99 protein-coding genes, 1 tRNA gene and 1 riboswitch (2 of these 101 only partly in view) are annotated in these 115,343 nt (G+C 67.8%); of the genes, 43 read left to right on the top strand and 57 right to left on the bottom strand.

Translation table 11 applies throughout. The features are described 5' to 3' along the window. From ITJ67_RS03000 to ITJ67_RS19565, 3 genes are all read right to left on the bottom strand, one after another. Positions 1-886: the 5' portion of a YgfZ/GcvT domain-containing protein gene (locus ITJ67_RS03000; RefSeq protein WP_194676669.1), read on the bottom strand. It extends 320 nt beyond the left edge of the window; only the first 886 of its 1,206 coding nucleotides appear in the window; it begins with the start codon at positions 884-886; its stop codon lies off the left edge, out of view. Further along, positions 879-1,490, bottom strand: a complete 612-nt coding sequence (locus ITJ67_RS02995; RefSeq protein ID WP_104242161.1) for an FABP family protein — start codon at positions 1,488-1,490, stop codon at positions 879-881. Before ITJ67_RS02995 ends, ITJ67_RS03000 begins: the two co-directional genes overlap by 8 nt. Before the next feature lie 215 nt (positions 1,491-1,705). Beyond that, complete coding sequence (locus ITJ67_RS19565) at positions 1,706-1,996, bottom strand: hypothetical protein (RefSeq protein WP_228496617.1); 291 nt, start codon at positions 1,994-1,996, stop codon at positions 1,706-1,708. Positions 1,997-2,077: 81 nt separating this feature from the next. Between ITJ67_RS19565 and ITJ67_RS19560 the strand changes: the two genes are divergently transcribed. The 9 genes from ITJ67_RS19560 (at position 2,078) to pstB (ending at position 12,419) form a co-directional block, all read left to right on the top strand. Next, a complete protein-coding gene (locus ITJ67_RS19560; RefSeq protein WP_228496618.1) occupies positions 2,078-2,797 on the top strand; it encodes a winged helix family transcriptional regulator in 720 nt (239 codons plus the stop codon). Between the two features lie 8 nt (positions 2,798-2,805). After that, positions 2,806-3,669: a mycothiol synthase gene (gene mshD / locus ITJ67_RS02985; RefSeq protein ID WP_194676667.1), complete on the top strand. Its 864-nt coding sequence runs from the start codon at positions 2,806-2,808 to the stop codon at positions 3,667-3,669. Positions 3,670-3,796: 127 nt separating this feature from the next. Further along, positions 3,797-5,926: an RNA degradosome polyphosphate kinase gene (locus ITJ67_RS02980; protein ID WP_228496619.1), complete on the top strand. Its 2,130-nt coding sequence runs from the start codon at positions 3,797-3,799 to the stop codon at positions 5,924-5,926. A 4-nt stretch (positions 5,927-5,930) separates the two neighbouring features. After that, the gene (locus tag ITJ67_RS02975; protein WP_194676666.1) at positions 5,931-6,890 is read left to right on the top strand and encodes an NUDIX hydrolase; all 960 of its coding nucleotides are present in this window, start codon (positions 5,931-5,933) and stop codon (positions 6,888-6,890) included. A gap of 146 nt (positions 6,891-7,036) precedes the next feature. Continuing rightward, complete coding sequence (locus ITJ67_RS02970) at positions 7,037-8,119, top strand: phosphate ABC transporter substrate-binding protein PstS (protein WP_194676665.1); 1,083 nt, start codon at positions 7,037-7,039, stop codon at positions 8,117-8,119. Between the two features lie 149 nt (positions 8,120-8,268). Continuing rightward, on the top strand, positions 8,269-9,366 hold the full coding sequence (locus ITJ67_RS02965) for a phosphate ABC transporter substrate-binding protein PstS (RefSeq protein WP_160073614.1): 1,098 nt from the start codon (positions 8,269-8,271) through the stop codon (positions 9,364-9,366). Between the two features lie 124 nt (positions 9,367-9,490). After that, positions 9,491-10,480, top strand: coding sequence for a phosphate ABC transporter permease subunit PstC (pstC, locus tag ITJ67_RS02960; RefSeq protein ID WP_104241953.1), 990 nt, complete (start codon positions 9,491-9,493; stop codon positions 10,478-10,480). Next, positions 10,480-11,592: a phosphate ABC transporter permease PstA gene (gene pstA / locus ITJ67_RS02955; protein WP_104241955.1), complete on the top strand. Its 1,113-nt coding sequence runs from the start codon at positions 10,480-10,482 to the stop codon at positions 11,590-11,592. The genes pstC and pstA overlap by 1 nt, the downstream gene beginning before the upstream one ends. 47 nt (positions 11,593-11,639) lie before the next feature. Then, positions 11,640-12,419 (top strand): phosphate ABC transporter ATP-binding protein PstB, encoded by a 780-nt coding sequence (gene pstB / locus ITJ67_RS02950; protein ID WP_104241957.1) that lies wholly within the window; start codon positions 11,640-11,642, stop codon positions 12,417-12,419. A 1,012-nt stretch (positions 12,420-13,431) separates the two neighbouring features. Here the strand turns inward: pstB and ITJ67_RS02945 are convergent. Genes ITJ67_RS02945 through ITJ67_RS02935 form a run of 3 tightly spaced genes read right to left on the bottom strand, consistent with a single transcriptional unit; the run spans position 13,432 to position 16,706 of the window. Beyond that, on the bottom strand, positions 13,432-14,448 hold the full coding sequence (locus tag ITJ67_RS02945; RefSeq protein WP_194676664.1) for a zinc-binding dehydrogenase: 1,017 nt from the start codon (positions 14,446-14,448) through the stop codon (positions 13,432-13,434). Positions 14,449-14,495: 47 nt separating this feature from the next. Further along, positions 14,496-15,260 carry an SDR family oxidoreductase gene (locus ITJ67_RS02940; protein WP_194676663.1) on the bottom strand — a complete coding sequence of 255 codons (765 nt, stop codon included), beginning with the start codon at positions 15,258-15,260 and terminating at the stop codon, positions 14,496-14,498. A gap of 54 nt (positions 15,261-15,314) precedes the next feature. Next, complete coding sequence (locus ITJ67_RS02935; protein WP_194676662.1) at positions 15,315-16,706, bottom strand: GntP family permease; 1,392 nt, start codon at positions 16,704-16,706, stop codon at positions 15,315-15,317. Positions 16,707-16,905: 199 nt separating this feature from the next. Here ITJ67_RS02935 and ITJ67_RS02930 point away from each other — a divergent pair, with 199 nt between their 5' ends. After that, complete coding sequence (locus ITJ67_RS02930; protein ID WP_194676661.1) at positions 16,906-17,655, top strand: FadR/GntR family transcriptional regulator; 750 nt, start codon at positions 16,906-16,908, stop codon at positions 17,653-17,655. On the opposite strand, the gene ITJ67_RS02925 is transcribed toward ITJ67_RS02930, so the two are convergent. After that, positions 17,652-18,599: a phosphoglycerate dehydrogenase gene (locus ITJ67_RS02925; protein WP_194676660.1), complete on the bottom strand. Its 948-nt coding sequence runs from the start codon at positions 18,597-18,599 to the stop codon at positions 17,652-17,654. The genes ITJ67_RS02930 and ITJ67_RS02925 overlap by 4 nt on opposite strands. After that, complete coding sequence (locus tag ITJ67_RS02920) at positions 18,599-20,062, bottom strand: gluconokinase (RefSeq protein WP_194676659.1); 1,464 nt, start codon at positions 20,060-20,062, stop codon at positions 18,599-18,601. Before ITJ67_RS02920 ends, ITJ67_RS02925 begins: the two co-directional genes overlap by 1 nt. A gap of 127 nt (positions 20,063-20,189) precedes the next feature. Between ITJ67_RS02920 and eda the strand changes: the two genes are divergently transcribed. Beyond that, complete coding sequence (eda, locus tag ITJ67_RS02915) at positions 20,190-20,870, top strand: bifunctional 4-hydroxy-2-oxoglutarate aldolase/2-dehydro-3-deoxy-phosphogluconate aldolase (RefSeq protein WP_194676658.1); 681 nt, start codon at positions 20,190-20,192, stop codon at positions 20,868-20,870. 27 nt (positions 20,871-20,897) lie between these two features. Here eda and ITJ67_RS02910 read toward each other — a convergent pair whose 3' ends face one another. After that, entirely contained in the window at positions 20,898-21,527 is a 630-nt protein-coding gene (locus ITJ67_RS02910) for a DNA-directed RNA polymerase subunit beta (protein WP_068495464.1), read from the bottom strand. A gap of 100 nt (positions 21,528-21,627) precedes the next feature. On the opposite strand from ITJ67_RS02910, the gene ITJ67_RS02905 reads away from it, so the two are divergent. The 5 genes from ITJ67_RS02905 (at position 21,628) to ITJ67_RS02885 (ending at position 25,376) form a co-directional block, all read left to right on the top strand. Then, on the top strand, positions 21,628-22,344 hold the full coding sequence (locus tag ITJ67_RS02905; RefSeq protein ID WP_194676657.1) for a hypothetical protein: 717 nt from the start codon (positions 21,628-21,630) through the stop codon (positions 22,342-22,344). Then, on the top strand, positions 22,341-22,742 hold the full coding sequence (locus ITJ67_RS02900) for a GntR family transcriptional regulator (RefSeq protein WP_194676656.1): 402 nt from the start codon (positions 22,341-22,343) through the stop codon (positions 22,740-22,742). The genes ITJ67_RS02905 and ITJ67_RS02900 overlap by 4 nt, the downstream gene beginning before the upstream one ends. 50 nt (positions 22,743-22,792) lie before the next feature. Further along, complete coding sequence (locus ITJ67_RS02895; protein ID WP_104242336.1) at positions 22,793-22,996, top strand: CsbD family protein; 204 nt, start codon at positions 22,793-22,795, stop codon at positions 22,994-22,996. A 204-nt stretch (positions 22,997-23,200) separates the two neighbouring features. Continuing rightward, positions 23,201-24,892 carry an MDR family MFS transporter gene (locus ITJ67_RS02890; RefSeq protein ID WP_160071593.1) on the top strand — a complete coding sequence of 564 codons (1,692 nt, stop codon included), beginning with the start codon at positions 23,201-23,203 and terminating at the stop codon, positions 24,890-24,892. Between the two features lie 10 nt (positions 24,893-24,902). Beyond that, complete coding sequence (locus ITJ67_RS02885) at positions 24,903-25,376, top strand: MarR family winged helix-turn-helix transcriptional regulator (RefSeq protein ID WP_194676655.1); 474 nt, start codon at positions 24,903-24,905, stop codon at positions 25,374-25,376. Between the two features lie 76 nt (positions 25,377-25,452). Here ITJ67_RS02885 and ITJ67_RS02880 read toward each other — a convergent pair whose 3' ends face one another. Next, positions 25,453-25,899 carry a DUF805 domain-containing protein gene (locus ITJ67_RS02880; protein ID WP_160071354.1) on the bottom strand — a complete coding sequence of 149 codons (447 nt, stop codon included), beginning with the start codon at positions 25,897-25,899 and terminating at the stop codon, positions 25,453-25,455. Between the two features lie 197 nt (positions 25,900-26,096). On the opposite strand from ITJ67_RS02880, the gene ITJ67_RS02875 reads away from it, so the two are divergent. The 8 genes from ITJ67_RS02875 to ITJ67_RS02840 all read left to right on the top strand — a co-directional run bounded on the left by ITJ67_RS02875 (position 26,097) and on the right by ITJ67_RS02840 (position 31,543). Further along, on the top strand, positions 26,097-26,456 hold the full coding sequence (locus tag ITJ67_RS02875) for a hypothetical protein (RefSeq protein ID WP_194676654.1): 360 nt from the start codon (positions 26,097-26,099) through the stop codon (positions 26,454-26,456). 87 nt (positions 26,457-26,543) lie between these two features. Next, positions 26,544-26,852 (top strand): ATP-dependent DNA ligase, encoded by a 309-nt coding sequence (locus ITJ67_RS02870; protein WP_104242344.1) that lies wholly within the window; start codon positions 26,544-26,546, stop codon positions 26,850-26,852. A gap of 2 nt (positions 26,853-26,854) precedes the next feature. Further along, on the top strand, positions 26,855-27,076 hold the full coding sequence (locus ITJ67_RS02865) for a hypothetical protein (RefSeq protein WP_104242346.1): 222 nt from the start codon (positions 26,855-26,857) through the stop codon (positions 27,074-27,076). Positions 27,077-27,169: 93 nt separating this feature from the next. Then, the gene (locus tag ITJ67_RS02860; protein ID WP_194676653.1) at positions 27,170-28,312 is read left to right on the top strand and encodes a glycosyltransferase; all 1,143 of its coding nucleotides are present in this window, start codon (positions 27,170-27,172) and stop codon (positions 28,310-28,312) included. Then, positions 28,309-29,379 (top strand): glycosyltransferase, encoded by a 1,071-nt coding sequence (locus ITJ67_RS02855; RefSeq protein ID WP_160071352.1) that lies wholly within the window; start codon positions 28,309-28,311, stop codon positions 29,377-29,379. Before ITJ67_RS02860 ends, ITJ67_RS02855 begins: the two co-directional genes overlap by 4 nt. Then, positions 29,376-30,395: a glycosyltransferase gene (locus tag ITJ67_RS02850; RefSeq protein WP_160071351.1), complete on the top strand. Its 1,020-nt coding sequence runs from the start codon at positions 29,376-29,378 to the stop codon at positions 30,393-30,395. The genes ITJ67_RS02855 and ITJ67_RS02850 overlap by 4 nt, the downstream gene beginning before the upstream one ends. After that, positions 30,392-31,228: a glycosyltransferase family 2 protein gene (locus tag ITJ67_RS02845; RefSeq protein WP_160071350.1), complete on the top strand. Its 837-nt coding sequence runs from the start codon at positions 30,392-30,394 to the stop codon at positions 31,226-31,228. The genes ITJ67_RS02850 and ITJ67_RS02845 overlap by 4 nt, the downstream gene beginning before the upstream one ends. Positions 31,229-31,270: 42 nt before the next feature. After that, positions 31,271-31,543: a GlsB/YeaQ/YmgE family stress response membrane protein gene (locus tag ITJ67_RS02840; protein WP_160071349.1), complete on the top strand. Its 273-nt coding sequence runs from the start codon at positions 31,271-31,273 to the stop codon at positions 31,541-31,543. A gap of 66 nt (positions 31,544-31,609) precedes the next feature. Here the strand turns inward: ITJ67_RS02840 and ITJ67_RS02835 are convergent, their stop codons facing one another. Both ITJ67_RS02835 and ITJ67_RS02830 read right to left on the bottom strand, forming a co-directional pair. Then, positions 31,610-32,806, bottom strand: a complete 1,197-nt coding sequence (locus ITJ67_RS02835; protein WP_194676652.1) for a benzoate/H(+) symporter BenE family transporter — start codon at positions 32,804-32,806, stop codon at positions 31,610-31,612. A gap of 95 nt (positions 32,807-32,901) precedes the next feature. Next, positions 32,902-33,939 (bottom strand): DNA polymerase IV, encoded by a 1,038-nt coding sequence (locus ITJ67_RS02830; RefSeq protein ID WP_194676651.1) that lies wholly within the window; start codon positions 33,937-33,939, stop codon positions 32,902-32,904. Between the two features lie 130 nt (positions 33,940-34,069). Between ITJ67_RS02830 and ITJ67_RS02825 the strand changes: the two genes are divergently transcribed. From ITJ67_RS02825 to ITJ67_RS02805, 5 genes are all read left to right on the top strand, one after another. Continuing rightward, complete coding sequence (locus ITJ67_RS02825) at positions 34,070-35,083, top strand: proline racemase family protein (RefSeq protein WP_194676650.1); 1,014 nt, start codon at positions 34,070-34,072, stop codon at positions 35,081-35,083. Next, positions 35,080-36,030: an ornithine cyclodeaminase family protein gene (locus tag ITJ67_RS02820; protein WP_194676649.1), complete on the top strand. Its 951-nt coding sequence runs from the start codon at positions 35,080-35,082 to the stop codon at positions 36,028-36,030. The genes ITJ67_RS02825 and ITJ67_RS02820 overlap by 4 nt, the downstream gene beginning before the upstream one ends. Next, on the top strand, positions 36,027-36,701 hold the full coding sequence (locus tag ITJ67_RS02815) for a GntR family transcriptional regulator (RefSeq protein ID WP_160071344.1): 675 nt from the start codon (positions 36,027-36,029) through the stop codon (positions 36,699-36,701). Before ITJ67_RS02820 ends, ITJ67_RS02815 begins: the two co-directional genes overlap by 4 nt. 66 nt (positions 36,702-36,767) lie before the next feature. Beyond that, positions 36,768-37,130, top strand: a complete 363-nt coding sequence (cmtR, locus tag ITJ67_RS02810) for a Cd(II)/Pb(II)-sensing metalloregulatory transcriptional regulator CmtR (protein WP_160071343.1) — start codon at positions 36,768-36,770, stop codon at positions 37,128-37,130. A gap of 191 nt (positions 37,131-37,321) precedes the next feature. After that, the gene (locus ITJ67_RS02805; protein WP_160071342.1) at positions 37,322-39,202 is read left to right on the top strand and encodes a heavy metal translocating P-type ATPase; all 1,881 of its coding nucleotides are present in this window, start codon (positions 37,322-37,324) and stop codon (positions 39,200-39,202) included. A 27-nt stretch (positions 39,203-39,229) separates the two neighbouring features. Here the strand turns inward: ITJ67_RS02805 and ITJ67_RS02800 are convergent, their stop codons facing one another. The 5 genes from ITJ67_RS02800 to acnA are packed head-to-tail and all read right to left on the bottom strand — an operon-like array spanning position 39,230 to position 45,588. Continuing rightward, the gene (locus ITJ67_RS02800) at positions 39,230-40,792 is read right to left on the bottom strand and encodes a tripartite tricarboxylate transporter permease (protein WP_160071341.1); all 1,563 of its coding nucleotides are present in this window, start codon (positions 40,790-40,792) and stop codon (positions 39,230-39,232) included. Between the two features lies 1 nt (position 40,793). Then, positions 40,794-41,372, bottom strand: coding sequence for a tripartite tricarboxylate transporter TctB family protein (locus ITJ67_RS02795; RefSeq protein ID WP_160071340.1), 579 nt, complete (start codon positions 41,370-41,372; stop codon positions 40,794-40,796). Continuing rightward, positions 41,369-42,373, bottom strand: a complete 1,005-nt coding sequence (locus ITJ67_RS02790) for a Bug family tripartite tricarboxylate transporter substrate binding protein (protein ID WP_194676648.1) — start codon at positions 42,371-42,373, stop codon at positions 41,369-41,371. The genes ITJ67_RS02795 and ITJ67_RS02790 overlap by 4 nt, the downstream gene beginning before the upstream one ends. 42 nt (positions 42,374-42,415) lie before the next feature. Next, positions 42,416-42,889: a ribonuclease E activity regulator RraA gene (gene rraA / locus ITJ67_RS02785; protein WP_323741369.1), complete on the bottom strand. Its 474-nt coding sequence runs from the start codon at positions 42,887-42,889 to the stop codon at positions 42,416-42,418. 20 nt (positions 42,890-42,909) lie between these two features. Next, on the bottom strand, positions 42,910-45,588 hold the full coding sequence (gene acnA / locus ITJ67_RS02780) for an aconitate hydratase AcnA (protein ID WP_194676646.1): 2,679 nt from the start codon (positions 45,586-45,588) through the stop codon (positions 42,910-42,912). Positions 45,589-45,666: 78 nt separating this feature from the next. Here acnA and ITJ67_RS02775 point away from each other — a divergent pair, with 78 nt between their 5' ends. Beyond that, a complete protein-coding gene (locus tag ITJ67_RS02775; RefSeq protein WP_160071336.1) occupies positions 45,667-46,377 on the top strand; it encodes a GntR family transcriptional regulator in 711 nt (236 codons plus the stop codon). A 23-nt stretch (positions 46,378-46,400) separates the two neighbouring features. Further along, positions 46,401-47,570 carry an MFS transporter gene (locus tag ITJ67_RS02770; RefSeq protein WP_194676645.1) on the top strand — a complete coding sequence of 390 codons (1,170 nt, stop codon included), beginning with the start codon at positions 46,401-46,403 and terminating at the stop codon, positions 47,568-47,570. 171 nt (positions 47,571-47,741) lie between these two features. Here the strand turns inward: ITJ67_RS02770 and ITJ67_RS02765 are convergent, their stop codons facing one another. From ITJ67_RS02765 to ITJ67_RS02715, 11 genes are all read right to left on the bottom strand, one after another. Next, on the bottom strand, positions 47,742-48,932 hold the full coding sequence (locus tag ITJ67_RS02765; protein ID WP_323741368.1) for an ABC transporter ATP-binding protein: 1,191 nt from the start codon (positions 48,930-48,932) through the stop codon (positions 47,742-47,744). Further along, entirely contained in the window at positions 48,910-50,679 is a 1,770-nt protein-coding gene (locus ITJ67_RS02760) for an ABC transporter permease (protein WP_194676644.1), read from the bottom strand. The genes ITJ67_RS02765 and ITJ67_RS02760 overlap by 23 nt, the downstream gene beginning before the upstream one ends. A gap of 15 nt (positions 50,680-50,694) precedes the next feature. Beyond that, positions 50,695-51,744, bottom strand: coding sequence for an ABC transporter substrate-binding protein (locus ITJ67_RS02755; protein WP_194676643.1), 1,050 nt, complete (start codon positions 51,742-51,744; stop codon positions 50,695-50,697). 166 nt (positions 51,745-51,910) lie between these two features. Further along, entirely contained in the window at positions 51,911-52,609 is a 699-nt protein-coding gene (locus ITJ67_RS02750; protein WP_104331759.1) for a response regulator transcription factor, read from the bottom strand. Continuing rightward, on the bottom strand, positions 52,606-53,505 hold the full coding sequence (locus ITJ67_RS02745; protein ID WP_160071331.1) for a sensor histidine kinase: 900 nt from the start codon (positions 53,503-53,505) through the stop codon (positions 52,606-52,608). The genes ITJ67_RS02750 and ITJ67_RS02745 overlap by 4 nt, the downstream gene beginning before the upstream one ends. 100 nt (positions 53,506-53,605) lie before the next feature. Beyond that, positions 53,606-54,439, bottom strand: coding sequence for a 5-dehydro-4-deoxy-D-glucuronate isomerase (gene kduI, locus ITJ67_RS02740; protein ID WP_160071330.1), 834 nt, complete (start codon positions 54,437-54,439; stop codon positions 53,606-53,608). Then, a complete protein-coding gene (locus ITJ67_RS02735; RefSeq protein WP_194676642.1) occupies positions 54,436-55,560 on the bottom strand; it encodes a glycoside hydrolase family 88 protein in 1,125 nt (374 codons plus the stop codon). The genes kduI and ITJ67_RS02735 overlap by 4 nt, the downstream gene beginning before the upstream one ends. Continuing rightward, positions 55,550-58,291, bottom strand: coding sequence for a hypothetical protein (locus tag ITJ67_RS02730; protein ID WP_194676641.1), 2,742 nt, complete (start codon positions 58,289-58,291; stop codon positions 55,550-55,552). Before ITJ67_RS02730 ends, ITJ67_RS02735 begins: the two co-directional genes overlap by 11 nt. 43 nt (positions 58,292-58,334) lie before the next feature. Next, positions 58,335-59,225, bottom strand: coding sequence for a carbohydrate ABC transporter permease (locus tag ITJ67_RS02725; protein WP_104242401.1), 891 nt, complete (start codon positions 59,223-59,225; stop codon positions 58,335-58,337). Next, positions 59,222-60,145 (bottom strand): carbohydrate ABC transporter permease, encoded by a 924-nt coding sequence (locus ITJ67_RS02720; RefSeq protein ID WP_160071328.1) that lies wholly within the window; start codon positions 60,143-60,145, stop codon positions 59,222-59,224. Before ITJ67_RS02720 ends, ITJ67_RS02725 begins: the two co-directional genes overlap by 4 nt. Continuing rightward, positions 60,142-61,470, bottom strand: coding sequence for an ABC transporter substrate-binding protein (locus ITJ67_RS02715; protein ID WP_194676640.1), 1,329 nt, complete (start codon positions 61,468-61,470; stop codon positions 60,142-60,144). The genes ITJ67_RS02720 and ITJ67_RS02715 overlap by 4 nt, the downstream gene beginning before the upstream one ends. Positions 61,471-61,705: 235 nt before the next feature. Between ITJ67_RS02715 and ITJ67_RS02710 the strand changes: the two genes are divergently transcribed. After that, positions 61,706-62,464, top strand: a complete 759-nt coding sequence (locus ITJ67_RS02710; RefSeq protein WP_160071326.1) for an IclR family transcriptional regulator — start codon at positions 61,706-61,708, stop codon at positions 62,462-62,464. A gap of 45 nt (positions 62,465-62,509) precedes the next feature. Here the strand turns inward: ITJ67_RS02710 and ITJ67_RS02705 are convergent, their stop codons facing one another. The 6 genes from ITJ67_RS02705 to ITJ67_RS02680 form a co-directional block, all read right to left on the bottom strand. Next, positions 62,510-63,415: a helix-turn-helix domain-containing protein gene (locus ITJ67_RS02705; RefSeq protein ID WP_160071325.1), complete on the bottom strand. Its 906-nt coding sequence runs from the start codon at positions 63,413-63,415 to the stop codon at positions 62,510-62,512. Positions 63,416-64,810: 1,395 nt separating this feature from the next. Then, on the bottom strand, positions 64,811-65,428 hold the full coding sequence (locus tag ITJ67_RS02700; RefSeq protein ID WP_160071324.1) for a helix-turn-helix domain-containing protein: 618 nt from the start codon (positions 65,426-65,428) through the stop codon (positions 64,811-64,813). A gap of 2,156 nt (positions 65,429-67,584) precedes the next feature. After that, the gene (locus ITJ67_RS02695) at positions 67,585-68,472 is read right to left on the bottom strand and encodes an AraC family transcriptional regulator (RefSeq protein WP_160071323.1); all 888 of its coding nucleotides are present in this window, start codon (positions 68,470-68,472) and stop codon (positions 67,585-67,587) included. 626 nt (positions 68,473-69,098) lie between these two features. Further along, positions 69,099-69,674, bottom strand: a complete 576-nt coding sequence (locus ITJ67_RS02690) for a hypothetical protein (protein WP_194676639.1) — start codon at positions 69,672-69,674, stop codon at positions 69,099-69,101. Between the two features lie 406 nt (positions 69,675-70,080). Continuing rightward, positions 70,081-70,791 (bottom strand): hypothetical protein, encoded by a 711-nt coding sequence (locus tag ITJ67_RS02685; protein ID WP_194676638.1) that lies wholly within the window; start codon positions 70,789-70,791, stop codon positions 70,081-70,083. Positions 70,792-71,405: 614 nt separating this feature from the next. After that, on the bottom strand, positions 71,406-72,359 hold the full coding sequence (locus ITJ67_RS02680; protein WP_194676637.1) for a helix-turn-helix domain-containing protein: 954 nt from the start codon (positions 72,357-72,359) through the stop codon (positions 71,406-71,408). 306 nt (positions 72,360-72,665) lie between these two features. On the opposite strand from ITJ67_RS02680, the gene ITJ67_RS02675 reads away from it, so the two are divergent. Next, entirely contained in the window at positions 72,666-73,379 is a 714-nt protein-coding gene (locus ITJ67_RS02675) for a hypothetical protein (RefSeq protein ID WP_194676636.1), read from the top strand. Positions 73,380-75,143: 1,764 nt separating this feature from the next. On the opposite strand, the gene ITJ67_RS02670 is transcribed toward ITJ67_RS02675, so the two are convergent. Next, positions 75,144-75,216, bottom strand: a tRNA-Lys gene (locus tag ITJ67_RS02670). A gap of 107 nt (positions 75,217-75,323) precedes the next feature. On the opposite strand from ITJ67_RS02670, the gene ITJ67_RS02665 reads away from it, so the two are divergent. Next, positions 75,324-75,755: a DUF1801 domain-containing protein gene (locus ITJ67_RS02665; RefSeq protein ID WP_194676635.1), complete on the top strand. Its 432-nt coding sequence runs from the start codon at positions 75,324-75,326 to the stop codon at positions 75,753-75,755. Here the strand turns inward: ITJ67_RS02665 and ITJ67_RS02660 are convergent. Next, positions 75,670-76,812 carry an acyltransferase family protein gene (locus ITJ67_RS02660; RefSeq protein WP_194676634.1) on the bottom strand — a complete coding sequence of 381 codons (1,143 nt, stop codon included), beginning with the start codon at positions 76,810-76,812 and terminating at the stop codon, positions 75,670-75,672. The genes ITJ67_RS02665 and ITJ67_RS02660 overlap by 86 nt on opposite strands. 77 nt (positions 76,813-76,889) lie before the next feature. Here ITJ67_RS02660 and ITJ67_RS02655 point away from each other — a divergent pair, with 77 nt between their 5' ends. Then, positions 76,890-77,939 (top strand): MauE/DoxX family redox-associated membrane protein, encoded by a 1,050-nt coding sequence (locus ITJ67_RS02655; RefSeq protein ID WP_160071315.1) that lies wholly within the window; start codon positions 76,890-76,892, stop codon positions 77,937-77,939. Between the two features lie 158 nt (positions 77,940-78,097). Here ITJ67_RS02655 and ITJ67_RS02650 read toward each other — a convergent pair whose 3' ends face one another. The 5 genes from ITJ67_RS02650 to ITJ67_RS02630 all read right to left on the bottom strand — a co-directional run bounded on the left by ITJ67_RS02650 (position 78,098) and on the right by ITJ67_RS02630 (position 85,709). Further along, a complete protein-coding gene (locus ITJ67_RS02650) occupies positions 78,098-78,985 on the bottom strand; it encodes a bifunctional methylenetetrahydrofolate dehydrogenase/methenyltetrahydrofolate cyclohydrolase (RefSeq protein ID WP_194676633.1) in 888 nt (295 codons plus the stop codon). Further along, a complete protein-coding gene (gene glyA / locus ITJ67_RS02645) occupies positions 78,982-80,256 on the bottom strand; it encodes a serine hydroxymethyltransferase (RefSeq protein WP_194676632.1) in 1,275 nt (424 codons plus the stop codon). Before glyA ends, ITJ67_RS02650 begins: the two co-directional genes overlap by 4 nt. 49 nt (positions 80,257-80,305) lie before the next feature. After that, positions 80,306-80,390: riboswitch (ZMP/ZTP riboswitch) on the bottom strand. A gap of 3 nt (positions 80,391-80,393) precedes the next feature. Next, a complete protein-coding gene (locus ITJ67_RS02640; RefSeq protein ID WP_160071312.1) occupies positions 80,394-81,023 on the bottom strand; it encodes a Pr6Pr family membrane protein in 630 nt (209 codons plus the stop codon). 103 nt (positions 81,024-81,126) lie between these two features. Continuing rightward, positions 81,127-81,921, bottom strand: coding sequence for an AraC family transcriptional regulator (locus tag ITJ67_RS20120; RefSeq protein WP_194676631.1), 795 nt, complete (start codon positions 81,919-81,921; stop codon positions 81,127-81,129). A 314-nt stretch (positions 81,922-82,235) separates the two neighbouring features. Further along, positions 82,236-85,709, bottom strand: a complete 3,474-nt coding sequence (locus ITJ67_RS02630; protein ID WP_194676630.1) for a proline dehydrogenase family protein — start codon at positions 85,707-85,709, stop codon at positions 82,236-82,238. 83 nt (positions 85,710-85,792) lie between these two features. Between ITJ67_RS02630 and ITJ67_RS02625 the strand changes: the two genes are divergently transcribed. Next, on the top strand, positions 85,793-86,716 hold the full coding sequence (locus ITJ67_RS02625; protein WP_160071309.1) for a LysR family transcriptional regulator: 924 nt from the start codon (positions 85,793-85,795) through the stop codon (positions 86,714-86,716). Here the strand turns inward: ITJ67_RS02625 and ITJ67_RS02620 are convergent. After that, positions 86,688-87,947, bottom strand: a complete 1,260-nt coding sequence (locus tag ITJ67_RS02620; RefSeq protein ID WP_194676629.1) for an MFS transporter — start codon at positions 87,945-87,947, stop codon at positions 86,688-86,690. The genes ITJ67_RS02625 and ITJ67_RS02620 overlap by 29 nt on opposite strands. A 146-nt stretch (positions 87,948-88,093) precedes the next feature. On the opposite strand from ITJ67_RS02620, the gene purU reads away from it, so the two are divergent. Further along, positions 88,094-88,951, top strand: a complete 858-nt coding sequence (purU, locus tag ITJ67_RS02615) for a formyltetrahydrofolate deformylase (protein ID WP_374953203.1) — start codon at positions 88,094-88,096, stop codon at positions 88,949-88,951. A 717-nt stretch (positions 88,952-89,668) separates the two neighbouring features. Further along, positions 89,669-90,115 carry an endonuclease domain-containing protein gene (locus ITJ67_RS20115; protein ID WP_194676628.1) on the top strand — a complete coding sequence of 149 codons (447 nt, stop codon included), beginning with the start codon at positions 89,669-89,671 and terminating at the stop codon, positions 90,113-90,115. A gap of 59 nt (positions 90,116-90,174) precedes the next feature. Here the strand turns inward: ITJ67_RS20115 and ITJ67_RS02605 are convergent, their stop codons facing one another. Then, entirely contained in the window at positions 90,175-90,777 is a 603-nt protein-coding gene (locus ITJ67_RS02605; RefSeq protein WP_160071306.1) for a TetR/AcrR family transcriptional regulator, read from the bottom strand. Between the two features lie 87 nt (positions 90,778-90,864). On the opposite strand from ITJ67_RS02605, the gene ITJ67_RS02600 reads away from it, so the two are divergent. Then, a complete protein-coding gene (locus ITJ67_RS02600) occupies positions 90,865-91,131 on the top strand; it encodes a hypothetical protein (RefSeq protein ID WP_160071305.1) in 267 nt (88 codons plus the stop codon). Positions 91,132-91,241: 110 nt separating this feature from the next. Next, on the top strand, positions 91,242-92,051 hold the full coding sequence (locus tag ITJ67_RS02595) for a hypothetical protein (protein ID WP_228502173.1): 810 nt from the start codon (positions 91,242-91,244) through the stop codon (positions 92,049-92,051). A 465-nt stretch (positions 92,052-92,516) separates the two neighbouring features. Here the strand turns inward: ITJ67_RS02595 and ITJ67_RS02590 are convergent, their stop codons facing one another. The 4 genes from ITJ67_RS02590 to ITJ67_RS02575 all read right to left on the bottom strand — a co-directional run bounded on the left by ITJ67_RS02590 (position 92,517) and on the right by ITJ67_RS02575 (position 98,815). Next, positions 92,517-94,667 (bottom strand): anthranilate synthase component I, encoded by a 2,151-nt coding sequence (locus ITJ67_RS02590; RefSeq protein ID WP_323741367.1) that lies wholly within the window; start codon positions 94,665-94,667, stop codon positions 92,517-92,519. A 24-nt stretch (positions 94,668-94,691) separates the two neighbouring features. Next, complete coding sequence (locus tag ITJ67_RS02585; protein WP_194676626.1) at positions 94,692-96,482, bottom strand: MinD/ParA family ATP-binding protein; 1,791 nt, start codon at positions 96,480-96,482, stop codon at positions 94,692-94,694. Between the two features lie 16 nt (positions 96,483-96,498). Next, on the bottom strand, positions 96,499-97,497 hold the full coding sequence (locus ITJ67_RS02580; protein WP_194676625.1) for a malate dehydrogenase: 999 nt from the start codon (positions 97,495-97,497) through the stop codon (positions 96,499-96,501). A gap of 100 nt (positions 97,498-97,597) precedes the next feature. Next, positions 97,598-98,815 carry an NADP-dependent isocitrate dehydrogenase gene (locus ITJ67_RS02575; RefSeq protein ID WP_104242572.1) on the bottom strand — a complete coding sequence of 406 codons (1,218 nt, stop codon included), beginning with the start codon at positions 98,813-98,815 and terminating at the stop codon, positions 97,598-97,600. Between the two features lie 86 nt (positions 98,816-98,901). Between ITJ67_RS02575 and ITJ67_RS02570 the strand changes: the two genes are divergently transcribed. Then, entirely contained in the window at positions 98,902-99,378 is a 477-nt protein-coding gene (locus ITJ67_RS02570; RefSeq protein ID WP_160071301.1) for a GNAT family N-acetyltransferase, read from the top strand. A gap of 107 nt (positions 99,379-99,485) precedes the next feature. Here the strand turns inward: ITJ67_RS02570 and ITJ67_RS19545 are convergent, their stop codons facing one another. From ITJ67_RS19545 to ITJ67_RS02550, 4 genes are all read right to left on the bottom strand, one after another. Further along, positions 99,486-100,787 carry a dimethylarginine dimethylaminohydrolase family protein gene (locus ITJ67_RS19545; protein ID WP_228502172.1) on the bottom strand — a complete coding sequence of 434 codons (1,302 nt, stop codon included), beginning with the start codon at positions 100,785-100,787 and terminating at the stop codon, positions 99,486-99,488. A gap of 65 nt (positions 100,788-100,852) precedes the next feature. After that, positions 100,853-102,499, bottom strand: coding sequence for a bifunctional phosphoribosylaminoimidazolecarboxamide formyltransferase/IMP cyclohydrolase (gene purH, locus ITJ67_RS02560; protein WP_194676624.1), 1,647 nt, complete (start codon positions 102,497-102,499; stop codon positions 100,853-100,855). Beyond that, complete coding sequence (purN, locus tag ITJ67_RS02555) at positions 102,496-103,104, bottom strand: phosphoribosylglycinamide formyltransferase (protein WP_194676623.1); 609 nt, start codon at positions 103,102-103,104, stop codon at positions 102,496-102,498. The genes purH and purN overlap by 4 nt, the downstream gene beginning before the upstream one ends. A 50-nt stretch (positions 103,105-103,154) precedes the next feature. Continuing rightward, positions 103,155-104,771 carry a DUF6350 family protein gene (locus tag ITJ67_RS02550; RefSeq protein ID WP_194676622.1) on the bottom strand — a complete coding sequence of 539 codons (1,617 nt, stop codon included), beginning with the start codon at positions 104,769-104,771 and terminating at the stop codon, positions 103,155-103,157. Positions 104,772-104,803: 32 nt separating this feature from the next. On the opposite strand from ITJ67_RS02550, the gene ITJ67_RS02545 reads away from it, so the two are divergent. Continuing rightward, complete coding sequence (locus ITJ67_RS02545; RefSeq protein WP_194676621.1) at positions 104,804-105,121, top strand: chorismate mutase; 318 nt, start codon at positions 104,804-104,806, stop codon at positions 105,119-105,121. 78 nt (positions 105,122-105,199) lie between these two features. On the opposite strand, the gene ITJ67_RS02540 is transcribed toward ITJ67_RS02545, so the two are convergent. The 5 genes from ITJ67_RS02540 to ITJ67_RS02520 form a co-directional block, all read right to left on the bottom strand. After that, a complete protein-coding gene (locus tag ITJ67_RS02540) occupies positions 105,200-107,020 on the bottom strand; it encodes an ABC transporter ATP-binding protein (protein ID WP_194676620.1) in 1,821 nt (606 codons plus the stop codon). Next, on the bottom strand, positions 107,017-108,681 hold the full coding sequence (locus ITJ67_RS02535) for an ATP-binding cassette domain-containing protein (RefSeq protein WP_194676619.1): 1,665 nt from the start codon (positions 108,679-108,681) through the stop codon (positions 107,017-107,019). The genes ITJ67_RS02540 and ITJ67_RS02535 overlap by 4 nt, the downstream gene beginning before the upstream one ends. 348 nt (positions 108,682-109,029) lie before the next feature. Next, positions 109,030-109,914 carry a succinate--CoA ligase subunit alpha gene (gene sucD, locus ITJ67_RS02530; protein ID WP_068479974.1) on the bottom strand — a complete coding sequence of 295 codons (885 nt, stop codon included), beginning with the start codon at positions 109,912-109,914 and terminating at the stop codon, positions 109,030-109,032. 32 nt (positions 109,915-109,946) lie between these two features. Next, a complete protein-coding gene (gene sucC, locus ITJ67_RS02525) occupies positions 109,947-111,116 on the bottom strand; it encodes an ADP-forming succinate--CoA ligase subunit beta (RefSeq protein WP_104242588.1) in 1,170 nt (389 codons plus the stop codon). Positions 111,117-111,281: 165 nt separating this feature from the next. Beyond that, on the bottom strand, positions 111,282-113,741 hold the full coding sequence (locus tag ITJ67_RS02520; protein ID WP_104331818.1) for an ATP-dependent helicase: 2,460 nt from the start codon (positions 113,739-113,741) through the stop codon (positions 111,282-111,284). A 58-nt stretch (positions 113,742-113,799) separates the two neighbouring features. On the opposite strand from ITJ67_RS02520, the gene ITJ67_RS02515 reads away from it, so the two are divergent. Then, positions 113,800-114,756, top strand: coding sequence for an aldo/keto reductase (locus tag ITJ67_RS02515; protein WP_194676618.1), 957 nt, complete (start codon positions 113,800-113,802; stop codon positions 114,754-114,756). A 138-nt stretch (positions 114,757-114,894) separates the two neighbouring features. On the opposite strand, the gene ITJ67_RS02510 is transcribed toward ITJ67_RS02515, so the two are convergent. Further along, a protein-coding gene (locus tag ITJ67_RS02510; RefSeq protein WP_194676617.1) for a glycerophosphodiester phosphodiesterase family protein crosses the window boundary here: on the bottom strand, positions 114,895-115,343 show its end. 577 nt of this gene lie beyond the right edge of the window; only the last 449 of its 1,026 coding nucleotides appear in the window; its start codon lies off the right edge, out of view — the gene reads right to left on this strand; it ends in the stop codon at positions 114,895-114,897.

Genomic DNA, 115,343 nt, shown 5'->3' with positions numbered 1-115,343 from the left:
CGAGGAAGTGGACCTTCGCGACCGTCTCCTGCCCGCGGTAGCAGCCCTTCTCGAGGTGGACGGCACTGCGGAGCCAGTCGAACTCGTGTGGGATCGCCCTCGAGTCGACCTCAGCCCCCAGGCGGGGACGGAGCGCCGCGATGCGGAGCGCCTCGAACGCGTGCATGCCGGCGACGGGCAGCTCGCCCGCCAGTGCGCGGTCGACGAGCCCCTGCAGGCGGGCGCGCTCGAGGACATGGAGCTTCACGGGGAAGTCGGCGCCGGGGTGCGCGTCGACCGCGCCGTCGGCGGGGACGACCGGGAACTGCGAGTAGCTCCAGCCGTGCTCGGGAGGGGTGGCCCAGGGGTCGTTCCAGACGAGCGGCGTGCCGTTGGGGGCCGCCGCACCGAGGTCGAGTTGGCCGAGCGTCGCGACCACCGCGAACTGGTCGGTGACCTCGACGACCTGCACGTCGAGGAGGAACCGCATCCGGTTCAGCCAGGCCGCGAATTCCGGAGCCGACTCGTGCTCGGTGATGAGCCAGGTCGCCGTGCCGTCATCGAGCACGGCAGCGCCGTGCTCGATGTGCCCCTGGATGTCGAGGAGCAGCGTCTCAGCGCTCTGCCCGGGCTCCAGGGTCGTGAGGCGCTGCGAGGTGAGCGAGTCGAGCCAGGTGAGCCGGTCGGCACCCGTGAGGCGGATGACGCCGAGGTGCGAGGCATCCACGATGGAGCGGCCCGCTGCGAGGTCACGCTGGTCGGCCGTCACCTGCCCGTAGTGCCAGGCGACGCCCGCGTCGATGCCGACGCCCTCCACCGCGCCGGGGAGCGCGAGGAAGGGCGAACGGTACGGCTGAGGCTCGTCGGCGGTCGGCGCCGGCTCGGTCGAGACGGGCTGCTCAGTCAAGCTTGGCCAGCTTCGCCGACGCGTGGGTCGCGAGCTCCTGGCCGAGGGCGGCGATGTCCCAGGCCCACAGCAGCTCCCCCGCCACGTAGCCGTACATGCGAGTGGATGCGGTGAACTCCTTCGCGCCGGGCGCGAGCAGGACTTCCTCGGTCTTCAGGTCGATTCGCGGCCCGCGCGCGCTGCCGCTGTAGCGCTCGAGGAGTCCTGTCGGATGCACGATGGAGACCTCGAGCGGGAACGCCTGCTCGTCGTCGCGGAGCCCCTCGACGCCGTCCGCATCGGTGATCGTCGCGGGGGCCGTCGGCGGCAGGTAGCCGGGGCCGACATCGCCGTCGTCCCTCGTGCGCGCCAGACGCCAGAATCCGGTCTCGCCTGTGAGCGGCACCTGCACGGGCTCGTCGCCCGTGCCCTCCTCGAGCCACAGCTGCGCGGAGTAGTTGAGGTAGGGAAGCCCGTCGTGGCTGAAGCTCACACGCTGGCGGAAGGCCTGCTCGCGGACTTCCTCGCCCACCTTGTACTCGACGTGGCCAGTGCCCTCCCACACGCCGAGCAGCCAGGAGAGCGGCACGATCTCGGGAGGGAGGTCAGTTGGGATGTCGTACACCATCGGGGGTTTCCTCTCGATCCAGCAGCTGCGGCGCCCTATGGCGGGTTGGCTAGTTCTGACCCTTGAAGAGGTTCTTCAGCACAACCACGGAGACGAAGCTGATGGCGATGAGCGCGAGCACCAGCAAGCCGGTGAAGATGATTTCGATAACAAGCACGGTGTCCATGCCGTCCATCCTAGCCATTGCGGCCGCGCGCGAAGGGCGGCTCGGTTCAGCTGTGACTCGGTGTTCCGACCACCGCGTCGCCGCCGAGCATCGCGAAGCCGAGCGAGGCGACGCCCAGCACGACCAGGGCGCCGACCAGGCTGAGACTCATCCGCATGATGAACCCGTCACTCTCCTGCAGGCGCAGCTGCAGGAGGCAGGTCAGGCAGATGAGCGTGAGCATCAGGATGCTCACCCAGACCAGGTGCCGCGAGGGATCCGCGAGGATCGCAACGCCGAACACTCCGACCACTGCGGCCAGCCAGACGATGCCGATGCTCACTCGTTCGCGGGTCATTGCCCCATTGTGCACGCTGGAGCTGTCCCGAGGGTGCGTAGACTAGCCAGCGAGTCCGACCAAACATCGAGGAGGCCACATTTGGCAGACGTCCTCTTGTTCAGCGCCGGCGGCGTCGAGCACGCTCTCCCTTCCCTCACACTTCTGGCGCACCGCGTCCGGGTGCTCCCACCGACCGCGTCAGCCCTCGCATCCGCTCCCCAGGCGGACGCGAACATCATCGACGGCACGAGCGACCTCCCGAGCGCGAAGCGCCTGTGCGGCGTGCTCAACACGATCGAGTCGTCCGTTCCCGTGCTGCTGGCCATCACGGAAGGCGGCCTCCCCGCCATCTCCTCCGACTGGGGCATCGGCGACGTCATCCTGAGAACGGCCGGGCCGGCCGAGGTGGATGCGCGCATCCGTCTCCTCCGCCCCCAGGCAGCAGTCGAAGAGCCGAGCGGCACGATCGCCATCGGTCCCCTGACGATCGACGAGCACAGCTACACGGCCAGGTATCGAGGGCGCACCCTCGACCTGACGTTCAAGGAGTTCGAGCTGCTGCGGTATCTCGCCTCGCACCCCGACCACGTGTTCACGCGTGAGCGGCTGCTCAGCGAGGTGTGGGGCTACGACTACTTCGGCGGCACGCGCACGGTCGATGTGCACGTGCGACGACTGCGCGCCAAGCTCGGCGATCAGGAGAGCGTCATCGGCACGGTTCGCAACGTCGGCTACCGGCTCCTGCGCAACGGCGAAGCGGCACGGGACGAGCCTGTCCCCACCGGCGGGTCATCGCTCGACGACGCCACCACCCCCTAGGAGCACCGATGCCCGATCTCTCCACTGCCGCGTCGGCTGCGCCTCGAAGTGCGGAGGTCCGCGAACTCGCAGACGCCGCAACCGCGGCTGACGGTGTCGCTCCGTTCAACGAGGACACGCTGCTCTCGCTCGGCGAGCGGCGACTGACGGCGATCAACGATTCCGGCAGGCTCATCGCCGCGGCCCTCACGCGGGACCTCGACGACGGAACCGTCGAGGGAGAGCTCGTCGTGCATCCGGAGCACCGGCGGCGAGGCCTGGGCGGCGAGCTCTCCGACGCCGTCACCGGTGAGGCCGCGCCGGTCTTCTGGGCCCACGGCAACCTGGCAGGTGCCGTCGCGCTCGCCTCCTCCCGTGGCCTCGACGCCGTGCGGACACTCCTGAAGCTGGGTCGCCCGCTCACCGCGGCGGACGCCGAGACGGTGTCGGCCCCTGACGGATACTCGATCTCGCCCTTCGCCCCCGACGACGCCGACGACTTCCTGGCCCTCAACGCCATCGTCTTCCGCAGCCACCCGGAGCAGGGCGCGCTCGACGCCCCCGGTCTCCAGGCGCGGCAGTCGACCGACTGGTTCAACGCCGACGACTTCCTCCTGCTGCGCGACGCCGACGGCACGCTCCTCGGCTACAACTGGCTCAAGCGCGAAGGCGATGAGGTCGAGATCTACGTCGTCGGCATCGCTCCTCAAGCCGCCGGCCGCGGGCTCGGCCGCGCACTCATGCAGGCAGGCCTCGAGCGGATGCACTCGACAGGTGCCAAGCGCACCTCCCTCTACGTCGAAGGCGACAACGACGCCGCACTCTCCCTCTACCGCTCTCTCGGCTACGAACAGCTCTCGATCGACGTGCAGTACCGACGCAACCGTTCATGATCCGTTCGCGTGACTCTGCTGATCTTCACCGGCAGGAACCCCCGATTCCTGCAGGACAGGGACGAACTCCCGCGAGACTCGGACGACGAGACGCCGTTCCTCTCCGCACACCTGGAAGGATGACCGCATGACTATCGAACTCCGCGCCCCCGAGGCCGGTGCAGACTCGCAGGAGATGCCGCGCAGCCGCTTCGTCGACCGCGAGCTGAGCTGGCTCGCGTTCAACCAGCGCGTGCTCGAACTCGGCGAGGACCCCTCGACGCCCCTTCTGGAGCGCGCGAACTTCCTCGCCATCTTCTCGTCGAACCTCGACGAGTTCTTCATGGTGCGAGTCGCTGGCCTCAAGCGCCGCATCGCAACCGGCCTCGCCGTCCCGACCCCCGCGGGAGTTCCGCCGCAGGAGGCGCTCGACACGATCCGCTCGAAGGCCTACGAGCTGCAGAAGCGGCACGCCGCGATCTTCAACGGCAGCGTGCGCCCGGAGCTCGCCGACCAGGGCATCCACATCGTCAGCTGGGACGAGCTCTCCGACGCCGAGCGCGTCGAGCTCGGCGACCTCTTCGACGAGCAGATCTTCCCCGTGCTGATGCCTCTCGCCGTCGACCCCGTGCATCCGTTCCCCTACATCTCGGGGCTCTCCCTGAACATCTCCGTGCGGGTCTACAACCCCCGCAGCGAGAAAGAGGAGTTCGCCCGCCTCAAGGTGCCCCCCGTGCTGCCGCGCTTCTACCCGCTGCAGTCCGACCACGGCAAGGCCAGGTTCATCCTCCTCGAGGACCTCATCGCGCAGCACCTCGGGCACGTCTTCCCCGGCATGAAGATCCTCGACCACCACGCGTTCCGCCTCACCCGCAACGAGGACATGACGATCGAGGAGGACGAGACCGAGAACCTCCTGCAGGCCCTCGAGAAGGAGCTCCTGCGACGCCGGTTCGGCCCGCCCATCCGCCTCGAGGTCTCCAACGACATGGACGACGAGACCCTCGAGCTGCTCATGACTGAGCTCGACATCACCCACAACGAGGTGTATGTCCTCCCCGGCCCCCTCGACCTCGGCGGCCTCTTCGCGCTCGGCGCGATCAACCGGCCCGACCTCAAGTACCGGACGCACGTGCCCGTCACCGCGGCAGCCTTCCGGACGTCCGAGAGCGACGAGAAGGCCGACATGTTCGGTGCCATCGCCCGCCGCGACGTGCTCGTGCAGCACCCATACGAGGCGTTCTCGACGAGCGTGCAGGCGTTCCTCGAGGTCGCCGCCGCCGACCCGAACGTGCTCGCCATCAAGCAGACCCTGTACCGCACCTCCGGCGACAGCCCCATCGTCAACGCCCTCATCAAGGCCGCAGAATCCGGCAAGCAGGTGCTGGTCCTCGTCGAGATCAAGGCGCGCTTCGACGAGCAGAACAACATCGTCTGGGCTCGCAAGCTCGAGAAGGCCGGCGTGCACGTCGTCTACGGCACCGTCGGGCTCAAGACCCATTGCAAGCTGCTGCAGGTCATCCGCAAGGAAGACAACGAGCTCAAGATGTACAACCACATCGGCACGGGCAACTACAACCCGAAGACGAGCCGCATCTACGAGGACCTCGGGCTCTTCACGTGCAACGAGAAGATCTCCCGCGACATCACGCGCCTCTTCAACCAGCTCTCCGGCTACGCCATCGAGCGCAAGTTCACGCGCCTCCTCGTCGCCCCCATGCACCTCCGCCCCGGACTCCTCAACCTCATCGACAAGGAGCGCAAGAACGCGCTCGACGGCAAGCCGAGCCGCATCCGCATCAAGGTCAACTCCATGGTCGACGAGGAGATCATCGACGCGCTCTACCGCGCCAGCCAGGCTGGCGTTCCCGTCGACATCTGGGTGCGTGGCATCTGCGGCCTCCGCCCCGGCGTCCCCGGCCTCAGCGAGACCATCCGAGTGCGCTCCGTCGTCGGGCGCTACCTCGAGCACTCCCGCATCTTCTGCTTCGCGAACGACGGCGACGAGCGCGTGTTCATCGGCTCAGCCGACATGATGCACCGCAACCTCGACCGCCGCATCGAAGCGCTCGTGCGCATCACCGACGAGAACCACGCGGCAGACATCGGCGGCATGTTCGACCTCGCGATGGCCGACACCACGGCGACCTGGCACCTCGGCTCCGACGCCGAGTGGATTCGTCACGCCCGAGACGAGAACGGCGACCGGCTCACCGACCTGCACGACGAGATGATGCGACGCATCAGCAAGCGTCGCAGGCCGACGACGCTGGCCTAGCCGCATGACGATCGATACCCCTGCCGCCTCGCGCACCGTCTACGCGGCAGGCGCTGTGCTGTGGCACGAAGACATCGCCGATGACAAGCTCAAGGTGCTCATCATCCACCGCGGGCGGCATGGCGACTACTCCCTCCCCAAGGGCAAGGTCGACCCCGGCGAGACGCTCCCGGAGACGGCCGCCCGAGAGGTGGAAGAGGAGACCGGCTACCGGGCGACCCTCGGCGCACCCCTCGGGTACGTCGAGTACGTCATGCCGAATGGCCGGCCCAAGGAGGTGCACTACTGGACCGCCGAGGTCGACGACGCCGCGTACGAAGGGCACGTGTTCGAGCCGAACGACGAGGTCGATGGCATCGAATGGGTGTCGCTCAAGAAGGCCAAAAAGCTCCTCAGCTACGACCGAGACCGCGAAGTGCTCGAGATCTTCGCCGACCGGTACCGGCGCGGGCTGCACCGCACCTTCGCGATCCTCGTGCTCCGCCACGCGACGGCCGTCCCCCCGCAGTCCTGGCCGGGCGACGACGACTCGCGCCCCATCACGGCCCGTGGCCTCGAGCAGGCCGAGACGGTCGTCCCCATCCTCCGCTCGTTCGGCCCAGAAGCGGTCATCACCTCGAATGCCGTCCGCTGCCGCTCGACCGTGGGCCCCATCAGCTCACTGCTCGACCTGACCCCCCAGGTCGAGCGCAGCATCGCCCAAGGCTCGTACACGAAAGACGAGGAAGAGCTCGACGAGGTGGTGCGCAAGCTCATCTCGGGACGACGCAGCACGGTCATCTGCAGCCACTCGCCCGTCATGCCCGCCATCATCCGCTCCATCGCCCTGCACACGGCGACGCGCCCGAGCTCACTTGCGCGCCACGCCATGCTGTCGACCGGCGAGTGCTCCGTCATCCACGTGCCCGTCAACCACCCGCGAGCGGGTGTCGTCGCGGCGGAGACGCACGGGCCGATCACCTGAGCCCCGGTGGCGGACGCGAGTCCTCGCACCCGCCGCCGTTCACCTGCGCGTCACGTCGCGTCCACTTCTCGTCCATACTGATTCAGGCCCTAGTTCGATCCCGGTCGACCCGGGCTCGCCTGACCCCTGATGGCAGAAGGATCTCGATGCACCACTCCCGAGCACTCGCCGCCCTGGCGCTCCTCGCAACCACCGCCCTCGTGACCAGCGGATGCGCGCTGAACGAGATCTCGGTCAGCAAGGATCCGCGGTCGCAGCACCTCGACGGCGTGCTGAGCGCATCCGGTGCGTCATCGCAGGGCGTCGCGCAGACAGCCTGGATCGCGGGCTTCTACCCCATCGAGCCGGATGTGCGCGTCAACTACGCGGGCGGCGGCTCCGGCGCGGGCCGCTCCGACTTCCAGAACGGCACCTCGGCCTTCATCGGCTCTGACCGCGCGTTCGACATCGACGAGATCGAGGAAGGCCCGTTCCGCGCCTGCGCCGACGGTAGCGACCTCGTCGAGATCCCCGCCTACATCTCGCCCATCGCCGTCGCGTTCGCGCTCGAGGGCGTCGACGAGCTGCGACTGGACGCGGCGGCCATCGCCGGCATCTTCTCCGGCGACATCGATTCGTGGGATGCACCGGAGATCGCGGCCCTCAACCCGGACGCGGCCCTCCCCTCGCTCGCCATCACGCCCGTGCATCGTTCCGACAAGTCAGGCACGACCGGCAACTTCACGGCCTACCTCGACGAGGCAGCCGGCGACGCCTGGAGCTACGGCGAGGTCGACGAGTGGCCCGTGAACAGCGGTGAGGCCGCCCAGGAGAGCGCAGGCATGCAGCAGGCCCTGCGCGCCAACGGCACGATCGGCTACATGGATGCGTCCGCAGCCGACGGACTCACGACCGCCTCCGTCGAGACGGGCGGCGAGTTCGTGCCGTTCTCGCCGGAAGCGGCCGCCGCGGTCGTCGACAACTCGACCATCGAAACGGGACGCGCCCCGACCGACCTCGCGTTCGAGCTCAACCGAACGACGCCCGGCGTCTACCCGATCGTGCTCGTCTCGTACCTCATCGGCTGCGCCGAGTACGCCGACAGCTCAGTCGGCACCAACGCCAAGGCCTACTTCAGCTTCGTCGTGAGCGAGGAAGGTCAGTCAGCCTCGGCAGAAGCCGCAGGCTCCGCTCCCATCTCGGATGCGCTCCGGACGCAGATCGAGCCTGTCCTGGAGCAGATGAAGTAGGCGGGAGCGGCAAGAAATCTGCGCGCATTCCCAGCCCGTTCACCCCCCGTTCACTTTCCCCGCCCCTCCTCGTCACCCTTCGCGCATAGCGTCACCGACGGATCGCAACTGATCCAAAGGAATGTCACCTGTCCCCGAAGGGAAACTCCATGAAGTTCACGCGAGTAGGCGCATCGGTCGCCATGGCCGCAATCGCCGCACTCACGCTTGCGGCTTGCGCCAGCAACGAGCCAACCGCAGCAGAGCCGGGAACCGCAGTTGAAGGTGAAGCGCAGCTCACGGGCACCCTCGCCGCGTCCGGCGCATCGTCGCAGGGCACCGCACAGACCTCCTGGATCGCCGGCTTCGCCGCCGTCCAGCCGAACATCCAGATCAACTACGCCGGCGGCGGCTCCGGCGCCGGCCGCACCGACTTCACGAACGGCACCTCGGCCTTCATCGGCTCCGACCGTGCCTTCAAGATGGAAGAGATCGAGGCAGGCGGCTTCGGCAACTGCGTCGACGGCACCGACCTCGTCGAGATCCCCGCCTACATCTCCCCCATCGCCGTCGCGTTCAACGTCGAGGGCGTCGACTCGCTCAACCTCGACCCCGCGACCCTCGCCAAGATCTTCAAGGGCGAGATCACCAACTGGAACGCCCCCGAGATCGCCGCGCTCAACGCCGGCGTCACGTTCCCCGACCTCGCCATCACGCCGGTTCACCGCTCCGACACCTCCGGCACGACGGGCAACTTCACGTCGTACCTCGTCGAAGCTGCCCCCGACGTGTGGACCTTCGAGGACAGCGACGACTGGCCCATCTCGGGCGGCGAAGGCGCTCAGGAGACCCCAGGTGTCCAGCAGGCGCTGACCTCTGGCAACGGCACCATCGGCTACCTCGACGCATCCGCCGCCGGTGACCTCAGCACGGCAGCGATCCAGACGGGCTCCGAGTTCGTCGAGCTCTCCCCCGAGGCGGCAGCCGCCGTCGTCGACAACTCCACGCTCGAGGAAGGCCGCGCCGCGACCGACCTCTCGTTCGAGCTCGACCGCTCCGCCGAAGGCGTCTACCCGATCGTCCTCGTCTCGTACCTCATCGGCTGCTCCGAGTACACCGACCCGACCGTCGGTGCCAACGTCAAGGCCTACTTCGACTACGTGATCAGCCCTGAAGCACAGGATGCGGCCGCCGAGAACGCGGGCTCCGCGCCCATCTCGGACGACCTCCGCACCCAGGCCCAGGCCGCGGTCGACGCCATCAAGTAGTCCGCGAGCACCGAAGATCCGTTTCAGCCCGGTGCCGTGCTGTGAAAGCATGGCACCGGGCGATTCGGCTCTCATCAGCCGCTCGCCTCGTTCCACCCAATTGACTTAGGGAAACCCTCAGCAGATGACTGCAGAACTCGCCCCAGACGCGGGCACATCGGTGAAGGCGAAGTCGCGCCCGGGCGACCGCGTCTTCAGCTTCCTCTCGACGTTCTCCGGATCGCTCATCCTCGCGATCCTCGCCGCCGTGTTCTTCTTCCTGCTCTTCCAGGGGCTCCCAGCTTTCTTCCCTGATGCGGCCGAGAACAGCCACTTCGTCGCCGGAGCGACCAACCTCGCCGAGCCGGAAGCCGAAGGCAACTTCTTCTGGTACGTGCTGCCGCTCATCTTCGGAACGCTCTGGGCCTCGCTGCTCGCGCTCCTCATGGCCGTGCCCGTCGCCATCGGCGTCGCGCTCTTCATCACGCACTACGCGTCGCGCAAGCTCGCCGCACCCCTCGGCTACGTCATCGACCTCCTCGCCGCCGTCCCCTCGGTCGTCTTCGGTCTCTGGGGTGCAACCGTGCTCGGGCCGTTCGTGCAGCCGTTCTACGTGTGGCTCAACGAGAACCTCTCCTGGCTCCCCTTCTTCCAGGGCCAGGTGTCAGCCACGGGCCGCACCATCCTGACCGCCGCCATCGTGCTCGCCGTCATGGTGCTCCCAATCGTCACCGCCCTCACCCGCGAGGTCTTCCTCCAGACGCCGCGACTCCACGAAGAGGCATCACTCGCACTCGGCGCAACGCGCTGGGAGATGGTCAAGATGGCCGTCCTGCCCTTCGCACGCGGCGGCATGGTCTCCTCCATCATGCTCGGCCTCGGCCGCGCCCTCGGCGAGACCATGGCCGTCGCCATGGTCCTCTCCGCGACCGGCGTGATCACCTTCCAGCTGACGTCGAACACCAACCCGTCGACGATCGCCGCCAACATCGCCCTCTCCTTCCCGGAAGCGTCGAACCTCGACATCAACGTGCTCATCGCATCCGGTCTCGTGCTCTTCGCCATCACCCTCCTCGTGAACTCCCTCGCACGATGGATCGTGAGCCGCCGCAAGGAATTCTCAGGAGCCAACTGATGACGTCAACATTGCAGAAACCAGCCCAGAACCAGACGTCTCCCGAGATGATCAACCCGCTCACGCACGGCCGCCTCCCCAAGTGGGGCCCGTACGCGATCCTCGTCGGCGGCTTCGCGCTCTCCGCAGTGATCACCCTGCTCCTCGCGGCAGGCGGCGGCGAGTTCAACTGGACCGGCTTCGCCGTCCTCGGCGCGATCTTCTACATCGCCGGCCAGTGGATCATCGCCCGCATCATCGAGGGCCCCCGCCAGGCCACGAACCGCTTCGTCACCTCGCTCGTCACTGCCGCGTTCGTGCTCGCCCTCGTGCCGCTGCTCTCCCTGCTCTTCACCCTCGTCGCGAACGGCCTCGCCCGCTTCGACATGACGTTCTTCACCTCCTCGATGGTCGGCGTCGTGACGGAAGGCGGCGGAGGCATCCACGCCATCGTCGGAACCCTCCTCATCACCCTCGTCGCGACCCTCATCTCGGTGCCGATCGGACTCTTCACCTCGATCTACCTCGTCGAATACGGCAAGGGACGCCTCTCCAAGGCCATCAACTTCTTCGTGGATGTCATGACCGGCGTCCCTTCGATCGTCGCCGGCCTGTTCGCCTACACGATGATCATGCTCATCCTGCAGACGCTCGGCATCCCGCTCACCAACGTGCGCACCGGACTCGCGGGCTCCATCGCCCTCACCGTGCTCATGATCCCCACCGTCGTGCGCTCCTCGGAGGAGATGATCCGCCTCGTCCCGAACGAGCTCCGCGAAGCCTCCTACGCGCTCGGCGTTCCGAAGTGGCTCACGATCTCCAAGGTCGTGCTCCCCACCGCACTCGCCGGCATCACGACAGGCGTCATGCTCGCCATCTCCCGCGTCATCGGCGAGAGCGCGCCGCTGCTCATCGCAGCCGGCTTCAACATCTACATGAACTACAACATGACGCAGGGCGCCATGATGAGCCTCCCCGTCTTCGTCTACCGCTCCTACACGCAGCAGGTCGGAGCCGGTGCCGAGAACATGCTCAACCTGGCCTGGACAGGCGCACTTGTCCTCCTCATCATCGTCATGCTGCTCAACCTCGTCGCACGCATGATCACCAAGCTCTTCGCCCCCAAGGGCTAACCGGTCAGACTGACCAGGCCGACCAGCCAGGAAGTTAGGGAAACACAGTGTCCAAGCGCATCGAAGTCAACGACCTCAACGTCTACTACGACAAGTTCAAGGCCGTCGAAGACGTCTCCATGGTCATCGAACCCCGCAGCGTCACCGCCTTCATCGGCCCATCGGGCTGCGGCAAGTCGACGTTCCTCCGCACGCTCAACCGCATGCACGAGGTCATCCCGAAGGCGTGGGTCGACGGTGAGGTCCTCATCGACGGCAACAACCTCTACGGCCCCGGTGTCGACCCCGTCCTCGTTCGCCGCCAGGTCGGCATGGTCTTCCAGCGCCCGAACCCGTTCCCGACGATGTCGATCCGCGAGAACGTGCTCGCCGGCGTGAAGCTCAACAACACGAAGATCTCCAAGAGCGACGCCGACGCCCTCGTCGAGAAGTCGCTGCAGGGTGCCAACCTGTGGAAGGAGGTCAAGGACCGCCTCGACCTCCCCGGCTCCGGCCTCTCCGGCGGACAGCAGCAGCGTCTCTGCATCGCCCGCGCCATCGCCGTCTCCCCCGACGTGCTGCTCATGGACGAGCCCTGCTCGGCCCTCGACCCGATCTCGACGCTCGCGATCGAGGACCTCATCGAGGACCTCAAGACCGAGTACACGATCGTCATCGTGACCCACAACATGCAGCAGGCATCGCGTGTCTCCGACAAGACGGCGTTCTTCAACATCGCTGGCACCGGGATGCCGGGCAAGCTCATCGAGTACGACACGACGAAGACGATCTTCGAGAACCCGTCCGTCCAGGCGACGGAGGACTACGTGTCGGGCCGCTTCGGCTAGACCCGCACTCCCCCGATCCACGACTACGGCCCCGGCGTTCATCGCCGGGGCCGCAGTCGTCGCTCACGCCCGCGCCGCCCTCCCACCCGACTCGGGATGGAGAAGTCCCTCTGGGATGGGAAAGTTCCCAGCACGAAGTGACTTTTCCATCCCGAGCAACAATGAATGGCCGAAGACAGCCAGGGAACGCCCCGCCCAGCCGAGACGCCGGCATCCGGCTCCATGGGCTCACCTGGCCGACCGGGCCACCGGGCCACCGTCCCGACTACTCGGGATGGAGAAATCCCTCTGGGATGGGAAAGTTCCCAGCACGAAGTGACCTTTCCATCCCGAGCAACAACGAATCGCCGAAGACCAACAGGGAACACCCCCACCCAGCCGAGACGCCGGGATCCGGGCCCATGGGCTCACCCGGCCGACCAGGCCACCGTCCCGACTACTCGGGATGGAGAAGTCCCTCTGGGATGGGAAAGTTCCCAGCACGAAGTGACCTTTCCATCCCGAGCAACAACGAATGGCCGACGACAACCAGGGAACGCCCCGCCCAGCGAGTCACGAGCCACGTCGACGCGAGCCGCCAGCGGGCCTGGACGCCAGACCGCCGCCCAGCCGAGCCGCTGACACCCGGCTCCGTGGGCTCACCCGGGCCACCGTCCCACCCTCCCAAGAACTCAGGATGGAGAAGTCCCTCTGGGACGGGAATGTTCCCAGCACGAAGTGACTTTTCCATCCCGAGACCGCTCGGGTGGGGCAGAGGCGGCGGGGGCCGGAGCCGGGCACCGGGCGGCGGGCACCGGGCACCGGGCGGCGGCGGGGGCCGGCGGGGGCCGGCGGGCGGCGGCGGGAGGAGGCATGAGAAAAGCCAGGCCGCAGGAACGCCTCTCGGCGGAAGGCCGCTCGCAGCGGCGAATATTGGAGCCCGGGGTTACTGCGGCCCGGCGTCGTCGAGTTTACTGGGATCGACGGCCGCTGTGCACCGTGTTGGCTGACGGCGAACAGGCGGCGTGGCGGTTCAGCCCTCGGGCCAGACAGCGACGACGACCTTGCCGGACTCCTCCGAGTTCCGAGCGAGGCCGAAGGCTGTGACGGTGTCGTCGGCGTGCACCTCGTGCGTGATGACGTCCTCGATCTCGGGATGAGCGTCGAGGATGACGATCGCCTCGTCGATCTCGTCCTTGAAGCGGAACGTGCCGAAGACGCGCAGCTCCTTGGAGATGAACGGAGCGAGGTTGATGGGGCGTGGCTCGTTCGGGACCATCCCCACCTGCACGACGGTTCCCGCCGGCTTGGCGGCCGCGAACGCGCTCGACACGGAGACGGCAACGCCCGAGCATTCGAAGACCACGTCGAAGCTGTCGGCGGGCACCTGCTCGCGGCTCACGTCGATCACCTCGGCGGCTCCCATGGCGGAGGCGCGCGCGAGCGGACCGACGAGCACGTCGGTCGCGCTGATGTGCGCTGCGCCCTTGACGCGGGCTGCGGCGATGGTGAGGAGACCGATGGGGCCGGCCCCCGTGACGAGCACTCGCTTGCCGGTCAGGTCTCCCGCCTTGGTGAGGGCGTGGAGGGCGACGGCGAGGGGCTCGGCGAGCACGGCACGGCGGATCGGCAGCGTCGCTGGGAGCCTGCGGAGCATGCCGCGGTCGACGAGCAGGTACTCGCTCAGCGCGCCCTGCGTGTGCGGGGTCGTGGATGCGCTGCCCAGGTAGGCGCCGCCGGACCAGAGGTGCGGCGAGTCCTCGAGTCCGCGGCTCTGGGTGCCGAACGTGGCGGGATGCACGGTGACGGGGGCGCCGGTCTCGAACTCGTCGAGGGGATCGAGGTCGACCCTGCCGGAGAGTTCGTGACCTGGGACCAGCGGCTCCCGGACCACGAAGGCGCCGTTGGCTCCTTCGAAGTAGTAGTGGAGGTCGGAGCCGCAGATGCCGACGTAGTCGACGCGGATCCGGACCTGCCCCTCCCCCGGCTCCGGGGTGTCGACCTCGGCGAGGTCGAGTGCTTCCTTGCTTTCGATGAACGCTGCGCGCATGGTGTCTCCTGCGTGTCCTGGTGCGAGGTGGTCGGCGGTGACCGGGATCAGACGACCGCGGTCATGCCGCCGTCGACGAAGATGTTCTGCCCCGACACGAAGCTCGAGGCGTCGGAGCTGAGGTAGATCAGTGTGCCCGCGAGCTCCTCGAACGCGCCCCAGCGCTGCGCCGGGGTGCGGTTGATGAGCCAGCTGTTGAACTGCTCGTCCTCGACGAGGGCTCGGTTCATCTCGGTCGCGAAGTAGCCGGGCGAGATGGCGTTGACCTGCACGTTGTGCCTGGCGAGGTCGGCCGCCATGCCCTTCGTCAGCTGGGCGACGCCGCCCTTCGTGGCCGAGTACGGGGCGATCGTCTGCCTGGCGAGGAGCGACTGCACCGAGCCGATGTTGACGATCTTGCCGGAACCGCGCTCGATCATGGCGGGGGCCAGGAACCTGGAGACGTAGAACACGCCGCTCAGGTTGGCGGCGACGAGCGCATCCCAGTCCTCCACCTTGAACTCCGCGAAGGGCGCTCGCCGCTGGAGCCCCGCGTTGTTGACGAGGATGTCCGGCACCCCGTGCTCGGCGATGAGGGCCGCGATTCCGGCCTCGACGGAAGCCGCGTCGGTGACATCGAAGGAGACGATGTGCGCGGGGCGTCCCGTGCGCTCCTCCAGCTCGGCGGCGGCCGTCGCGAGCGCCTCGGTGTCCCGACCGTGGAGGATGATCGTGCTGCCTGCGTCGGCGAGCGCCGTGGCGAGCGAACGGCCGAGGCCGCGCGACGACCCGGTGATGAGGGCGAGCTTGCCCGTGAGGGTGAAGAGATCCATGCTGTTCCTGCTCTGTGAGGTGGTGTCACGCAGACGGGGCGTTCCGGGTCAGGCTCAGAAGAGCGACGCGACCAGGTAGATGACGAGCACAAACGCGAACGCCGTGACCGACTCGATGGTCTGCTGCACCGTCCAGGTCTTGAGCGTCGTCTTCACGTCCATGCCCATGAGGCGTCCGACGAGCCAGAAGCCGGAGTCGTTGACGTGGCCGGCGAAGACCGAGCCTGCTGCGGTGGCGAGCACGATCGAGGCGACCTGGAAGTCGTTGAGGTCGGCGACGACGACTGCGGGGGCGATGAGGCCCGCCGCGGTGACGAGGGCGACGGTTGCAGAGCCCTGTGCGACGCGGAGGACGACGGCGATGACGTAGGCGGCGACGATGAGCGGGAGTCCGAGGTCGCCGAGCGTGTCGGCGAGCGCGTCGCCGATGCCGGAGGCGCGCAGGACGCCGCCGAACATTCCGCCGGCGCCGGTGATGAGGATCACGGAGCAGATCGGCCCGAGAGAGGAGTCGAGGATCTTCTCGAGGGCGGTGCCGTTCTCGCCGCGGCGCGTGCCGAGGACGATGCTGGCGGTGACGACCGCGATGAGCAGCGCGATGGGCGAGTTGCCGAGGAGGACCGCGGCCTGGGCCCAGATCGCGTCACCGTCGACGACTCCGGCGCTGGCGAGGGCCGAGATGCCCGTGTTGAGGAAGATGAGGACCATCGGCAGCAGGAGCAGCAGGATGATCGTGGAGACCTTCGGCGGGTTCTTCGGCTGGTCTTCGTCGAGGTCGCCGAAGAGGGCTGGCACGGGGAGCTGGATGCGCTTGGCGACGAACTTGCCCCACAGGTAACCGGAGACGTACCAAAGCGGGAACACGATGATGAGGCCGAGCAGGAGGACGACGCCGAGGTTGGCTTCGTAGAGCTCCGTGGCGGCGACGGGGCCGGGGTGCGGCGGCAGGAACACGTGCATGACCGAGAAGGCGGCCGCTGCGGGGATGCCGAAGAGGAGGACGTTGTTGCCCGAGACTCGGCGCGCGACGGCGAAGACGATGGGCAGCATCATGATGAGGCCGGCGTCGAAGAACATCGGGAAGCCGAGGATGAGTGAGGCGATGCCGAGCGCGAAGGGGGCTCGCTTCTCGCCGAAGACGTCGACGAGCTTGTCAGCGAGGGCTTTGGCGCCGCCGGAGTGCTCGATGAGGCGGCCGAGCATCGCGCCGAAGCCGATGAGGAGCGCGACGGTCGCGAGGGTGCTGCCGAAGCCGCCGGTGAGGGTGCTCGCGACGGCCGAGACGGGGACGCCCGCGACGAGCGCCGTGAGAAGCGACACGATCACCAGCGTCAGGAACGCGTGGAGCCTGAAGCGGATGATGAGGATCAGGATGAGCGCGATGGCTCCTGCTGCGATGCCGAGCAGCGGTGCGGTCCCCAGTGTCTGGGTCCATTCTTCTTCCATGGTGATCTCCGTCGATTTCTGGAATTCGGACCGTGCGACCGTGCAGCGGTGCCGTGAGGGTGAGGCCGTTCGCGATCTGCGATGATTCGGAACGCGGGTTCTGGTGACGCTCAGTGTGGTTCGAGCCTCGCACAATGATCATACTTATTTCAAGTTTTGATCATATCTATATCGTTGCGGTGAGCGAAGAGAGGTGCGCATGGCGCAGGCAGTGCACGGGTCGGTGCTCGACGACCTCGGCGTCCGCATCGCGGGAGGCGAGCTCGAGGCCGGCCAGGTCCTCACCCTCGCGGCCCTCGAGGAGCACTACGCGGTGTCCCGCACGGTCGTGCGCGAGGCCGTCCGCGTCCTGGAATCCATGGGACTGCTCGTCTCGCGGAGACGAGTCGGCATCACCGTCCAGCCCGCCCGCGAATGGAACGCGCTCGACACGACCCTCATCCGCTGGCGACTTCGAGGAAACAGCCGCAGCCAGCAGCTCGTCGCGCTCACCGAGCTCCGCTCTGCGATCGAGCCGGTCGCCGCGAAGCTCGCCGCCTCGCGGGCCTCGCAGCGCGAGCGGACTCGCCTGCTCGAGCTCGCCGCACAGCTGCAGGCGCTCGGCGCAAGCGAGCGCGGCGACTCCCCCGAATACCTGCAGGCCGACATCGAGTTCCACGACCTGATCCTGGATGCGAGCGGCAATGCGCTGCTCGCGGCCGTCAAGGAGCCGATCGCCCAGGTGCTCGCCGGCCGCGCGAACCTGGGCCTCACGCCGGCGAGGCCACTGCACGACGCGCTGCACAACCATGTGCTCACCGCGCAGGCGATCGCGGACGGCGACCCCCTCGCCGCCGAGAAGCACTCGAAGGGCTACCTCGACACGATCCTGGGCGAGGTGCTCATCATCCACGACGCAGCCATCGGCGAGGCCCCAGAGTTCGAGTCGGAGACGCCCGACACACCCTAGACGCGATGCACGCTGGCCCGTCCGGAGAGCTCCTCGACGAGGTTCTGGATGGCCCCGCTCGCCATCCTGGCGACGGCCTCGGCGGTGTGCGCCCCGCTGTGCGGCGTCGCGACGACCCTCGGGTGCCCGAGCAGCGGTGAGTCCTGCGGCGGCTCCGTCTCGTAGGCGTCGAGGCCGACCCCGAAGAGGTGCCCAGCGTCGAGCGCCTCGCGGGCAGCCGCCTCGTCGATGAGGCCACCGCGCGAGGTGTTGAGCAGGATGGCCCCTGGCTTCATGGCCGCGATGCGTGCGGCGTCGGCGACGTGGCGGGTGCTCTCGAGGAGCGGCACGTGCAGGCTGACGACGTCGGCTGCCCGGAAGAGTTCGTCGAGGCTGGCCGGCGTAGCTCCGGTCTCTGCGATGGCGGTGGCGGGAACGAAGGGGTCGTAGGCGAGCACGTTCATCCCGATGCCGCGGGCTCGTTCGGCGACGATCCGGCCGATCGCGCCGAAACCGACGACCCCGAACGTGCGCCCACCGAGCTCGATGCCGCTGCCTCGCGGCCAGCCGCCATCCGCGACCTCAGCGTGCAGCCTGGGGATCTCTCTGGCGACGGCGAAGGCGAGGCCGATCGCGAGTTCGGCGACCGCGGAGGCGTTCGCCCCAGGGGTTCTGGTGACGTGGATGCCTCTCCCGGCTGCAGCGTCCAGGTCGACGTTGTTGACGCCGACACCGTACCTGGAGATCACCCGAAGGCGGTCGGCGCCCGCGAGCGCTGCCGCGTCGTAGGTGTCGAGGCCAGCGATGACGCCGTCGATCCCGGGCAGGGCCTCAGCGAGCTCGGCGGAGGTGAGCGGGCGCCCGAGCGCGTTGAAGATCAGCTCGTCGGCCATGTCCCGCAGCGGGGCGAGCACCTCGGCGTCCGGAGTCCGGCTCAGGGAGGTGGGGGTGATCAGGATGCGCATCAGGCGTTGCCTCCAGTGAGGGACTCAGCACGCGCATCCGGTGCGGTGCTCGTGCGGTCGTAGGCGTCGAGGTACTTGGCGAAGGCGCGGTCGTAGTAGTCCCGCATGGCGGGGTTCGGGATGACTCGCTGCGTCTCCGTGTTCCGGAACGCCGGCTGGTCCTCGCTGAGTCCGGCGGCGCGGAGGCCGAGGCGCACGGCGCCGACCACCGAGCTGTGCTGCAGCGACGACACCTCCATCTCGACCCCGAAGGCGTCTGCCGTCATCTGGGTCCAGAACGGCGAGGAGAGGACTCCGCCGGAGAGCAGGACGCGGGTCGGCATGCCGTTGATCGCGGTGAGTTCGCGGAAGCAGTGGTAGAGCGAGAGCACAACCCCCTGCAGTACGGCCTGGTACATGTCGACGCGCCCGTGCCGGGGCTCGAGGCCGACGAACCCGCCGAGCCGCTGGTCCTGCCACCCCGGGCACCGTTCGCCGTACAGGAAGGGCAGGAAGGTGGGCAGCTCGTTCCGTCCCTGGACGAGCTGGGGTTCGATCTCGGAGAACTGGGCGTCCGAGCCGAAGAACCTGTCCTTCGCCCAGTCGACGCAGTTCGTGCATCCGCTTGTGGCGGCGCCGCTGAGCCAGCCGAGCGGGGAGCGGTAGGCCCAGGTGCTGAGCCGCGGGGAGAGGGACGGCTCGAGGGTCGCGAACCGCATGGCGCCGCTGGTCCCCATGGAGAAGGTCATGTCGCCGGGGAGCCCGGCGAGGTCGCCGACCTGGCTGAGGCCGCCATCCGGTCCGGGGACGAGGACGGGGATTTCGGGGCGGATGCCGAGGTAGGTCGCGACGTCGGCGAGCAGTGGGGCGGACTCCTCGCTGTCGTGCAGTTCGGGGAAGTCGACGCCGGCGACACCGAGGGTCTCGAGGATCTCGAGGTCCCAGTCGGAGGTGTGGACGTTGAGCAGGCCGGTTCCGGAGGCGAGGGAGTAGCTCGTCCACGGGAGGCCGGTGAATCTCAGGAAGTTGAAGCTCCCCTGGTCCATGACCTTGCGCCCGGCGATCTCCACGCCCTGGCGGGCCAGGTAGGCGAGCTTGAAGGCGGGGTAGCTGGCGTTGACCATGCAGCCCGTTCGCTCGTAGAACCAGGTGGTGAGCTCCGCATCCTCGCGCAGTTCGGCGCAGAGTCCTTGGGCGCCCGTGAAGGGCCACTCGTAGACAGGGCTGGCCGCTTGGAGGTCTTGGGTCACGAGCCCGAGGCCGTGGTACGTGTTCGACAGCACGAGGGCGTCGATGTCGTGCCCGCGGACGGATTCACGGGCGAGGGCGATGAGCTGGGTGAAGATGCCCTCCGCGTCGCGGACGGCGGGGTCGGGCCCGGCGACTTCGAATCGCCGAGTCCGCACCTGCACCTCCTGGGTGTCGGAGTCGAAGATCAGCGTCTTCGCTGAGGTGGTGCTGGACTCGAGGGCGAGGATCTTCATGGTTCTGCTCCACTCGTGGGCGTCGTTGCCGATCGGGGCCGTGCGCGGTGGCGACTCTCGGTAGGATCTCCAATAATATGATCATTGGGTTCCACTTGGGAACACAAGGCAGCCAACGGAGGTTCTCTTGCACGAAATCCTTGCTCGTCTCGCCGAGCACTCGATCGTTCCCGTGGTCTCCGCAAAGACCACCGCCGAGGGCCTCGGCATCGCGGAGGCACTCGCCAACGGCGGGCTCCCCGTTGCCGAGGTGACCTTCCGGACGAGCGCCGCGGCCTCGACGATCGCTGCTCTCGCCGCCCGCGGCGGAGTGCTCGTCGGCGCCGGAACGGTGCTCACCCCAGCCCAGGTCGACATCGCCGTGGATGCGGGAGCCTCGTTCATCGTCTCCCCCGGCCTGAGCCGTGCCGTCGTCGAGCGGTGCAGGGCCCACGACATCCCGGTTCTGCCTGGTGCCACCTCCGCGACCGAGGTGCAGGCCGCCCTGGAGCTGGGCATCGAGACGGTGAAGTTCTTCCCCGCAGAGACGAATGGGGGCGCCAAGGCGATCGCCGCACTCTCCGCGCCGTTCGGCGACGTGAGCTTCGTGCCCACCGGCGGAGTGAACCCCGCGAACCTCGGCGACTACCTCGCCATCCCGGCGGTGCTCGCCGTGGGCGGCTCGTGGATGCTTCCGCCGTCGGCCGTCGACCAGCAGGACTGGGCCGAGGTGACGAGACTCACCGCTGCCGCCGTCGAGCTCGCGCGCGGACTCCGCTCGGGCAACCGGGCAGAACGTCGGGCGGTCACGCCGAGCCGAGAGTCCTAGCCGCGACGAAGCCCCTCGGCCGGTCGTTCAGTCGAGCGCGTCGATGCGCCAGAGACCCGCGGAGGCGTGCAGGTCGTCGCCCATCTCCAGGTACCGGATGGCACGTCGCGTCGACTGGCGCGCCCTGGCTGGCACGACGCTCTCCTCGTCCTTCGCGAGGCTCGTCGCCCCCTGCGACATGACGCGGCAGAACGCGGCGGCTCGCTCGAGGGCGATGGCGAAGTCACCGGAGAAGGCGCCGTGCAGGATGACGTCGGCGAGGGCGACGACCTCTTCCGGCCCGGTGGGGGTCGCTGCACCTGCGACCACGGAGCTGATGGAGCGGTCGACCTCGTAGCCTCGACGGAAGAGGTAGCTCGCTTCGGCCGGATTGGCGCGCACGGCCTGCCGCAGCAGGTAGAGGCGCCAGAGCGCGCCTGGCAGGGAACGCGAGGTGGCACCGGCCCAGAGCTCGGCGATCTCGTCGATGCCGTTCTCGTCGGCGTAGGCCACGAGGCGCGCGACGACCGCCTGGTCGCCCTCGCCACGGGCTCGCTGCAGGAGCGCCCGGGCCGTGTCGTGCGCGACGCGGCTCACCGCTGCTGGGTCGTCGGCGCCGACGAGCGCCTCGAACGCCTGCGATGGCACGCGGACGGGCCTGTGGTGTCGTTGCGTCATGCTGCCCCTCTCGCCGACTGCGCCTTGCTGGCCCGTGCGGGCCGCATCCAGTCTGCGCGTTCGGAGCCACGATTGCGAACCTGCCTCGTAGGCTGGGGGCATGGCTACTGCGCACGAGGACGATTCGCTGGTCGAGGACACGGCGGCGATGTCGTCGTACCCGGCCTACCGCCCGAAGCAGATCGCCTTCGGCGTACTGGCGGTCCTGCTGGTCGTGACGATGTTCTTCCCATGGTGGAACTCCGAGATCCCCCTCAACCGCATCGCGCCGACCCTGAACGGCTGGCAGCTCCTGGTCGCCGGCACGGGACTGAGCCAGATGGATGAGGCGCTCGGCTACAACTGGTTCGGCACGTTCCTGTTCGGCCTCGTGCCAACGCTGCCGCTGCTCGGGCTCGTCGTGGTCCTGATCCTCCGCATCTCCGGGGTCGCGGTGATCTCCGCGAAGATCCTCCAGCTCTACGCCGCCTTCGCGACACTCGGGATCCTGTTCCTCTTCGCCTTCGCGACCCTCCGCGTGGATGCGGCGAACGGCCAGTATCCGATCGCCTACGGCGCGTGGCTTGCGCTCCTGCCGAGCGTCGCTGCGCTGGTGCTCGCGACGCTGTGGTGGCGGCGCGAGAAGCTCCACTACCCGACACGCAAGTGGCTCGGATTCGGACCCCAGCGCGAGAGGAAGCACGACCTGGCGGCGAACGCCGCGAGTGCTGCGATGTTCGACGACCTGGTCGACCCGGACGACGACGAGGAGATCTCGCTCGGCTCCGACACCGCCGTCGACGAGAACACGAGCCCAGGCAAGCGGCCGCGCCAGTGAGCGCCGCTGATTTCTTCGCCTCCCTCTCCCTCGGGGGAGACGCTGCGAGCTCACCAGGACGGCAGCTGCGGGAGGCCATCATCGACGCCGTCGAGCGAGGCGATCTGGTCCCCGGCGAGCGACTGCCGCCGGTGCGCGCGCTGGCGGAGACGCTCGGCGTCGCGCCGGGAACGGTGGCGAAGTGCTACACGGCCCTCGAGGAGCAGGGCGTCGTCGTCGGCCGCGGCCGCGCGGGCACGTTCGTGACCGCGGACGGCAGGCACGGGGATGTGCGACTGACGGCGGCCGCGAGGGCGTTCGCCGTCGAGGCGCGTGAGCTGGGCGTGAGCGACGACGAGGCGGTCGCCGCCGTCTTCGAGGCCCTGTCGATCACCGCGGATCGGCACGCCCAGCCCTGAACCCCACTCCGCCACAGGCGGCGTCCAAGTTCGCCTGAGAGCATCCCCTCATGGGAATCGACGATCGTATTCAGAACAAGTCAGAAGACCTCGGCGGACGCGCGAAGGAGGCCGCTGGCGCGGTCACCGGAGACGAGTCGCTGAAGGCTGAAGGCCGCTCCGACCAGACGAAGGCGGGCTTCAAGGAGAAGATCGAGGACGTCAAGGACGCCGCCAAGGAGGGCCTCGACAACCTCAAGCGCAAGATCGACTAGCAGTGCCTCTCGAGACGCCACATTCCGGCGTCTCGCGCATGCAGCAAAGGGCCCCGTTCGCGGGGCCCTTTCTGGTAGTTGACGACGGTCAACCATCTGAGTATGGTTGACCGTTGTCAACTACCAGGAGGCCCCGCGTCGATGTCGTCCAGCAAGAACCCCAGATCCAGCTCCAAGCCAGCCGCTGAGCTCACCGAATCCGGAATGAGCCACCGCCAGGTGCTGCAGGCCCTCTCCGGCCTCATGCTCGGCATGTTCGTGTCGATGCTCGCGTCGACCGTCGTGAGCACCTCGCTGCCGCTCATCATCAGCGACCTCAAGGGCGACCAGAGCGCCTTCACCTGGGTCGTCACGGCAACCCTGCTCGCGACCACCGTCTCCACCCCGATCTGGGGCAAGCTCGCCGACCTCACGAACCGCAAGCTCCTCCTGCAGATCGCCCTCGTCATCTTCGTCGTGAGCTCGGCGATCGCCGGCTTCGCGCAGGACCCCGCGATGCTCATCACCATGCGCGTGTTCCAGGGCCTCGGTGCCGGCGGACTCGGCGCGCTCAGCCAGATCGTCATGGCGGACATCCTCAGCCCCCGCGAGCGCGGCCGCTACGCCGGCTTCTTCGGCGCCGTCATGGCGCTGGCCACCGTCGGCGGCCCCCTCCTCGGCGGCGTCATCACCGACGCCTTCGGGTGGCGCTGGAACTTCTTCGTCGGCCTCCCCTTCGCGGTGATCGCGCTCATCCTGCTGCAGGTCACCCTGCACCTGCCGAAGCCGAAGAAGCGCAAGGTCAGCATCGACTACTACGGCATCGTGCTCATCTCGAGCGGCGTGTCCCTGCTCCTCATCTGGGTGACCCTCGCGGGCACGCAGTTCGAGTGGAACTCCCTGCCCTCCTACCTCATGGTCGGGGGCGGCGTCCTCCTCCTGGTCATCGCCATCCTCGTCGAGCTCCGTGTCAAGGAGCCGCTCATCCCACTCACGCTCTTCCGCGACCGCACGTTCACGCTCGCCGTCATCGCGAGCGTCTCCGTCGGCGTCGCCATGTTCGGCACGAGCGTCTTCCTGAGCCAGTACATGCAGCTCGCTCGTGGCGCGACGCCGACCGAGTCCGGCATCCTCACGATCCCGATGATGGCGGGTCTCCTCGTCGCTTCCACCATCGTGGGCAACCTCATCAGCCGCCGCGGCAAGTGGAAGGCGTTCGTCGTCACGGGCAGCGCGCTCATGGTCGTCGGGCTCTTCCTGCTGAGCCGCCTCCACTACGACACGCCCTACCTGTACGTGGGCGTCTCGATGTTCGCGCTCGGCGCCGGCGTCGGCATGGTCATGCAGAACCTGGTCCTCGTCGTCCAGAACAAGGCAGAGGTCAAGAACATGGGCGTCGCGACGAGCGCCGTCACCTTCTTCCGCAGCCTGGGCGGCACGATCGGCGTCTCCGTCATGGGCTCGATCCTGGGAACCGTCGTGGCAGACACGATCTCGACGAGCGTCCGCGCTCTGCCGCCGGAGCAGCAGGCCGCAGCCGCACAGTCGCTCGCGGGTGGCAGCATCCCGCAGCTCGCGACGCTGCCCGACTGGCTGCGGGTCCTCGTCGAGGACGCCTACGGCACGTCGGTCGGCGCGATCTTCCTGGCGGCCCTGCCGCTCGCGATCGTCACGCTCATCGCCGTCTCCTTCCTGCCGAACGCCCAGCTCGGCACGCAGAACGCCGTGCAGCGAGCCAAGGGCGAGGAGACCTCCCCCTCCGGCAGCGAGGCGGATGCGTCGACTCAGTCCCGGGAGAAGGTCACGGAGTCGACCTCCGAGGACCTCGTCGAGGTCGCAGAGGCGATGGTCGGCATCCCTCGCACGGGCGCCATCCCGATCCTCGGGGACTCGGGACGGCAGGCAGACCGCACCTAAGATGGCCATCATGCCTGAGTCACCCGACGACGCCGACTTCGCCGAGGCGATCGCCTCGGTGGAGTCGGAGCTCGGCACGTTCTACCGGCGCGTCCGCACCACGTGGAGCGAGTCCGCAGTCGCCGTGCACCCTTCGCTGCAGCCCATCGGCTACAAGATCCTCTCGGCGCTCGTGCAGCATGAGACCGCGCACGTCGGCACCCTCGGCGAACAGCTCGCGATCGACAAGAGCGTCATGAGCCGCCAGATCCGGATGCTCGAGGAGTTCGAGCTGCTCACCGTCGGGGCGGACCCGAACGACGGGCGCGCACGCATCCTCACCCCCACCATCTTCGCGGTCGAGCGGGTCACGGAGGTGCGCGCCCGCAACCGGCACCGGCTGCACGCCGTGCTGCGCGATTGGACGCCGGACGAGCTGCGCGTTTTCTCCGGGCTGCTCGGCCGGTTCGGCGCCGTGGCCGAGGCCGTGAACCCCGAACGCTGACCTGCCCCCTGCCTCGAACGACGAAACCGCCACCCTCGAACGACGGTGGCGGTTTCGTGTCTCTCGGAACAGGAGGCTACTGGGTGTCGAACCGGGCACCCTCTGGACGCGAGTCGCCGATCAGGAACACGAGCATGATGATCGGACCGGCCAGCGGCACGAGCAGGATCAGCCACCACCAGCCGGAGCGGTTCGTGTCGTGTAGGCGGCGGAAGAGCAGCGCGAGGCCCGGGATGAGGATCGCGAGGCCCCAGATCGACTGGATGACCGTGACAACGGGGTTGCCGAAGGTTGCGGCCGAGAATCCCTCTGTGGTGTCGACCGAGGTCGTTCCGGTGAGTGAGCCGATGAGGAAGAACACGGCGTTGACGATGACACCGAAAAGCCACCACCACCAGTACTCGCTGCGGCTCGCGCGGCCGGAGAAGACGGCGTACTTCTTGAAGAAGCGCTTCACCGCCTGCCCGAAGCTGGCTCCGTAGAGCGGTGGGTAGAGCGGGGCGTCGAGCTGAGGGGTAGACATCACGGACTCCAATCAGGCACTGCCGATACATAGGAACTTCCCTGAGCGTAGCGGCGGAGCAATGAACGCCAGGTTTCGATTTGGCAAAGCCCGGAATCAGCTTCATACAACGAATCAGAATGCAATACTCCGAGCACACCCAAGTGGGGCTGGGAGACTCAGAAAATTCTGCACACCCGCGACCGTCTGGGGGAACGATGGATCAGCTTCACTACGCAGGTGGTGTCTACTTCACGAGCACGAAGATCGCGCGAGAGCTCGTGGGATACGCGGCGGCACTCGCCGAGGTGCACCAGGCTGGGATCGTCGAGATCCCCGTGCGGCACGCGGACGGCACGTCGAACATGCTCTCCGTGCTGGTCGGCCCGTCGAGCCAGATCGCCACCGAGACGGTCGACACCGAGCTCCCTGAGTTCGACGACAGCCAGGCGCTTGCCACCTTCACGCAGCTGCGCGCCGAGCTCGAGAACAAGAGCTACGCGCCAGTGGAGCTCGTCGAGGAGGGCTCCTCGAATGACCCTCGCGTGCCCCATCCGGATTGGCTCGACGAACTCTGATTGGGCGCGCTGGCCACAGGTCGGCGCTCTGAGAGTGATAATGGACGGCGCACACCATGTGCCAGTGACAAGAAAGCAGGATCCAGCGTGGGGAAGTTCATCTACAACTCCGAGGTCACCGTCGACTTCGAGGACCGCCTGCTGGCACACCTCCAGCTCGCGATCGGCACGAAGCTGCGCCGCGGAGAGTCGTTCTTCTTCAGCTGGAAGGACAACAACGCCGGCGGGGACGGGCGAAGCACCGTATGGATGCACCCGGCCGTGCCCATCCGCTTCAAGTTCCTCGGCAGCAGGCAGGTGCACATCAACCGCTCGTGGGTCGAGGCGCTCGTGCAGGGTGCCAACTCGCAGGCGGGCCTCGCCGTCATCGCCGAACCCGCAGAGAGGACCTCATGAACATGAGCACGTCAACCAGGATCGAGCTGCTGTACCAGGGTGAGACGTTCTCGAAGCTCGTCGCCGACGTCGATGCCTTCCGCGAGGACATCCTCGCCCGAGTGGCCGCCGGCGAGTGGTTCTGGGTGCGCGGCGACCGCGGCGAGGGGCGCCTCGAGCCCGCGAATCTGCTGGTCGGCCCCGGGGTCGGCATCGTGGTCGTGGAGCCGTACCCGGGCGACTGACCCGTCAGCGGTGCGAAGCAGCTGACGCATGCACGGAGGCCGAGGACTGTCAAGAGTCGTACGCTCCTCCACTTGTCCTGGTTATGTGGATAAGTGGCATCCCTCAGTACTTCAGAACTCCTCGGCGAGACCAGCCGAACCATCAGGGTTGCGAGCGTCCCCTCGGGACACGTCTACGTCAGGCACCTCGCTCCCGTCTCCTCCGCGCCTTCCTCGCACCAGGTCGTACGCCTGGCTGACCCGCACCCGGATGGGTCCGGACGGCCCGCCACGGATCGCTGGTGGCCGCCGGTCATGCTCGACTCGAGCTGGATCGACGAGCATGCCGCCGAGTTCGACGTCTTCCACGTGCACTTCGGCTTCGACGCCCTCTCTCCCGAGTCCCTACGGGCGATCGTGGATGCACTGGGCAGGCACGGCAAGCCGCTCGTCTACACCGTGCACGACCTCACGAACCCGCACCACGACACCCCTGACGCGCACACCGCCCACCTGGACATCCTGATCCCGGCAGCTGATGGGCTCATCACGCTTACGGCAGGCGCCGCCGATGAGATCGAGCGCCGCTGGGGGCGCCGCCCGATCGTTGTACCGCACCCGCACATCGTGGAGCCGGACGAGGCGAACGCCGCCATCGACGGGCGCACCGCATCCGGCGGTCGATTCCGTGTCGGCGTGCACGCGAAGAGCCTGCGCGCGAGCCTGGATCCGCTGCCCGTCATCGAGGCGCTCGTCGACCTCAGCGCGCGGGAGGAGACCCTCGACGTGCTCGTCAACGGGCACCGCGAGCTCCTCGACCCCGCCGGCGCGAAGTTCGAGCCAGAGCTCTCGGCCCGGCTCCGCGAGCTCGCCGATGCTGGGCGCATCGAGCTGCGCATCCACGACTACCTGAGCGACACGGAGCTGTGGCACTACCTGGCATCGCTCGACGCCTCGGTGCTCCCCTACCGCTTCGGCACGCATTCCGGCTGGATGGAGGCGTGCCGAGACCTCGGCACGGCCGTCGTCGCGCCCGATGTGGGCTACTTCGCCGACCAGGGACCCGTCTTCGAGTACCGCCGCGACCCCTCCGGCACCCTCGATGTCGACTCCCTGCAGGCGGCGGTGCTCGCAGCAGCGCGCGCGCAGACTCCACGCCCCGACCCAGAGGCGCGTGCCGCCGAGCGCGGCCGGATCGCGGCCGCGCACCTCGACGTGTACACGTCCGTCCTGAGCCTGGAGCGTGTTGCGAGTTGAGAATCTGTGTCATCGGCCCCTCCCGCTTCCCCATCAGCGAACCCTTCGCCGGCGGGCTCGAGTCGCACACCCACGCCCTCATCCTGGCGCTCAAGCGTCGCGGCCACGAGGTGACGCTCTTCGCAGCCCCCGGCTCAGACCCAGCCCTGGGCGTCGAGCACCTCTCCGTCGAGAGCTTCACCATGAGCGAGACGGCCCGCCAGGACGTCGGCGCGATGCCCGTCGAATGGATGCACGAGCACCACGCCTACCTGGCCCTCATGCTCGACCTCGCGCAGACCGCGAAGGCGCGCTTCGACGCGGTGCTCAACGTCAGCATCCACCACCTTCCCGTCGCCATGTCCGGCCTGCTCGGGGTGCCCTTCTTCACGACGCTGCACACGCCGCCCGTCGGGTGGATCGAGTCGGCCGTCCGCATCAGCGGGTCAACTGGGACCTTCATAGCCGTCAGCTCGCACATGCGGGATGCTTGGGCCGGAAGTATCGAGAGCACCGTGATCCTCAACGGCGTCGACACCGACCGTCTCCTGCCGGGGCCGGGCGGCGGTGCCGCGTTCTGGTCCGGTCGCATCGTGCCGGAGAAGGGACTGGATCTGGCGATCGCGGCCGCCGAGCTCGCGCAGGTCGACCTCGATATCGCCGGGCCGATCTTCGATCCCGAGTACTTCGAGCGCAGCATCCGCCCCCGACTCGGTGGGCGCATCCGGTACCTCGGGCACCTCGAGCAGGCCACCCTCTTCGAGCATCTCGGGCGGGCGAGCGTGACACTCGTGACGCCGAGGTGGGACGAGCCGTACGGTCTCGTCGCGGCCGAGTCGCTCGCCGCCGGCACGCCGGTCGCCGCGTTCGATCGGGGCGCGCTTCCGCAGATCATCGACAAGCGCAGCGGCAGGCTCGCGGCCCGCGACGACGTGCCGGCTCTCGCCGCCGCACTGCTCGAGGCCGCGAGGCTGCCCCGCGAGGGTGCGCGGGAGCGCGCGGTCGCCTTCTGCTCCCTCGAGCGGATGGTCGACGAGTACGAGGCGCTGCTCGGCGGCGCACAGAGTGAGAGGCAGGAAGCGGCATGAGCGACACAGGCCCGTCCGAGACGGGAAGCATCGGCTACTACGTGCACCACCGAGGCGGCGGGCACGCGCGACGTGCGCTCGCCATCGCACGCGAGTGCACGACCCCGGTGACGGGGCTCTCGACGCTGCCGAAACCCGAGGCCTGGCTTGGCCCCTGGATCCGGCTCGAGCGCGACGACCTCGCTGTCTCGCCGCTCGAACCCACGGCGAACGGTGCACTGCACTGGGCGCCCGTCGACGACGAGGGGATGCGACGGCGCATGGCCCGCATCTCCGCCTGGATCGCCGACGCCGCGCCCACGCTCTTCGTCTCCGACGTGTCAGTGGAAGTCGCGGCACTCGCCCGCCTGCACGGCGTCCCCGTGGTCTCGGTCGCGCTGCCCGGCGTGCGCACCGACGCGCCGCACACCCTCGGGTTCGGGCTTTCGGATGCCGTCCTCGCCGCCTGGCCGGCGAGCGCGGAGGGCATGCTGCCCGGCGCATCCGCTCGTGTGCTGGCTCGCCTGCACGCCGTCGGCGCGATCTCCGCAGCCGAGCGCTCGACGGGCCGCGGGCCCGGCCCCATCACGCGAGTCCTGGTGCTCGCGGGGAGCGGCGGCGGCGGCATGAGCTCCGCGCAGATCCGCGAGGCCAAGCGGCAGACGCCCGGCGTCGAATGGGACGAGATCGGCACGACTCCCGGGAACCGGGTCGCCGACCCCGGCCCGCGCATCCGCGAAGCCTCGCTTGTCCTCACGCACGCGGGGCAGGGCGCGATCGCCGATGTCGCCGCCGCCCAGGTTCCCGCCGTCGTCGTCCCGCAGGATCGACCGCACGACGAGCAGGCGGCCGCAGCCAGGGTCCTCGCCGCCACCCCCGGCCTGCCCGTCATCGTCACGAACAGCTTCGAGCGCGACGACTGGGCCGCACTGCTCGACGAGGCGGCACGTCTCGACGGACGCAACTGGGCGAGCTGGAACGACGGGGCCGGCGCGCTGCGCGCCGCGGCCCTGCTCGACCGGATGGCGAGCAGATGAGAACCGCGGTGGTCACGATCGCGCACGGCAGGCACTCGCACCTCAGGGCGCTGCGGGCCGGCCTGCTCCGCCAGTCCCACCCCGCGGACGACACGATCGTGGTGGCCATGGACGATCCCGAGCTGGGACGGCTGGCCGCCGCCGATCGCCTCGCCGGCATCGTCGTGGATGTCGCTGCGGACACGAGCGCCCTCCCGCTCGCCGCTGCCCGCAACGAGGGCGCTCGAGTTGCCCTCGCGCGCGGCGCCGAGCTGCTGATCTTCCTCGACGTCGACTGCATCCCGGGCCGTGGGCTCGTCGCCTCGTATCACGCTGCTGCGGCGGATGCCCGCTGGTCGGGGACGCTGCTGAGCGGGCCGGTCACCTACCTCGAGCAGCCGGGACCTGCCGGTTACGACGGCGAGCGCATCGAGCTGCTGGATGCCCCGCACCCGGCCCGGCCTGCCCCGTCTCCCGGAGCCGTGGTCGATGGCGAGGACAGGAACCTGTTCTGGTCGCTGTCATTCGCGACGACCGCGGCCACCTGGCAGCGGATCGGCGGGTTCTTCGAGGGGTACGACGGGTACGGCGGCGAGGACACCGACTTCGCGCGACTCGCGGGAGACGCCGGGGTGGGGCTCGCCTGGGTGGGCGGCGCCCGCGCCTATCACCAGTGGCATCCGACCTCCTCACCTCCCGTGCAGCACGTCGCCGACATCGCGCGCAACGCGAACGTGTTCCGCGAGCGCTGGGGCGAGTGGCCCATGGTCGGCTGGCTGCAGGCGTTCCGCGAGCGCGGCCTCATCGTGGGCGGCGTCGGCGACGAGGCCTGCGCGGTGGCCGCGGGCTCTTAGGCTGGAAGCCTCGACCTCTCCCCCGAAACCTCTGGAGCACGCGTGAGCTACTTCGCCTTCCTCGCCATCGGCCTTCTGCTGGGGGTGCTGGCCAAGCGCTTCCTGCCCACCCGCAGGCGCGACGACTGGATCGCGCCGCTCTTCGTGGGCGCGCTCGGCGCGCTCTTCGGGGGCTGGCTCAGCAGCGTCCTGTTCTGGAGCAGCACAAGCGACCCGTTCTCGCTGCCGAACTGGACCTCGGCGATCGTAGGCGCCGTCGCCTCCCTCGCCGTCTACCTCGTGATCGTTCGGATCACGGCGCCCCGCAACGATTGACCTCGGGCTGCGCATCCGCCGAGAGCTGAGTTGTGGTCGTCATTCGTCGCCCGAGACGACCACAACTCAGCTCTCGGTGGATGGGCGGCGGGGCCGCACGACGAAGCGCACGATGAGGCCTGCAAGCAGCGCCCAGAAGGCCGCGCTGACTCCGCCGATCGCGATGCCGGATGCGGCGGTCGCGAAGGTCACGACGGCAGGCACGAGTTCCCCCGTCTCGGCGAGCGCCGCCTTGAGCGAGCCAGCGAGCGTGCCGATGAGCGCAAGCCCCGCCACTGCGGCGATGACGCCGGCCGGGGCGAGCAGGACCAGCGTTCCGAATGCGGCCGATGCCACGCCGAGGACGATGACGACGACCCCATTGGTGACGCTCGCCACCCAGCGCCGTGAACGGTCCTCTCCCGCCTCCGGCCCCGCGGCGAGGGCCGCGCTGATGGCGGCGAGGTTGATGGCGTGGCCTCCGGCGGGGGCGCCGACGACGGTGCCGATGCCGGTCGCGATGAGCGACCGCCGCCACGGCACCGCGAAGCCGAGGCCCTTCATGACGGCCACCCCCGGCACGTTCTGGGACGCCATGGTGACGAGGTAGAGGGGCAGCGCGATGCCGATCATGCCGGCGACCGAGAACTCCGGGGCGGTCAACTCCAGGCGCGGGGCGAGGTCGGCGGCCTGGACCGAGGCGCCAGAGGCGACGATGTGCACGCCGATGACGATCGCCGCGACGAGGAACGCGATCGGCGCGGCCCACCGAGGCAGGAAGCGCAGCGCGAGCAGCCAGGCGACGACGACGGGCGCGACGGCGAGCGGGTTCTCCGCCATGCCGGTGATCGGGCCGAGGCAGAGCTGGAAGAGCACGCCCGCGAGCATCGCCTGGGCTACGGAGACGGGAATGCGGGCGACGAGGGCGCCGAGCTGCGGGATGAGACCCGTGACGACGATGAGGAGTCCCGTGATGAGGAACGCGCCGACCGCGACCGGCCAGCCGCCCTCGATGGTTCCCGTCGCCGCAAGCAGGGCCGCACCCGGGGTCGACCAGGCGACGGTGATGGGCAGTCGAGTCCAGCCCGCCAGCAGGATGCACCCGAGGCCCATGGTGACGCTCACGGCGAGGAGGCCGCTCGATGCCTGATCTGCGCTCGCCCCCACGGCGGTCAGGCCCGTCAGCACGACGATGAACGAGCTCGTGAACGCCACGAGCGCCGAGACCACGCCCGCCGAGATGGGGCGCAGGATGCCCTCGCGCGGCTCGAGAGTGCTGCTCATCGTTGGGTCCTCGTCTCGTCCGCTCGCGCATCCCGCGATCTGCAGTTCAGCGTAGGGGCAGGGCACCGGGCAGACGAAACCACGAGGCGGGATCGTCAGAAGAGCGTCGGTTGCACCATCTCGACCGGAACCAGCCCGGTGAGCGTCACGCTCGCGGACTCGAGCTCCGACGTGCTCGAGTCGACGAGCAGCTTCTTCGCGACGGGCATCCAAACGTCGAAGGACGCGCTCGAGTCGATGCCCTGGTACTTCTCCCTGACCGGGCCGAGCCCGACGGGGCGCAGCTCGAGCTTGATGCCCGTCGCGCTGAGACCCGCCCGAGTCGCGCGGTGGCAGACGCGTTCGACGCAGCCCTCGACGACCTCCTCCGGCGTGCGGTCGGCCCGTGCGTATCCCGAGGTCGACGATTCCGAGGTGAGGCTCGTGCGGTGCCGGATGGGCGAGATCATCGCGTCGTCCGTGCCGGCGCGGATGCGCCACAGCCGCCTGGCCATCCCCGTTCCGCAGACCCGCAGCAGCTCGTCGCGCGGGATGACGTCGACATCGCCGATGCGAGCGACGCCGAGCTTGATGAGCCGCGCCTCGGTGCGTGCCCCGATTCCCCACACCTCACCGATGGGCAGCTCGGTGCGCAGCTCCAGCTCACGCACCTCGTCGATGACGTGCACGCCGTCGGGCTTCGCTGCTCTCGATGCGAGCTTCGCCATGAGCTTCGTGCGGCCGATGCCGACGCTGACGGGGATGCGCAGCTCGGTCGCGGCGCGGCGACGCAGCTCGTGGGCGACGCTCTGCGCCTCCTCGATCGAGCGTGCCCCGACGTCGAGGAACGCCTCCTCGATCGAGCCGGGCTCGATGCCCCGCGCGACCGAGTCGAAGAGCGCGTAGAGCGCATCCCCGACCGCTTCGATCTCCTGGCGGTAGGCCTCGACGAGCAGGATCCGTGGGCAAAGCTCACGCGCCTCGGTGACGAGCATGCCGGCATGGATGCCGAACTCCCGCGCTGGGTAGTTGGCGCTGGCGATGAACAGGTGCGCCACGGCGGCGACGGGCTTGGCTGCGAGCTCCGGCCGGTCACGCAGGGCGACCGATGCGAAGAAGGAGTCGGCGTCGGCATGGAGCAGGTACGAGTTCATGACCCCGCCATCGTACCTATGTTCTAGGCAGGCTTCGAGCGATGCGCGAGTCGCGTGTCTCACGCCCACCCTGTCGGTCGCGCGCACTGTGCTCTAGTGTGATTGCAATTGCAATCTTTCTGGAGGCTTCATGCGCGAGCGCTACGCGACGATCGACTACCACACGGCAGGCGAACCGTTCCGCATCGTGCCGGAGCTCGGGATCCCGATCGAGGGCGCAGACGTGGCGAGCAAGCGCGTCTCCGCAATGGCCTCCCCCACCGTCGACCGAGTCCGCCAGCTGCTCTGCTTCGAGCCGCGCGGGCACGCCGACATGTACGGCGGCTTCATCGTGGAGCCGAACGACGACGGCGCCCACCTCGGGGTGCTCTTCTGGCACAAGGACGGGTTCTCGACGGCGTGCGGGCACGGCACGATCGCGCTCGGCGTGTGGGCCGTCGAGAGCGGCCTCGTCGCCGCCGAGAGCAGCGGCACGACGGACGTCATCATCGATGTCCCATCCGGGCGCGTGACCGCGAGGGTCCACACCGACCCAGATGGCACCGTCACGGGGGCCGACTTCATCAACGTTCCGGGCTACGTGCTCGCGCAGCAGGTCCCCGTCTCGACGTCGAGGGGCGCGGTGCTCGCCGACCTCACCTTCGCCGGGGCCATCTACGCGCAGGTCGACGCGAGCACCGTCGGGCTGTCGATCGACCCGGAGGAGGTGAGCGAGGTCATCGCGTTCGGGCGGGAGGTGAAGTGGCTCCTGAACGATTCGCCGCACGCCCAGCATCCGAGCGATGCACGGCTGAGCGGCGTCTACGGGACGATCCTGTTCTCCGACCACAGCGCCGACGGCGTCGTCCGCCAGCGCAACGCCACGGTGTTCGCCGACGGTGAGCTCGACCGCTCCCCCTGCGGTTCCGGCACGTGCGCCCGGGTCGCGACACTGACCGAGCAGGGCGCGCTGCCCGTCGGGTCCGAGCTCGTGCACGACTCCATCGTCGGCTCCCGCTTCCTCGCCCGCGTCGTCGCTGAGGGCGTCGAGGCCGGGCGCCGCGCTACGACGACGCAGGTCTCGGGCATGGCGCACAAGACCGGCGAGAGCGTCTTCGAGGTCGACCCTCGTGACGAGATGACGCCTGGGTTCGTGCTGCGATGAGCGCGCGCATCCCCCACCTCGGCGCTGATGACGTCTCGGCGCTCCTCTCCCCGACGGCGGCGGTGGATGCACTCCGCCGCGCCCTCGCCGACGGGTTCCGTCCCGAGACCGACCACGCGCGCATCTTCGAGTCGCTTGAGCACGGCGAGTTCCTGCTCATGCCGGCCGAGACCGCGGACAGCGCCGGCATCAAGCTGCTGACGATCGCACCGGACAACCCGGCGCGGGGACTCGCCCGCATCCAGGGCCTCTACGTGCTGTTCGACGCGGAGACGCTCACGCCTCGCGCCCTCATCGACGGGCCGGCCCTCACCGACATTCGCACCTCGGCTGTCTCCGTGGCGGCGGTCAAAGATGCGCTCGAGCGAGACCGCGGCCCACTGGAGGTTGTCGCCTATGGTGCCGGCCCCCAGGCGAGAGCGCACGTGCGCACGGTCAGGGCCGTGCTCGAGGGCACCCGGCAGGTCGGCCGCGTCACGTCGGTGGTCCGCTCCCCCGAGCGTGTCTCCACGAGCGAGGACTTCGACGCCGTGCTCGCGGCGGGTAGCCAGGAGGCCGAGGGTGCAACCCGCGCGGCCGGGCTCATCCTGTGCACGACGACGGCCTCGACCCCGCTCTTCCCCGACGAACTCGTGCGCGACGACGCCGTGGTCGTGGCGGTCGGCTCGCATTCGCCGGATGCACGCGAGCTGCCGGGTGCGCTGCTCGGCCGGGCAGACGTGATCGTCGAGGACGTCGCGGCGGCGCTGCGCGAGTGCGGCGACGTCATCATGGCCATCGGCGAGGGCGCCCTCGACGCGCGGGACCTGATCCCGATGGCCGATCTCGTGCAGGGCACCCGCCGGCCGCTCGGCCGGCGACCCGTGGTGTTCAAGAGCGCCGGAATGTCGTGGGAGGACCTCGTGCTGGCCCGGGCGATCGCCGACGCCGACGAGCGTCGCCGATGAGCACTCCCGCCGGCGCGCAGCCCAGCCCGGGCCGGCGCGACTCCGTGCGGCAGCGCGTGGCCGCGGAACTGCGAGCCGCGCTCATCGGCGGCGAGCTCGCCCCCGGCCAGGTCTACTCGGCGCCTGCGCTCGCCGCCCGCTTCGCCTCCTCGGCGACCCCGGTCCGGGAGGCGATGCTCGAGCTGTCGCGTGATGGGATGGTCGAGGTGCTGCCGAACACGGGGTTCCGCGTGACGGAGGTCACGCGCGCCGAGCTCGACAACCTCGCCGAGGTGCGCCGGCTGCTCGAGGTGCCCGTCATGGGCGACATCGCCGAGCAGCACAGCGACGACGACGTGGCGCGCATCCGCTCGCTCCGCCCGCTCGTCAAGGCGATGCAGCGGGCTGAGGCGGCGAACGACATGGTCGCCTACCTGACGGCCGACACCGAGTTCCACACCTCGTTCCTGTCTCTCCACGGCAACCCGGAGCTCGTCCAGATCGTGCGGCGTGCCCGCGAGCGCAGCCGACTCCACAATCTGCTGCCGCTCGCCGAAGCCGGCCAGCTCACCGCGTCCACGCTCGAGCACGGCCAGATGATCGAGGCAGCTCTCGACCGCGATCGAGCGCGGATGCAGGAGCTGGTGGCGCAGCACATCGGCCACGTGCGTGGAGAGTGGGCCGGACGCTGACTCGCCCGTGGTGGTGGAGGCAGCCTGACCCACCAGACAGGTCACTCTTCGCTGTATAGTCACTCCATGCTGACTCTTGCTTCGAGGCTCGACGTGATGAACAGGCTCGGTCGGGCGATGGCGGATCCCACGCGATCGAGGATCCTGCTCGCGCTCCTCTCCGGCCCCGGGTACCCCGCGCGCCTTTCCGAGTCGCTGGGGCTCACTCGCACGAACGTCTCGAACCACCTCGCCTGCCTGCGGGGGTGCGGCATCGTCGTCGCGAGCCCCGAGGGCCGGCAGACGCGGTACGAGATCGCCGACTCGCACATCACCCGCGCGCTCGGCATGCTGATCGAGACCGTCCTGGCCGTCGATGAGGGCGTCCCGTGTGCGTCCGACTGCGACAGCTGCGAGGCGTGCGCCTCGGAAGTGGCTGGTCCAGCGTGAGCGAAGAATGCTGCGGCCCGGCCGAACCCCCGCGAGGAGGCGCCCCGCGTCGGCCGCTGCTGCTCCGCTCGGGGCCGTCACCCGCCTCCGGCAACCTTCCTCCGTCGCCGGTCGTCGCGGCGGGATGCGGAGACGACGACGGAGATGCCTGCTGCGGACCTCGGCTGGCTTCAGCGGCTTCGGCGACCTCATTGGCTTCACCGGCCTCAGCGACCGAGCCCGCAAGCGGACCGCCCGTCGCTGCGCCCTGGTGGCGGGATCGGGCGCTCCTGCCGTCCGCGGTATCGGGCGTCGCCCTGATCGTCGGCTACGGGTTCGAATGGGGCGGGGCGCCCGCCGCCGCGGTCGTCTTCCATGGCGTCGCCCTGCTGGCCGGGGCCTCGGCCTTCGTCCCCGACACGCTCCGTCGCCTCGCGCGGGGCCGCCTTGGGGTCGGGCTGCTGATGACGATCGCCGCGATCGGGGCCGTGCTCCTCGGGCACGTGGGCGAGGCCGCAGCGCTCGCGTTCCTCTTCTCCCTCGCGGAGACGCTCGAGGGCCGCGCGATGTCGCGGGCCAAGGATGGGCTGCGCGCGCTCCTCGCGCTGCTCCCGGAGACGGCGATCGTGGTTCGCGCCGGCGGCACCGCGACCGTTCCGGCCAGCGAGGTGCGTCGCGGAGATGTACTGCAGCTCGCCGCCGGAGACCGCGCCGCCACGGATGGCATCGTGCTGGAGGGCCGCTCGAACGTCGACACGTCGGCGGTCACGGGCGAGTCCATCCCCGTGCAGCTCGAGCCTGGAGACGCGATCGCGGCCGGGACCATCGCCATCTCCGGCGCTCTGCGCATCGAGGCTACGGCCGATGGCCGCGACAACTCGCTGACCCAGATCGTCGAGCTGGTCCGGCAAGCTCACGCCAAGAAGGGGAACCGCGCGCGGTTGGCTGACCGCATCGCCCGCCCGCTTGTGCCGACGGTGCTCGTGCTGGCGCTGCTCATCGTGGCATTCGGCTTCCTCGTCGGAGATCCGGCGCTCTGGACCGAGCGCGCGCTGGTCGTGCTCGTCGCGGCCTCTCCCTGCGCCCTCGCGATCGCCGTCCCGGTGACCGTGATCAGCGCGATCGGCTCCGCCTCGAAGCTCGGTGTGGTCATCACGTCCGGTGCTGCGTTCGAGCAGTTCGGAACGATCCGAACGATCGCGTTCGACAAGACGGGCACGCTGACCATGAACGACCCGCGCGTCGTCGAGGTCGTTCCGGGGGCCGCCTGGACCGGGCAAGGGGTCGTCGACCTCGCGGCCGCCCTCGAGGCCGTCAGCGGGCATCCGCTCGCCAGCGCGATCACTGCGGCGGGTGAGACCCCCTTGATCGCCGCCGACGTCGAGGAGCTCGCGGGGCTCGGCATAGCCGGCCAGGTGGATGGCGCGGCCGTGCGAGTCGGCAACACGAGGTGGCTCCCGCCGCTCGGCTTGGAGGCCGCGGCCGAGACGCTGGCGGGCAATGGCATGACGGTCGTCGTGGTGGAGGTCGATGGCAGCATCGCGGGCTTGATCGGCGTCCGCGACGAGCTGCGCCCGGATGCTGCGGACGCCATCGATCAGCTCTCCCGGCTCGGCATCCGCTCCCTCATGCTGACCGGGGACAACACGCAGACCGCGCAGGCGCTCGCATCGCAGGCGGGTATCGCCGAGGTGCACGCCCAGCAGCTTCCCGCAGACAAGGCCCGCGTCATCGAACGGCTGGCGTCCCAGACGCCGACCGCGATGGTCGGCGACGGCATCAACGACGCCCCGGCGCTTGCCACGGCAACCGTCGGGATCGCCATGGGAACCCATGGTGCCGCCGCGGCGATCGAGTCCGCGGACATCGCCTTCACGGGAAGCGACCTCAGGCTGCTTCCGAGCGCGTTCGCACACGCCAGACGCGGACGCCGCATCATGACGGTCAACATCGCGCTTGCACTCGCCATCATCGTGGTCCTGTTCCCGCTCGCGCTGTTCGGCGTGCTTGGCCTCGCTGGGGTCGTGCTCGTCCACGAAGCCGCGGAGCTGCTCGTCATCCTGAACGGCGTCCGAGCGGCCCGCCGTCGCTGATCCGCGGCGCCCCCGGGCCGACGACGCCTAGTCGCGGCGCTTCTTGCCCGACACCTCGAAGTTCGTCTCGCGCGTGGTCTGGAACTCGACGTTCTTCGGTCGGTACGAGCGCACCCGTCCGACGATCGTGAAGGCGACGACCCCGGCCAGCACGATGTAGAGCGCCACGGCGATGGGGCTCGAGAAGAAGACCGAGTAGTCGCCGCCTGAGCTGAGCAGCGCGTCCCGGACGTTCGTCTCCATGAGGGGCCCGAGCACCATGCCGATCATGAGCGGTGCGAGCGGGATGCCGAAGCGGCGCATGGCGAAGCCGAGCAGGGCGAGCAGCAGCAGCATCCACAGGTCGAAGATCGAGGCGGACGTCGCGAAGATGCCCATCGCGCAGAACACCGCGATGCCCGGATAGAGGTACTGCTTCGGGATGTCTGCGAGCTTCGCCCAGAGCGGGGCGAGCGGCAGGTTGAGCAGCAGCAGCACGACCATGGCGATGAAGAAGCTCGCGAGCAGGCCCCAGACGAGGTCGGGCGCACGCTCGAAGAGCAGCGGCCCAGGCTGGATGCCGTATTGCTGGAAGGCGGCGAGCATGATCGCGGCAGTCGAGGACACCGGGAGCCCGAGGGCGAGCAGCGATGCCATGGCGGTGCCCGTCGTCGCGTTGCCCGCCGCTTCCGGCGCGGCGAGACCGCGGATGGCACCCTTGCCGAACTCCGGATCCTTGCGGCGCCCGTCGATCTTCTTCTCCAGGCTGTACGCCATGAACGTCGGCACCTCAGAGCCGCCGACGGGGATGACACCGAAGGGCAGGCCGATGCCCGTGCCTCGGATCCACGCGGGGAGTGCGTTGAAGAACTCGACGCGAGACAGGCGAGGCGTGCGGCTCGACATCATCGAGACGCTCGCTGGCTCGCGGCGGGCCCGGGACGCCACACGGAAGACCTCGCCGAGCGCGAGCACGGCGACGGTCACCGTGACCAGCGAGATGCCGTCGAACAGCTCGGGCACGCCAGCTGTGAAGCGCTCCGTGCCCGTCACCGAGTCGATGCCGATGACCGAGATGCCGAGGCCAAGCGTGAGGCTCGCGAGTCCGGCCACCACCGAGTCGGCGACGATCGACGAGGTCGCGATAAAGGCGAAGAGCGCAAGCGCCACGTACTCGGCGGGCCCGAAGTTCGACGAGAGCTCCGCGAGCGCTGGCGCGAGGAAGACGACCGCGATGGAGGACACGAAGCCGCCGATGAAGGCGCCGATGGCTGCCGTCGCGAGTGCCTGCGGCGCGCGTCCGGCCTTCGCCATCGCATGCCCCTCGAAGGTCGAGGCGATCGCCGACGACGAGCCCGGCGTGTTCATGAGGATGGCCATCGTCGAGTCGCCGAAGAGGCCGCCGAAGTAGACGCCGGCGAACAGGATGAACGCCCCGGTCGGGTCGAGTGCGAACGTCATCGGCAGCAGCAGCGCGACTGCCATCGATGAGCCGAGACCGGGAAGCACGCCGACAGCGGTGCCGAGAAGGCAGCCGATGAACACCCACATGAGGTTGATCGGGGTCAGTGCCCCTTCGAAGCCGCCGAGAAGGCTGTTGATGATGTCCATGTCAGATCCCTCCGCCGAAGATCGCTCCGGCTGGCAGGTTCACCGAGAGGAGCCCGGCGAACAGCAGGTACAGCACTGATGAGAAGGTGAGCGAGACGAGGATGTCCCGCACGGGGCTGGGTGACGCGAACGCACGCGCCATGGTCCAGAACAGCAGGCCGGCCGCGAGGATCCAGCCGAGCGGCTGGAGCAGCAGGATGAAGGCGACGAACCCGCCGACCGCCCACGCGACGCGAGACCAGTCGCTGTACCAGCGCGGACCGCCCTGGCCGAGCACGCTGATCTCCGCGGTGCGGAGGTCGCTGTGCACGTCCTCCGGCAGCTGCGGCTTGCGGATGATGCCGATGGCCAACAGCACCGCGAACAGATAGAGGAGCGCGATGATCGCGCCGGGGAAGAACCCGGGGCCGGGCGGATCAGTGTCCGGGGCGACGTCCATCGTGACCTGGCCGTAGAGCAGGTAGCTCGCGAAGGCCACCAGGATGGCGGGGAAGACGAGCCCGGATCGTCCGGTCCACCAGCTCTGCTGGGCTTCCCCGGTGTCGAAGTCGTCGAGATGCGTCTCGGTGTGTGCGGTCACAGTCCCAGCTCCTCAAGTAGTGCCTCGGTGCGGGCCATGTCCTCGACGAGGAACGCGTCGAGCTCCGGTCCCGTCAGCCAGGAGTCCTCCCAGCTCAGACGAGTCAGCACTTCCTGCCACTCGTCGCTCTCCCGCAGCTCGCTGAAGATCTCGAGCTGCTGCTGGAAGGCCTCGTCGCTCACCCCGGGGGCTGCGAGGAGTCCGCGCCAGTTGGCGACTTCGACGTCGTAGCCCTGCGACATGATCGTCGGGATGTCGACGCCTTCCAGCTCCTCAGCCCCGCTCACCGCGAGGGCGCGGACTCTGCCAGCTTCGATCTGGTCGGAGACGTCGTTGTACCCGGTCGCGACCGCATCCACCGTGCCGTTCAGCAGCGCCTGGATCGCCTCGCCGCCGCCCGACTTCGGGATGTAGGTCAGCTCGGCTGGCGGGATGCCCGCGGCCTGCGCGAGCTCGGCGATGAGCAGGTGGTCGATGGTGCCTGCGGAGCCGCCCGACCACGGGATGGACTTCGGGTCGGCTGCCCACGCATCCACGAGCTCCTGGAGGGTCGTGTGCGGGGAGTCGGCTGGCACGATGATGACGTCGTAGTCCTCCGCGAACTTCGCAACGGGTCGCACGTCGTCGAAGCCGACCGGTGAGTCGTTGAGCGCGATTCCGCCGGTCATGCCCGACCCGGTCACGAGGAGGGTGTCGCTGCGGCCCGTCATGGTCGTGAAGGTGCCGAGTCCGATGGTTCCGGCGGCGCCCGGGATGTTGACGACCTGCACGTTGCCGACGAGGCCCGTCGCGCGCAGCGCCTGCTGCTGCTCGCGGGCGAACCCGTCCCAGCCGCCGCCGGGGCCAGCGGGAGCGATGAGCGTGAGGTTCGCGCTCACGTCCTCGGCCGCCGATGATCGACTGATGGACAGCGCCGTTGCCGAGGCGACGATCGCCACTGCGCAGACTCCGACGACGACGTTCACGACGCGTCCGAGCGTTGATCTGGGTGTCTTTGACATGAAACTCCGTTGTTTCCTGTGGGGGGAGGTGGCGTGGGCGGTTCAGCCCGTTGGGGTGGCGAGGACGACGACGCCGTCCTCGTCGGCGGCGAGGAACTCGCCCGGACGGAAGACGACCGAGCCGAACTCGACAGCGACATCGCGCTCACCGAGGCCGTCCTTCGTCGACCGCCGCGGGTTGGTGCCGATCGCCTTGACGCCGATGGGCATCGCGGCGAGCTCCTCGGTGTCTCGGACGACGCCGTTGACGACGAGCCCCGCCCAGCCGTTGGCCGCGGCCCTCGCGACCATGTTCCCGCCGGCCATGGCCGCGTGCAGCGAGCCGCCGGCGTCGACGACCAGGACGCGGCCGTCGCCAGGCTCCTCGACGATGGCCTTGAGCTGGAGGTTGTCGACGGGAGAGCGGAAGGTCGCGATGCGCCCGGAGAATCGGAGGAACCCGCCGAGGTCGCGGAGCTGCACGTCGCACGACTGGATGCTGTCCTCGTACTGGTCGACGAGATCGGTTGTGCTCACGTGGGTGCTGCCTGCCATCTTCATTCGCCCTTCTCGGAGGTTGCCGGCTTCTGCTGGTGTCGCGCAGCGGCGCGGTCGAGCGCGTACGGCAGCACGCCGCCCGAACGGAGGTAGCGCTGCTCGAGCGAGGTGTCGACGCGTGCGCGCACGACGAACGAGGTGGTGCTGCCGGTCTCGGGATGCACCGCGACCACCTCGAGGCGGTCGGGCACGTCGGCGTCGGCCGCGAGGCCACGAATGCTGAAGCTCTCGGTGCCGTCGAGCCCGAGCGTGTCGGCGTTCGCCCCTTCCTCGAACTGCAACGGGAGCACGCCCATGCCGACCAGGTTGGAGCGGTGGATGCGCTCGAAGGACTGCGCGATCACGGCCCGGACTCCCAGCAGGCGGGTGACCTTCGCGGCCCAGTCCCGGGACGACCCTGTTCCGTACTCACGCCCTGCGAGCACGATGAGCGGTACCCCCGCGTCGGCCGCGGCGTCCGCGACGGCGTGGATCTCGCGGATGGGCGCCGTCGCGGAAGGCCCCCCTGCGAGGAAGTCGCGCGTGCTCCCGCCGTTGCCTGCCGGTACCAGGCGGTTGACGAGGCGGGTGTTCGTGAAGCCGCCGAGCTTCATGACCCGCCAGTTGCCGCGCCGCGAGGCGTAGCTGCTCAGGTCGCGGGCGCTGACTCCGAGCTCGGTCAGATGTCTGCCCGCCGCGCTGGCGGCAGGGATGCGCCCGGCGGGGCAGATGTGGTCGGTCGTCACCGAGTCCTCGAGGAACATGAGCACTCTCGCACCCTCGATGTCGGCGCTGCCCGCGGCAGCGTCGAGCTCGAGGAAGGGGGGCCGCTGCAGGTAGGTCGAGGCCGACTCCCAGTCGAAGCCGTCGCCGCGCGGCGCATCCAGCCCCTGCCAGTTCTCGTCGCCGTCGAAGATGGTCGAGTAGGCGTCGGTGTACATCTCGGGGTCGATGGAACTCGAGACGGCCTGCTGGATCTCCTGGTCGCTCGGCCAGATGTCGACGAGGTGGACCGGGGTCCCCGCCGTATCGTGCCCGAGTGGGTCGCGGGTCAGGTCGACGTGCATCGTGCCGGCGAGCGCGTAGGCGACGACGAGCGGTGGGGAGGTCAGGAAGTTCATGCCGACGTCGTTGTTGATGCGGCCGTCGAAGTTGCGGTTGCCCGACAGCACGGAGGCGACGACGATGCCGTCACGCTCGATGCCGGCGAGCACCTCGGGGAGGAGGTCGCCCGAGTTGCCGATGCAGGTCATGCACCCGAACCCGACGAGCCCGAAGCCGAGCTCCTCGAGCGGCGACATGAGCCCGGCCTTCGCGAGATAGTCGGTGACGACTCGAGACCCGGGGGCGAGGCTCGTCTTCACCCACGACTTGGACCGCAGGCCGCGCGCCCTGGCGTTTCGCGCGAGCAGCCCGGCCGCCATCATGACCGCGGGGTTCGACGTGTTGGTACAGGAGGTGATGGACGCGATCGCGACGGCGCCATCGGGAACGGCACGCTCCCCCTCGCCGGAGACGAGCGGCGCGACCTGGTGCGCCTCCGCGAGGGCTCGCGCGGTCGCGGCGGGCGCATCCGCCAGTTCGATGCGGTCCTGTGGCCGCCGCGGGCCGGCCAGGCTCGGCGTGATGCCGTCGAGGTCGACGACGACCCGTCGGTCGTACTCGGCCGGGTTGCCTGGGTCGCTCCAGAGACCCTGGGCTCGCGCGTAGGTCTCCACGAGGCTCGCCTGCTGCTCGCTTCGCCCTGTCATGAGCAAGAACTCGATCGTCGCCTCGTCGATCGGGAAGATCGCCGATGTCGAGCCGAACTCGGGGCTCATGTTGGCGATCGTGCATCGTGTCGCGAGCGAGATCTCGGCGACTCCTGGCCCGTGGAACTCGACGATGTTGCCGACGACACCGAGGGCCCGCATCCGCTCGGTGAGTGTCAGCACCAGGTCCGTCGCCGTCACGCCTGGTCGCAGGCGTCCGATGAGCTCGACGCCCACGACGGGCGGAATGAGCATCGTGACAGGTTCGCCGAGCATGGCGGCCTCCGCCTCGATGCCGCCGACGCCCCATGCCAGGACGGAGAGGCCGTTGACCATCGTGGTGTGCGAGTCGGTGCCAGCGACGGTGTCGGGGAACGCGCAGCCGTCGCGCACCGTCACGACGTCGGCGAGATACTCGACGTTGACCTGGTGCATGATCCCGGCACCGGGCGGCACGACCTCAAGCCCGGAGAACGCTTCACGCCCCCACTTGATGAAGCGGTACCGCTCGGCGTTGCGCTCGTACTCGCGGCGGACGTTGAGGGCGGGGGCGTCCGGCCGTGCGAAGAAGTCCGTGACCACCGAGTGGTCGACGGTGAGCTGAGCAGGAACTTCAGTATCAAGGAGCGCTGGATCGATGCCGCGTGCAGCGAAGGCATCGCGCATGGCCGCGAGATCGGTGAGCACGGGCACGCCGTTCGTGTCGTGTAGGAAGACGCGAGCGGGATGGAACGCGATGTCGTGTGTGCCAGCACCCCCGGAGACGAGCGCGTCAATGTCTTTCCGGGTGACGACCTCACCGTCGTGATGTCTCAGCAGGTTCTCGAGGATGATGCGGTGCGCGAACGGCAGCCGTTCCGCCCCGGGGACGGCTCCGATGGGCCAGATCTCGAGGTCGCCGTAGGCGGTGGCGAGAACCCTCGTCGTCGCTTCGGTGTCCGTCAGCATGCTTCCTCCGTCTCCTACTGCCTTGTAGGTTATAGGCTCGATGCTACATGATACCGGGACGCTTGCTACGATCAGAACATGCCAGCCCCTGCCTCCCCCGCGCGGCCGCTCTTCAGAAGCAAGAGCGAGCTCGCCTACGAGGAACTCCGCCGTCGTATCCTGACCGGCGTCTACGCACCAGGTGACGTCATCGGCCAGACGAAGCTCGCCGCAGAGCTCGGCTTGAGCACCACTCCACTGCGGGAAGCACTCAAGCGCCTCTCGACCGAGGGGCTCGTCGACCTCGGCGCGCACCGGGACGCTCGAGTCATTCCGCTCTCCCAGGCGGAGGCCCAGAACCTCTACGAGGTCCGCGCCGCCGCCGACCCCCTCGCCTGCGCCCTGGCGGCCGAACGTCGCGACGACTCCGACCTCACCCGCATCGACGCAGCGCTCGGCGAACTCGAGCCGCTCACCGGCGTTGCCTCCGCAGAAGCGCTCGACGCCCATCGTCGCTTCCACCGCTCGATCTACCGGGCAGCAGCGAACCCCACGCTCCTCGGCATCCTCGATGGACTCTGGGACAAGACCGACCTCTACCGCCAACGGGCCCTTCGAGCTTGGACTCCCACGCCTGAGGACCGCGCCAGGGTGCACCGCCAGCACAGCGCACTCCGTGACGCGATCGTGGCGGGCGACGCTGTGCGAGCTCGCGAGCTCTCCCACGCCCACATCACGCACAGCCTCGCGCGCCGCGCGATCGGTGCCCTCGAGACGAGCACAGCGCCACGCAGCGGAACCGCGGAGTGACCCACCTGGCGGGGCTCGGCTGAATGGCCGGCGCGAACGGTTCGAAGTGGCCGTGGATCATCATCCACGCCGTGCTCGTCCAGGTCCTGACGTACGCCGTCCGGCCCGGGCTCTCGTTCGCGGTCCTCGAAGCGGGCGGGCAGGAAGCGGTCATCGGCCTGCTCGCGACCTCGTTCGCGCTCCCGGCGCTCCTCCTCGCCCTCCCCGCAGGCAGGCTCACCGACGGACGCGGCGAGCGAACCATCGCACTGCTGGGCAGTGTCCTCCTGATCGCCGCGATCGGCATCGCCCTTGTCTCCGTGCAGAGTGTCAGCGGGCTCATGATCGCGGCGCTCGTGCTCGGCGTCGGCCACCTGCTGAGCATCATCAGCGAGCAGACCGCAGTCGCGAATCGCTCGAAGAGCGGCTCAAGAGAGTCGGCGTTCGGCCTCTACACGCTCTCCGCGTCCATCGGCCAGGCCCTCGGCCCGCTGCTCCTCGCCGTCCCGAGCCCCTCTGGTCCTGGCCCGAACCTCCCCCTCGTCTTCGGGTCGGCGATGGTGGCGGCCGTCCTGCTCAGCATCGCCAGCGTCTTCCTGGGGAGCAGCTCACGCGGAGAGACGACGTCCAAGCGGCCGGGATCGCTCGCCTCGAGCCGACGAATCCTGCAGGAGCCGGGTGCCTTCCGCGCCGTCGTCGCGGGTGGCATAGCCATCGCATCCGTCGATGTGACGCTTGCCTTCTGGCCTGCACTGAGCACGCAGCCCGGCGTCTCAGCCGCCCTCGTGAGTCTCATGCTGACGAGCCGCGCGCTCGCGACGCTTGCATCGCGAGCGGCCCTCCCCGCACTCAGTCGACGGCTGTCGCGACGGTTGCTCCTCCTCATCTCGCTGGGGGTAGCCGCCGTCACGCTCGCGCTCACCGGGCTCCCTATCGGTCCCATTTGGCTCGTGATCTCGGCCGTGCTGTACGGCTTCGCCATCGGCGTCACCCAGCCCATCACGATGGCCTGGCTCACGGACGTCGCGCCGGTCGATCAGCGCGGCCTCGCACTCTCCCTCCGGCTGGTCGGCAACAGGCTCGCACAGTCCGTCATCCCCGCCGGGGCCGGGCTCCTCACCCCGATCACAGGAGGCGGCGGTGTGCTCGTCGCTATCGGCGGCTCCCTCGCTGCCGCAGCCGCCGTCGCCTACTCGCAACGGAAGCGAGAATAGGCGCCTCTCGACGCTGGCGGGCTCGCGCTTCGGGAAATCCGGATGTCGCGGGCAGCCCGATCACGAGGGCCCTCGACCTAGGCCGACGGCGTCGGAGTTCTTCCCCGCCGCACGATTCGGGCCACCGCCTTCGAGAGAAGGCAGTGGCCCGAGACCGCACCGCGCAGGCGCCTAGTGAGCCGCCGTTTCGTCGCCTTCGTCGCCCGTCTTGGGCAGCAGCCATCCGCGTTCCGGGGCGATGCCCACGCGAACGCAGTCCATGGGGCGCAGGATGTCCTCGACCGATGGGTCCGAGACCTGCGCCACGATCGTCCCCGTGTCGGTCTCGATCTCGTACTCGACGCTGTCGCCGTGGAAGATGGTCGTGAGGACCCGTCCGACGTCCCCGTGGACCTCCGCGGCCTCCACCCGACCGGAGAGTCGCACCGACTCCGGCCTGATCATGAGGAGCACCTCCGTGTCGATCGTGACGCCGTCCTGGCAGTCCGTCTCGAATTCTCGACCGAGCGCCACGACCCGGGCCCGCCCATTCGCCGGCTCGGCGAGGAGGGTGGCGTCGAGGAACGTCGCGCGGCCGATGAAGTCGGCGACGAACACCGACTCGGGACGCCGATACACGGTGTCCGGGACATCGACCTGCTCGATCCGGCCGCGGTTCATGACGACGATGCGGTCGGAGAGCGTCATCGCCTCGTCCTGGTCGTGGGTGACGAAGATGCTCGTGATGCCGAGTCGACGCTGCAGTCGGCGGATCTCGTTGCGCATCAGGACACGCAGCTTCGCGTCGAGGTTCGAGAGGGGCTCGTCGAAGAGGAGCACCTTCGGCCGCATGACCAGCGCACGGGCGAGGGCGACGCGCTGCTGCTGACCGCCGGACAGCTGGTGGGGCGCCCGGTCGGCGAAGTTCATGAGGTTCATGATCGTCAGGACCGTGTCGACCTCTTCGCGCATCCGCGCCGCCGGCATCTTCTTGAGCTTCAGCCCGTACGAGACGTTCTCGCGCACCGACAGGTGCGGGAAGAGCGCGTACGACTGGAACACCATGGACATCGGCCGCTGGTTCGGGGCGACGCGAATCATGTCGGCCCCGTCGAGTTCGAGCTCCCCCGAGGTCGGCTCCTCGAACCCGGCGATCATCCGCAGGGTCGAGGTCTTGCCGCAGCCGGAGGGGCCGAGGAGGGTGATGAACTCGCCAGGTTCGATCTCGAGATCGACGGAGTCGACGGCCAGCGGGTCGTCGGCCTTGGCTCCGTATCGCTTCGTCAGCTTGCGGAGGGTGATGCGGCCGAGTGCGGCCTCAGGGTCGATGCCGACAGCCTCGGCGAGGCCATCGACGGAGTCAACGACGGTGTGTGCGACCACGGAAGATCACCTTTCGGACGAGGAAGTTGATGATGAGGATGAGCGTCAGCACGATGAGGATGAGCACCGTGCAGTACGCGAATGCGTTCCCGAAGCGCCCCGAGTCGACCTCGGCGAGGATCTGCGAGGTCATGATCTTGATGCCTGGGGTGGTGAGGAACACGATGGGCGACAGCGTCGTCATGGACCTGGCGAACGCGAAGGTCAGGCCGGTGAGGAGGGCCGACTGGATGAGCGGCAGCGTCACCTTGCGGAACGTCGTCCCCGACCCGGCGCCGAGCGACGTGGAAGCTTCCTCGATGGCGGGATGGATCTGGTTGAGCGCCGCGATGCCCGAGCGCTGGCCGGATGGCAGCGAGCGGGTGATGTAGACCATCACGATCGCGATGCCGCCGGAGAACGCCGCGCTTCCACCGGCGAGGGCCGGCAGGATCTGCACGCCGAAGATCGTGGTCGGCGTGATGTAGCTGAGCGCGTAGCCGATGCCGAGGACCGTGCCGGGTACGGCCAGCCCCAGCATGCCGACGAAGTCGAGCAGCCCGGAGGTGCGACGCAGCTTCCGGACGACGAGCCAGGCGATGAGCATCCCGAGCACGCCGGCGATCGGGGCCGCGATGAGGGCCAGGGTGGCCGTGTCGATCATGGCCTTCGAGCCGATGCCCGTGAGGACGAATGTGAAGTGGTCGAGCGTGAACTCGTTGTTGACCCCTGGCACCTTCATGAAGCCACCGGTCAGGACGGTCACGTAGATCGTCACGATGAGCGCGCTGATCGAGCCGACGAGCAGGAGGATGGGCACCCGGATGCTCGGTGCGGTGATCTGCTCGGATCGTCCCGTCGGCTTGCCCGTCACGGTCACGACGCTGCGCTTCGAGACCCAGTAGCGCTGCACGAGGAACACGAGGAGGGCAGGCACGAGGATCGTGAGCGAGTAGGCCGCGCCCGCGCTCGTGTTGTAGTCGCCGGTAACGGCGAGGTAGGCCCGGCTCGCGAGGACCGTGTAGTCGCCGCCGAGGACCAGCGGGTTCGCGAGGTCGGCGATGGACTCGACGAACAGCAGGAGGAAGGATCCGGCGAAGCCGGGGACGAGCATGGGGATGGTGACCGAGAAGAACACCTTGAGCTTGCTCGCCCCGAGGCCAGCTGCGGCCTCGTCGAGGCTCGGGTCGAGCGACTCGAGCATGCCCTTGAAGTTCATGTAGGCGACGGGGAAGAAGGACAGCGCGAGGACGAGCACCAGGCCGGAGAGCCCGTAGATGTCGCCCTTGATGCCGAAGATGCCGTTGCTGATGGCGCCGTTGCGGCCGAAGAGCGTGATAACGGCGGTGGCGACCGCGAACGGGGGCGCCACGATGGGGACCATGGCCAGCAGGTGCAGCGCTCGTTTGCCGCGGAACGCGATGCGGACCTGGGCGAACGCGAACAGGAACCCGATGATGGTGCCCAGGACCCCGACGATGAGCCCGAGGACCAGCGTGTTGAGCACGATCCGATGGTTGACGGGGTCGGTCACGATGCTCGCGAGCACCGCGAGCCCATCCGGGGCGAACGCTGCGGAGAGGAGGCTCATCACCGGATAGCCGATGAGGAGCAGGAGGATGACGGCGACGGCCGTGCCGAGGATCACCACGCTGCGGTCGGCGCGGGCTCGTGACCGCGGCGCCGGGCGCGAACCGCGTCCTCGTGCGGGGGCGGGGGCCGCTGGCGGCGTGGCGCCGCCAGCGACTGCTTCGAGTGTTGAGGTCATTGTTCGTCCGCGCTTCTACTCCTTGGGAGCAGGCGCCACCTCCGAGTCGAACCGTCCGGTGAGCTCGTTGCGCGCCTGACCCGCGGCGTCGATGTCGGCGTGCACGAGCTTCACGGTGTCGAAGTCGACCATGTCCTCCGTGATGACGGCGTCCGGGTTCGTGGGCACGCTGTAGCTGCCGACAGTCGCGGCGAGGTCCTGCGCCTCGGCCGTGAGGGTCCAGTCGATGAACGCCTTGGCGCCTTCTGGGTTCTTCGCGTTCTTGATGAGCGAGACGGCCCCGACCTCGTAGCCGGTTCCCTCGGAGGGGAAGGTCGTCTCGAGGTTCGTGAAGCCCTCGTTCACGAACTTCTGGCAATCCTGGGCGAAGATCACGCCGGTTGCGACCTCGCCGCGACCTGCCATCTGGCCCGGCGCGCTGCCGCTCTTCGAGTACTGGAGGATGTTGGAGTGCAGCTTGCCGAAGAAGCCGATGGCCGCATCCTGGTCGCCGTCGTTGAGCTCGACCTCGGTCCAGAGCGCCTGGTACGCCGTGCCGGAGGTGCCGGGGTGCGCCATGGCGATATTCCCCTTGAACTTCGGGTCGAGCAGGTCCGCCCAGGAGGTCGGCGCCTCGGCACCGATCTCCTCGAGCACGTCGGTGTTCGAGCAGAAGCTCAGCGCGCCGACGTAGACACCGGTCCAGCGCCCATCCGCGTCCTTGTATTCCGACGGGATCTGCTCGGCGTTCGGTGAGGTGTACGGCTCGAGGAAGCCGGACTCGTCAGCCGCGAGATGCCCCTCGGCGCCGCCGCCGAACCAGGCGTCGAACTCCGGGGTGTCTCCTGTCGCGCTGAGGCGCGCGACGGCCTCGCCGCCGCTCAGCCGCACGTAGTTCGCCGGGATGCCGGAGGCCGCCGTGAACTCGGCGGCGATGACCTGGCACCAATCCTCCTGCGGGGTGCAGATGAACGTGACCGGTTCGCTCGAGGCACCCGCCTCGGTGCCCGCACCCGCCGAGCAGCCGGCGAGGAGAGCGGTGGCGGCTGTTGCCGCGACCGCGAAGGGAAGCAGTGTGCGTTGCATGCGGGAGAACTCCTTTGTCCTGGTTTTCGAACTGTCGAGCATCAGTGAGCTGTGCTCGATGTTGCCAACGCTACGAGCGGGATGCGGGCGCGCCCGTGACAGCTCGGTGATGCTCGGTGACAGCTCTGTCACCGAGTTGGGAGGGAGCGCTGATGCCGGACGACGCTCAGGTGCGGTCGGCGCGGAGCAGGTAGCCGGTGCCGCGCACGCTCTCGATCGCCGCCGAGCTTCCCGTGACGGCCGCCTCGAGCTTGTGGCGCATCCGGTAGACCGCGGCCTTGATCATCTCCCGATCGCCGTGGCGGTCGTACTCGCCCCAGCACATGAGGAGGAGCTGCGAGAAGTCGAGTGGTGAGTTCGGGTGCGCCATGAGGGCGGCGAGGAGCTTGTACTCGGTGTTCGTGAGCGAGACCCGCTCCGCGGCGACGATGACATCGTGGCTCGCGGGGTCAAGCTCGAGTCGGACCCCGGAGGTCACGACGGCACGCGACGACTCCGGGCGCCGCACGAGCCGCTGTGCCCTGAGTGCCAGCTCGCGCGGGTGGAACGGCTTCGCGACGTAGTCGTCGGCCTCCGCCTCCAGCCCCGCGATCCGGTCGGAGACCTCGCCCTTCGCGGTCACGAGGATCACCGGCAGGTCCCAGCGCGACTTGATGCGCTGGCACAGCGAGATCCCCGAGATGCCCGGCAGCATGATGTCGAGCACCACGAGGTCCGGGCGTGAGCGTTCGAGGGCCGTCCACGCGGTCTCCGCCGAGCGGAACGACTCCGTCGTGAACCCCTGCGTCTCCAGCGCGAACGTGACGATGTCGAGCATCGCCGGTTCGTCGTCGACGACGAATGCGAGACTGTGGGGCGCCGTCATCGTCGACGCCTCACGGTGGCTGGGTCGGCAAGCGGCAGCGTGAACATCATCGTCGTCCCTTTTCCCGAGATCGTGTCGACATGGATGCGGCCACCCTGCAGCTCCACGAACTGCTGCGAGATGAAGAGCCCGATGCCGGTGCCGTTGCCGAGTGGGCGGCCGCTCGAGAAACGGCTGAACAGGCGTTCGCGCTGCGTCTCCGTCATCCCCGTCCCTCCGTCGCTGACCGAGATCATGACCTCGTCGTCCCCAGGAACGATACGCACTTCCACGCGGCCGCCCGCCGACTCGCTCCTCGCAGCGTTGTTCACGAGGTTCGTGATGACCTGCCTCGTGAGCTGCGGGTCGACGAATGCGCTGACCGGGGCTCCCGGGGCATCCAGCACGACCGTGACATCGGAGATCTCCGACAGCTCCTCGACGACGCCACGGAACAGCACTCTGAGGTCGACCCGAGAGCGCTCGATCGACACGAGGCCGGCCTCGAGGCGGGCCCTGGTGAGCAGTTGCTCCGAGAAGTTGTGCATCCGCACGGCGTTGTCGACGATGCGATGCACGAACACGGCCTGCTTCTCGGTGAGCGGGCCAGCCTTCTCCTCCGCGAGGAGCTCCCCGGCTCCCTGGATGACCGCGAGCGGCGTGCGGAGCTCGTGGCTCAGCACCGATGCCTGGTCCGCGCGCCTCGTGCTGAGCTCGGTGACCTCCTCGAGCCGCGCACGGTCTCGCGCATGCTCGCGCAGCACCAGCCAGATCGAGGCCCATGCCGCCGCGAGCGCGATGAGCGCTGCGAGCCCAGTCGCCCAGTCGGAGCGCATGGCGGCGAACACTGCCGCGAGGATCCCCGCGAGAACCGACACGAGGAGCACGCTCGCTGCCCACCTCGACATCATCATCATCCGGATAAACCTAGACGATCAGGCGAGGGCGACACAGCGATCCCGGCTCACCCGTGCGGCTGGCCCTGCCGTCGTTCGACGTCAGGGCCAGCCGCTCTGCTCAGCGCACCAGCGTGGTGTCGACGGGGTCCATGTCGTTGTAGGTGGTGTTCTCGCCCGCGGTAGCCCACACGAAGGTGTACGGGCCGGTACCCGCACCGAAGTGCACCGACCAGCTCGGCGAGACCACGAGCTGACGGTTCGACACGACGAGGTGCCTGGTCTCCTGCGGCTCCCCCATGACGTGGAAGACCCGGTGCTCCGGCGCGAGATCGAAGTACAGGTAGCACTCCGTTCGTCGGTCATGCGTGTGCGCGGGGAGGGTGTTCCAGGCGCTTCCGGAGTGAACCTGCGTGAACCCGAACGCGATCTGCGAGCTGCGCGTCCCGCCCTCGTAGATGCACTGGTTCAGTGTGCGACGGTTGGCGTTCTCGGGATCGCCGAGCTCGACGACGTTGGTCATGTCCGGCGTGATCTTGGTCGTCGGAAGGTCCTGGTGCGAGGTCGCGGTGAACACGTAGAACGCGGCCGGGTTCGCTGGGTCTGCCGAGGAGAACCGCACTTCGCGTTCCCCGCGTCCGAGGTACATCGTGCCGACGTGCGCGAGCTCGTGCTCCTCGCCGCCGACCTGCACGGTGCCCGGCCCGCCGACGTTGATGACACCTGCCTCGCGGCGCTGCAGGACGAACTCGGCTCGCACCTGGTCAGGCGTGGGCAGCTCGAGCGGTTCGTCGAGCGGCACGACGCCGAACGCGAGGATCCGATCGTGGTGCAGGTAGACGCTTCGCGCCTCACCCGCGGCGAACAGCTCCTCCATGAGGAACGAGGAACGCAGCTCGTCGGTCTTCATCGCTGCGACGGCGTTGGGGCTGTGGGCGTACTTCGTGATGGTCATGAGTGCTCCTCTGATTTGGGGGCTGACGATGATGATGCTGCTGCTGTTGTCTCGTTCCAGGCGGCGATCGCCTCCAGGGCGAGGCCCTGTCCCCACGGCTGCACGCGGTCGTCTCGGATGACGGAGTAGCCGAACGGGATGAGCTGGAGCACGGTTCCAGCGCTCACTCGGGTGAGTCGACCGTCGTCGACGTACGCCAGCGAACCGAGGACAGCGCGCTCACCGGCTCGCCGCAGGAGCCGGTCGGCGGCTGGCAGCTGCTGTTCGAGGAGCGCGCTGCCACGCAGCAGTGCGGCCCCGATCCCGGCGGCCGCGGACGTCTCGAGGATCCCTCTGGTCTCGATTGGGCCGTCCACGAGGACGTCCCACACGCCGTGGTCCGGTTGGAGCGCAGCGAGGGTCTTGAGCTGCACGGCGAGCCGTTCGCGGACCTCACCGATAGCAGGATCGTCTGCTGCGAGGTGCAGCAGGTCCGCACCGGCGAGCGCGATCCACGCGTTGGCGCGCCCCCAGAAGCAGTCGATCCGTGTTCCCTGGTTGGTGCCGTGGGCGAAGAGGCCCGTGTCCGTGTCCTGCAGCTGCTCTGCATGGGCGAGCCACTGCTGCACCGCCTCCCGCGTGAGCTCGGGGCGTTCGAGCGCGCGCCCGGCACGGAGGAGGAACTCGCCAGCCATGTACACGGTGTCGGCCCAGACTCCCCCTGGCCAGTGCTCGAGCGCACCGTTCGAGGCCCGGGTGGCTTCGGGTGCGTCTTGGTACCAGGCGAGGCAGGCCTCGACGAGGCGCCGAGCACCGAGGTCACCGGATGCGCGCAGCAGTTCGGCTGCTGTGGCGGCAGGTGCCATGTTGTTGACGTGCTCGAGCACCGGGAGACGGCTCGCGTGGCGTCCCATGTAGTCGAGCACGAGCTGCGGGGGTGTCGCCCCGCGAGCTTCGGAGGCACGCCACGTCGCGAGGAGGCAGACCCCCTCGCCCCAGAACCATCTGTCGACGCCCATGGCGAGGGTGCCGCGCAGAAGATCACCCTCGAGCTCGGCGAATCCGGTTCCGGCCGAGGCCTTCGCCAACGGTGGCATCGGCGGCGGCGCGAGGTCCGCCGAGGAGGTGTCTTCACCGGCCATCTGCGTCACCGCCGATCTGGGCGAGTCCCTGACGGACGTGCTCGACGGGCAGCTGGAGCCTCTCGCCGTCCCATTCCGCGATGATCTCGGCGTCACCGAACGCGCTGCGCGTTGCCGGGTTCTGGAGGTGCTGTTCCTCGACGATCGTGCCGTCGCTGAATCCCTCAGGCACGTCGTCGACGAGCAGTGCGCTCGAGAAGGTCACGTCGAGCTTCGGTCCGGATCCCAGCTGGAATCGGACGCCGGGGTCGTCGGCGCCGCTCGGGTTCCAGTCGAGGTTCGCAGAGTGCAGGCCGGCGGCCCACGTCTGGAAGTCCCCATCCGAGTCCTTCCGACCGGCGACGGCGACCCAGACCGCGCCATCTTCGACCGGTATCCACTCCTGCTGAGCGGTTTCGCCGGTCGCGATGGGGCGCACGCCGCCGGGAGTCGCGATAGCGACGTATCCGTCGCCGCGCCGGACGGCGATCCAATCGCCAGCAACGACGAGCTCGTCTGCCTGCTCGGAAGGCAGCCAGAGGTGCGTCCGCGTGATGGGGTCGCTGCTCGTGAAGCGCTGGAGATGGACGACCACGTTCCGGTGCTGATGCACGCGCGGGAGGACGCGGTGACCGGCCCATGCGTTGGGCCTTGCCGACGACCCCGTATCCGCGTTCGCGGGATGCGTGACGAAGATCTGGAACTCGCGGGCGAGCGTGGCTCCCCAGATGTGCTCCTGGAGGCCGGGCAGCCCGGCTCGGTAGTCCTGCACGCTCGAGAGCATCACGTCCGGGGTCTTCCAGACGCGGAGATCTGAGCGGTACGGCCTGCTGAGGAGGTCCCGTTCGAACGCCAGCTTCCCGCGGTAGACCTGGGTGCCCCACCATTCGCGCGGTGGCTCCCCGGCGAGCTTGCGGATGATCGCCGGCACGGCGTACTTCCGCGAGATCGCGAGCGTGGTGACCGGCAGCACGGCGTCGTTGAGGCTGCCGACTCCGGCGAGCAGGCGCAGGATGGGCGAGGTCTCCTCGAAGCGCGAGCTGCGCAGCGTGTGCACGTACGAGCGTCCGTGCGCCGCTCCGTGCGTGCCGCGCCACGAGTTGCACGCGAGCGTGAAGAGCACCTTGTCGAGGAGTACCCGCGAGGCTTCGGTGAGGCGCTCGTCGACCCCGAGCTCGATCAGCATGCAGAGGGCGTAGCTGTCGATGGCGAGGTACGCGTTCGAGTCGAACTCGCTGAACCCGCCGGACAGCTTGCGGTCGAGCCATCCGGCGGCGCGGACGCGCGCCTCGTCCGCATGCTCGGCACCCGTTCGCCCGTCGACGGAGAAGACCTCATCCGGGAAGGTCTCCCCGGCGAGCAGCTCGGCGACGTGCCAGACGAACTGGTGGTTCTCCGTGAAGTAGCACATGGCGTCGAGGCCGGGTTGGGTGATCCAGTACTTCATGCCCGTCACGGCGCCCTGCACTCGGTCGCGCAGCCCCGCGGACCAGGCATCGCTCGGCACCCGGTGCCAGGCGAGCAGCATCGAGAGCACCTCGAAGTCGGCGCAGTCGCCGCGCGTCTCGACCCGGTGCAGCGCAGACGCGAGATCCGAAGGCTCGACGCGCACGTCTCCGAGCAGCTCGTGGCGAGCGAGGAGACCCGCGAGTCCGGCCTCAGTGGGAGTGTCGTCCTCGAGGCCGGCCACGAAGCGGAGCACCTCGTCGCGCCACAGCGCAGGATCGCCATGAGGCTGTTCCCTGCTGTCCGGCGGAACGACTGCGACTCGGATGCGACGAAGCTGCGGGCAGCGGGGGTCATCGAGCCCGATCTGCACGATGCTCTCCCCCGTGCTCAGCATGGAGGCGCCTGCGGAGGCTGCGTCGCCCTCCGCGAACGCGTCCTCCTCGGCGACCCCGCCGACACGGAATCGGACCAGGCCCTTCTCATCCGCTTCCACCAGCTGCCAGTCCTCGTGGTCGCTCGTTCGGACACGGAACCGCACACCGCGTGGTGCGGAGAAGGCGGCGACCGGCCCCTCGAGCGCCCAGCTCGTGGACGCAACCCGATTCAGCACCTGCTCTGCGAGTCGGCCAGCATGCTCGTCGGCACCGGGCGAGGGGATGACCACGCGAACCGGCAGCCCTTCGACCCGCACGCGCACGATGTGCCGGCACTCCCGGAATGCGACCTGCCAGGTCGCCAGGTGCAGCGGCGTGATCCCCGACGGCAGACGCACCCGCACCGAGGACGTGAGCGGCTCCATGTAGGAGACCTGATCACCCCGCAGGACGACTTCGCCTCCCACCCAGAGGACGAACGGGCCCGTCGTGTGCACCTCGATCGTCCGCCACTCGCTCTGGTCGACCTCCACCGCCGTGGCGGCGAGCGAGGCCCGGTACTCCGGGGTGAAGCAGAACGCCGACCAGTCGACGAAGCCGTCGGCCGGGGTATGCACGCGTGCCCATTCGGCGCTCGAGCTCTGCCCGTTGGCTACCCAGCTGACCGGGCCGCCCTCGATGACCTGCGGGAGGTCCTGTGATTCGTCGAGCTGGTGCGCCGCGTACAGACGCTGCTTCAGCTCGCCGACGTCTGGTCCGTTCGTCAGCACCCATCTGCCGTCTCCCCACGGTTCCCCGTCTTCGGAGAGAAACGCGTCGAGGTCGTCGCAGCTGCTTGCCCAGGCCGGTGAGACCAGCCAATCCCTGATCGTGCCGTCTGCGTCGGCGAGGTGAACGGTCCGGTTGGTGACTGTGAGTGAAGAACTCATGCTCCGTGTGTTTCCTTGTCCAAGATCGATGGTGAGTGACGGGCTACTTGAGGCCCGTGTTCGCGATGCCCGTCGTGACCTGCTTCTGGAAGAACAGGAAGAGGATGATGACGGGGACGATGCTGACCACGCTCATCGCGATGATGAGGTTGAACGGGACCGTCTCCTCCGCCGTGAATCGGGCGAGTGCCACCGGCAGCGTGTAGACCGATTCGCTCTGTGCCACGACGAGCGGCCACAGGAAGTCGTTCCACCGCCACATGACCGACAGGATCGCGACGACCGCGAGCGCGGGTCGGCACATGGGCAGCACGATGGTGGCGAAGATGCGGAACTCGCCCGCGCCGTCCATCCGCGCCGCCTCGATGAGCTCGTCGGGGATCGACAGCATGTACTGGCGGAGGATGAACACCCCCGTCGGCGTCGCTGCTGCCGGGATGATGAGGCCCCAGAGTGTGTTCACGAGCCCCATGGAAGCGACGACCTGGTAGACGGGGATCAGGATCACCTGCAGCGGGATCATGATGGTCGCCAGGGTGAGGATGAACAGGAAGTTCTTCCCCCGGAAGTTGTACTTCGCGAGTGCGTATGCCGCCATCGAGTTGACCGAGAGCGTGAGCACGGTCGCCCCGATCGTGACCACGACGCTGTTCAGGAAGTAACCGGCAAAGTTGAACCGCGAGAGAGCTTCCGTGTAGTTGCCGAACCCCCAGGTCTCCGGCAGCAGCGCGGGTGGCCGCATCGCCAGCTCGGCGGGCGACTTGAACGAGCCGAGGACGAGCCAGACGATCGGGATGAGCGCCACGAGCGTCGCCGTGACCAGGATGACGACGCGCAGCGCGTCCGTCGAGGTGACTTTCTTCGACCCCGTGGAGGTCCAGCTCCGGCGCGGTTCCTGCGTGGCGATGAAATTGCTTGCCGTCTCGGTGGTCATACCGCGTCCCGCTTTCGTCCGATCAGGTAATTCACGATGGTGATCGTGAAGATGACGATGAAGAGCAGCACGCTCCCCGCAGAGGCGAGCCCGTAGCGGATCGGCGACACGAAGCCGTTCTCGTAGATGTACTGGACGATGAGGGTGGTCGCTCCGACCGGTCCACCGCCCGTGAGGGTGTAGATGAAGTCGAACGCCTGGAAGCCGTGGATCGTGGCGAGCACGACGACCACCAGGATGCTCGGCTGCAGCAGGGGCAGCGTGACGTTCGTGAACTGCTTCCACCTGGAGGCGCCGTCGAGCTGCGCCGCCTCGTACAGCGACGGGTCGATGCTCTGGAGGCCTGCGAGCAGGATGAGCATGTAGAAGCCCACCTGCATCCAGGTGCCCACGACGATCACCGAGAGCATGGCAAGCGGGCCCTCGACGAGCCACGGGACCGGGGCGACGCCGAAGAGGCCGAGGAACGCGTTGACGATTCCCCCCTGCCGCTCCAGCATCCAGTTCCACACGAGGCCCGCGACCACGGGCGAGATGAGGACCGGGATGAAGAAGACCGCCCGGAAGAAGGAGCGACCCCTCCGCTGCTGCTCGACGAGGACGGCGAGCAGCGTGCCGAGGACGACGGACAGGAGCACGAAGGCCACCGCGTAGACCACGGTCTGCCAGACGATCCCCCAGAACTCCGAGTCGGAGAGGATCGTCTGGTAGTTGCCGAGCCCCTCCCACGCGAAGGTGCGTCCGTTCGACGACGAGTACATCGAGATGTTGAAGCCGTTGATGGCGGGCCAGATCGTGAACAGCCCGAAGATCGCCATATTGGGCAGGAGGAACAGGTACGGCGCCGAGCGGAGGCTGAAGGGCTTCCGAGACTTGCCCCCGATCACCTTCCGCCGAGCGACCGTGCGCTCTGACGTCATTTGTGCAGCTCCTCCACGAGCGACTGCGCGTTCGACTTGACGTCTGCGACCGCGGTCTTGAGGTCCTTCTCGCCGGCGACGACTCGAGAGAGCTGGTCGACGAGCTCGAGGGCGCTGCCGTTGAAGGCGACGTCGCCGTTCGCGGCGTAGCCGAGGTCGGGAGTGCGAGCGAGGTCAGCCTGGAACGTATCCATGTCGGCCTGACGGTCCGGGTAGGTGACACCCTGCTCCGTGAGGTCCGCGCGAGTGGGGAGGAACCCACCTGCTGCAACGAACTTCTCCTGCGACTCCGCGGTGTTCATGTACTGGACGAAGAACGCGGCGAGCGCCGGGTTGGGGCCTTCCTTCAGCGCAGCCATGTACTTGCCGCCGGGGAATCCGCCGCACTCTTCAGCGCAGGGATTGGGTGCTGCTGCCCAGTTGAAGTCCGCGTTGGCAGCGAACTGGCCGACCTGCCAGTTGCCGGAGAGGTAGACGGGGGTGTCCTGCGCGAGGAAGATCTCGTTTGCACCCTCGTATCGAGTGCCCGAGCCGAGCCAGAAGTCGCGGGGCATGCGGCCGTCGGCCATCATGTCGACGAGCGGCTGCAAGGCGGCTTCGGCCTTCGCCTCGTCGAGGACGACCTCGCCGTCGCCGACGAGTGCGGTGCCGTACTGGCTGAGCACTGTGGAGAGTCGGTGCCCCGACTTGTCCATCGCGAAGGCGTACTCGGTGCCCGTCGCCGTCTGGACCTTCGTGGCCGCGTCGATCATCTCGTCCCAGGTCCATGGATCACTCGAGTCGGGAAGCGGGACGCCTGCCTGCTCGAAGAGGTCGGTGTTGATGAACGGGCCGTTGAGCGTGAGGTCGGATGGGACCGCGATGAGCTGCCCGTCGTCGGTCGTGGCACCCGATACGGGGCCGTCGACGAACTCGGATGCATAGTCCTCACCAAGGTACGTGCGCAGATCGAGGAGGTCGTTCTGGAAGTCGCCGAGGCCCGTGAGGCGGACGACGTCGGGGGCGTTGCCGCCGGAGAGCCGCGCCTGCACGGACGTGACGAGGTCCGCGTATGGGAGGATCTCGAGGTTCACGGTGACGTCGTACTCTTCCTCGAACGATGCGATGAGGTCGCGCGTTGCCGCCTCGTCGGGTCCGTCGGTGAAGTAGACGTAGCTCAGCGACTCGCCGGCGAAGTCCGCCGGGTTGATCTCCTGGACTTCCAACGGCCCGCTTGCACCGTCGTCGCCGCTGACGACCTCTCCGGGGGCGCACCCCGTGAGGCCAACGGTGACGCCGACAGCTAGCGCGAGCGCCACCTTTGCGTTGTGCCTTCTCGTAGTCATTACATCCTCCTTGATGTCAATCCCCCGACCCGGGGAGTCGACGCCTCTCTGCGTCGATGGTGGCGATACTACAAGTTTTCGGCTCTATGGAAAGGACTTTCTGTAGAGCGGAAACTAGGCTAGGGTGCGAACTACGGACCTGACTCAAAGAAGAGTCGAATCGACAGCGAATCCCTGCCGCGGTCCCACGCTCGACGGAGTGCGGAATCTCAAGCGGCTGCGATTGGATGAGGACATGACACCATCGCCCGAGCACTCGGAGCCTCCGCTCTCTGCCCTGATGAAGGGACTCACTCTCATGGAGGCCGTCTCCGAGCACCATCGCATCTCCGACCTCGCGACCGCGACAGGTCTCTCCGTCAGCACCGTGCACCGGGTGCTCAGCGACCTCGTCGAGCATGACTGGGTCGAGCACGGCGCAGACCGCACCTACCGCCCGGGAGCCCGTACGCACCTCTTCGCTGCGAGCGTGCAGCGCGACGAACGCGCGACGCAGAAAGCCCTTCCGCTGCTCCAGCGACTGCGCGACGAGGTGGGCTGCACGGTGCATATGGCGCGGTTCCGCCAGACGACGCTCATGTACGTCGCCAAGATCGACGGACCGGCGGCCTACCAGATGCGCTCACGCGTCGGAGACACGATTCCGCTGTGGTCCACCGCCATCGGCAAGTCCATCCTCGCCTCGCTCTCCCCCGAGCTGAGTTCCGACCTACTGGTGTCAGCCGAGCTCACAAGACGGACGGTCCACTCCATCGTGTCGAAGCGGGAGCTCCAGGCGCAGCTTCGCCTCGTCTCGGAGCGTGGATGGGCGATCGACGACCAGGAGAACGAGCTCGGGATCCGGTGCGTCGGGGCAGCCCTGCGATCCGCGGATGGCTCCGTCATCGGAGGCGTCAGCACCTCGGGCCTCGAGCACGAGATGACACCGGAAAAGATCCAGAACATCGTGCCGCATCTGCTGCGGACGGTCACCGAGATCAAGAAGCTGGTCTGAGCGCCCCACGTCGCACCCTTGGAGCGTCGGCTGCTTATTTCGGAATCAGGTCTCGCCAGACGAGCGCTCTGCAAGGTCCTCTCTCAGGAGTCGACGCATGGTTCGCACGGATCGGAATCCACTCTCCTGCGTGATCCCGAGAAGTTCGGATCTCGAGTTCTCACTCACACTGAGAAGACTCCGCGCCCGATCCACCCGCCTGGCCCGGATGGTTGCCCCTGCTGTCTTTCCCTCCGCCGAGAAGATGCGGTGCAACTGCGAAATGGAGATGTTCAGAGCGCGTGCCAGTTCTCGGGTCGAGAAGTCCGCATCCCGGTAGTTCTCCTCGATCAGCAGTTGAGCCCGGGCTAGATGCAGGCCTTTCTGCGATCCTGTCTTCACATCCTCGAGAACTCTCGTCTCCGTGAGTGCAGCGAGCAGCAGTTCTTCGAGTCCACGCCTCCAGAAGGCGAAGCCAACCTGCTGCTCCCCGATCTGCGTGTCGAGCGAAGCATTTGCAGCGGCGATGAAGACCCTCCGGAAGGCCCCTGTCGTCACGAACGGCCCTGGCGCCTGGCTCTCGACCCACGGAAGTTCCGCGAGGTGCTCCCTGGGAATCGCGATGAACAAGCACGAATGAGGCGCCACAGAAGAGACGCTCACTGGTCTGCGCGCCGAATGCGTGTAGAACTGCGGCGCAGCAACTTTTCTCGTCGCTCCGCCAGTGCTCTGAATCACGAGATGACCCGTCAGGACAAAATTCACGTAGACAAGATCGGGATTGTAGGAGTCCGCGTCGGGGTCCACTCTCGTTGCGGTTTGCCAGATGCGTCCCAGCGTGAACGCTCGGGCCCCGATGATGTCCGCGTGAACACGAACCTTCGTTCCGGCAACCCGAACTTTCCAACCATTCCCCTGCAGCCACTGCAGCGCCTCATCATTCTCGAGACCCACAACATGTGCAGAATCCAATGCCGCTCCGATCGTTCGAGTCGGGCCAATCGGCCGAATTCGCTAAGAGAAATCACACATCCGTGAGCACCGTGGACCGCCGGTCCTCTCCGACGGCACGGCGCGTCATCGGAATGCGGAGCGTCGCAAAACGCACTCTCCACGCTCGGTTATCTCAGATTTCACGCGGACATGTCGGCGGCAGAAGCCGCCGGGGCTCATGGGGCCGAAGACGGGCAAGTGTACCCACACTCCGAGCTGGGAGACGAGTCAATCTCGCTGGCGATCAGCATGGCCAGCCCGAGCAAGCGGTCCCACGGGCCCTGTGCGGTTGACCTTGCACCCTCACTGCTGGGACGCGGCAGGATCTTCCAGGCCGGGGATCGCCCCCGGGAGCACCGCCTCCTGCAAGCGAATCGCGCTTCGGCGCGGGGCAGGTCCCCGCTGCGCCGAAGGCCGTGACTCGCAGGTCACCCGAGGGTGAGCTCCTGCAGGCGCAACAGTGGTGAAGAGCCGCAACAGGTCTCGAAACGCGACAGCTACGGTCTAGATTCCGCCAAACCATCCGGTCGGCTACGTGCGCTCCTACAGTGGGCAGCGTGGGTGCTGGTGACTGAGCTATCGGGGGATGGCCCGCACGGTGCCCCACGGTGCGGCGCGGTGATCTGGGGTCACCGCGCCGCACATTTCAGGAGCAGCAACTGAATCCTGTCCGCCTTGCCCGCGCGCAAGCACGTGATCCTCACCTCCGCGATGTGCTTGGCAGGCGGCACCCCGCCGCCGAGCCTCCACGAGCGATCGACCGAGGCGGGGCCAATCGGTTCACGGAGAACGCAAGCTCGAAACGCGACAACACTGTTCCATGTGGCGACGGCCAGAGCGTGACAGTTGAGAAGGAGTCACATTCGACAGCGATCTGCGACGCTTGGTGATCCATGTCGAGCAGATGAAGCGTGACGCCGAAACCGGCGCTTCAAAAGCGTGCAAGGTGGACTCGCGCCTCCTGAGCACCAACAACCAAGATGCCCCCTGCCAGAGTTTTCTGGTCACGAAGTTCTGATCGCTCCCCAGTGATGCTGCACGGCATCGAACGATCCTCAGCGCGGAAACTGGACGAATGAAGAGATGACCGATGAGAAGGATTCAGCATCCGGAAGCCCTGGTACAGGCGCGCTCATCACGGAGATGCTGGACCTCGGTCGAATCGCCACAGCGCTCTCACTGACCGCCGTTGGACGAGTGCAGCGCTGGGCAATCTCGAGCGAACCTCCGACTGGAGAGTCGAACCCTACGGTGGGGCACGACCCGAGCGGTGGCGGCGGAGAGCGACGATCATCACTCTGATGGGTTCTCCGTCGACAGTTCCCTGAGCTCGACACTGTCTCCGGCGAATCGCGAACGCGAACGCGAACGCGATCAGAGGATGTGGTCGGCAGGCGGGTCCGAAGGCGGATTCGATGGGGGTTCTCCGGCTTCAGCCCCCGCTGATCCTCGGACATCTTTCACTGACACCCCATGCGTGCTGAGCAGGGCTCGACGTAGAGATCCGACGGAGTTGAACCCGCTCATCTTGCTGACCACATCAAGATTGAGATGTGGCCGAGTGAGAATCAGACGCCGAGCCCGCGCTGCTCGCGCTGTCCGCAACATCTTGGCGACGCTGGCTCCGTGCTTTTCCGCCGCTCGCTGCAACGACCTCGTCGAAACGCCGAGTTCCCTTGCCATTTCCGGCGGCCCGAAGTCGAGGTTCGAGAACCGAGAATTGACCAGTTCCTTGACGCGCTCGAAGAGATCATCCGGGTTTTCGATGTTCTCTCTGGTCGATTCCACGACAAGCGCGCGGGCAAAGGATCGAAGCAGCTCACGAATGGAGTTCGCTGTCGTATGGTCTGCGTCAGGCGACTGACTGAGGAGCCTATTCAGGAAGTGATAGGTCGCTGTGAAGAGTGGCGAACTGGACACGTCCATGACGTTGGGAACCCGATTCGCCCGCAACGGCGAAATCTCTTCCTGGTCGAAGGTGAAGACGATCATCTCTGTGGCACCAACCACATCAATGGTCAGTGATTCGTGCCCCGGGAGAGCCATGCCAACGCCTGTGGCGCTTGGGTTGCCCTTCAGGCGGTCACCAGCGAATGCAACTTCGCCTTGATTGACAAGTATGAACGCATATCGCCTTCTTGCGGGCAGACGCGTGCGAGGCCACTCCAGGACGACGGGCCGAGTTCGGAGTCTAGCCACGAGAAAGTTATTGAACCGAAGAAGCTGCACTTCCGAGTTGGCCGGTTCGTAATATCCACGGACAAAGACTCCCGAAGATTCGAACGCGTCGACGGGCAGCTTTCCTACGAACGTATTCTCGTACCCCCGCAATCCTGGCAAAGCTTGCCAACCGTGAATTTCTGAAAAATATGAGCGCTCACCCATATCAGTGTCACCTCAATTACTTCTGCTGCAGATCACGTTAAGTCACGCGAGCTGCGGTCCTGCCTGAAAAAGCACAGAACGAACTGCATGGATTCGGTGCTTTCACTGCAGCACGATGTGAAAATTACCCGAAGCGATCGATGAATTGCACGAGTCGAGAGCATCTTGGAATGGAACTACGCCGCGAGTCTCGCGGCCGCGCAAGTGGCGAAATCACCCTCTCGTCCACACCACCGGCATCCGCTCTGAGTGGGCGTTGCCGTGCCCACTGATTCTGCGAGCGCTGTGGCCGCTACCAGATTGCCCACGAGGGTCCTGCTCCGAAGCGACTTTTCAATTCACGGCGATGTCTGGGAAGATCGAGGGCAGCTCGCTTGTCGATTGGTTGAGGTGGCCCCTCCCGACACACCGCGCCGCGGAACGAGCGAGGGAGTTCTCGTGCACGATGCCGATGAGGTCGCGGTACCCGACTCTGCGGCCCGGGAGTCACCGCCGCGAGAACCGGCACCACGCATCACTGGCCCCCTCAAGCAGAGCTGACGATCGACCCGCGCGCCCAGCTTGGCGGGCCGGCCTCAAGGCCCCCGCTGGCCGACAATGCCTGGTCCACCGTGAAGGAGAGGGCACCGTTGCCGCTGTTGTCTGTGTTCACCACTCTCTGTGCTCGCTGTGGAGGAAGACGAGGCGCTCGTGACCAGCGGCGCGTCACACACACAACGTGCATCGAGTCGTGAATGCCATGGCTCGAGGTGGGCGAGGTCGGGAGGAGCGCGGATTGAGCGCGCCCCCGGTCGATTGGAGTCGTACCAACGTCCTTGGACCTCGCCGGGAACGGAGAGGTCTTCGCTGGCGGGTACAGCGGGCGGCCCGGCCGAGTCGGGTTGGTGTCGTCAAGCGATTCGACTGACCGGCCACTGAAGATGACTGCATCGTCGACAGCTTCCATCGGCCCGACTGAGAGCGGTGCGGTGACCGACGCGGCGGGCACGGTCGCCCTCCGCGCGGCCACCTTCAGCTGCGCCCTGCGTTCAGCTGGTGACATTGGTTTCGTGTTCCTTTGGTTCGACATTCCAGGTCCTCGTGAAGTTACTGACAGCTCACGAACATAGCGCTGCTTCGCAGCCCACACTCATGGTTGCGACTTTTTGGCCACAGCCCGCTTGGTTCACGTCATCGTGAGCTTTTCACGGCAAGAGGACTCGCTCGAAGGTGCGCGAGTGGGCGCCCACTGGTGCGGCTCCACAGGACGAGTCCCGCCGTGCGCGTGCCATCGCTCACCGCCTACACGTTGGGGTCGCAGTCAATGGCGTCGACGATCTTGCCTCGTTCGCATTCTGGCCAAAAAGCAGCGGATACTGGCTTCGTTTTGCCGCCGCTAAGCCCTGCGCGCCTGCGACGGACCGCGATGTGAACGTTCACTCACCACACGATTCGGCGACCAGCATCAGCAGAGCACAGCCCAGCCGGGAGCCGGGAGCACCTCACCCTCGACATCGACTGGGGGCTCTTCAGCAAGGAGTCAGACTCGACTGTTGAAAGATAAGTCGATGAAGATCCAAGCGATCTCCGGCCCTCATCGCCTCGAGCGGTTGAAAACCAGAGATCGTTCCCGCTTCACGCGGGACGGAGCACATCTCCGACGGTGCATTCTGGACGACGGGCCATCCGTTTGTCGCGCTGCCAGCGACTGTCTCCGTGCACCGAGGGTGACACGATCCGCGGCTCACCCAGGGCTTGGCCTACCCCGGAGAGCAACGACACCGCTACCGATCGGCCACGACACTCTCACTTGCGTACATCCGCCTCGCGTACTGGAGCATGCGCAGGCTCCTGAACCCAGCTTGAAGCGCGATCGCTTTCAGATCCTGCGGGGTTGCTTGAGCGGTCATGAGGTCTTGAGCAAGGCTGAGGCGCCTTTTGCGGAGGGCCGTCGCGGGAGTCGTGTCGATGGCGCGGAAGACGCGGTGCAGATGCGAGGTGGAGATTCCCACCCGGTTGGCGAGCTCGACAACCGAAAAGTCGGGTTCGCTCGCGTGGTCCAGGATGAGCTGCTGTGAGCGGTGCAGGAGCGCTTCCGATGGCCCTGGAGCCTGCATCGTCGATCGAAGAGCGGCAATAACCAGAGTCTCGATCGCGTTTCGCCAAGCGAAGAAGGGAAGCGTCGCCTCCTCGAGCTCGCAGTCGAAAGAAGCGGCAGCGGTAGCGAGGGCAACCCGTCGCAGACTCGCGTCTGGGATACGTGGGCGCTCGTCAGAGATATCCGCCCCCAAGACAGCCTCGATCTTCGATCGTCGGATGCCGAAGACGAACCTGCTCGATTCCTCTTCGGTGCGGATCCGAGCGGGAACCGCCGTGTCGTGGATGAAAATGGGAGGTGTTCCGGTCGCCGAAAAATCAGCCTCTTCGGTGACGCTGAGGGTTCCGCGCATCATGAAGCTCAGATAGACGCGATCGAGGCCGGTCTCATGCGTGGGACGCAGGCGGACTTCCATAGGTGTGTGCCAGATGCGAGTGATGCTGATGCTGGGACTGGAGACGAGATCCGCGAAGAGCCGGAAATCCTCGCCGAGTGATATCGCCCGCGCGCCATGCGCTTCAAGCCAATCGACGGCGCGATCGCCAGACAGAGCAATGTCGAGTTCCACATTCATTCTGAGAAGCCTCCGTGCCCACGACGCCTTGAAGATCCCGCGCTGGGAGTCGGGGGCCGCTGGCCCACACCATATATTTCAGCGGCAGAGCGCCAGCTTGTAATTTAGCTAGCTACGCATATTCGGCTCATCCCTTGACAACCACGCGAAACCCAGTCCGCGTAACCGCCGACGCGCGACGCCGTCTCACTTGCTCGAGGTTGAGGATCATGTTCGTGAGGCTGAGGATCAGCCCAAGCGTGCCGAATCCCAGGGCCATCCAGGCCACAGCTCTCGGTAGAGCTTGGGCGGTCTCGTGGATCGTTCGAGGAATGCTGCGATCAGGAAGACACAGTTCTCTGCTTCACGAAGGCCCATTCGATATGCAAGGCAGGCCCGGGCGTGACGGCAACCTGACCCGGTGCCCCGTAGTCATGATCCAAGGCGACGGACGTATCCCTTATTGGTCACCGGCGTTTTAATGGAACTGTCCACTTGTGACCCATTGCGTAGGAAGACCACGCGCCGCGGTTTGCCGCATCCACTCCCCCGTCGCAAGTCTCGGCGGCTATCTTTCGCACCCTCAGGGTGTGAGAGCTCCCATCCGGTGCCGCGGGGTCCACCGAACTCGAGGATCACGGCTGTTGTCAAGGCTCGTCCAACGGCTCTGCAGGTGCGTCATGCCCCCTGCTTCGCACCCTGCCTGTCGAGATGCCTCCGCTCGTCCCGCCGATCCACATCGGGACGTCGCTCGCCCACCCTGCGACGAAGTACAGTGCGCCGCCGACGATCAGCCCACTGATCCCTGTCGCTCGCAATGCCTGCTCCCGATAGATCAGCGGCCCAACGGCCTGACCGTCGTAGAGCAGGTGGAACGAATCGTTCGTGATGTGGGTCAGCAACGCCAGCCACCCGATGCTGAAGATGGTGCCAGGGACCCAACCCCAGGGCGAAATCGCCAGACCCCCGAAAATCCCCGCTGCGGCAACGGGGAGACCGAACGCAGCCACGAGTGCGACCACTCCCCAGATCTCACCAATGCTCGATCCGGACCCGTCACTGGCCATGAGGCCCACAACCGCGGCGAGGAGCAGAATGACCATCAGCGCCACCAAGGAGCCGGTGATGCACGCCATGCGCTGGGCACTCATGCGGTAGGTCGGCGTATCGGCCGAGCCCCTGACCGTGCGCGTGTTGGGCCTGCGCTTGCGCTTCGTCGACATTTACCCATCGTGGTGCGTGGCAGCCAGACCCGCTTCGAACGCCAACGTATCGACGCACCTCTCCCGAAGCTCGATGCGAGCAGCAGCGCGGCCAGACCATCCTGAGTCGTCCGCACAGGTGGTCCTGTCGGGGCCGATGCGACATGGGATGTGATCCGGCCCAGCTCCGCAGGAACTTCCGCGCCACAATGGCCACGCACCTGCGACAAACGACAGCGTTGCGGTGAGCTCTCGGGCGCTTTGGGGAGTAGGCCCGAGTTCGAGCAGCATCACGTTGGGGCGTGATGATGCTCGACGCTGGTTCGTTCCCGTCCGTTCGCGGGGACGAACCAGCCATCCTCGCTCGTCTCCGCCCGCTCGTCTCCGCCCGCTCGACTCCGCCGACCCGAACTCCACCGTCTTCAGATCACGCCAGGACGCTGGCGATCTCCGCATCCTCGACGGCACCATCGACCGGTACAGGAGCCGCCTCGGCCTGCGAGAGCCGCGTCTGCCGCGTCCCGGCATAGGGCGCCGTGGCGAGCACGTCACCGTTGCCGCCAACCTGGCGCCGGAAGGACTGCGCAGTGCCATCGATGGTGACGAACCGGTCGATGTAGGGACGGGCTCCACTCCAGGCGACGTTCCTGGTGGATCGGAAGGAAAAATCGTTGGGGATGAGCGTCCGGCCAGGCGAGAGCGGGAGCTTCGCGGTGTAGTCGGAGCGGTAGCTGTTGTATCGGACGCCGTCGATGGCGATCGTCCCGACCTTCACGAGCGGCGACCAGGCCGAGGTTCCTTCCTCCACGAACGACAGGTCGCCGGCGGCACTCGCGAAGTGGAAGGCGAGGTGCATATCCGTGACCTTCGTCGCCGGGGTGGTGTCGTTGATCCAGAGGCCTCGCTCCGGGTATCGACCGCGGGCGTCAAGGGTGACCCGTGCGGTCCCCCTGCTCGAGGTCGGGTAGCCGAACTGGATCCATCCGTTGATGCCCGGGAGCAGAGCGAGTGTCGACGCTGCACGAGCAGGGGCGGCGACCGCGAGTGCAATGACGGGAACACTCCACGCCGCGGCGCTCAGGACAGTGCGGCGGCTGGTCGAGGCGGAAGACGTGGGCTCAGGGGTGCGGGATGACATGGGTGCTCCGGATTCAGGCTGCGGTGACGGCCACGGGGCGCTGCAGCAGGGTTCTGGAGTGGGTGCTCTACGACGTGGCAGAGGCAGGATCCGCACTCACCCGCGCTGCGCAGGGTGGGGGTCTATGACCTGTTGAAAGTACAACCGCGTTAGATGCGTATGCATGCACTTCACATCGCAGTTCGCATGGTGAGTCAGCGTTCGTCGCTGCCAGCAGTCCGCGGCGCGAGATCAGCAGGAATGCCCTCGCGCCGCTCGAAGCAAGCACGACGTTCGCCCTACTGACGCATAGATCGAATCAAACAATCCCTGAATGACCTCCTATCCCATCCCATCCGAGACAAAATCCGATATGGGAATGGGCGTCACGAACGCGTCTCCGATTCAAGCTGCGTTGAGCAGAGAAAGCGCAAAAGGGATTGAAATGACTTTACGACTGAGCTGCAGGGATGACAAGAGGCTCTGATGGCCTATTTCGACGCGAGGACAGGGCCCACTCACTATTGCGCCTCTGGGCGCACTGACTCGTTTTGTCTGAGCGACTGATTTCAGCACCCACACCTCGTTCGCTGAGGGCAAATTCCCACTGGCGGCGTGAGGTGAACTGCTCCCCGTCAGTGGGAAACAGGCCCGCGTGCTCGTGCGGGCGTCGTGTTGTAAAACGCTGCCGTGGCCGCGCGGAGCGCGGTCAGTGACCCAAAGCCACTCTCCTTGCTGACTGCAATCAGACTCATGTGGGGCTTGGTTTCCAGCAGGTGGATGGCGTGCGCTGCTCGGCGTCGACGAATAGTTGCCGCTGCGGTCGTTCCGTGAGAGGCAGCGGCGCGTTCAAGTACTCGCCGGGAAACCCCAAGCTCCTTGAGCGCCGCCAGGACTCCAAAAGTCGCAGACCCAAATCTCAGGTCAACCAATCTTGAAAATTCACGATACAAATCGGAATTGCTTTCGTCTGCTTTTTCCGAAGAAGCGTGTAGCAATGATCCTGCGAATGACCGTAATAGAACCCGCATTGCTTCGGCAGACTCCTGCTGGTCGGGGGAAACGGATTCAACAAGCTCTCGCAACGCGACGTACACCGACCCGAACACTGGTGAATCTCTAAATCTCACCGAGACGCGCGACACAATGTCAGAGTCAGGAGCCTCCCGCGCATCGAACGAAAAAATCACTCCACTGCATTCCGAGACGGCCTCCAGTGGCACTCTCCCCACCCCGGGACTCACCACGGCCAACACCCCACCGTCCGCCGCGGAAAAGACATCATCGCGGACTCGCAGAGTTCCATGCTCGAGCAGAAGAAACATGAAACGACGCCTCGCAGTAAGGCGAACCCGATCCCAGACGGTGGACAATTCACGTGTGGCCACTCGCGCGACCACGAAATTATCAAAGCGCAGGACTCGGATCGCTGTCCGCGCTGGCGCCGCGAACGCTTCTACGCGGACACCGGTAGCCGCGAATGCATCCCGAGGAATTTCTCGATCAAACAGGATCTTCTGGACGGTAAATCCGGGAAGTGCTCGCCACCCATCTTGTTCATCGAAGTACTTTCGACGAGAAGTTTCCATTCACTTTCCAATTTCTCACGACACTCACCAGTCCGGCAGGACGTTGCCATAACAGTCACGAGCACCGAGGTGCTCGGGGATCATCGCCGCCCAACGCGCAGACGTGGCGTTCACCTCACGTCGGCGACGGGGAGCATCGTAACAGGGAGCGTTTTGCGCCATTCAAGCGTGTCCTTGCGCCAAGAACGCCCCCAAGATCCTCAAGCGCAATCGCAGCGCTAGCGTGAGCCAGCACCCGCACCCGTTCCCCGCGTTCGTACGAGCCGATCGCACTGGGGCCGCACCTCCAACCCCCAAGGAGTCCATTTGAATACCCCCGAACACTCGAAACTCACCCGCAGAGCACTCGTCGGCACCGCCGTCTGGACAGTGCCGGTCATCGCCGTCGCGGCCGCCGCACCCTTGGCCGCCGCTTCGCCCGGTCGATGCGGAACGCTCAGCTGGGCCCAAACGACAGCGACCAATGCGAACACCAGAACCGCTACCGTTTCGACCGGTGGCAACGCCGCATCTCTCACAATCGCCCGGGCGACCATCGCGGGCACGCCGCTGACCGGCAACTTCGCTCCGTACACGGGCACCCCCGGTCCCGTGGGCCCCACAGGCTCCCTCTTCATGTGGCAAGAAACAGCGACCGCGAACGTACCCGCGCGCCAGCGTTTGACGTTCACAAGCAGCGTGCCGATCCGCAGCGTCCAGTTCGTGATCCACGACCACACCCGGAGCAATGAGTACTCCGACGGAATCAGCATCGAAGGGTTCACGACTCGCTCTGCGGCCTTCATTGAAGCCAGACCAGCGGGCGTCAACCTCACCGGCGCCGGATCTCAGGCATCACCTTGGTCCAACTCCGCCGTCCACACAACGAACGCAACCAGCCGCACGCAGGTGACAGCGCAGAGCCCGTCCGCATCCGTCACGTCGTTCACGGTCGACTACGTCAACACGACCGCTCCAGCCGTGGCCGGTGGAGGGAGCCGGCAGTACATCTCCCTGTCCGATCTCGAGATCTGCTTCTAGATTGGACGCCTCCTCGGCTCGCCTCCCTCTAAAATCGGCGATCGGCCCTGGAGGAAACTCAGAGGAGCACTCCTCACGCGAGTCCGCGTGGGGAGTGCTTTCATAACTGGCCTGGGGGTGGCGAGCCCGCCCCGCGCGGATTCCCGCGAATCGCTGAGCGAGATCCCGTGAGCGTCGTTGTCGTCCTCGCGGCCTACCCAGCTGAGAGGACAGGCTTGGCCTATCTCGTGCCACCTGTTTCGAGTGCGCGGGCCGCGGGCCGCGGGCCGCGACGAACCCTCGCCTGAAGCAGGGTCTCGGCAGGCAGTTCTCGCTGGCGGTAGTCTCACGCATCCTCGAGGTGCAAGTACTTTCCCCTCCATGCGGACAGCCGCTTCGCAAGTATCAATAGTCCAGCCCTTCAGCTACTAACGCAGCGTCCAGCAAGAGCGGCGCCGTGAGCTTCGCATGTGTCCTCGGGTAGACCGAGCGTTCGCGTGCAAAAGAGCCGCATGTTCGTTCCTGCGCCTCGGAACGCGCGGATTGCGTCTCCCCCGCACGTCAATTTGGACATCCTGCCGCACCCCGGCAGGCTGAGGCAGCCGGTCGAGGAATGGGGGATGCTGGGGAGCAACCCATCACGTTGGATTCTGGGGAGATTCCAACACCTCTCACCGCGCCCGGCCCTCGTGCCTCCCACTCAGACCACGAAGATCTGCCGGGCACGGGGGCCCTTTCGCACACATGCCCCAGCCAAATGGAAGGTTGAGCGCATGTGCTCAATTGCTGCGCTTTGGAGTGTCAGACGTCGAAACCGCGATCCGCGCACTCACACCGTCGACGGTCCTGACTCGCGCACGTGTGACGGACAACGACGACAACAAGGGTCCCGGCTGCTCAGCGATGAGAGCGGATGCAGGCGTGGACGGCTGAACGTCGCTCCGGACATGAATACCCACTGACGCTTTCGCGAGCTTGTGGAGGTCGAGGCCTCTCGTCGCTTGACGTAGCTCCGCGGTTCTCGCGAACGGCGTGCGGAGGACGTCGCGGAGACACAGTCCGATTCGGCCTCTTCTCGGCGCTGCAGCTTGCTGCCCATGAAGATGCAGCGGGCAGGACCGTTCAGCTCGAACTGGAGGATGCCGTGCCCACGAGCGTTGTTCATCGTTTCCATTTGTGACGCTTCTCGGTGCTCGATGCGTTCGTTGTTGTTGACGAGCGCGAGCCGCGACAGGCTGATGTCATGCGCGTAGGCGCGGAACTGCTCCGAAAGCCCCTTACCGTCGGGGCACCGGGCGAGACTTCGGGAATCCGGGACACGAGATAGACGGCGAGACCTCCTTGCGCGCGTTCCTCCTGCAACTCGTGCGCGAACGTTGACCAAGGCGCGGTCTCAGGCCGGTCAAGGGCTGCTGGAGAAGCGCACGAGCCCGGAGAAGTCGGAGCACTGATTCGCGTCGAGGTCGCGCAAGAACTGAACGGACGTAAGTTCAGACCCGCATCCGGCTTCAAGCCAGTCGCGTGTGAAGGTCTGCGTCTCGCGCCTGCCTATGTCGTCAGGGCGGATCGCACCTCGGGTACCGAGACTCGAACCAGGTCGGAACAGCAAGGCGCGGGGTGCCCTTGGCCATCGGCCTGGTCGAATCTCTCGACGGCCAGCCAGTCAGTGAAGCAACTTCGTGCTGTTCGATGGACGGCGTCGTCAGCACGTCCGTCGCGTATCTCATCGGTGAGACGGATGACGACGCGCCGTTGCGTTCGACCGCTGACCAGCAGGGAGATGGGTGGGCCCGGTGGGGCTCGAACCCACGACCCGCGGATTAAAAGTCCGATGCTCTGCCAACTGAGCTACAGGCCCCACAGTCGCCTGGCGTGCGGCGACCGTGGGGAATCCTATCGCGAAACGAGACCTCACCTCTGCTCAGGCGGCCCCCAATTGTCGGTGGCCGGGGTCATACTCTCGTCATGCCAGATACGAAGACGAAGCCGTCAGACGTTTCACCCGATCTCCTCATCGATCAGGCAGAGCCCGCGGGGCGACGCGAGGATGCGCGCGTCCTGAAGGAGATCATGGATCGGGTCACGGGTGAGGAAGCCGTCGTGTGGGGTCCCACGATGATCGGCTACGGCCGCTATCGGTACACGTACGAGAGCGGCCATTCCGGCGAGGCGATGATCCTCGGATTCGCGCCTCGCAAAGCCTCGATGTCGATCTACGGACTCCAGATGTGGGCACCGGAGGGACTCATCGAGCAGCTCGGCAAGGCCAAGCTCGGCAAAGACTGCATCTGGGTTGGGCGGTTCTCGTCGCTCAATCTCGAGGTGCTCGAAGAACTGGTTCGGGTTGCCTGGTCGCGGCGGAAGGAACTGCAAGCAATGTTCCCGGGGCATGCCTGAGCGAGAGCACCCCGATGGCCCGCTCGAGCGGCCCGACCCCGAGGTAGCGCCGCCAGAGGGTCGCGAACAGCATGCACACGACCATGATGGCCACCATCGTGAGCAGGCCCTGCGGTTGCCGGTAGACGAGACCAGGGCCCGCGAGCCAGTTCTCTTCGCCAAGGAGCAGCTGCGACCAGATCGCCGTGAGGATGAGCACGTGCAGGCAGTAGACGGTAAACGCCATGGTGCCCATGTCGGCCAGGGGCCTCGTCAGGCGGGCGAACCAGGTGCGCATGCGCTCGCCCGAGAAGTCTCCGAGGAGCTGGATGCCCGCGTACGCGAGCAGCGCGAGCCCGAGGTCCCGCGCCTCGTCACCGTAGGAGCCCGACTGGGTGACGCCGGTCGCCATCTCCTCCCACCGCCGCGCAAACAGCGACACCCCGAGGAGCACCGCTCCCCCGCCAAACGTCCAGGCCGTTCGGCTCCGGTTGCCGAGCTGCCAGCGGGCCAGGAGGAACCCGATCAGCAACATCGGCAGCAGGTTCGTGAGGCGATACGCGGATCCGAGGACCGTCCAGTCGAGCAGGAGGGCGGTCGGGTCGAACATCGATGACGGCGAGAACGCGGACGTCAGCGCCCAGTCCCGCGCTGCCTCGTTCACGATGGGCGCCAGTGCGAGGAAGAGCAGCGCCGCCCCGGCCGACCAGGCCGCCGGCAGAAAGAGGAACGGCGTCGCCACTAGCATCATGATGCCCAGAAAATCCAAGACGATGAGCACGCCGGAGAAGTTGATGCTCAGCAGCAGCCCCACGAAGATGAGCACGATCGCCTTGATGACCCACGAGAGCGCGAAGAAGCTCTTCCGTCGGGAATCCCACCGTGCCGCATCCCGCAGCTGGTAGCCGGCCGTCACGCCGATGACCAGCGCGAACAGCGGCGACGCGGCGTCGTTCAGGAACTGGAAGAGCACCTGCAGGGCCCGCGGTTCGCGGTCGTCCAGGAACACGACCGTGTGGGCGATGATCATGGCGAAGATCGCGAAGCCGCGCACCACATCGAGGGAATTCAGGCGCATGCGTCGATCTTCGACGGCCCCGCGCCACCGGTCAAGCTCAACGAGACGACGCGCCGCCCAAGGGCGATAATGAACGAGTGCTTCCCACCTTCGTGATCTTTCCCGCGCTGATCGCCTGCGTCCTCATCGCCAGCGGCGCGTTGAAGCTCCCCCAGCGCTCCCGCACACTGCAGTCGTTCGCCGCGTTCGGCGTCCCCGCCCCGCTCCGGAAGCCGTGGACCGCAGTCGCGCTGCCGGTGGGCGAGATCATCCTCGGAGCCGCGCTGCTGCTCCTCAGCGGACCGGCCTACCTGATCGCCGCCACCCTCGCCGCCGCCCTCATGGCGACCTACCTGGTCGTGGTGGCACGCAGCGTCGCCAAGCGACAGGCCGTCGACTGCAACTGCTTCGGGGCGCTCAGCACCGAGCCGGTCAGCCAGATCACGATCTGGCGGAACGCGGGCCTCACACTCGCAGCGCTCCTCGCGATGCTCCTCCCGGGCATGGCGCTCGGAGTACCGACCCAGCTTGCGCTCTTCTCGCTCGACGACTGGCTGTGGCTCGCCGCGACCACGACCGTCGCGCTCGTCGGCATCATCGCTGGCCTCGTGAAGCCACCCGTCTCCGCGCCGACGGCGACCCGCGACGCGACGGTCGGTCAGGACTTCGAACTCGTCGAGGGCCCCGACCTCATCTCCGACCCCGCCGCCCGGGATGCTATCCCGCACAACCTCGAACTCGTCTCCGGGGACGGCTCACCGGAGCTGCTCTACAACCTCGTCGTCGTCCCCCAGAAGACGACGATCCTCATCTTCGCCCGCGTCGGCTGCGGTTCCTGCGGGCCCGTGCTCAGCCAGATCGGCGACTGGTCGCGGCGGCTGGGCGACGACGCACAGATCATCGTCGCCACCTCGTCGAGCCGCGCATCCATCAAGAAGAGCTACCCGAGCGCGCTGCCCCACACGTACTTCGGCGCGAAGGCTGCCACGGAGTTCTTCGAGGCTCACGCGACCCCCGCGGCGATCCTCCTCGCGGCCGACGGCACCATCGCATCGCCCCCCGAGTTCGGTGGCGACATCATTGCGGATCGCGTCGAGCAGCTGGTGTCCTCGTTCGCGGCGCAGCGTCAGTCTCAGCCGCACGGCTGAGCCCCAGGTCGCGACTGACTTGGTCCAGTCGGCACACGCGCTCGCCTTCTGATGGCTGGTGGCTCATGGCGGCGGACTGCGGGTTGCGAAGAAGTTGATACGCAGAAGGGTGCGGACAGTTCGATGAACTGCCCGCACCCTTGGCACGAAACCGGTTGTTAGACCGCCGGGTTCAGGCGCTCGGCCTGCTCGACGACGTTCTCGAGGAGCAGCGCCCGCGTCATGGGGCCGACACCGCCGGGGTTCGGCGATACCCAGGCGGCCACGTCCCAGACTCCCGGGTCGACGTCGCCCGCGACTCTGGACTTGCCCGTCTCCGGGTCTTCGATGCGGCTGACGCCGACGTCGAGGACCGCGGCGCCCGGCTTGACCCACTCGGGGCGCACGATGCCGGCGACACCTGCAGCCGACACGATCACGTCAGCTTCACGGGCGAGCACCCCGATGTCGGGCGTGCCCGTGTGGGTGAGCGTGACCGTTGCGTTGTTCTCGCGTCGCGTGAGGAGCGGACCGATCGAGCGGCCGACCGTCACGCCACGGCCGATGACAAGCACGTGCTTGCCGTTGAGCGAGATGTCATTGCGGCGGAGCAGCTCGATCACGCCGCGAGGCGTGCAGGGCAGCGGTGTCGTGATCGGGTCGTTGGCGTTGAGCACCAGACGACCCAGGTTGGTGGGATGCAGCCCGTCCGCGTCCTTCGACGGGTCGATGCGCTCGATCACGCGGTCCTGGTCGATGTGCTTCGGCAGCGGCAGCTGCACGATGTAGCCCGTGCACGCGGGGTCGGCGTTGAGGCGGTCGATCTCCGCCTCGAGCTCTTCCTGCGTGGTCTCGGTCGGGAGGTCTACACGAATCGACTCGATGCCGACCTCAGCGCAGTCGCGGTGCTTGCCCGCGACGTACCATTTCGAGCCGGGGTCTTCTCCGACGAGGATCGTGCCGAGTCCGGGGACGACTCCGCGCTCAGCGAGCGCGGCTACGCGCTCACGGAGCTCGGCCTTGATCTCGGCTGCAGCCTTCTTGCCGTCGAGTGAGGCAGCCGTCATGCTTCGCCGAGGCCAGGGTAGAGCGGGAACGCGTCGGCGAGCGCCTTGGTGCGGGCTCGCAGAGCTGGCACGTCGGCGTCGGGGAGGAGCGCGAGGGCGATGACGTCGGCGACCTCGGTGAACTCGGCGTCGCCGAAGCCGCGCGTCGCGAGAGCGGGCGTGCCGATGCGCAGACCCGACGTGACCAGCGGCGGGCGCGGGTCATTGGGGACCGCGTTGCGGTTGACGGTGACGCCCACCTCGTGCAGGAGGTCTTCGGCCTGCTTTCCGTCGATCTCAGCGTTGCGCAGGTCGACGAGGATGAGGTGCACGTCGGTTCCGCCCGAGCGGACCGAGATGCCGGCCCCGGCCACGTCTGCCTGCTGGAGGCGGTCGGCGACGATCTTCGCGCCGCGCAGCGTGCGCTCCTGACGGTCCTTGAAGTCGTCGCTCGCAGCGAGCTTGAACGCGGTCGCCTTGCCGGCGATGACGTGCATGAGCGGGCCACCCTGCTGGCCCGGGAAGACGGCGGTGTTGATCTTCTTGGCCAGGTCGGCGTCGTTCGTCAGGATGAAGCCGGAGCGCGGCCCGCCGATGGTCTTGTGCACCGTGCTGGACGTGACGTGCGCGTGGGGCACCGGGTTCGGGTGCAGGCCAGCGGCGACGAGTCCGGCGAAGTGCGCCATGTCGACCCACAGGTAGGCGCCGACCTCGTCGGCGATCGCGCGGAACTTCGCGAAGTCGAGCTGACGGGGGTACGCCGACCAGCCGGCGACGATGACCTTGGGCTTGTGCTCGAGTGCGAGCTCGCGCACCTGCTCCATGTCGATCTGCGAGGTCTCTGCGTCGACGCCGTACGCGACGATGTTGTAGAGGCGGCCGGAGAAGTTGATCTTCATGCCGTGCGTGAGGTGTCCGCCGTGGTCGAGCGACAGGCCGAGCAGCGTGTCGCCGGGACGGGCGAGGGCGTGCATGACGGCGGCGTTGGCCGTCGCGCCGGAGTGCGGCTGCACGTTCGCGAAGGCCGCGCCGAACAGCGACTTCGCGCGCTCGATGGCGAGGTTCTCGGCCACGTCGACGACCTCGCAGCCGCCGTAGTAGCGACGCCCGGGGTAGCCCTCGGCGTACTTGTTGGTGAGAACGCTACCCGTCGCCTCGAGGACGGCGCGCGGAACGAAGTTCTCGCTGGCGATCATCTCGAGCGTGGAGCGCTGGCGGTCGAGCTCCTGCTCGAGAACCGCAGCGATCTCAGGGTCTACTTCACTCAGCGGGGCATTGAACGTATCGGTCACGAAGACTCCTTCAGGAAACCGGATGGCACGGCGAACATGTGGTCGTGAACCGGCGAGCCCAGGCGAACGGCTCGAGAACCCGAAGAGCCGCTCCCTGGTGGTGACCCACCTGAACGCCAGTCGCGGCCGTCATAAGTCTACCGCGACTTGGCTGGCCTCCGCGAGAGCAGTGTCACGAGCCAGGTCAGCGCCAGGCCGAGTGCGACGAGGCCGATGATGGTCAGCACGACGGGCGCGTAGCCCTGGTTCGTCGGGTTCAGGAACGGGTAGGGGTACCAGCCGGTGAGGTTGCCGCGGATGAGCGAGAACGCCGCGTATCCGGCGGGGAAGATGAGCCAGATGAGAGCGGGGGCGAAGCGGATTCGCTTGGTCGGCCGGTCTATGAGGAGGTCGATCAGCATGACGACTGGCATGGCGTAGTGCAGCACGGTGTTGTTCCACGGCACGGCCGTGAAATCGACGTCACTCAGGCCGGAGAGCAGCAGGGAGAACCCGATGCCGACGATGAGGATGTACACCGCGACTGCCGCGCGAAAGGCGTTGATTCGCGCACCCTGTGCATTCGCAGCGGTCGCGACTCCGCTGATCAGCAGCGAGAGGACCACGAGGATGTTCGTCTCGATCGTGAAGTAGGCGAAGAACTGATCGGGCACCCAGGTTCCGCGCTCCACGATCGTCGCTATCTCCGAGACGATGGATGAAAAGGCAAGCAGACCGAACCCGATCTTGGCGGTGACCAGCGCGGGGCGGTGAATCGACGAAGCCACGAGGCGTCCTTTGATCGGCGGCGGGGGAATCCTTCATCGCGGTTCTCTGCATTCGACGCAGAGCCGAGGTGCTTGCGGGAGCCGCACGCATGAGGCTACGCGGTCAGGCGTTCTCTCTGCGGTAGTCAGCGGGTGTCACGCCGAGTTTTGAGAGGAAATGTCGCCGCATCGTTGTCGCGTCCCCGAATCCCGCCGCCGCCGACACCTCGCTCAGCGACATGGCCGGCTGCTCGAGGAGGATCGCGGCAGCAGATCTCACTCTGCGCGCGGCGATGAGCCCGGCAACACCATCGCCGTGCTCCGCGAGATCCCGGTACAGCTTGCGGCGACTGATGTGCAGGGCTCGCGCGATGCTGTCCGCATCGAAGCCCTGGAGCACGTGGTATTTCTCGATGAGGTCGTGCACGGCGGCCTGCAGCCGCAGCGACTGCTGCGCCGGAGTCATCGTCGCCGGCACGACCTGCAGAAGGGCGGAACGGAGCAGGTCGTAGAGCACGGGCTCGGCAAGCCCCGACGACACCTGCCCGCCCCCATCCGCGGTGGCGTCCTCGACGAGGTAGCGCCCGACGAAGGCCAGGAAGGCGGACGTGAGCGCGCTCTCGGGCAGACGCACCGGCCACTGTCCGCTCGTGACCCGCGAGTCCTTCGAGATGTCGTGGATGGGGACAGCCATGCCGAGTGTCTCGACCACGCCGATACTCGCGGTGACAAGCGGATGCGTTGAGTTCACGACGAGCACGTCGCCTGGACCCAGCACCCCCGTGTGCTTTCCGTTCCGATACTTCAGCGAACCCCGCAGCATGCCGACCGCGATGAGCTTCTCGTGCGCATCCCGAGTGAAGTCCTCCCCGCCGCGCTCGACGCCGGAACTGGTTCGCAGCGTTCCGTAGAGATGCACAGAGCCGACGAAGGCTTCGAGTGTGTACGCGTGGAACGCGGCGGCCGCGGCGGAATTCCCCGCCCTCGAAAGGCCGAAGAATTCCGCGATCCCTGATTCCCCGTGGAATTCCCGGAACGCCCCGGAAACGAGATCCTCCGTCGAGAAATGCGCGAACGGCTCCCCCGTGTGCGCGATCCTCGCGATCCAAGCACTGAGATCCTGCCTCGAACTCTCAAGCACCGAATACCCCCGAAAACAACCGCCTGAACTTCACGCCAGGATACCGAGAATTACCCGACGGTCGAACTGGAGGCGAATTCAGTGACGTCAGTTCAGCGTGAGAGAAGCCCTTCCGTGAGCCCATTCGGCGTTCCGAAACGGTGCGCGGTAATGGAGACCGCCTGTTCCCGCAAGAACGGGAGCAGCTCGACACGGCCGGCCTCGGTCACCTCTCCCGAATAGATCGCGAGGTCGACGCGGCCATTCACGGCTCGCGCCAGCGCCACGGGATCGCCGCCGATCATGCGCATCCGCCCGGCATGCAGCGAGCCAGCCGAGCCAAGGAACTCGGTATCGGTCTCAGCCCGCATCGGCACCCCGGCGCCAGCGAGTGCGGCCTTCGCCGAGGACGGCAGAGCGACGCCCGTCGACACGCGCAGACGGGCGCTCGCGACGAGACCCGCAGAGATCACCCGAAGGAGATCCGCGACCCGGGCATCCTCGGAGAGGCGCACGACGATCTCCCCAGGGAACGTCAGGTAGCGGAACACGTTTCGCTCCGCGTAGAGGGCCTGCACGTCGCGGTCACGTCCGAACTCCTCAGCCCAGGCGTGCGCGTCGCTGCCGAGCGCACGCTCGAGCATCGCCGTATCGGCGTCGGAGAGTGCAGAGGGGTGCGCCTTCGCGACCGCCTTCGCCGCGTCGAGCAGCGACTGCGCCCCTGCGTCGACGATGGGCGCCGAGAGTGCGGAGGCCGATCGCTGCCACGTGCCGAGACCAACGAGGTAGTTCGGCCCGCCCGCCTTGGTCGTGCATCCCACAACCGACTTCTTCCAGCCACCGAACGGCTGACGCTGCACGATGGCGCCCGTGATGCCACGGTTCACGTAGAGGTTGCCCGCCTGGATGGTGTCGAGCCACTGCGAGACCTCACCGCGGTCGAGCGAGTGGATGCCCGAGGTCAGGCCGTAGTCGACCTCGTTGACGATCTCGATCGCCTCCTCGAGCGTGTCGGCCGTCATGATGCCGAGAATCGGGCCGAAGTACTCGACGAGGTGGAATTCGGAACCGCGCTCCACGCCCACCCGCACTCCGGGGCTCCAGAGCTTGCCGCTGTCGTCGAGCTGCTTCGGCTCCACTGCCCACCGCTCCCCCGCCCCGAGATTCGTGAGGCCGTCGAGCAGCTTCCCCGAGGCCGGAGTGATGATCGGCCCCATCTGCGATGCGGCATCCCACGGGTAGCCGACCGTGAGCGAGCGAACCGCATCGAGGAGCTGCTCGCGGAAGCGGCGCGAGCGCTGTGCCTGCCCGACGAGCACCACGAGCGACGATGCGGAGCACTTCTGGCCGGCGTGGCCGAAGGCCGAGGCGACGACGTCCTTCGCAGCCAGGTCGTAGTCGGCGCTCGGCGTGACGATGATGGCGTTCTTGCCGCTCGTCTCCGCGAGCAGCGGCAGCTCGGGGCGGAACGATCGGAACAGCTCGGCGGTCTCGATGCCGCCCGTCAGGATGACGCGATCGACCGAGGGGTTCTTGATGAGCTCGCTGCCCAGCTCACGGTCCGAGAACTGCACGTACTGCAGCACCTCACGCGGCACTCCCGCCTCCCAGAGGGCCTCGACCATGACGGCGCCGCAGCGCGCTGCCGGCCGCGCGGGCTTGATGATGACGGATGCGCCGGCCGCGAGCGCGGCGAGCGTCGACCCCGCGGGAATCGCGATGGGGAAGTTCCAGGGCGGCGTCACCACGATGACCTTCGACGGCACGAACGAGGCACCGTCGACGACGTCGAGACCGCGCGCGAGCTCCGCGTAGTAATGGGCGAAGTCGATCGCCTCCGAGATCTCGGGGTCCGACTGGTCGAGCGTCTTCCCGGCCTCCGACGCCGCCACCTCCATGAGGTCCGCGCGTCGACGCTCCAGCGCGTCACCAGCCCGGTGCAGCACCTCCGCGCGTGCCGCGCCGGACAGCGCACCCCACGACTGGCTGCCCGCGACGGCACGCGTGACCCGCGCGTCCAGTTCGCCGAGCGTGCCGACCGTGTTGGCCTCGATCGTCTCGGTGCCGAGGGCCGAAGCCTGCGCACGCTCGCGGATGCCGCGCGCCCAAGCCTGGTTCACGGGGAGCGACGGGTCGGTGTCCGGCGTCTCCTCGAAGCGGTCGGCCGGCAGCACCGCCGGCTCGGCAGTGCGGTCCTGCACTCGGTTGCTGGGAGGGACGACGCGGTCGAGCGCATCGAGGGAGGCGACGAACCGCTGCGACTCGCGCTCGAACAGTTCCTCGTTGTCGGCCAGCTCGAACACCGCCGACATGAAGTTGTCCTGGCTCGCGCCCTCCTCGAGGCGGCGGATGAGATAGGCGATGGCCACATCGAACTCCTGCGGGTGCACAACCGGCACGTAGAGGAGGAGCCCGCCGACCTCGCGCTTGACGACCTCAGCCTGGCTCTGCGCCATGCCGAGCAGCATCTCGTACTCGATGCCGTCCGTCGCTCCCCGGCGCTTCGCGAGCAGCCAGGCGAAGGCGACATCGAAGAGGTTGTGGCCCGCGACGCCGACGCGCACGTTCTTCACCCGCTCCGGAGTGAGGGCGTAGTCGATCACGCGCTTGTAGCTCGTGTCGGAGTCCTGCTTCGTCCCCCAGGTCGCGAGGGGCCAGCCGTGCAGGGACGCCTCGACACGCTCCATCGGCAGGTTCGCGCCCTTCACGAGGCGCACCTTAATGGGGGCGCCGCCGCGGGCGACGCGCTCCGCTGACCACTCCTGCAGGCGCATCATCGCCGAGAGCGCGTCTGGCAGGTAGGCCTGCAGCACGATGCCGGCCTCGAGGCTCAGGAACTCAGGGGCGTCGAGGATGCGCGTGAAGACCGCCATGGTCATCTCGAGATCCTTGTACTCCTCCATGTCGAGGTTGATGAACTTGCGGTTCGGGCTCTCGACGGCAAGGCGGTACAGGGGGGTGAGCTCCTCGACGACGTCGGTGACGGCTTCCTCGAACGCCCACGGCTGGTGCGGTGCCGTCGTCGAGGAGACCTTGATCGAGACGTAGTCGACATCATCGCGCGCGAGCAGTTTCGTGGTGCCCTCGAGGCGGCGGGCCGCCTCCTTCTTCCCCAGCACGGCCTCGCCGAGCAGGTTCAGGTTGAGCCGGACGCCCTTGCCTCGGATCTGCTCGATGGCCGGCCCCAGCTTCGCGTCCGTCGCATCGATGATGAGGTGACCGACCATGTCGCGGAGTACCTTGCGAGCCACCGGCACGACAACCCCGGGGAGGATCGGGGCCACGGCGCCTCCGACGCGCACGGCGCTCTTCATGTACCAGGGCAGGAAGCCGGGCACCTCGTCGGCGATCGAGCCGAGCTTGCGTGCCGCGACCTTGAGGTCCTCGGGGCGCACGACGCCGTCGACGAAGCCGACCGTGAAGTCGAGCCCCCGCGGGTCCTTGAGCACTCCGGCGAGCTGAGCGGCGGATGCATCCACCGGGATCTCGGCGGCCTCCGTGAGCCAGCGGCGCACGAGCGCGACTGCCTCCGGCGCGAGGTCGGTGAGGGAATCTGCGGGGAAGACAGGCGTCACGGTGGCGGTCATGTGACCCAGTATCAGCACCGGACTTCCGTTAGGTAAAGTGAAGGAAATTGACGCGTTTTCATCAGCACGTGTGATGATTGACCATGCTCGACGTACGCAAGCTCCGACTCCTCCGCGAAGTGCAGCTGCGCGGCACCCTTGCCGAAGTCGCCAAGGCCCTCAACTTCTCACCGTCGGCCGTCTCGCAGCAGCTCTCAGCCCTCGAAGCGGAGCTCGGCGTCGAGCTCCTCCGCAAGCACGGGCGGCGCGTGCAGCTCACCCAGCAGGCCGAGATCCTTGCCGGACACACCGCCGAGATCCTCGAACGCCTGGAGATCGCCGAGCAGGAAGTGCTCGCCTCCTTCACCAGCGCCGTCGGCACCGTGCGCCTCGCCGTCTTCCAATCCGCGGCACTCACCCTCATCCCGCCGCTGCTTCGCGTGCTCGCCGAAGAGCACCCAGGGCTCCGCATCGAGATGGTGCAGCACGAACCGGAGTCGGCGCTGTTCGACACCTTCGCCGGCGACTTCGACGTCGTCGTCGCGGAGCAGTACCCGGGCCACGCCGCCCCGCACCACCCCGGCCTCGACAAGCGCCTCCTCACCGACGACGCCCTCCGCCTCGCCGTGCCCGTCGACTCGCCCGTGACCACGCTCGCCGACACCAGGGACCTGGCCTGGGTCATGGAACCGCAGGGCTCCGCGTCGCGCCACTGGGGCGAGCAGCAGTGCCGCGTCGCCGGCTTCGAGCCAGACGTGCGCTACGAGACCGCCGACCTGCAGGCGCAGATGCGCTTCATCGAGACCGGGCACGCGGTGGGCATCCTCAACGACCTCACTTGGGCGCACGCCGCCCCCAACGTGCGCTTCCTGCCGCTGAGCGGGGTCCCACGACGCGAGATCTTCACATCCATCCGCACGGCGAGCGCCGCATCGCCGACGATCGCCGCCGTCCGCGACGGACTGCAGCGGGTCGCCGACGACCTCAGCTCGACCGGGCTCAGCTCGACTGCTGGAGCGGGCGCCTAGCCAGCACGGCGTCGAGCACCAGAGCGCTCACGAGACCCAGCCCGACCATCGCGATGAAGAACACGGGCAGCGCCACGAGCCCTGCCGCATCCAGCAGCAGACCGCCGACCAGCGCGCCCGAACCGATGCCGAAGTTGAAGCCAGACGTGTACAGGGCGCTCGACAGGTCGCGGTGGCGAGAGGGGGCTGCGTTCAGGATGCGCGACTGCAGCAGCGGCGGCAGCACCCCCATCCCGAGACCCCAGATGACCAACGCGATGAGCGCCACTGTCGTGTCGTGCGCGAAGAGCAGCAGGGTCACCGCGATGAGCATCAAGATGTAGCCCGTCGCCAGCCCCACACGCGGCCGCGACGTGAACACGACACCGGCCAGCGCAGTGCCACCCGCCGACGCGATGCCGTAGGCGAAGAGCACGAGGCTCAGCGTCGCAACCGGGAAGCCGATGACGTCGAGCGAGTACGGCGAGATGTACGAGTAGAACGCGTACTGGGCGGTCATCGTGATCAGCGTGATGACGCAGAGCAGGATCACCGTCAGCAGGGAACGCTGCGCGAAGCGAACGCGCTTCACCGGCGCCGCAGGCTCGTCCGAGTCGTCCGGGAGAGCGATGGGTCGCGTGTAGAACGAGTCGTCGAGGTGATTCACCCGAGGCAGCAGGAACCAGAGGAGCACCGCGACGAGCAGCGTGATGACCGCAAGCGAGCCGAACGCGAAGCGCCAGCCGAACGCCTGACCCAGCGCCGTGCCGATCGGAACGCCGAGGACATACGCGATCGCCCCGCCGCCGAGCGTGATCGAGACCGCGCGCGTGAGCAGCTCCTTCGGGGCGATGAGCGAGATGTACGAGGCGACGACCGCCCAGAAAACACCGTGCGCGAGGCCGGTGATGACACGCGTCACGACGAGCCACGCGTACGTGGGAGCGAACGCAGACGCGATGGAGCCGATCGCGAAGACCGCGAGCACGACGACCAGGAGCGCATGCCGCGGAACACGTTTCGTGAGTGCCGTCAGCGGCGTGCTCGTCAACACGACCGTGAACGCGAAGATGGTCATCAGCCAGCCGATCTCCGCGCGAGTCGCGCCCAGATCGACCGTCATGAGCTCGAGGAGCCCAGTCGGGAGCATCTCGATCGTGACGCTAATGAACGTGGAGAACGCGAGCGCGATGAGAGGGACGAGCGGCAGCCGAGGGGCAGACGTCAGCGGAGAAGAAGTGAGAGAAGTCATTCGCAGGATCCGAACGGCGCACTCCGGACGAGCGGGAAACCTCGTCAGGGAGTCGACTGCGTGCATACCGGCACGCCGGGGGCCGAGCGATCCGCTCGACCGCGTCCGATTCTATACGGTGGCGTCAAGACGGCTACCCTGAACTCGTGATTCCAGAAGCGACTCGATGGGTGCTCACCCTCAACTGCCCAGACCAGCCAGGCATCGTCCACGCCGTCACGGGAGCCATCGTCGACTCCGCGGGCAACATCGAGGAGCTCCAGCAGTTCTCCTCGATCGACACCGGTCGCTTCTTCATGCGCGTGGACGTGCGCACCGACGCCAGCCGCGAGGAGCTCCTCGCTCGACTCGAGCCCGTCGCCGAGCGGTTCAGCGCGGAGGTCTCCCTCGACAACGCCGGCCGCCCCGTCCGCACCCTGGTCCTCGCAACCAAGGCCGGACACTGCGTCAACGACCTCCTCTTCCGTCAGCGCTCCGGCCACCTGCAGATCGACGTGCCGCTAGTGCTCGCCAACAACGAAGCCCTCAAGGGCCTCGCCGAGTTCTACGAGGTGCCGTTCGAGTACCTGCCAGTCACCGGACCCGACGAGAAGGCGGCATTCGAAGCGCGCATCCTGCAGGTCGTGGAGGAGCAGCAGATCGAGCTGGTCGTGCTCGCTCGCTACATGCAGATCCTCTCCCCCGAGCTGTGCGCGGAGCTCGCGGGCCGAGCCATCAACATCCACCACTCGTTCCTCCCCGGCTTCAAGGGAGCGAACCCCTACCGGCAGGCGCACGCGCGTGGCGTGAAGCTCATCGGCGCAACCGCTCACTTCGTGACCAGCGACCTCGACGAGGGTCCGATCATCGAGCAGAACGTCGTGCGCGTCGATCACACGCGGGCACCCCAGGAGCTCATGGCCATAGGCCAGGACGAGGAATCGCGCACCCTCACGCAGGCCGTGAAGTGGTTCTCGGAGCACCGGGTGCTCCTCGACGGGCAGCGCACGATCATTTTCCACTGATCCGAGCCGATCGCTCCGGTCACGCCGAGCCGCGCGCTGCGGGCGGCCCGCGCCTCCACCTCCGCCACTGCCGCTCCCGCTCCCGCTCCCGCTGGCCAACTTCCGTGATGATTCGCCCCCGGCGGACGCGGAGGCGGCTCTCAGCCCACGCTGATCCCGGAAGCTGACCGCGCACTTCGGAGCACCGAGGCTGTGGATAGGGCGATCCCCACAGCCAGCAGGCTGCTGCTCTCCTCGCCAGGCGAACTTCGTTGTGATGGGCGCATGCCTGCCCGGAAAGCCACCCGATCGCCCACGCTGCCCAGCGGCGGAGTCTTCTCGAGGGCTGAGTGGGATGCGGCTGGCGGAACACGCCGCGAACTCGACGCATCGCTCAGAAGTGCATCATTCGCAAGAATCTCGCCTGGCTGGTACGCCACACCCGATGCATCATCCGCCGTAGTGGAGGCCGTTCGGGGGCACACGCGAGCAACCTGCCTCACGGCGCTGAAGATCCTCGGGGCTTGGACCCCGCCCCACGCCGCGGCCCACGTCCGGATCGCCGCGAGCGCGACGGGCCGAACTCGCGCGACCTCACCGAGCTTGCACTCCGGGAGCCTCGTCACACACCGCGCGTCGGTCCTCGAGGCGCGCCCGATACAGAAGCACGCGGTCGACGACATCGACCTCGCCCTGGAATGTGCGCTCCCGTGCCTCTCCACGCGCGATCTTGTCGTCGTGGCCGACTCTGCGTTGCAGCTGCGCCTCACCACTCGAGATGCACTCACAACAGTCGCCTCCCGTGTTCCGCTCTCAGCTCAGGCCAAGCTGAGGTTCGTGGATGCCCGGAGCCAATCTGGCACCGAGAGCATCGTCCGACTCTGGTTCCAGCTGCGTGGCATCGCCGTCCATCCGCAGTTCACGGTGGCTGGCGTCGGCAATGTGGACCTCCTGGTCGGCGATCGACTCATCATCGAGTGCGACTCCAAGGAGTTTCATGCGACCGAGTGGGACTCGCGCAACGATCGGCGGAGAGACCTGGTGCTGAACAGGCTCGGCTTTCGAGTCCTCCGCTTGACCTACGAGCAGATCATGTTCCAGTGGCCGCGCGTCGAAGCCACGCTGCTCGCTCTCCTCGCCGACGGCAGCCACGTCCGCCGCTCGAGACGTCACCAAAGGATGTGACCTGCTCCCGGGACGAAGAGACGTGAACGCACTTTGAAACGCCGGGCCACACGCATGCATCACGCAAGTTGGCCCGGCCGAGGCACTGAGGGTGTCGCCGGGAGCGCGAGGGCAGCAACCTGCGCGGCGAGGATGGACCGGCGGTCGACGTGCTCCGACGTCGTGTCCAGCATGATGCCGTGGAGCTGCCGGAGCGTCCACCAGCCGTTGACGAGTGTGACGACGCTCAGGAGGACGTGCCGAGACTCAGCTTCGCTCAGCCAGGGGCATGCCGAGCGAATGGCCTCAGCCTTGCCTGCGCACCGCGCGATGCGTTCCTCTAGCGCAGGACCCCCTTCGGTCTCGAGCCCCTCCCACGCCAGGAGACGCGGCAGCTCCGGATGCTCGCCGTACCGGTCGAAGAGTGCTGCCGCGTACGCGCCGACGGCTTCGGGACCGGGGCCGGTGAGTTCGGCCCCGTCGAAGATGCGCAGCAGGGCATGCTGCAGGACACTCGCGAAGAGCGCCTGCTTGTCGCCGAAGTACTGGTAGATGCGCTCCTTGTTGACGCCGGCTTCCTTGGCTATCGCGTCGATCCTGGCCCCCGCGAAGCCCCGATCGCTGAAATGCTTCGTCGCCGACTCCAGGAGCAGCTGCTTGGTGCGTTCCGTGTCCCAGGCCATGGGCAATGGTACCAACTCCAACCGACTAGTTGCTTTTACCTCCCACCGCTTCTAAGCTCTATCTCCAACCGAACGTTTGGAGTACGCATGCCCCCGATCTCAGTCCACGAGCGCGCCTTCCTCACCTGGCTCGCGATCTTCCCCCTCGTCTCTCTCGTCGGCGCGCTGCTGGCTTCGATTGCGAGCACCTGGCCCGCCCTGCTCGCCACCGCTCTGGTCACCGCCATCGTCGTCGTGCTCGCCGTCTACCTGGTGGTCCCCCAGCTCACGAAGCTCTACCTCCGCGTCCTCCGCCGCAGACAAGAACCTGACGCTGCGGTTCGTGCCAGGCCGCAGATTGAGCCCAACGCATGAGAGCGCTTGTCATAGGGGCGAGCGGTGCGGTCGGCACCAGCATCGCGGAGCTCCTCGAGAACGCAGGGCACGCAGTGACTCGGGCAGCCCGGCGGCGGCACCCTCACTCCGTGACCGTCGACCTCCGCCGAGACGTGCACGGGTTCGCCCAGCTCGCTCCGCACCACGACGTCATCATCAACGCATCCGGCGTCGAGAACCCCGCGATCGCCCTGCACCTCGGCGGTGCCACGCTCGTCGATATCTCAGCAACCGGGTCCTACCTCGCAGCGCTCCGCCGCGCGGCAGACTCCGCCCGCGCATCCGTTGTCCTCGGTGCCGGCCTCGCACCCGGTCTCAGCACGGCACTCATCGGAGAACTGGGCGCGAAGCCCGGCGACGAGATCGATGTCGGGATCATGCTCGGTTCCGGCGAGAAGCACGGCGCAGCGGCAGTCGCCTGGACGAAGTCACTCGCAGGTTCAGAGATCGCCTCAAGACCCGAGACCGAGGCGATCAGAAACTTCCGCGAGCGACGAACCCTACTCGGCGGCGACGGCAAACGGCGGCGGTACCTGAGGGCCGATTTCCCCGACCACACCCTGCTCGGCCCGGCCGGCGGGTACGCGGTCCGCAGCTACCTGGCGCTGAGCTCGCGGCATCTGACCCAAGCGCTGGCCGTCGTCGGCGCCATCCCCCAGCTCTCGAGCGTGATCAGCGCGGCGCCAGCCCTCGGCGACGACTCGTGGGCCCTCGCGGCGGTCAACCGGCGCACGGGTGAGCGGCGAAGCGCATGCGGCCGCAATCAGTCTCGAGCGACGGCTGAGCTCACGGCACTCCTCGCTGAGCGATCGGCCGTCTCCGGGATGCACGGGTGCGTGACGGCGCACGATCTCGCGACATCTGGGGAGCTCGCAGCGGCGCTCAGCACCCGCAGCTGACTCCCCCGCCCGGCCAGCTTCCGGGACGAGAGCCCTCGGATCGCTCCGAGCGCGGCCCAACCCGCCCATCCATCACGGAAGTTGGCAGGGATGTGCCTGCGGGCAGAGGTCGGCGCTCAACCGGCCACGCTGCCGCGCTGCCGAGAACCGCCCACAGCATCGAAGCGAGACCGTCCAGGTCGACACCGCACACCACCTTCCCTGACCAGCTCCCGGGACGGTGAACCTCGGAACGCCGCCTCTGCGGCCAAACACTTCAATCCATCACGGAAGTTGGCTGGGAGCGGGGCTACCTGCTACAGAGACGGACTCCACCTCAACGGCGCGACTAACGCGCGCTACGCGCGATAGAAGGGGCACTCCACGAGAACGCCCAAACGGGCAACACGAAAGAGCAACGCCAACGGCCGCCGCGCACCGCCGCCGGCGGCGTGGCGGCCGACCGAGACTGTCTCCGAACCCAGCTCAGGCGGCGGGAACTCGGGCCGGGATGCGCTCCATGACGGCTTCGATGATGCGCTTCCCGGCAGAGTCGCGCAGGGTCATGAGCGATTCCGGGTGGAACTGCACGGCGAAGATCGGCAGCTCACGGTGCTGGATGGCCATCGGGATGCCGTCGTCATCGGAGGCGACGAGCACGAGGCTCTCCGGCATCGTCGCGGGGTCGATGTGCAGCGAGTGGTACCTGCCCGTGACGAACCGTTCGGGGAGTGCGTCCAGGAAGCCGGGGTTGGTGACGACGACCTCGCGCTCCTGGCCGTGCAGCGGGTACCCGAGCTGCCCCAGCGACGCACCGAAGTACTCGCCGATGGCCTGCTGGCCGAGGCACACGCCGAACACCGGCAACGAGCGTCCGACGATCTCGTCGAGCAGCTCGGCGGACCTGAAGTCGCTCGGAGCGCCGGGCCCTGGCGACATGACGACCAGCGACGGCTGCTGCTCGTCGAGGATGCGCGCCATCTCCGCACGCTCGATGCCGCCCTTCGGGATGCGGACCGTGCGCACCTCCGCACCCGTCTCGCGCATGTAGCCGGCGAGCATCTGCACGAACGAGTCCTCGTGGTCGAGGAAGAGGATGCGGTGCCCGACTCCGGAGCGCACGGGCGCGGCCTCTGCGACGGGCTCAGGGGTGGCGTTCTCTGCGGAGGCGTCGAGCGCCTCGAGGAGCGCGGACGCCTTCATCTCCGTCTCGAGCTCTTCGGCGGCAGGCGTGGAGTCCATGAGGAGGGTGCCTCCCGCGCGAACCTCTGCGATGCCGTCGCGGATCATCGCGGTGCGGATCGTGAGGCCCGTGTTGACGTCGCCGTTGGCGAGGAGCACGCCGATGGCGCCGCCGTACCAGGTGCGGGGGCTGCGTTCGTGCTCGTCGATGAAGCGCATGGCCCAGATCTTCGGGGCTCCGGTGACGGTGACCGCCCACATGTGGGTGGCGAACGCGTCCAGTCCGTCGAATTCAGGCCGCAGCCTGCCCTCGACGTGGTCGACCGTGTGGATGACTTTCGAGTACAGCTCGACCTGCCGCCTGCCGATGATCTTGATCGACCCAGGCTCGCAGACGCGCGACTTGTCGTTGCGGTCGACGTCGGTGCACATCGTGAGCTCGGAGCGGTCCTTGTCGCTGTTGAGCAGCTCGAGGATGCGGTCGGCGTCTTCGATCGCGTCGGCCCCGCGGGCGATGGTGCCCGAGATCGGCACGGTCTCGACACGGCTGCCGGCCACCCGGACGAACATCTCTGGGCTGGCGCTCACGAGGAACTCCTGGCCGCCGAGGTTCATGAGTGCCCCGTAGGGGGCCGGGTTGTTGCGCTTCAGGTAGGCGAAGACGTCGGCTGGGCTGGTGCGAACGGGGCGGCGGAAGGCCTGCCCCGGCACGACCTCGAAGAGGTCGCCGCGTGCGAACGAGGCCTTGGCAGATTCGACGAGGGCCGCGTACTCCCCCGGCTCGTGATCGCGGGACGACTGTGCGGATGCCGCTGGCGAGACGAAGGGGCTGAGCACCTCGGTGCGGGGCATCCCCTCGGTCGAGGTCGTGCCGTCGGAGAACTCGAAGTCGTGCCTGGTGGCGTCGCCGCGCTGCCGGTCGACGGCGAGCACGGAGTCTGGCAGGAACACGACGAGGTCGCGCTGGTCTCCGCCGTTCGGCGCTTCGAGGGCCTCGATCTGCCGGACGAGGTCGTAGCCGAACGAGCCGTAGAGGCCAAGGTGCGGGACGTCGTCCGGCATGGTCTCGATGATGGCGCGCAGCACGCTGAAGCTCGACCGCCTGCGGGTGCGCTGCTCCTCTGGGATGATCTCGTCGCGCTGCGAGGTGACGTCGATCTCGACCTCGCCGTCGGCGAGCACTCGCACGGTGACGCCGTCGAGGCGCTCGAAGGCGTCGGTGAATGCGCGCAGCGGGATGCTCCCACGCTCGTTCAGCGTGCGCATGCGCAGGTTGAACCCGCGGCCCTCGATCATGAGGGGCGGATCGATGAATCCGATGTCCCATCGCGTGTACCTGCCCGGGTACTCGACGCCAGAGGAGAGGACGACGCCGTAGCGGTCGTTGAGACCGGTCTGGATGTCATCCATCTCTTCCGGGCTGGCAGCACGGGAGGTGTGGGAGATCGTGAGCACTGGGTTCCTAGGTCTGGAGTTCGGTCAGAGGCGTTCCGCGATGGCGGCGGTCGCGGTGCGCCACGCATCTCGCGTGGCTGGCTTGAGGCTCGAGACGCTGAGCTCGCCGCCACCGACGAAGGCGTGGTCGTACGGTACCTCAACGACGGCGCGCGTGAGCCTCTCGAAGTGGTGGTGCAGACGCTCGGTGAGCGCCTGGTCTTCCTTCGCGGAGGGACTGGAGAGGATGGTGACGGCGTTCTCGAGCTTCTCACCGAAGCCTCGCTCACGGAGTCCGTCGGCGAGCCAGGCCGCGGAGGCGGCCGTGTCCTCTCTCGCGGTTGAGACGATGACGAGCTGGTCGGCGACGTCGAGGGCCGCCTCCCAGTTGCTGGCGCGCATGTTGTTGCCGGTGTCGACGACGAGGACGCGGTAGAAACGGCTCAGGGTGCGGTGCATGCGCGAGAACGCCTCTGCGTCGATGATCGCCGCGGAAGCTGCGTCGTCGTCGGATGCGAGCACGTCGAATTGCGCGTCCCCCTGCGGTCGCACGAATCGGTCGACGTCGGCGATGGTCGCGCCTCCCGAGACCTCGAACCTCGGCAGCTGTCGCAGGAAGTCGACGGCCGTGTTGCGGTGGTTGCCGGCGTGCGAACGCCACCCGAGCGTGCCGCGGGTTTCATTGTTGTCCCAGGCGAGCGTGTAGCCGCCGCGGATCTCGCCGAACGTAGCGGCGATCATGAGCGTCGCGGTGGTCTTGTGCGCGCCGCCCTTGGGGTTCATGACGACAACGGTGCGCGAGCCGTCGAACTGCCGCTGCACTCGGCGGATCTCGTCACGCTTGACTCGCTCGGCCTCGCCTGGCCCGAGCTTGATGAGCCCGCCCGTTCCGAGGCGCAGGGCGCTGCGCCAGCCTTGCTGCGCCGGGGCTTCCGGTGCCGCCTGCTTGTCGGCGAGCAGGTCGGCGAGCGTCGGGGCGGAGGTGTCGCTCTTGCGGCGTTCCGGCGCGGTCGCGGATGCTGCTCTGGCGACCGCTCCTGCGGTGGCGGTTGCTGCGACTGGGGCTGGGTTCGCCGACTCTGGGGCTGTGTCGGCACGAGCGCGCTCACTCGCTCCCGCCTCGGCGCGTTCGAGCTCCTCGAGCTCCCGCATCTGGCGCGCGTCGCGGGGGAATCTCGGCTGCCACGGCTGTGTGTCCTCGAGGCCGTCCTCGTCGATCCGGTCCTCGAACCAGACCGGGGGTGTGTCCGCGTTCGAGGGGTTGCCCGCCTCGTCGTCATACGGCTCTGGGCTCTCGGGCGCGGGTCCGCTCTCGTTCTCTGTCTCGGGAAGCCCTGCATCGGGCGCAGGGGCTGGCTGCGCGGCCTCCGCGTCCTGGTCGAGGGCGTGGTGCATCATCTCGACCCTCGGGATGCGAACGGTCTCGTGCACATTCCCTTGCGGGAGGAATCCGTCGCTGTTCGCTCCGACCGTCTCGTCTTGGCGGTCCTCGGAGACGGGTTCGACTGAGGACCCGGCCGCGGCCCCTCCGGGGGCGAGTCGGTCCGTGAGCTCGTCCTCGCCAGGCGCCAGCTCACCGACGTCGCCTGTCTCGATGAGGCTCCCGTCCGGAGAGACGCGGAGCGGGAAGACACCGTCGATGTCGATCGTGCGGAGGTCGATCACGATCTCCTCGCGCGTCGCGCGATCGACGACTCGCGTCATGATCGCCGACCGAAGCTCATCCGCGTCGGCCGCGATGATGCGCTCGACCGAGTCGCCTTCCCGAATCTCGCCGACGCCATCGCGGCGGATCAGCACCTCAAGCGCGAGGATGTCCGGTTCGGCATTGGTCATTGCAGCTCTTCTCACTTCAGGAGGTCGACGGAACGAATCCCAGACTGACAACGCTATCGCGTTCGGCTTCGAGGTCTGCGACCGTCGCCGCGAGGCGCGTTCGCGTCAGCTCGCCGAGCGCGAGCCCCTGGACGACCTGCCAGTCGCCGCCACTGGACGTCACCGGAACACCCGCGACGAGGCCTTCGGGGATGCCGTAGTCGCCCTTCGAGGGGAGCGCGGCCGTCGTCCAGTTGCCCTCGGGGGTCCCGAGCACCCAGTCACGGACGTGGTCGACCGCGGCGGATGCCGCCGAAGCGGCCGATGAAGCACCTCTCGCCGCGATGATCGCGGCGCCCCTCGTCGCAACCGTCGTGACGAACTCGCCATCGATCCAGGCATCGTCGGCGATGCGCTCACGGATCGGGGCACCCGCGATCGTGCCGTGATCGACGTCCGGGACCTGCGTGTTCGAGTGGTTTCCCCAGACATGGATGCGCGACACCTCGCCAGCGCCGACGCCAGCCTTCGCGGCGAGCTGGGCGATCGCTCGGTTGTGGTCGAGACGCATCATGGCAGTGAAGCGCTCGCCCGGAACATCTGGCGCTGCGGCACGGGCGATCGCGGCGTTCGTGTTGGCGGGGTTGCCGACGACGAGCACGCGGACATCATCGGCGGCGTGCGTCCCGATCGCGCGGCCCTGCGGCGCGAAGATACCGCCGTTCGCTTCGAGCAAGTCGGCGCGGTCCATGCCATCACGCCTCGGCATCGACCCGACGAGCAGGGCGATGTTCGTCCCGTCGAAGGCCGCGTCCGCATCGTCGAAGACGTCCACTGAGCGGAGCAGCGGGAAGGCGCCGTCGGCGAGCTCCATCGCCGTTCCCTCTGCTGCTTTGACCGCCTGCGGGATCTCCAGGAGCCGGAGCTCGACCGGAGTATCGCCGAGCATGGCGCCCGATGCGATGCGGAAGAGGAGCGAGTAGCCGATGTTGCCGGCTGCTCCCGTGACGGTGATGCGGACTGGCGTGGTGCTCATGCCTCCACCCTATTCGGACAACGCAGAAGCCCCGCATGCTGCCGAGGCAGGATGATGCGGGGCTTCCGAGGCGCAAGCCTTGCGTGCGGTCGGGTGTCGCTTACGCGGACACTCGTGCAGCGAGGTTCTCGGCGATCGAGTTCATGAAGTCGTCGGTCGTCTGGAAGGGGGTGCCCTCGCCGACGAGCGCGGCGAGGTCCTTCGTCATCTTGCCCGACTCGACGGTCTCGATGACAACCTCTTCGAGAGCCTGCGTGAAGTCGATGAGCTCCTGGTTGCCGTCGAGCTTGCCGCGGTGCGCGAGGCCGCGCGTCCAGGCGTAGATCGAGGCGATCGGGTTCGTCGACGTGGGCTTGCCCTGCTGGTGCTGGCGGTAGTGGCGCGTGACCGTGCCGTGCGCGGCCTCAGCCTCGACGACCTTGCCGTCGGGAGTCGTGAGGACGCTCGTCATGAGGCCGAGCGAGCCGAAGCCCTGCGCGACGGTGTCCGACTGGACGTCGCCGTCGTAGTTCTTGCAGGCCCAGACGTAGCCGCCCTCCCACTTGAGCGACGCAGCGACCATGTCGTCGATGAGGCGGTGCTCGTAGGTGATGCCTGCCGCGTCGAACTTCTCCTTGAACTCGGCCTCGAAGATCTCCTGGAAGATGTCCTTGAAGCGACCGTCGTACTTCTTCAGGATGGTGTTCTTCGTCGACAGGTACACGGGGTAGCCGCGCGTGAGGCCGTAGTTGAGCGATGCGCGAGCGAAGTCGGTGATGGATGCGTCGAGGTTGTACTGCACCTGCGCGATTCCGTCGCCCGGGGAGTGGAACACCTCGAACTTCTGCGGCTCGGAGCCATCGTCCGGCGTGAACTCGACCGTGAGCTTGCCCTCTCCCGCGAAGCGGAAGTCGGTCGCACGGTACTGGTCGCCGAACGCGTGGCGGCCGACGATGATCGGCTTGTTCCAGCCCGGCACGAGGCGCGGGATGTTCGAGATGATGATGGGCTCGCGGAAGATGACGCCGCCCAGGATGTTGCGGATGGTCCCATTCGGGGAGCGCCACATCTGCTTGAGGCCGAATTCCTCGACGCGTGCCTCGTCAGGGGTGATCGTCGCGCACTTGATGCCGACGCCGTGCTTCTGGATCGCGTGCGCCGCGTCGACCGTGATCTGGTCGTCCGTCTCGTCGCGCTTCTCGATGCCCAGGTCGTAGTACTCGAGGTTAACGTCGAGGTACGGGTGGATGAGCGTGTCCTTGATCTTCTGCCAGATGATGCGGGTCATCTCGTCGCCGTCGAGCTCGACAACCGTTCCTTCGACCTTGATCTTCGCCATAGAGTTCTCCTTCTGAGCGCGGTTTGCCTCCAGCTTACCGGGGCCGCATTCGGAGGATTACTCAGACGGAGCGCTACTCTGCATCCATGAGCGAGCTGTATATCGAAGAGCTGTCCGCCGACAACATCGTCGCCGCCAACACGCTCACCCTGAAACCAGGCCAGGAGGCGTTCGTCGCGCCTGTCTCGCACTCCATCTCGGAGGCCTACGTCAGCCAGACGACGTCATGGCCGAGGGTCGTCGTGCTCGATGGTCGAGTCGTGGGCTTCATCATGGCGAACTTCGACGAGGACGCTCCCGACGAGCTGTTCCGGGCGACGATCATGCGCATGAACGTCGATGCCGACTTCCAGCGCCGTGGTGTCGGATCGTTCGCGGTGACGGCGATCCTCGATGAGGCTGCGCGTCGCGGCTTCGACAAGGTGACCACCATCTGGGAAGAGGGCGACCTCGGGCCTGGCGATTTCTTCCGCAGCCTCGGGTTCGTCGTCACCGGTGAGACCCAGTATGGGGAGACGATCGGCGAGCGGGAGCTAAGCCAGCACGGAACCGGCTCGCTGTAGAGCCGTTCGACCCAAATCGCTGCCCGGCGTTTCACCCTCTTGCGGAACCGCGAGAGGGTGAAACGCCGGGCAGCGATCGTGTGATGGAGTCGGGGATGCGGTCGTGTCTAGTAGGCGCGAGCCGACAGGCAGGTGACCCCGCCCTCGAGCTTCTCGAACTCCGAGATGTCGAGGGTCACGACGTTGTAGCCCAGGCGCTTCACGAGCTTCGCGGTCGCCGGTGCGGCAGCCGAGACGAGCACGGTATCCGCATCCAGCGGCAGGATGCTCGCACCGAGCAGCTCGGGTGCCTCGATGTAGCCGCCGAACAGCGAGGGTTGCTCCAACGCGGGAGTCCAGGCGAGGACGGTCCCGTCTGGCAGGGCGGTCGCGACGCTCTTCAGGTGCAGCGCTCCGCTGATGGGGACCGCGACAACGCGGTAGCCGAGATCGAGCGCGATCTCGCGCAGCGCGCGGATGCCCTCGGCGTTCGTGCGGGTGGAGGCGCCGACGTAGACGGTGTCGCCCGCGAGGAGCACGTCGCCCCCGTCGAGGGTCGCCGGGGCCTCGATCTCCATCGTGACGAACTCGGTCTCGGCGAGCGCGGCGCGGACGCCAGGCAGCTCCGCGCGGCGGGAAGACGCCCCACTGCGACCCAGGATGGCGACCTGGCCGAGCACGATGACCTGGTCCTCGGTGAAGACGGAGTCCGGCATGGTCTCAGCCGCTGGGACCTCGCGGGTCTCCCACCCGTGCTCGTCCAGCAGCGCGACGTAAGACTCCCACTGCTCGTTGGCGCGATCGCGATCGACCGCCGCGCGCTCCTGGAAGGTGACCTGGGCATCCTGCGGGTTCGCCGCGGGGATGCGCACGAGCGCCAGTTTGCTGTTCGACTCCGCGAAACGGCGGAGCTCCCCCGCGTGCGCGACGCGAGAGGACACCTCTCGGAGCATCTCGGCGACCTGCCGGCGGAACAGCGTCGGCCCGATGAGCGCCGTGAACACGGTGCCGGAGACGAGGAACACGAAGTTGAGCCCGAAGAACTCCGTGAAGATCGCAGACCACGTCTCGCCGGTGAACTCAGCGCCACCCGTCGCGAGCCGGACGACGTACCCCACCGTGCCCGCGATGAGCGCGAGCACGAATCCGGCGATCGCGGCGATCCACCAGTTGCGGAGCCAGCCGAGCCAGCCGACGAGCGTGACGAGGACCAGCAGGAGGAGCACCGGCAGCGAGTAGAAGTCGAACGTGTCGGTGAGCGTCGTGAGCGGCGAGATGACCCCCGTGAGGTCTCGCTCGTTCATGACGACGAGCGACGTGAGGAGCGTCGCCAACGCGACGCCCATCGCGGCGACGAGTGCCGCGTTGAAGCGCGTTCCGCCGTCGAGCTCGCTGACGCGGGTGACGGGCTGGGAGTTCTTGGTGCTCAATTGCTGCTCTCGTAGGTGTCGATTGCGGCCGCGGTCGGATCGCGCATCGCGCGGATCAGAGCGGGTCAGTGGAAGAAGTGGCGCTCGCCCGTGAAGTACATCGTCACGCCCGCCTTCTCGGCGGCCGCGATGACCTCCTCGTCGCGGATGGATCCGCCCGGCTGCACGACGGCGCTCACGCCGGCCTCGAGCAGCACTTCCAGGCCGTCCGCGAACGGGAAGAACGCGTCTGACGCGGCAACGGATCCAGCGGCCCGCTCTCCTGCCCGCGAGACGGCGAGGTGGCAGGAGTCGACGCGGTTGACCTGCCCCATGCCGACGCCGACGGAGGCTCCGTCTGCGGCGAGGAGGATCGCGTTGGACTTCACGGCGCGGCAGGCTCGCCACGCGAACTCGAGGTCCTCGACGGTCTGCCCGGTGGCGGGGGCCCCGGAAACGAGCGTCCAGCTCTCGACGAGCGACACGCTCGGCTCGAAGCGGTCTGCGCTCTGGATGAGGAAGCCCCCGGAGATCTGACGCACCTCGCGCTCCTCGGGCGCCGGGTTCGCGGGAAGCTGGAGGAGGCGGATGTTCTTCTTCGTGCGCAGCACCTCGAGCGCCTCGGGCGCGAAGCTCGGCGCGATGACGACCTCGGTGAAGATCTTCGCGAGCGTCTGCGCCATCTCGAGCGAGACCTCGCGGTTGGCGGCGACGACGCCGCCGTAGGCACTGACCGGGTCGCAGGCGTGCGCGCGACGGTGAGCCTCGGCGATGGCCTCGGCCGGTGCGAGCCCCGCAGGCGCGACCGCGATGCCGCACGGGTTGGCATGCTTGATGATGGCGACAGCCGGCGAGGTGTGGTCGAACGCCGCCCGGAGGGCCGCGTCGGCATCGACGTAGTTGTTGTACGACATCTCCTTGCCGTGGAGCTGCTCGGCCTGGGCGATGCCCCTGCCGTCTGCTCGCCCGTACACGGCCGCGACCTGATGCGAGTTCTCGCCGTAGCGGAGGACAGCGAGCTGGGTGCCCTCGATGGTGAAGGAGCCCGGGAGCACGTCGGACGCCGAGCCTGCGGCGGGTTCCGCAGCTGCAGCCGCCTCGACCTCCTGGATGTGCGACGCGAACCACGCACCGACAGCCTGGTCGTAGCTCGACGTGTGCTGGAACGCGGCGGCGGCAAGCGCGCGACGCGTCGACAGCGTCACACCTCCGCCAGAGATCTCGTCGAGAACCCTGGCGTAGTCGCTCGGAGACGTGACGATCGTGGCGTTCGCGAAGTTCTTTGCGGAGGCGCGCACCAGGGCGGGGCCGCCGATGTCGATCTGCTCGATGATCGCCGGCGCATCTGCCCCGGAGGCAACCGTCTCGACGAAGGGGTAGAGGTTCACGACGATGAGCTCGAACGGCTCGATGCCGAGCTCCTCGAGCTGACGGAGGTGGTCGGCGATCCGCCGGTCAGCGAGGATCCCCGCGTGCACGCCTGGGTGCAGTGTCTTGACACGACCGTCAAGCGACTCCGGGAACCCGGTCACCTGCTGCACGTCCGTGACGTCGAATCCCGCCTCGCGGATGGTCTTCGCGGTCGAGCCGGTGGAGACGATCTCGACCCCGACAGCATTCAGTCCTGCGGCCAGCTCGAGCAGGCCGCTCTTGTCGCTCACGGACACGAGCGCGCGCTTGGGCTCGATCCGCTCGAGGGTGGTCAGCGATTCGTGTGAAGCGGGGGTGCTCATGCGTTGGCTCTTTCCTCGAGTGCGATTTCGCCCGAGGCAACGCCTCTGACGGTGTCTTCCAGCAGACGGCGCTCCGCGACCTTGATGCGGCCATGGAGCAGCTCCTCGGTATCACCGGGGAGTACGGGGATGCGGACGCGATCGACGATCGGACCGGTGTCGACGCCGTTGTCGACGATGATGATGGAGGCGCCCGTCTCAGCCACGCCGGCATCGAGCGCGTCGCGCACGGCATGCGCCCCTGGGAACTCCGGCAGGTACGCGGGGTGGGTGTTCAGGAGACGCGGGGCCAGCGCATCCACCATGGCAGGCGGCACGAGCCGCATGAAGCCGGAGAGCAGCGTGAGGTCCGGCTCGAAGCTCTGGATCTGCGCGAGCAGCTCCACGCCCCAGGCCTCCCGGTCGGCGAAGTCCTTCGGGCGCACCACGAACGACGGGATGCCGAACTCCTGCGCGAGCGCGAGGCCGGCTGCATTCCGGTCGGCACCGATCGCCACGATCTCGGCGCCGATAGGCGATGCGGAATCGGCGGAGGCCCGGAGTGTCTCGAGCAGCGCCTGCAGGTTCGAACCCGCGCCGGAGATGAGGACGACTACCTTGAGCACCGGGTCAGTCTAATCGCTGCGCGCGGTCGGGGCTCCCGGGTCGGCCCTGCTCAGTCGTCGAGATCGATGTCGGCGTAGATGTCCGGCTCGTCGTCGTAGCGCGGGTTCTCGACCTTGAGCCGCTTCGCGCGGCGAATCTCGGATGTCTGCCGCTCCGCAGGCTGATCGTCGGCGCGCACCTCGAGTGCGGTTCCCGGCTTCTTCTCGACCTCGCCCGGATCCTCGAAGCGCTTCGAGACGGCGTCCGCGACCCAGGTGCGCTCGTCGGTGCCATCACGTCGTGCGCGGCGCTTGGAGGAAGCAGCGCTCGCGCCCGCCGGTGAACCGCTCACCTTCTCACGCGGCTGCGGTCCGCTCGGCTCGTCACGTCCCGTCGGCGTCGACGTGGGCGTGCCGACGGTTGCACGACTGTGCTTCTTTCGCCCATCACGGGCGCTCCTGCCGGATTCCTCGGCGGCGGCATCGTCGGCTTCATCGTCTTCATCGAGCTGCTCAGCAGAGAGCGGCACCAGTGCCCCGACGAGGGCGCCGAGCGCAAGCGTTCCGAACGCGCTGGCACCGGTGAGCAAGGGGAAGGGGCCGATCTCCGCGAGGCGACCAGGGCCAGCCGAGCCGCCAGCAGCAAGGGCGAGGATCCCGATCGCGACGGCCGCGAGCGCCGCGGCCGCCACCGCGACCGAGACGCGAGTCCACACGCCCCGGTCTGCACCAGCCGGGGCGTGCATCCGAACCCCCACCATGGCAGCAAGCCCGACCAGGACAGGAACGGCGATGATCGAGACAGCGAGCAGTGGCGGAGACGCCGGGATGGCGCCGAGAAGCGGGAGGACGGGCATGGGGCCGACCAGCGTCTCGACGGGGGTGACCTGCGACCCGGTGCCGATCGCGAACCCAGAGCCGAGCATCCACGCAGCAGACCAGACGACGCCGTTCACGGCGATCACGAGCTGACTGAGCCCAACCACGATCGCGCTCGTCACATCGAGCGGGAGCGACTGGAAGAGCGCCAGGATGCTCGCGAGCCCCACGAGGACAGCGACGAGCAGCAGCACCGCTCCCGCTCCGAGGATGCCGGTGACCATGAGCCCGGCCGCCCTCAGCCCCTGGGACAAGGCCGCCCGTGTGCGCTCCTCGACGCTCGAGAGGATCGAGTCGAACGGTGCGACCTGCCATCCGCGCGCCCCGACGAACGCGGCGCCCAAGAAGACGACCGCACCCACGACGGCGGTCTGCCAGACGCCGATGTCGAGGCCACGGCCGCTCGCCGCGAGCGACACCCCGGCGGCGGCGGCGCCGAACAGCGCACCGGTCAGGAGGAGGCCGGGCCAGATGAGGTCGGAGGCCGCACGCACGCGAACCCCGGTCACGTGAGCCAACCACACCGTGAGGAGCGTGAGGCCCAGGGGCATCACCCGCAGCGTGAAGGTCACCGCCTCGGTTCCGGCAGGCACAAGAGCCGAGCTCGGGTCGAGCACCGCCCCCACGGACCCCCCGAGCGAGAGAGCCCAGATGGCCGCCGCGTACTCGAAGCCAGCAGCGAAGTCGCTGCCGAAGCCCGTCGTCGCCAACTGCACCGCGACGACCGCGAGCAGCGGGACGCCGAGGCCGACCGCAGCCGCGACGAGCGCGTCGACGGCCGAGTACAGGTACGTGATCGGGCGAGGCATAGCACCCCGACGATAGCCGCTAACCTGCCGGAATGACTGGATCAACAGGCCCTCACGAGATGACAGACATCCGACGCGCCATCGACGCTCTCGACGCCCGAATCGTGGAGCTCATCGGCGAGCGGCAGCGCTGGGTCGAACGCGCGGCGGTCGCCAAACGCGGTCAGGACACTGGTGCGGTGCGGGCTCCAGCGCGCGTGGAGCAGGTCATCGCGAAGGTGCGGGCACTCGCGGAACAGGGTGGAAGCTCCCCTGCGGTCGTCGAAGCGAGCTATCGCGCCATGATCGGCGCGTTCATCGAGCTGGAGCTGCACCAGCACGGCGGCGCGGCCACCGGCCAGTCCGACTGACCTCCGTGATCGGACGGCCCGCGTCCTCACCTGACAGAAGTCCGGTGCTTCCTGCGACGCACGCCAGCGGCGCGGCGGTCAGCGCTCCAGGAGCTGCTGGAACGGACCTCCCGCGGCACGGAGGCCGTCTGGTGCCCCCTCCTCCACGACCCGTCCTGCGTCGAGCACGATGACTCGATCGGTGTCGTCGAGCGTATCGATCCGGTGGCTGATCTCGAGGATGCTGCGCCGCCCGGCCCACTCCGCGAGGCGTGCGCGGACGGTCCGCTCAGTGGCACCGTCGAGCGCGCTCGTCGCCTCGTCGAGCACAAGCACCTCCGGGTTCGCCAACACAGCGCGTGCGATCGCGACGCGCTGCCGCTGCCCGCCAGAGAGGCCGCCGCCGCGCTCTCGCACCGGAGTGCCAAGGCCCTTCGGCTGCTCGCGCACCCATTCGTCGAGGGCGGCGACGCGCAAGGCCTGGAAGATCTCCTCGTCACTCGCGTCAGGTCGGGCGAGCGCAACGTTCTGCCCCACCGTGCCGTCGCTCAGGTACGGACGCTGCGGCACGAGTGCGATCCGGGTGCGCAGCTCGTCGAGCGGGATGCGCTGCAGGGGTTGCGGAGCACCGGGACGGCTGCCGGCCAGCGACACCGACCCGAGATCCGGGTCCCAGAAGCGGAGGGCGAGCGACGCGATCGTGGACTTGCCGCTGCCGGACGGTCCCACCACGGTGAGGTGCTCGCCCGCGCGCAGCTCGAAGGAGATCCGATCGAGCACGGCCCTCGGTGCGGCGGAGGTCGAGCCGCCCGCGCCCGGGTACGCGAACGTCACGCCCTCGAAGGCGAGCGCGACCGGACGCGGCTGGAGTTCACCGAGGTCACCTCGAGCCGGTTGGACCCTGGCCGCATCGTCGGCGAGCGCATCCGTCACGAGAGGCGGCCGCTCGATGACCTCGTAGAGGCGAGCAGCGCTCGCGAACGACGCGTTGAGGTCGGTCACGAAGCTCTCGACGGCGCGAGTCGGCACGAAGAGTCCGACCGCGACCGCGAGCGCGACGAGCAGCTGCTCGTAGCCGAGGCCCCCGGTCACGACGCCACCTCCTCCGACGAGCAGCACCGCGACCACGGAGCCCCACTGGAGCAGCACGACGAGTCCACCGCGGAGCGCGGCGACTCGGGAAGCGAACGCGGACGCGCGAGCCCCCGACTCGCCGCGCGCATCCATGTCCGAGAGGCGGGCCTCGGCATGCTCGAAGGCGAGCACTTCTCGCACACCCTGGACGGAGTCGCTGACGTGCTGGGCGACGACGCCCTTCGCCGCGACGGTCTCCTGCGAGGCGCGCCAGCCTGCTCGACCCCCGATCAGCGGGATCACCAGCACAACCACGACGATGAACGGCGCGATGGCCAGGGCCAGCGCTGCGCCCTGGGTGGTGCCGAGCCAGATGAGCGCGGCAGCGGGGACTGCCACCGCCGAGATCGCTGGCGGCGCCGTGTGCGCGAAGAACACCTCGACTCGGTCGATGTCGCGCGTGCCGCGTTCGCTCAGCTCACCGCTGCCCGCACCCTCGGTCGCGGCGGGGGCCTGCGGCGCGAGCCTGGCATAGAACAGGTTCCTCAGCCGAGCGAGGGCGGCGAAGGCCACGAAGTGGCCGCTGAACTGCTCGAGGTAGCGAAGGACGGCCTTCGCGAGCGCGAGCGCGACCATCGTCCAGATCGTGCCAGCGAGCGACAGCGCCCCGGAGACGCCGAGCATCGCGACGACCAGGATGGCGATGCCCGAGAGCTGTCCGACGATCCGCAGCAGAGTGGCGAGGGCCAGCGGCCAGAGCAGCGGCGCCGTCTGGCGCAGCAGCCAGGCCACAAGCTGGGGCCCGGTGGGCTGGCGAGTGTCGAGCGCAGTGGATGCGGCGGTCATCGTCGCGCTCCCCTTCCGTGTGTGTGGCCAGGGTGCTGCGGTGGCCGCGAACGCGAACCGTCGGCATCCGCCGGACGACTAGGAGCTGTCGCTTCGAGGGTGACGACTCTGTCGGCCGCGAGGATGCTGGTCGGCCGGTGCGAGACCATGACGACCGTTCGCCCTTCTGCCAGCTTCGCGAGCGCCCGCGTGATGAGGCGCTCGGAGCGCAGGTCGACCTGGGCGGTCGGCTCGTCGAGGAGCAGCACGCTCGCATCCCGCAGGAACGCCCTGGCGATGGCGACGCGTTGCGCCTGCCCGCCCGAGATCGAGAGGCCGCTCTCGCCGACCTGCGTCGCGAGACCGTCCGGGGAGCGCCCGAGGTCTTCGCTGAGTTCCGCCGCGGCAAGGGCGGCCCATAGCTCGTCGTCGCTGGCGTTCGGCTTCGCGACCCGGAGGTTGTCGGCGACGGTGCCGGTGAAGAGGAACGTGGTCTGCTCGACGACGGCGAGCGTGGCACGCGCCTGTGAGCTGCCTGCTGGCTCTCCCCCGACGAGCACGATCCCCTGGCGAGGCGCGAGGAGCCCTTGGGCCAGGGTCAGGAGCGTCGACTTGCCCGAACCGCTCGGGCCGGTGATGACGACTCGCTCTCCAGGCTCGATGCGCAGCGAGTACTCCGAGAGCACCGCCTGCCCTCGCTCGTAGCCGGCGGTGACGCTGCGCAGTTCGAGCGCAGCCACTCGGTCTGGTCCGGCGGGCGCCGACGCCGGTGCCGGGCTGTCAGCCACGGGCCGGGCGGCGATCGCGGCGCTCAGCTCCCGCTCGGCGTTGCGGCCCGTCATGCCGATGTAGAAGAACTGGCCGACGATGTCGACGGGCCCCGTCAGCAGGGTCGAGAGCAGCACCAGTGCTGCGGCCTGACCAGGCGTGATGGCGCCGTCCTCGAGTCGCCAGACGGCAAGGCCCGCCGCGCCCGTGATCATGGCGAGCGAGAAGACCGCGTCGACCGCCAGGATGAGGACCTGGTTGCCGGCGAGCAGCCGCATGACCCTGCGTCTGTTCTGCTCGCCTCGCTCACGCAGCTCCTCACCCGTCCGCGCGGCGGCCCGGTTCAGGGTCAGGGTCGTGAGGCCCTGGATGGCGCTGAGGAAAGCCGCCGAGAGCTGACCCGCGCTGCGCCTGTACGCGCCCGTCGATGAACGGAACGCGCGCTGGACCCCGATGATGATGAGGGGGATGAGCGGCACGAGCAGCAGCAGGAGCCCGGCGGTGAGCGGGTCGATGGAGACGGCGATGACCGCCAGCACGAGGAGCGGCGTGGTCAGCGAGGCGATGATCGGCCCGAGGAATCCCGCTCGGTAGGCGGATGCGCGGTCGATCGAGGCGGTGGCCATGCTGACGAGGGAGCCCGTGCGTTCCCGGCCGAGGGCCAGCGGCCCGACGGCGAAGAGCTGGCCGACAAGCAGCTGGCGCAGGGCGCGTTCGGTCGAGTTCTTGCTGCGCTGGACCAGGACCGTGGAGACTGCGGCGGCAGCGGCTGCCGCCACGACCAGAGCGCCCAGGAGGATGACGGTGCTCGCGTTCGGAAGCTCCCCCGCGAGGATTGAGTCGAGTGCTCCTCCGACGAGCAGCAGAACGCCAGCCAGGGCCAGCGCCTGCAGCCAGCCGAGCGCCAGGGGCACCGCGACCCTCGCCCTCGAGGTCGCACCGACGACACGCGGGTCGAGTGGAACCGCAGCAGCCGGATGGCCGCCAGGGTGTCCCCCGGAGTGGGCCGCGGGACGCCCTCGGGGATTCGAGCCCGACTGCGCGCCGGGGTGACCGTTCGGTCGTGCTGGGGCCGACTCGGGTCGAGTCACGGGCATCCTGTCTCAGATCTCAGTGCGGCAACCGCTCAGCGGTGCCGGGTTCAAGTGCTCGACGCGAGATGGGGATCATGGCGTCGGTGAGACGAATGGGCTGCAGCCCGTGTCTCCACGGGGCTGCAGCCCACTTCGTCGTGTGCAGAGCCGGTGCTCTGCGGCTGCTCGCTAGAGCGCTGCGTAGACCTCGCGGAGGAGGTTGGCGGTCTCGGTGGGCGTCGTGCCGACGCGGACGCCTGCAGCCTCGAGGGCCTCCTTCTTCGCCTGCGCGGTGCCCGCGGACCCGGTGACGATCGCGCCCGCGTGCCCCATGGTCTTGCCCTCAGGGGCGGTGAAGCCGGCGACGTAGCCCACGACGGGCTTCGTCACGTGCGCCTTGATGTACTCGGCGGCACGCTCTTCGGCGTCTCCGCCGATCTCGCCGATCATGACGATCGCCTTCGTGTCGGGGTCAGCCTCGAACGCCTCGAGGGCGTCGATGTGCGTCGTGCCGATGACGGGGTCGCCACCGATGCCGATCGCGGTCGAGATGCCGAGGTCGCGGAGCTCGTACATCATCTGGTACGTGAGCGTGCCCGACTTGGAGACGAGGCCGATGGGGCCGGCGCCCGTGATGTTCGCGGGCGTGATGCCGGCGAGCGACTTCTCCGGGGAGATGATGCCTGGGCAGTTCGGGCCGATGAGGCGCGTCTTGCCGACGCTCTGCGCGTGCGACCAGGCTTCGGAGGAGTCCTTGACCGGGATGCCCTCGGTGATCGCCACGGCAAGCGGGATCTCGGCGTCGATGGCTTCGATGATGGCGTCCTTGGCGAAGGCCGGCGGCACGAAGATGACGGTGACGTTCGCGCCGGTGGCCTCGATGGCCTCCTTCACGGTGCCGAAGATCGGGAGTTCCTTGCCCGCGAGCTCGAGCGTCTGCCCGGCCTTGCGGGGGTTGGTGCCCCCGACGATGTTGGAGCCGGCCTCGAGCATGCGCGTGGCGTGCTTCGAGCCCTCAGAGCCGGTGATGCCCTGAACGATGATCTTGGAGTTCTCGTCGAGGAAGATCGACATTGTTGTTCCTTCTCTGCTTTTCTTCGGGCGACTCAGGCGCGGGCGGCGAGTTCGGCGGCCTTGTCGGCTGCCTCGTCCATGGTGGCGACGACGGTCACGAGGGGGTGGTTCGCCTCGGCGAGGATGCGACGACCCTCTTCGACGTTGTTGCCGTCGATGCGGACGACGATCTGCTTCGTGGCCGAGTCACCGAGCGTGTTGAGCGCGCCGACGATGCCGTTGGCGACGGCGTCGCACGAGGTGATACCGCCGAAGACGTTCACGAAGACCGACTTGACCTGCTCGTCGCCGAGGATGACGTCGAGACCCGCGGCCATGACCTCAGCGGATGCTCCGCCTCCGATGTCGAGGAAGTTGGCGGGCTTCTGTCCGCCGTGCTTCTCGCCTGCGCCAGCGACGACGTCGAGCGTCGACATGACGAGGCCAGCGCCGTTTCCGATGATGCCGACGGAGCCGTCGAGCTTCACGTAGTTGAGGTCGTGGGCCTTCGCCTTGACCTCGAGCGGGTCGAGCCCGCCTGCAGCCTCGGCGAGCGCGACGTGGTCGGCGTGACGGAACTCGGCGTTCTCGTCGATCGTGACCTTGCCGTCGAGAGCGACGATGTCGCCGCCCTTGGTGAGGACCAGCGGGTTGACCTCGACTAGTGTCGCATCTTCCTGGTTGTACACCTCGTAGAGCTTGACGAAGACGTCAGCGACCTTGGCGACGAGCTCTTCCGGGAAGTTCGCGGCGCGCGCGATCTCCTCGGCCTTGGCTGCGTCGATGCCGCGGATCGGGTCGACGGCCACACGCGCGAGCGCCTCTGGCTTCTCGACGGCGAGCTGCTCGATCTCCATGCCACCCTCGACGCTCGCCATGGCGAGGTACGAGCGGTTGGCGCGGTCGAGGAGCACGGAGAAGTAGAACTCCTGGTCGATGTCCGCGCCCTGCGCGATCATGACCTTCTCGACGATGTGGCCCTTGATGTCGAGGCCCAGAATGGCCTCGGCTGCGGTGAACGCCTCGTCGGGGGTCTTGGCGAGCTTGACGCCGCCAGCCTTGCCGCGGCCTCCGACCTTCACCTGTGCCTTGACGACGGTGACGCCGCCGATCTTCTCGGCTGCGGCCTTCGCCTCCTCGGGCGTGTAGGCCACGAGTCCCTGGAGAACTGGAACACCGTGGGCGTCGAATACATCTCGCGCCTGGTACTCAAAGAGATCCACGTTTCATCCCATCCGCGACGCGTCGTCGCGTTCGTTCGCCCGAGCCTTCGGATTCTCGCGCTCGAGCCTTCAGAATTTGCAGAGCGGACCGCATCGCCGGCAGGCAGTGTGTGCCCGCCGCCCGGCAAAACACGTCCGTCGTCCAGCCTAGTGCCAGCGGGGGCCTCAGTTGCCCAGCTTCTCGATCGGAGCGAGTTTCACGAGCAGCTTCTTTCGGCCGGCGCTGTCGAAGTCGACCTCCGCGATTCGCTTCGCCTCACTGCCGAGGATCGCGCGCACGGTGCCCTCACCGAAGTCGACGTGCGTGATGCGGTCACCGGCGACGAGCTCCATGCCGCTGTTGTCGCGCATCTGTCCCGTGACCTCGTTGATCCACTTCTGCTTCGGCTTGGCCTTGGGGGCGGTCTCGCGGCCCGCGTCGGAGTCGCGGAACCGCACGGCGCTGGAGAAGCCTGCGCTGCCGGCGTCGGCAGCGCTGCGCCCGTAGCCGCCAGCTGTCCCGTAGCCCTCGCTGCCGAGCGGCTTGCGAGCGGAGGTCACCGACCGCTGCTCGTAGCCGCCCCTGCCTGCGGCGGATCCCGGCGAGACCCTCCATTCGATGAGCTCGGACGGAATCTCCTGCAGGTAGCGGCTCGGAAGCGCAGCCGCGGTCTCGCCGAACTGCGAGCGCATCATGGCGAGCGACAGGTGCAGGCGCTTGCGCGCACGCGTGATGCCCACGTAGAAGAGGCGTCGCTCCTCAGCGGGGCCGCCTGGCTCGTCTGCGGCGATGCGGTGGGGCAGCAGCTCCTCCTCGACTCCCGTGATGAAGACCGAGTCGTACTCGAGCCCCTTCGCGGTGTGGAGCGTCATCAGAACGACGGCTCCGGACTCGTCGATGAGGTCGTCGGCAGCCGCGACGAGAGCGACATCCGTGAGGAAGTCGATGACGGAGCCGCCCGCGTTGTTCTTGTCGAACTCTGCGGCGACAGAGATGAGCTCCTCGACGTTCTCGGCACGGGCTTCGTCTTGGGGGTTGCCGGTCTGCAGGAGCTTCTCGAGGTAGCCGGTGCCCTTGACGATGGTCTTCAGCGTCTGGCTCACCGTCTTGCGCCCGGTCGGTGCGTCGATGTCGAGGCCGGCCGTCGCGTCGTCGAGCAGCTTGGCGAGCTGCGCGATGGCACCCGTGACCTTCGGCCCGAGCCCGAGCTCGCCCGCGCGGCGCATGGCGTCACGGAACGTGATGTCGTACCGGTTCGCGAAGTCCCAGATCGCAGTCTCCGTCGCCGGTCCGATCGACCGCTTCGGGGAGTTCAGGATGCGCCTCGTCGACATCTCGTCGGCTGGGTTGACGAGGGCTGTCAGATACGCGATGAGGTCCTTGATCTCGGCGCGCTCGTAGAACTTCGTGCCGCCGACGAGGCGGTAGGGCACGGCGGAGCGGATGAAGATCTCTTCGAGCGCACGCGTCTGCGCGTTGGTCCGGTAGAAGACGGCCATGTCGTTGTAGCTCTGGCCGGCATCGCGGAGCTTGTGGATCTCATCTGCGACGAATTGCGCCTCGTCGTGGGCGGAGAAGCCAGTGAAGCCGACGATCTTCGCGCCCTCGCCGCCGTCGGACCAGAGCTTCTTGTCGACGCGGTCGAAGTTGTTGCGGATGACCGCGTTGGCGGCCGAGAGGATGTTCTGCGTGGAGCGGTAGTTCTGCTCGAGCAGCACCACCTTCGCGTCGGAGAAGTCGCGCTCGAACTCGCTGATGTTGCGGATGTCCGCGCCGCGGAAGGCGTAGATCGACTGGTCGGAGTCGCCGACGACCGTGAGCGAGGCCCCAGGGATGCCGCCGTTCGCGTCGAGTTCCATGCGGGTGTCGTGCGGCACGTGCTGGGGCTCCACCGAGCGCGTGAGCTCACGGATGAGCGAGTACTGGGCGTGGTTCGTGTCCTGGTACTCGTCGACCAGCACGTGGCGGAACCGGCGCTGGTACTGGGCCGCGACATCGGGGAAGGCGCGGAGCATCCACACTGTCTGCGAGATGAGGTCGTCGAAGTCGAAGGCGTTGGCGCGACGCAGCGACTGGGTGTACTGCCGGTAGATGTCGAGGAACATCGCGTCGCGCGGGTCGCTCATGTTGGCCTGGCGTGCGAAGCCGTCGACGTCGGTGAGCTCGTTCTTCAGCTTCGAGATGCGCGACTGCACACTCGAGACGGTGAAGCCGAGCACATCGGCCTCGAGGGCCTTCACGATGCGCTTGATGAGGGCCTTCGAGTCGGCCGAGTCGTAGATCGTGAAGCTGGTCGTGAAGCCGAACTTGTCGGCCTCTCGTCGCAGGATGCGCACGCAGGCCGAGTGGAACGTGGAGATCCACATGCCATCCGCTGCACCTCCCACGATGTGCTGGATGCGCTCGCGCATCTCGGCAGCGGCCTTGTTGGTGAAGGTGATCGCGAGGATCTGGCTCGGCCAGGCCTCACGGGAGGCGATGAGACCGGCGATGCGGTGGGTGAGCACTCGCGTCTTGCCGGAGCCCGCGCCCGCCACGATGAGCAGCGCGGGGCCGCGGTAGGTGACGGCTTCCTTCTGTTGCGGATTGAGTCCGTCGAGGAGGTCGTTTTCAGAGGGATCGAAGACAGGTGGCAGTAGCGTCATGACTCGTTGATTGTAGGTGCGGCCACCGACATCGCGGAGGCCGCGGAAGGGAATCACCTTGACCACGCAGCTCACCCCCGCCCGCCGCGCGCTCGGCGGGACGCTCTCCGTCTCCCCCGTCGCCCTCGGCGGCAACGTCTTCGGCTGGACGGCCGACCGCGACGAGTCGTTCGCGATCCTCGACGCCTACGTCGAGGCCGGCGGCAACTTCATCGACACCGCTGACGTCTACTCAGCCTGGATTCCGGGCAACTCGGGTGCGGAATCCGAGACCATCATCGGCGAGTGGCTCCGCTCCCGCGGTCGCCCGGAGGATCTTGTCATCGCGACCAAGGTCGCGCAGTTCGCGAAGCGGCCGGGCCTCAGCGCCGACAATGTTCGTGCTGCCGTGGACGACAGCCTCGAGCGCCTCGGTGTCGAGCGGATCGATCTCTACTACGCGCACCGCGACGACCCGGAGACGCCCATCGCCGAGACCGCCGCCGTCTTCTCCGAGCTTGTCGACGCCGGCAAGATCAAGGCCATCGGCGTCTCGAACTACTCGCCGCCTCGGCTGCGCGAGTGGCTGGCGGCGGTCGAGAACGGCCGCCTGCACCAGCCGACGGCGCTGCAGCCCGAGTACAACCTCCTCGAGCGCGACATCGAGAGCGAGCTGCTGCCGCTGGCCCGCGAAGCCGGTATCGGCGTCGTCCCGTACTTCGCGCTGGCGCACGGCTTCCTGACGGGCAAGTACCGCAGGGACGTCGAGGTCGAGTCGGCCCGCGCAAGCTCCGTCGAGCAGTACCGGAACGACCACGGCTACGCGATCGCGGATGCGGTCGCCACCATCGCGAAGACCCACGACACCCAGCCGGGTACCGTGGCGCTCGCCTGGCTCGCCGCTCAGCCCGGCGTCGTCGCGCCGATCGCAAGCGCGCGCACGGCCGCGCAGCTGCCGCTCATCACGGACGCCTTCACGCTGAAGCTCACCGACGACGAGCTGAAGACGCTCGGCAGGGTCTCCGCGAAGGCCTGATTCCCGCCCCGAGCGCCAGAGAAGTGCGAGAGATGCACGCTCCCCGGACCGGGAGCCTGCATCTCTCGCTCTTCTGTCGCCTGGAACTTCTGTCTTCTGGTATTTCTGCCGTCTGGAACTTCTGCCGACTGGGCTGCCTCACCGAGAGGGGTGGAGCTCGTCGATCAGCGCACGGACACGACCGGGCGCATCCGCGAACACGCCGTCGACCCCCGTCCGCAGAATGCCGCGCCAGTAGGCCTCTAGTCTGCCCGCGAGCGCTGGCGGCAGGAAGTGGTCTTCTGGCCGCAGCGTCCACGTGAACACCCGCAGGTCCCTCGCGTGTGCTCGCCCGACCAGGCTCCGCCCAGCCTCCGGATGCATCGCGCCGGCCTCGTCCGCGATCCCGAGCAGCAGGTGGCTGGGGCTGATGCCGTCCGCCCACTCCGCGACCGCATCCAGCCCCCGGTCGGTGAGATCGCTCGCGTAGTCGCTCGCCACCGCGCCGTCTCGTGCTCGCCGGTCGTCAGGAACGCCCTCGCTGTCGATGAGGTAGACGAGGGATGCGCCCGCGGCCACGCCGCGTCGCCGCACCTCGCGCAGCACCT

Source organism: Pseudoclavibacter sp. VKM Ac-2867 (assembly GCF_015351275.1).
GTDB lineage: Bacteria > Actinomycetota > Actinomycetes > Actinomycetales > Microbacteriaceae > Pseudoclavibacter.
This window is presented reverse-complemented; position numbering and strand designations above follow the sequence as displayed.

Excerpts from the sequence above, each read along its gene's own strand:
- ITJ67_RS02825 (WP_194676650.1), top strand. The coding sequence starts at position 34,070 with ATGCGCGAGCGCTACGCGACGATCGACTACCACACGGCAGGCGAACCG.
- ITJ67_RS02770 (WP_194676645.1), top strand. The coding sequence starts at position 46,401 with ATGGCCGGCGCGAACGGTTCGAAGTGGCCGTGGATCATCATCCACGCC.
- ITJ67_RS02875 (WP_194676654.1), top strand. The coding sequence starts at position 26,097 with ATGGATCAGCTTCACTACGCAGGTGGTGTCTACTTCACGAGCACGAAG.
- ITJ67_RS02850 (WP_160071351.1), top strand. The coding sequence starts at position 29,376 with ATGAGCGACACAGGCCCGTCCGAGACGGGAAGCATCGGCTACTACGTG.
- purH (WP_194676624.1), bottom strand. The coding sequence starts at position 102,499 with ATGAGCACCCCCGCTTCACACGAATCGCTGACCACCCTCGAGCGGATC.
- ITJ67_RS02735 (WP_194676642.1), bottom strand. The coding sequence starts at position 55,560 with ATGGCCGGTGAAGACACCTCCTCGGCGGACCTCGCGCCGCCGCCGATG.
- ITJ67_RS02715 (WP_194676640.1), bottom strand. The coding sequence starts at position 61,470 with ATGACTACGAGAAGGCACAACGCAAAGGTGGCGCTCGCGCTAGCTGTC.
- ITJ67_RS02520 (WP_104331818.1), bottom strand. The coding sequence starts at position 113,741 with ATGACGCTACTGCCACCTGTCTTCGATCCCTCTGAAAACGACCTCCTC.
- ITJ67_RS02970 (WP_194676665.1), top strand. The coding sequence starts at position 7,037 with ATGCACCACTCCCGAGCACTCGCCGCCCTGGCGCTCCTCGCAACCACC.
- ITJ67_RS02585 (WP_194676626.1), bottom strand. The coding sequence starts at position 96,482 with ATGACCAATGCCGAACCGGACATCCTCGCGCTTGAGGTGCTGATCCGC.
- ITJ67_RS02570 (WP_160071301.1), top strand. The coding sequence starts at position 98,902 with ATGAGCGAGCTGTATATCGAAGAGCTGTCCGCCGACAACATCGTCGCC.
- ITJ67_RS02745 (WP_160071331.1), bottom strand. The coding sequence starts at position 53,505 with ATGATGATGATGTCGAGGTGGGCAGCGAGCGTGCTCCTCGTGTCGGTT.
- ITJ67_RS02605 (WP_160071306.1), bottom strand. The coding sequence starts at position 90,777 with ATGGCCTGGGACACGGAACGCACCAAGCAGCTGCTCCTGGAGTCGGCG.
- ITJ67_RS02750 (WP_104331759.1), bottom strand. The coding sequence starts at position 52,609 with ATGACGGCGCCCCACAGTCTCGCATTCGTCGTCGACGACGAACCGGCG.
- ITJ67_RS02695 (WP_160071323.1), bottom strand. The coding sequence starts at position 68,472 with ATGAATGTGGAACTCGACATTGCTCTGTCTGGCGATCGCGCCGTCGAT.
- pstC (WP_104241953.1), top strand. The coding sequence starts at position 9,491 with ATGACTGCAGAACTCGCCCCAGACGCGGGCACATCGGTGAAGGCGAAG.
- ITJ67_RS02835 (WP_194676652.1), bottom strand. The coding sequence starts at position 32,806 with ATGAGCAGCACTCTCGAGCCGCGCGAGGGCATCCTGCGCCCCATCTCG.
- ITJ67_RS02625 (WP_160071309.1), top strand. The coding sequence starts at position 85,793 with ATGCTCGACGTACGCAAGCTCCGACTCCTCCGCGAAGTGCAGCTGCGC.
- ITJ67_RS02690 (WP_194676639.1), bottom strand. The coding sequence starts at position 69,674 with ATGTCGACGAAGCGCAAGCGCAGGCCCAACACGCGCACGGTCAGGGGC.
- cmtR (WP_160071343.1), top strand. The coding sequence starts at position 36,768 with ATGCTGACTCTTGCTTCGAGGCTCGACGTGATGAACAGGCTCGGTCGG.
- ITJ67_RS02660 (WP_194676634.1), bottom strand. The coding sequence starts at position 76,812 with ATGCGCCTGAATTCCCTCGATGTGGTGCGCGGCTTCGCGATCTTCGCC.
- ITJ67_RS02720 (WP_160071328.1), bottom strand. The coding sequence starts at position 60,145 with ATGACGTCAGAGCGCACGGTCGCTCGGCGGAAGGTGATCGGGGGCAAG.
- ITJ67_RS02685 (WP_194676638.1), bottom strand. The coding sequence starts at position 70,791 with ATGTCATCCCGCACCCCTGAGCCCACGTCTTCCGCCTCGACCAGCCGC.
- ITJ67_RS02540 (WP_194676620.1), bottom strand. The coding sequence starts at position 107,020 with ATGACCGCCGCATCCACTGCGCTCGACACTCGCCAGCCCACCGGGCCC.
- ITJ67_RS02965 (WP_160073614.1), top strand. The coding sequence starts at position 8,269 with ATGAAGTTCACGCGAGTAGGCGCATCGGTCGCCATGGCCGCAATCGCC.
- ITJ67_RS19565 (WP_228496617.1), bottom strand. The coding sequence starts at position 1,996 with ATGACCCGCGAACGAGTGAGCATCGGCATCGTCTGGCTGGCCGCAGTG.
- ITJ67_RS02945 (WP_194676664.1), bottom strand. The coding sequence starts at position 14,448 with ATGCGCGCAGCGTTCATCGAAAGCAAGGAAGCACTCGACCTCGCCGAG.
- ITJ67_RS02925 (WP_194676660.1), bottom strand. The coding sequence starts at position 18,599 with ATGCGCATCCTGATCACCCCCACCTCCCTGAGCCGGACTCCGGACGCC.
- pstA (WP_104241955.1), top strand. The coding sequence starts at position 10,480 with ATGACGTCAACATTGCAGAAACCAGCCCAGAACCAGACGTCTCCCGAG.
- ITJ67_RS02975 (WP_194676666.1), top strand. The coding sequence starts at position 5,931 with ATGACGATCGATACCCCTGCCGCCTCGCGCACCGTCTACGCGGCAGGC.
- ITJ67_RS02820 (WP_194676649.1), top strand. The coding sequence starts at position 35,080 with ATGAGCGCGCGCATCCCCCACCTCGGCGCTGATGACGTCTCGGCGCTC.
- ITJ67_RS02920 (WP_194676659.1), bottom strand. The coding sequence starts at position 20,062 with ATGAAGATCCTCGCCCTCGAGTCCAGCACCACCTCAGCGAAGACGCTG.
- acnA (WP_194676646.1), bottom strand. The coding sequence starts at position 45,588 with ATGCTGACGGACACCGAAGCGACGACGAGGGTTCTCGCCACCGCCTAC.
- ITJ67_RS02980 (WP_228496619.1), top strand. The coding sequence starts at position 3,797 with ATGACTATCGAACTCCGCGCCCCCGAGGCCGGTGCAGACTCGCAGGAG.
- ITJ67_RS02580 (WP_194676625.1), bottom strand. The coding sequence starts at position 97,497 with ATGAGCACCACGCCAGTCCGCATCACCGTCACGGGAGCAGCCGGCAAC.
- ITJ67_RS02600 (WP_160071305.1), top strand. The coding sequence starts at position 90,865 with ATGCCCCCGATCTCAGTCCACGAGCGCGCCTTCCTCACCTGGCTCGCG.
- ITJ67_RS02575 (WP_104242572.1), bottom strand. The coding sequence starts at position 98,815 with ATGGCGAAGATCAAGGTCGAAGGAACGGTTGTCGAGCTCGACGGCGAC.
- ITJ67_RS02790 (WP_194676648.1), bottom strand. The coding sequence starts at position 42,373 with ATGTCAAAGACACCCAGATCAACGCTCGGACGCGTCGTGAACGTCGTC.
- ITJ67_RS02940 (WP_194676663.1), bottom strand. The coding sequence starts at position 15,260 with ATGGATCTCTTCACCCTCACGGGCAAGCTCGCCCTCATCACCGGGTCG.
- ITJ67_RS02630 (WP_194676630.1), bottom strand. The coding sequence starts at position 85,709 with ATGACCGCCACCGTGACGCCTGTCTTCCCCGCAGATTCCCTCACCGAC.
- sucD (WP_068479974.1), bottom strand. The coding sequence starts at position 109,914 with ATGTCGATCTTCCTCGACGAGAACTCCAAGATCATCGTTCAGGGCATC.
- ITJ67_RS02910 (WP_068495464.1), bottom strand. The coding sequence starts at position 21,527 with ATGACGCAACGACACCACAGGCCCGTCCGCGTGCCATCGCAGGCGTTC.
- ITJ67_RS02890 (WP_160071593.1), top strand. The coding sequence starts at position 23,201 with ATGAGCCACCGCCAGGTGCTGCAGGCCCTCTCCGGCCTCATGCTCGGC.
- ITJ67_RS02550 (WP_194676622.1), bottom strand. The coding sequence starts at position 104,771 with ATGCCTCGCCCGATCACGTACCTGTACTCGGCCGTCGACGCGCTCGTC.
- ITJ67_RS02905 (WP_194676657.1), top strand. The coding sequence starts at position 21,628 with ATGGCTACTGCGCACGAGGACGATTCGCTGGTCGAGGACACGGCGGCG.
- ITJ67_RS02755 (WP_194676643.1), bottom strand. The coding sequence starts at position 51,744 with ATGCAACGCACACTGCTTCCCTTCGCGGTCGCGGCAACAGCCGCCACC.
- ITJ67_RS02935 (WP_194676662.1), bottom strand. The coding sequence starts at position 16,706 with ATGGAAGAAGAATGGACCCAGACACTGGGGACCGCACCGCTGCTCGGC.
- ITJ67_RS02815 (WP_160071344.1), top strand. The coding sequence starts at position 36,027 with ATGAGCACTCCCGCCGGCGCGCAGCCCAGCCCGGGCCGGCGCGACTCC.
- ITJ67_RS02650 (WP_194676633.1), bottom strand. The coding sequence starts at position 78,985 with ATGACGGCTGCCTCACTCGACGGCAAGAAGGCTGCAGCCGAGATCAAG.
- ITJ67_RS02680 (WP_194676637.1), bottom strand. The coding sequence starts at position 72,359 with ATGGAAACTTCTCGTCGAAAGTACTTCGATGAACAAGATGGGTGGCGA.
- ITJ67_RS02930 (WP_194676661.1), top strand. The coding sequence starts at position 16,906 with ATGGCGCAGGCAGTGCACGGGTCGGTGCTCGACGACCTCGGCGTCCGC.
- ITJ67_RS02895 (WP_104242336.1), top strand. The coding sequence starts at position 22,793 with ATGGGAATCGACGATCGTATTCAGAACAAGTCAGAAGACCTCGGCGGA.
- ITJ67_RS02885 (WP_194676655.1), top strand. The coding sequence starts at position 24,903 with ATGCCTGAGTCACCCGACGACGCCGACTTCGCCGAGGCGATCGCCTCG.
- mshD (WP_194676667.1), top strand. The coding sequence starts at position 2,806 with ATGCCCGATCTCTCCACTGCCGCGTCGGCTGCGCCTCGAAGTGCGGAG.
- ITJ67_RS02710 (WP_160071326.1), top strand. The coding sequence starts at position 61,706 with ATGACACCATCGCCCGAGCACTCGGAGCCTCCGCTCTCTGCCCTGATG.
- ITJ67_RS02725 (WP_104242401.1), bottom strand. The coding sequence starts at position 59,225 with ATGACCACCGAGACGGCAAGCAATTTCATCGCCACGCAGGAACCGCGC.
- ITJ67_RS02865 (WP_104242346.1), top strand. The coding sequence starts at position 26,855 with ATGAGCACGTCAACCAGGATCGAGCTGCTGTACCAGGGTGAGACGTTC.
- ITJ67_RS02730 (WP_194676641.1), bottom strand. The coding sequence starts at position 58,291 with ATGAGTTCTTCACTCACAGTCACCAACCGGACCGTTCACCTCGCCGAC.
- ITJ67_RS02760 (WP_194676644.1), bottom strand. The coding sequence starts at position 50,679 with ATGACCTCAACACTCGAAGCAGTCGCTGGCGGCGCCACGCCGCCAGCG.
- ITJ67_RS02880 (WP_160071354.1), bottom strand. The coding sequence starts at position 25,899 with ATGTCTACCCCTCAGCTCGACGCCCCGCTCTACCCACCGCTCTACGGA.
- ITJ67_RS02830 (WP_194676651.1), bottom strand. The coding sequence starts at position 33,939 with ATGAACTCGTACCTGCTCCATGCCGACGCCGACTCCTTCTTCGCATCG.
- ITJ67_RS02545 (WP_194676621.1), top strand. The coding sequence starts at position 104,804 with ATGACTGGATCAACAGGCCCTCACGAGATGACAGACATCCGACGCGCC.
- ITJ67_RS02800 (WP_160071341.1), bottom strand. The coding sequence starts at position 40,792 with ATGGACATCATCAACAGCCTTCTCGGCGGCTTCGAAGGGGCACTGACC.
- ITJ67_RS02845 (WP_160071350.1), top strand. The coding sequence starts at position 30,392 with ATGAGAACCGCGGTGGTCACGATCGCGCACGGCAGGCACTCGCACCTC.
- ITJ67_RS02700 (WP_160071324.1), bottom strand. The coding sequence starts at position 65,428 with ATGATCGTCTTCACCTTCGACCAGGAAGAGATTTCGCCGTTGCGGGCG.
- ITJ67_RS02620 (WP_194676629.1), bottom strand. The coding sequence starts at position 87,947 with ATGACTTCTCTCACTTCTTCTCCGCTGACGTCTGCCCCTCGGCTGCCG.
- ITJ67_RS02665 (WP_194676635.1), top strand. The coding sequence starts at position 75,324 with ATGCCAGATACGAAGACGAAGCCGTCAGACGTTTCACCCGATCTCCTC.
- kduI (WP_160071330.1), bottom strand. The coding sequence starts at position 54,439 with ATGACCATCACGAAGTACGCCCACAGCCCCAACGCCGTCGCAGCGATG.
- ITJ67_RS02775 (WP_160071336.1), top strand. The coding sequence starts at position 45,667 with ATGCCAGCCCCTGCCTCCCCCGCGCGGCCGCTCTTCAGAAGCAAGAGC.